The sequence below is a fragment of the Providencia sp. PROV076 genome (assembly GCF_028483405.1).
In the GTDB taxonomy this organism is placed as follows: Bacteria; Pseudomonadota; Gammaproteobacteria; order Enterobacterales; family Enterobacteriaceae; genus Providencia; species Providencia huaxiensis.
This window is the reverse complement of record NZ_JAMPRR010000011.1, coordinates 115,343-230,685: the sequence shown is the minus strand read 5'-3', so window position 1 is coordinate 230,685 and position 115,343 is coordinate 115,343. Positions and strand designations below refer to the sequence as shown.

The following is a 115,343-nucleotide window of genomic DNA, read 5'->3' as shown; positions in this document are numbered from 1 at the left end:
ACTGAATTTATATCATTTTCGTTCGCTTTAGGAAACCCCATTTAACACTATGATTAAATATCAAACAAAAATAGCCCACACAGTTGAATGGGCTATTCGGTCATAAACTTAATCTCAGAATTACTGCAAATAACTTTCCATTGTTTCGAAGAGGCGCAAATCATCACTAAAGCGTACTTCTCGAACATCTTCTAGTTTTTCAACTTGGTTAATCATTTGCGACAAGCGCTCATCTTTTTGTACTAATAGCCATATACGGCTTTCATCTTTATCTTTAATCGGCATACAGAGAATGCCATCAACGTTAAATGCTCTACGGGCAAATAAACCACAAATATGTGACATTACACCTGGGTGGTTACGAACGATTAGCTCTAAAGCAATCGGATGATGTTCAAATACCATAATTACGCTCCAATCATATCAATGTTAGCTGCACCCGGTGGAACCATTGGATATACCTTCTGATTAACATCAATCAAGGCATGGATCAAACATGGACCTTTGGTATTCATTATCGCTTCTAACGCCATTTCAGGGTCTGCTTCATTATTTAAATCGCAAGTTTGCAAACCAAACCCTGCCGCAATTTTGATAAAGTCAGTTTGGTACGGATAAGCTGCAGCAAATATGCGGTTTTCAAAAAATAAATCTTGTTGTTGATGAACCATTCCTAATGCTTGGTTATTCATTAAAATGATTTTGATATTTAACTGATGTTCCGCTGCGGTTGCCAGTTCTTGAATATTCATCATCAAACTGCCATCACCAGAAAAGCACACTATCGTTTTTTCAGGTTTTGCTAACGCCGCGCCTATCGCAGCAGGCAGACCAAACCCCATGGTACCTAACCCTCCTGATGTCAGCCATTGACGTGGACGAGACAGAGGATAAGCTTGAGCTGCCCACATTTGATGCTGACCAACATCCGTTGTCACAATTGCATCTTCACCTGCCGCACGTGCTGTAGACAAAACTAAGCCATAGTGATTCAGCGGGTTATCCGCATCACTGAAATTCAGTGGATATTTCTCTTTTAATTGATTTACTTGCGCCATCCAATCAGCGCGCTCATTACGTTCAACCAAAGGCAATAACAGCTCCAATATTTGCCCCGCATCTGCATGAATAGCGATATCTGGGCGCTTAATTTTGCTGATTTCTGCTTTATCGATATCCACATGGATGATTTTCGCGTTAGGACAAAATTTCTCTGCCTTGCCTATCGCCCTATCATCAAAGCGTGCACCAATAACAATCAATAGATCCGATTCTTCCATTATCATGTTAGTACTTGCCGCAGCGTGCATACCTAACATACCTAAATATAACGGATGCCTCATCGGGATAGTACCAAGTGCCATTAAGGTCATGGTTGTTGGTAATGAGGCTTTTTCCGCAAATGCGATTGCCGTTTCTGTAGAATCGGAGCTAATCACCCCACCACCAAAATACAATACTGGACGTTTCGCGTTATTAATCATTTCAGCCGCTTGCAGAACTTTTTCCATGTCAAAAGCAGGAGCTTTATCTTTCGGTAATACTTCTGGTATTTCAGTTAGTTCAATTGTGGCAGTTTGAACATCTTTTGGAATATCAATCCAAACAGGTCCAGGGCGGCCTGACTCTGCAATACGAAAAGCATCACAAATCACTTGTGGCAATTCATTGATATTACGAACCAAATAATTATGTTTCGTCACTGGAATCGAAATGCCATAGGTATCAACCTCTTGAAAAGCATCTGTGCCAATCATTGACGAAGAAACTTGAGCCGTAATACAAACCAGCGGGATAGAATCCAGTTTTGCATCGGCAATAGCAGTCACTAAGTTTGTTGCCCCAGGCCCACTTGAAGAGATACAAACTGCGGCTTTTCCTGTGGTACGCGCAATTCCCTGAGCAATAAAACCTGCTCCTTGCTCATGGCGAGCCAGTATATGACGGATTTTCTGGCTTTGCCCTAATGCATCATAAAAAGGCAAAGCCGCTCCCCCAGGAATGCCAGAAACGATGGTAATACCGTGTTTTTCCAGTAAATGTACGATTAATTCTGCACCCGTAAAGCGGGTTTTATGTGGTGTTGTGGTGCCCGATTCGCTCATCATAATTATCCTTTGCTAGCCTGCGGACTCGAGCGAGAAGTGAATAAAAAACCCCGCTCGGTTTGCGCCGGCGGGGTTTCTAAATCTACGTTGATTTGTACCCGTTACGGCGCTAAGCCCACGACCACCACCACACGCACGACCACCGCGGCACGTGGCGCGGTTAGTAGTAGGTTGGAATGATGAATAGTCATGTTCACGGGTTCTTCCTGTTTAGTCTGTCTAATTTATTGATTATTATTTTTCAGTTTCTTTTCTTAAGAAAACATAAATTTCGTAGCATGACAATCATTTTTTCTTGTTTTATTCCAAAGGAATGGTAATTGCGACATTCATCACACCCCATTCCAGTAGAGATATTATCTAGAAAAATAAAAAAATATAGAATTAATCACCATTCAAAATCCCAGCAAAAACCTTGACTTAAAGTTAACTTTAAGTTGTATCCTTTACTCCAACTCAAGGGGGTTCGCCCTTGATGGAAACATTAACTAATTGATTTTTAATTAATAAACAGAGGGGTATATGCCAAAATCCGTTTGGTGGTTAACCATCACACTTGCATTATTTATCACAGGAAATGCTATTGTCCTTTCTGTAGCAGTGGTTATTGGCGAAAAACTGGCTATCAACCCAACGTATGCGACAATTCCACTGGTAAGCCAATACGTTGGCTTAATCTTAGCAACTATTCCGATCGCGTTTTTAATGCAAAAGTACTCGAGAAGAGTAGGCTTTATTATTGGTAATATCGGTGGGTTAATCGGCGCAGGCTTTTCTATTCTCGGCGTGATAGAAAGCCATTTAGTTTATTTTTCCATCGGGTTATTTTTCACTGGTATTGCTATTGGTACTGCACAACAATTCCGTTTTGCTGCTATCGAAGAAGCACCAATTTCTTTGCGAGCAAAAGCTATTGGCCTTGTCATGAGTGGAGGTATCGCTGCCGCCTTAATCGGCCCAACATTAGCCATTACTACCCAAAGATTTTTTGCAGAGCACCCGTTTGCAGGGCCATTCATCACGTTAGCCGCCATCTATGTGATCGCATTTATTCTATTATTAGTTGTGCCATTAAAGAAAATAGAGAAAACGCCATCGGATGAAGCGTTAGTCAAACGCAACTACAGTGCATTGTATTCACAACCTATTTTAAAATTAATCGCCATTGTTAGCGCGGTTGGATATGCCATTGTGGTTTTCACCTTTGCCTCAATACCGTTATCCATGAAACAACATGATTTCGCCTTTTCCTCTATTGCGATTGTATTTCAATTCCATGTATTAGGTATGTTTGCACCATCATTTTTCACTGGAACATTAATCCATCATTTAGGGGCAAAACGCATTATTTTCTGCGGTATCATATTGTTAATTTTATCAGCTACTATGAACCTGCTAGGTAACCATTTTTACAATTATTTGTTGGCAGGTATTTTTGTCGGTGTCGCCTGGAATTTAATTTTAATTAGCACCACTAACTTATTACCACATACCTATGAAGCTCATGAACGCGCTAAAGTGCAAGGAATGACCGACTTTCTTATCTATTTCTTCGGAGGAATAGGTAGCTTAGGGGCAGGAGTTCTTTTCTTTATATTCGGTTGGCAGACGATGAATGCCCTATCTGTAGTCATTTCCACCACCATTTTAATTAGTTTTTGGAAGCTCAAAAAATATATCCCCAAACGCCAATGAAAAGTTACATCACTGTACGATGGTTTTATATTCAGAGAGCCTAATAGTTTTATCTATTATTAATCGATATCATGATGAATATATCTCCTTAAGATAAACTCCACTGGCTATAAACTAATTAAAAATCGGTATTTTGTCTATTTTGCCAATTAACAAACTGTATTCAACTTTGTTTACTATTTATTTATTGGCTATTGGCTGAATGAGGGATAAGATTAAAAAGTAACTAATAGGAAGATATTATGTATAAAGAAATCCCTGTTCCCTGCAATGGGAAATACACAGAATTTCAATCTACAGTTGTTAATGAAATATTAGTTTGGATTGAAATGAACTTAACCAGTCGTCTATTACTTGATGATATCGCACTAAAATCAGGATATACAAAATGGCATTTACAAAGAGTATTTAGAAAAGTCGTTGGTATGCCTTTAGGTGAATATATTCGCCGAAGGAGGATCTGTGAAGCCGCTAAAGACCTATGTTCCACCGAACTCCAGGTTATTGATATTGCATTAAAATACCAATTTGACTCCCAGCAATCTTTTGCAAAGCGATTTAGAGCTTATTTAGGTACATCACCGTCAATCTACCGACTGTCCGGTGAAAGTCAAAATGACCCATTACTACTGGAACCTAAAGTAGCTTGATACGCTAATATGAAAATAAAATTTATATTTCCTTTTTTAATAACACTACCAATACAAAGCCCTATGTAAGTTAATTACTGGGGCTTTTTTATTTTCTATTCATTTAAGAAACTTTTAATTTAAAATTAATAAATCCTTAAGGTTTTAGTTTTATATTTAGTTTACCATATTAATAAAAAATAATTTTCTGGATATATGATTTTAATTTTATTATTTATTTTATTTGCATACTCTGATAAGCAAACAAAGTAGAACAGTAATTAACATAAAGCAGAGAAAAAACCGTTTAGTTAAGCCTAATATTATCAACTTTCTGATCCGGTACTCTGGGAGTATTTGTCCCAAGCGTAAAGGTAGAATCTTGACACTTTCATTAACAGCACTTTCTCAACTCAGGCTGCTCCCTCAAAATCAAATAGGTAAGTATTCGAAAGCGGGCTGTTTTTAACAAACATTGAATCATATTCTAGTAAGATCTCAGTGAAAAAATCCATTTTCCACTCTTACCCTCAACTCTATATCAAACCTTAGTATTTTTGCTCAACTAACTGTGGAGCCAAAATCAGGCCACTATACTGCGATGACTTCCTGAACTAGCGTCTATTTATTCATAATCATGAATAAATCCCTCTATTTATTATTCTTAACTTGATAACGTACCGGGCGATTGAGCTTCTTCACCACGCCATCATCAACAGCGCGTTTCAGCCATTCAGTTAACTGAGACTTATGAAGCTGAGTGCTTTCAACTAGCGTATCAAGGGTAACTGGCTTTTCAGCCAATTGTTGAAGCTCGGAGGCAAACAGCTGATAAAAATCGACAGGCCCTGCTGGCGTAGCTTCGCTTTTGGTTGCCTGCTCTGGAATAGTCTCAATATTTGCCTGACTTTTGCTAACGACTATTTCACGCTCTGACTCGATAACGTCTTCTTCAAGCTCAGATTGTGGCTCAGGACTAGACTGAGGCTGAAAAAACAATTCCGACTGAGCAGGCATGGAAAATAAATCGCCTATCTGCCCTTCTACCTGATTCTCACAGCCACCTTCATTACTCATTAAATCGGAAATAGTGAAGGCTTGAGAGTCTGCCTCCAGCCAACGACCACCTTTGGCAACCAAATCGGCATTCGCGGCATCTTTATCAGTCGTTTGTTTAACCCACAGAGGCACCCATGTTTTTTTCAGATTTTCTTCTGCACCGTTTAGTGTACCGCCTTTTTTACCTGAGTGAATCACCAGAGAGCTATCCGCAAGGCAATAGATATATTTATTGCGGGCCATAGCGTTACCTACACTGAATCCTGCCTCAGGGTAGAAAGGCGATACCAACACAGTATGACCATCCATTACCCCTTTTCGCCACTTGCTGCTGGTTGATGCCTTTAGCAGGCTATCGGCCATAATGCCGATCACCACTCCACCTTGTTTGATGGCACCCTGCATTACCGTTTCGTCGACCCCCCGTGCACCGCCAGAAACAATGGCAATACCCTCTACTGCGGCTTTCGCTCCTATCTGTTCGGTAAAGGCCAGATCAGGCTCACTGGCATTTCGCGAGCCAATAACCGCCAAGCCACCTGCATTTAACAAGGATTTATTACCGCAGCCAAATAACACCGGCGGACAATCGGTTTTCAACCGTTGCTTTAGGCGTTTTGGATATTCTGGATCTGAGCGGGTTACAACCCAGAGACCAGCCCGTTGCCATTTTTCCATAGCCAGTGCAAGGCTATGGCCACGACTCAACAATTCAATGATTCTCTCCATGCTGATACGCGCATCGTACCAACCATGCAGCAATGCTTTCGGGTCAGTCATCAACAAGTCGGCGGGAGTGGTGGACTTTTCTTTTAGCCATAAGGCAAAGCGTCCCCACTCCGTATTAGTCAGCGGCTTGGCAGCTTCGCTACTAGTTTTCGAAAAATAACTGGTCAGCAGCAAGGTCGCTTGCGCCGTAGGTGACAATAGAGTGGATTCAATCATGAGTCTTTCACCGAAGATGAAGCTAGTGCCACAGGATAAACTACTCCGCTGCCTGCTTGCTGTAAGAGTGCTGCAATGACCGTCAGCGTCCAGCCGGAGTCTACTATGTCATCAACTAACAAAACTGGCTGTTCCCTATAAAGCTGAGTTACAGCAAACGCGCCATCTAGATTGCGACATTGATGGAAACGATTCTGCTGGCCTTTTTGCGGCTGGTTGTCTTTGACTTTGCTAACTGCATCCACAAATGGTAGACCTAATCGTTCAGCCAGACGACGTGCAAAATCCGGAACCAGTTCAGGATGATTACGCGACGGCACGCAGCACACCCACTGTGGCGCAGGATTAAGCGGCCAACGTTGGTGAACCATTTCCGCCATGGCTTCAACCAACTCATCGCTGAAACGCCCGGCATACTTGTTGTCAGCAACCGTACTACCCCAGCCAGCATCCCCCCAGCGGGATAAAACACGGCCTTCTTGTGCGCGAAGTTGCTGGGGTAGATTACCATGAAAATCGTAATCCAGAAAGGAATTGGCCGCCACTTGTGCTTTAGGGGTAATCACCATTTCCGCGTGCTTAAGGAAGGTACCTGCACGATGCACCAAAGCAGGATCAATCGGAGTATTGATGACGGCCTGCCCTAGGCAAGATGAACATTTATTGCAAGGCGTAGGATCGAGATCATCCAGCGCCCGGCGCAGAAAAGTCATTTTGCAGCCAGTATCATTCAAATATGCCTGAACCTCTTGCCATTCGTTCTCCCGCTGCCCGGTTAAGTGAGCAATTCGGGCATGATCCATTTGGTAACGAACCGGTGTTCTAACCCAACGACTTCCGTCTTTAATGACAGGTGCAGGGTTTTCCACGCTCAGCAGCTTTAATACTTTTTCAATCTGGCCATGCCGAAGGTTGGTTTGCTCCTCAATGCTACGGATCGACACACCATCGTTCTGCTCTAGAACTGACAAGATCTCATTAACATGCTCCTCTGAAGGAAAAGCCGAGTCGCGGAAAAATTCATGAATATCCTGATCTTCAACACCCGACATCAACATCCCTACAGCATAAGTAATACCACGACCGGCGCGCCCTACCTGCTGATAATAGGCAACGATAGAGCCCGGCGCTTGATAGTGAATAACAAAACTTAAATCCGGTTTGTCGTAGCCCATCCCCAAGGCTGTGGTAGCTACTAATACCTTTAACTGGTTATTGAGCAGCAGTTCCTCCAGATACTGTCGATATAAGTTGCTATTTTCAAAACCATCTGCTTTAACGCTGCCGTGATAAGCTCTGGCGTCTATGCCATTATCACTTAACCATTCAGCTACCTGTTCGGCATCCCGTACTGTTAAGGTGTAAACGATACCTGTGTTCGGTAATGTAGGTATCACCTGCGCCAACCAAGCCAATCGAGAAGCCTGGTCGGGCAATATCATAGTCTGCAATGCAAGGCTTTCTCGGATCAACTGGCCTCGATGGATTTGAATAGTTCCAAGCTGAGTTTGAATATCCTCAACTACACGGTTATTAGCTGTTGCTGTAGTCCCCAGTACCGGCGTATTGGCAGGCAACTGGCGAAGAATATTCACTATTCGACGGTAATCGGGGCGAAAGTCATGACCCCAGTCCGAAATACAATGCGCTTCATCAATCACCATCAGAGCGATACGATCGGCAATGGGTTGTAACACGGTTTGGATAAAGTTGTCGTTGGCCAAGCGCTCAGGGGAAATCAACAAACAATCGATTTGATTATTCAGAACCCGCTGGGTCACCGCCTGCCAATCGTTTTGATTGCTTGAGTTCATGGTCTCGGCGACAATACCCAAACGCTGCGCCGATTCGATCTGGTTACGCATCAAAGCTAACAAAGGCGAAACGATAATAGTCGGTCCCATCCCCCGATCTCGGAATATTTTGGTGCTAATAAAATAAACCGAACTTTTACCCCAACCGGTGCGCTGCACCACTAACAGCTTTTGACGATGATTCACCAATGCATCAATAGCTTCCCATTGGCCATCGCGGAATTCGGCGGCAGGATTAGCTAAGGCAGCTTTTAGTAATTGTTGGGCTTGGGCTCGATTCATGATCACTCCTTGATTTACATGGTTAGCTCGTTACTCATAAGTTTGAGCCGTAGCTAGTCGTGGGCTTTAGGGCATCAGCAGATTTTCACAGTCGTTTTTCAATTACTTCGATGTTTTCCAGTTATGCCGTCGGGCCAAATTTCTAGTTATCGTCTGAACTACTGCTTGCTGATTTAATGACTTCACTCACTCTTGCTCGGTTGTGCTGGGCGGCGATATATTGCTCCAGCTCGCTTTGTTTAAATCGCCAGGAGTTACCAACTTTAAAGCCTGGTAGTTCACCACTTGCAGCCAAACGGTATATAGTCCGTTCATTCACCTTGAGGTAATCGGCCACGTCTTTGATAGTCAATATGGAGTTACTCATGACGAGATTCTTCACCAATGTCGAAAAAGTACCAAAATGTCAATATATAGGATCTGGAAGGGAGATCAAGTAAGAAAAACTTTCAGTCTTATTGATCACCAAACATTCTTTGGTAGTCTGCCTTATAATAGTTGACAGGTATGTTTTTGACCAATCCATTGATTATGTGATGGACGTTGTGACTGGTAAAATCCACTTTGATACTACTGGAAACATATTCGGACTATTAAAACCAGAAATGTACCATGGACATAATTTTCAAAATACCGATGAACTAACTGAAAAAATTGACGAATATATAGAGTATTACAATACCAAATGGGCCAACTCCAAACTAAAAAGCCTGACTCCGGTTGAATATCGAAATCAGGCCTTACAAGCCGCTTAGCTAAAAATGTCCAACTTTATGGGCACTTCACAATTAAAGGACTTTAATTTTCATTTATTAAAAATAACTCCAAGATAAATCCTAGAACGGAATATCGTCATCGAAGTCCATTGGTGGTTCATTGGTTTGTGGAGCAGGCGCTGATGAGCGTGCTGCAGGGGCTCCGCCGCCACTAAATTGCTGTGCTGCTTGTGGCTGCTGAGGTTGGCCCCAACCGCCTTGGCCGCCTTGACCTTGTGATGGTGCATCACCGCCACGGCCGCCTAACATTTGCATTGATCCACCGATATTCACAACAACTTCTGTCGAATAACGGTCTTGACCACTTTGGTCTTGCCATTTACGTGTTTGCAGAGAACCTTCGATATAGACTTGTGAACCTTTTTTCAGGTATTCACCTGCTACCTCAGCAAGTTTGCCGAAGATAACCACGCGGTGCCATTCGGTTTTTTCACGCATCTCACCGGTTTGCTTGTCACGCCAACTTTCAGAAGTTGCCAGAGTCAGGTTTGCCACAGCTCCGCCGTTAGGCATATAACGGATTTCTGGATCTTGTCCTAGGTTACCGATAAGAATTACTTTATTTACGCCTCTGCTGGCCATTTATTACTCCTGATGCATTGAATTTTAATCTCTGGATTAGCCGTGAAGTTTACCACGACCTCGCTTTTTTGCACCACGAAATTGAAACTACTGAGCGTTATTGCGAAACGCTTTCCAACTTTTGGTGAAATTCTACCGTGCCAATTTTCAGTATAGACATAAAATAATTCGCACAGCATCTATCTTTTCGATAAATTCAGATCGCTGTTTTTCTGTTTTTCTGTTTCACCATTAAAACCTTACTCTAAATAGTTCAAACAGTGGCTAGGCGGCAAGCGAAGATATCGCAGAGAGCAGCCAACACCGCCACGGTTTGAAATATGACGAGTAAAAATAAAGCGAAGGTATCGCGGGGAGCATACAAAAATATGTGACCTGCGTAGCTGAGAGCAGCTAACACCGCCACGGTTTGAAATATGACGAATAGGAAATACTGTATATCCATTCAGCCATAAATATGTGATAATAGTCTCTTGCGATTGTTCAATATCAAATCATCCGGGAAGTGGTAAATGGATAATATCGAAGTCCGCGGCGCACGCACGCATAATCTGAAAAACATCAATCTCATCATCCCTCGCGACAAACTCATTGTTATTACTGGGTTATCTGGTTCAGGGAAATCATCTTTAGCTTTTGATACCCTGTATGCAGAGGGTCAGCGCCGTTATGTTGAATCTTTATCTGCTTATGCTCGCCAGTTTCTTTCTTTAATGGAAAAACCGGATGTCGATCATATTGAAGGGTTATCCCCTGCGATTTCGATTGAACAAAAATCCACTTCACATAACCCACGTTCGACGGTCGGAACCATCACAGAAATTCATGACTATCTGCGGTTATTATTTGCACGTGTTGGTGAACCTCGCTGCCCTGATCACGACATACCACTTGCTGCTCAAACTGTTAGCCAGATGGTCGATAATGTTCTGGCTCAGCCCACCGATCGCCGAATGATGCTACTTGCGCCTGTCGTTAAAGAACGTAAAGGGGAGCACGTTAAGTTACTCGATAACTTAGCCAGTCAAGGTTATATCCGCGCCCGAATTGATGGAGAAGTTTGCGATCTATCCGACCCGCCAAAGCTCGAATTACAGAAAAAACATACGATTGAAGTGATTGTCGATCGTTTTAAAATTCGTGATGACATTGCTCAGCGTTTAGCTGAATCCTTTGAAACTGCATTAGATCTGTCTGGCGGTACCGCAATTGTTGCAGATATGGATGACGCCAATGCAGAAGAACTGGTTTTTTCTGCCAATTTTGCCTGTTCCGTTTGCGGCTACAGCATGGTGGAACTTGAACCTCGCCTATTTTCTTTTAACAACCCTGCAGGTGCCTGTCCGAGCTGTGATGGCTTAGGTGTTCAGCAGTTTTTTGACCCCGAAAGAGTCATTCAAAATACTGAAATCTCACTCGCGGGTGGTGCAATTCGGGGTTGGGATCGCCGTAATTTTTACTATTTCCAAATGCTGATGTCATTAGCTGAGCATTATAAATTTGATGTGGAAGCCCCTTATGACACTCTGAGCCCTGCCATTCAAAAAATTATTTTATACGGCTCAGGCAAAGAAACGATTGAGTTTAAATACCGTAATGATCGTGGTGACATCACCGTGCGCCGACACCCTTTTGAAGGCGTGCTCAATAATATGGAGCGTCGTTATAAAGAAACAGAATCAACGGCTGTCCGTGAAGAATTAGCGAAATATATCAGTAACCGTCCATGTGTTTCTTGCCATGGGACTCGCTTACGTAAAGAAGCACGCTTTGTATTTGTTGAAAATACGACATTGCCTGAAATCGCAGATTACAGCATTGGCCACGCAATGGAATTTTTCCAGAACCTAAAACTCACAGGTCAGCGCGCTCAAATCGCAGAAAAAGTTTTAAAAGAAATTGGCGATCGCCTGAAATTTCTCGTCAATGTTGGGCTTAATTATCTGACACTTTCACGTTCTGCTGACACCTTGTCTGGTGGTGAAGCACAACGCATTCGTTTAGCAAGCCAAATTGGTGCTGGTTTAGTGGGAGTGATGTATGTTCTTGATGAACCTTCAATTGGCTTACACCAACGGGATAATGATCGCTTACTTGAAACATTGATCCATCTTCGTGATCTAGGAAATACCGTGATCGTCGTTGAACATGACGAAGACGCGATCCGCGCTGCAGACCATGTGATTGATATCGGACCCGGTGCTGGGGTGCATGGTGGGCAAATTGTTGCCCAAGGAACACTGGAAGATATTGTCGCAAACCCAGATTCACTCACTGGTAAATTTTTAAGCGGTGAGCGCAGAATTGACATTCCACAAAAACGCGTTCCAATTAATAAAGATAAAATGCTGACGGTGTTTGGGGCAAAGGGCAATAACCTGAAGAATGTGACATTAAAAGTCCCTGTCGGGTTATTTACCTGCATCACTGGTGTGTCTGGCTCAGGTAAATCAACACTAATAAACGATACGCTATTCCCTATTGCTCAACGCCAATTAAATGGGGCAACCACCATCACCCCTGCCCCTTATTTGGATGTAGAAGGCTTAGAGCACTTTGACAAAGTCATTGATATTGACCAGAGCCCAATAGGCCGTACACCACGTTCCAACCCTGCTACCTATACCGGTGTTTTTACACCTGTTCGTGAATTATTTGCCGGTGTGCCTGAGTCTCGAACTCGTGGTTATAACCCAGGGCGCTTTAGCTTTAACGTTAAAGGCGGCCGATGCGAAGCTTGCCAAGGTGATGGCGTCATTAAGGTTGAAATGCACTTCTTACCTGATGTGTATGTCCCTTGTGACCAATGTAAAGGCAAACGCTATAACCGCGAAACACTAGAAATTAAATATAAAGGTAAAAATATCCATGAAGTGCTGGATATGACCATCGAAGAGTCTCGTGAATTCTTTGATGCCGTACCTGCCCTTGCTCGCAAGCTACAAACCCTGATGGACGTTGGTTTATCCTATATCCGTCTCGGCCAATCAGCAACGACGCTATCCGGTGGTGAAGCACAACGTGTGAAATTAGCCAAAGAGCTATCCAAACGCGGAACAGGGCAAACTATCTATATATTGGATGAACCGACAACAGGCCTGCACTTTGCTGATATCCAGCAACTTTTGGTCGTTTTACATCAACTTCGTGACCAAGGAAACACCATTGTAGTGATTGAGCACAACCTTGATGTGATTAAAACGGCAGACTGGATTGTTGATTTAGGCCCTGAAGGAGGGAGCGGTGGCGGTGAAATTTTAATTGCCGGCACACCAGAAGAAGTGGCTGAGTGCAAAAAATCTCACACTGCAAGGTTCTTAAAAACGATTTTAGAACGCGGCTACTAAGTAAAAAGGCCATTAAAAAATAAGTAAGAAGATTATCAGGGAGTATTTTGCTCCCTGATAATTATTACGATAGCTAAGAGTTATTAGCTAACCGCAGCAAATGCTTCCACAATACGTTTAACATTATGGCGATTGACGCCTGCCATACAAACACGGCCAGTTCCAACCAAGTAAACCGCAAATTCGTCTTTCAGGCGAGCCACTTGCTCTTTAGAAAAACCAGTGTAACTGAACATACCGCGTTGCTTTAACAAGTGGTCGAAATTGTGGTTTGGTAATGCTTTTTTCAGCTCATCAACCAGTACCGTACGCATGTCTAAAATACGCAAACGCATCTCTTCCACTTCTGCTAACCATTTGGCTTTTTCTGCGCTATTGGTTAATACCGCTGCAACAATTTTTGCGCCATTCGATGGCGGGCTTGAGTATAAGCGACGAACGCCCGCTTTTAACTGACCTAATACACGGTCGCGCTCATCTGGGTTTTCGCAAATAACGGATAGCCCTCCGGCACGTTCACCGTAAATACCAAAGATTTTAGAGAATGAATTGCTAACGAACACAGGCAAGCCAGCTTTAACCATCGTTCGGATAGCGTAAGCATCTTCATTAATGCCTTCTGCAAAACCTTGATAAGCAATATCTAAAAATGGGATCAGTTTACGCTCTAATGCCACCTTTGTGACTTCATCCCATTGTGCAGGAGTCAGGTCGGAGCCTGTTGGGTTATGGCAGCACGGGTGCATTAGGATGATGCTATTAGCAGGTAATTTTTTGAATGTTGCTAACATTTCATCAAATTTAACGCCTTTAGTTTTTTCATCAAAGTATGGGTAATAATGCACTTTTGTACCCGCACCTGAAAAAATAGAAGCATGGTTTTCCCAAGTTGGGTCACTGCACCACACTTCGGAATCTGGATAATATTGATGTAAAAAATCTGCACCAATTTTCAATGCACCAGAACCACCAATGGTTTGCACAGTAGCAATACGCTCTTGTGCAATTAATGGGCAATCCTCACCAAATACTAATTTTTGCAATTCAGTACGGTAATCTTTCAAACCTTCCATAGGCAAATACAGTGATGCGCTTGCTGGCAGTTTATTTAACGCTGCTTTTGCCGTACCGACTGTCGCCAGTTCAGGGGTTTTCCCTTCACCATCATAGTAAAGACCGATACTCAAATTAATTTTATTTTCACGAGTGTCTTTATTAAATTCATCCATTAACGACAGAATTGGGTCGCCCGGATAAGCATCAACATGTTCGAACACAGGACATCTCCTAATCATTATTTTACGCTAAATAAACCAAGCGATGATTTGCCCTATTTAGCGCCATTTTTACGTTGTTATCTGAAAATAACCCTTTGCTGGCTATTCGTCTACATATTCCATTGCAACTCTAGAGGTTAACTTTGTCAGCAACTCATAGTTGATAATACCCGTTTGTGTGGCAATTTCTTCAACCGGTAGTTGATTTCCCCACAAAATAACGTCATCACCCACTTTATCATTGGCATTTAACCCTAAATCCACCACGGTCATATCCATGGAAATTCGCCCAACAATAGGCACTTTTCGTCCATTAATTAACACGGGTGTACCTGAAGGTACGTTACGTGGATAACCATCACCATAGCCGATTGCAACAACACCAAGCAGAGTCTCTTTATCACTGCACCATGTTTCACCGTAACCTACACATTGCCCTGCCGCATGTTTCCTAACCGCAATTAATGTTGATTTTAGTGTCATCGCGGGAAGTAAACCGAAGTCTTGTGCACTTTTCCCCTCTTGTGGCGAAGCGCCATACATCATGATCCCTGGACGTACCCAGTCATAATGAGCTTCTGGCCAAAGTAAAATCCCCGCGGAGGCCGCAATGGATTTTTCCCCCTCTTTATCAGCAATAAACTGTTTAAAGCAGGCAATTTGTTTTTCAGTTGTCGGTAAATGGGGGGCATCCGCTTGGCAAAAATGACTAACAATGTTGATAGGAAGCTGAACTTGTTGGCAGCGTTGTAAACGTTGATAAAAGCCTTCAGCATCTTTAGGGAGGACACCTAGGCGGTGCATGCCTGTATCTAATTTCATCCAAACTTTAAGAGGATAAGGCAATTTGGTGGCCTCTAGCATTTCAAGTTGTTCAATACAGTGGATCACGGTATCAATCTGGTTTTCTGCCATCAACAACAAGTCAGACTGCTCAAAAAAACCTTCCAGTAACACAATCGGTTTTACCACACCATGTTGCCGCAGCAATAGCGCCTCGTTGAGCCTTGCCACCCCAAAGCCATCCACCAGCTCTTCTACTGCCTGACCAACCCCTACTAACCCATGACCATAAGCGTTTGCTTTGACAACTGCAATCATTTGGCTATTTGGTGCAATTTCTTTCACCCGTTGCAAGTTGTGTCGCAGAGCGCGGCGGTTTATCAATGCGGTTGCCGCTTTCATTGTTTCCTCGTTCTTTTTCTCTAAACCCGCTAAAAATTAAGCTGCCCTTTGGCAGCCCAATATGTTCTCTATTTGTTATACGCTAAAAAATATCAATTTCCATTCGATATTATTTTTATGGATCATTTAATTTTAATACGCTAGTTCCAATACTCTAAATAGTTTGCGTTGTCGCTAGGCGGCGATTGAGCTAAGCCTAGGAGCATACACAAGTATGTGACTAGGATTAGGGAATGAAGCCAACACCGCGACAGCGCGAAATATGACGAGTATTTATGAGGAGTATTTAGTCCTCGTCGTTATAAGCCGGCCCCGCATAATTATCGAAGCGCGACCACTGCCCATTAAACGTCAACCGCACTGTACCAATTGGCCCGTTACGCTGTTTACCTAATATAATCTCAGCAACGCCTTTGAGCTCACTATTATCGTGATAAACTTCATCGCGGTAGATAAACATAATCAAGTCCGCATCTTGCTCGATAGACCCTGATTCACGTAAATCCGAGTTAACTGGGCGTTTATCAGCACGTTGCTCAAGGCTTCGGTTCAACTGAGACAGTGCCACCACCGGTACATTTAATTCTTTCGCTAACGCCTTAAGTGAACGTGAAATTTCGGCAATTTCTAACGTACGGTTGTCAGAAAGCGCAGGAACTCGCATCAATTGTAGGTAGTCAATCATGATCAAACTTAAACCACCATGTTCACGGTAAATACGCCTCGCACGTGAACGAACCTCTGTGGGAGTCAGGCCCGAAGAGTCATCGATGTACATATTGCGCTTTTCCATCAAAATACCCATCGTGCTTGAAATTCGCGCCCAATCCTCATCATCAAGTTGCCCAGTACGAATACGGGTTTGGTCAACACGGGATAATGATGCCAACATACGCATCATGATTTGGTTACCTGGCATCTCTAAACTGAAGATTAAAACCGGTTTTTCTTCCGTCATCGCCGCGTTTTCGCACAAGTTCATTGCAAAAGTGGTTTTCCCCATCGATGGACGAGCGGCCACAATAATTAAATCAGAACCTTGTAAACCTGCAGTTTTTTTATCGAGGTCTTGGTAACCTGTTGAAACCCCAGTAACACCGTCGTGAGGCTGCTGGTAAAGTTGCTCAATTTTTTCAACAGTTTCCGACAAAATGGCTTCAATGCCTTTCGGCCCTTCATCTTTATTCGCTCTTGATTCGGCAATTTGGAAAACTTTAGTTTCGGCTAAATCGAGGAGGTCTTCACTGCTTCGCCCTTGTGGGTCATAACCTGCATCCGCAATTTCATTAGCAACAGAAATCATATCGCGAACTATCGCACGTTCGCGGACGATGTCTGCATAAGCATTAATATTCGCCGCACTTGGCGTATTTTTAGATAGCTCAGCCAAATAAGCAAAACCACCGACGCTATCTAATTCACCCTGTTGTTCTAGTGATTCCGATAGAGTAATAAGGTCAATAGGTTTGCCTTGCTCAAGCAAAAATTGCATTTGCGAGAAAATAGTGCGGTGGGGTCGGCTAAAGAAATCAGCATGAGTCACACGTTCAGAAACGGTATCCCAACGCTCGTTATCTAACATTAACCCCCCTAAAACAGACTGCTCCGCTTCGAGAGAATGAGGAGGAAGTTTTAACCCTTCCATTTGGTGGTCTCGTGGGGCATCCGTTTTGAAATTTGATGAGGGTTTTTTAGCCATACATTAATATCCAAGTCTATAATTAACGATCTGCGCTTAGTATACGCCAATCTTATTTTTTTGTGGTTTTCTTTGCATCTTTACGCAAAGTCATCACAAGATAAAATACCTCACTGAAAGCACAAACCTATAATTCTTCTGATTGAAACATGGCGTTATGATAAAACGATTGTTATTGTAATTAAAATGAATGGTTCTTATTGGAGATTGTCATGGCAAAACGTATTGAGTTCGCGCAACATGGCGGCGCTGACGTCCTTAACTTGGTAGATTACTCCCCAGCAAATCCAGCAGATAACGAAATTCAAATTGAAAACCGTGCTATCGGGATTAACTTTATTGACACCTATGTCCGCAGTGGTTTATACCCTGTCGCTAATCTGCCTTGTGGTCTTGGTACAGAAGCAGCGGGTGTTGTTGTAAAAACCGGTGCTCATGTCACAGGTTTCAAGCCCGGTGACCGTGTCGTTTATGCGCAAGGCCCACTAGGTGCTTATAGCGAAGTCCACAATGTTCCTGAAAATGCGGTCGCTCACCTCCCAGATGGTATTACGTTTGAACAAGCCGCAGCCAGCTCATTAAAAGGTATGACGGTTTATTATTTATTCCATCAGACATATCAACTGAAACGTGACGAAATCTTTCTGTTCCATGCCGCTGCAGGCGGTGTTGGGCTGATAGCTTGCCAGTGGGCAAATGCACTAGGCGCTAAGATGATAGGCACAGTGGGTTCTGCAGATAAAGCGTTAAGAGCCAAAGATGCCGGAGCATGGGAAGTCATCAATTACCAAACAGAAGACATTGCAGCTCGCGTGAAAGAAATCACGAATGGCGAAAAAGTGAATGTAGCGTATGACTCTGTTGGTCAATCCACATGGCTTGCCTCATTAGACTCACTCAAACGCCGTGGCTTGATGGTTAGCTTTGGTAACGCCTCAGGCCCTGTCACTGGCGTGAATTTGGGGATCTTAAACCAAAAAGGCGGGTTATACGTTACTCGCCCATCGTTAGGCGTTTATGTGACTAACCGTGCTGAGCTAGACCAAGCTAGTAATGCCTTATTTGATATGATTTTAAGCGGTAAAGTGAATGTGGATGTACCGCAATCACAAATTTTTGCTTTAAAAGATGCACAAAAAGCGCATGTCACTATCGAATCGAGAAAAACCCAAGGTTCGAGTTTGTTAATTCCATAATCAGCCATATGACAGCCAAAAAGCGCCAATTGGCGCTTTTTTTCCCATATGTAGCTATTCACCGCGAGTGACAAACTCCAGAGCTTGCTCAACAACGGCTAGATCCGCCCCTTTTTTATGCGCATTTTCACTTAAATGCCGACGCCATTGGCGCGCACCAGGAATACCTTGGAAAATCCCTAACATATGCCGCGTCATATGACCTAAATAGGCGCCCTTTGTTAATTCATTTTCTATATAAGGGTACATCGCCCTAACTGCATCAACACCATTGGTGATAGGAAAGTGCTCACCAAACAATTGGTTATCAACTGCTGTTAAAATAGACGGGTTTTGATAAGCTTCACGCCCCACCATCACACCATCTAAATGTTGAAGATGCTGTTTGGCTTCTTCTAACGTTTTAATACCGCCATTAATGGCCATCGTCAGATGTGGGAAATCACGTTTTAATTGATAAACTCGCGGATAATCTAATGGTGGGATTTCGCGATTTTCTTTTGGGCTAAGGCCGGATAGCCATGCTTTACGCGCATGGATAATAAACATCTCACAACCGCCTTTATCAGAAACGATTTCAATAAAATCACATAAAAACGCGTAGCTGTCTTGCTCATCAATACCAATACGGGTTTTTACGGTCACCGGGATAGAAACCACGTCTTGCATGGCTTTCACGCAATCAGCAACCAATTGGGCATCACCCATTAAACAGGCACCAAAACGCCCATTTTGTACGCGATCTGATGGGCATCCGACATTTAAATTAATTTCATCATAACCACGTTCTTGCGCCAGCTTGGCACATTGTGCCAATGCGGCTGGGTCGCTACCACCGAGCTGTAGTGCTACCGGATGTTCTTCCTCACTAAAGGCAAGATAGTCCCCTTTTCCGAAAATAATCGCCCCTGTTGTGACCATTTCAGTATACAGCAAGGTGTTTTTGCTTAATAAACGATGAAAATAACGGCAATGGCGATCTGTCCAATCGAGCATAGGCGCAACGGAAAATCTATTAATGTTCTTATAGCCTATCACACCTTGAAAGCCCTTGTTTTTACTGTTTTTTATATTTGTCGTGTTTCCGTGCATTTTGACCTATTTTAGTGTATTTTTGCTTTATCAGGACACCAGTGAGGACACCTTGAATTTGGTGTCCTCAGTGTCTAAATCTGTCATGGAAAATATTAAGATGGCTTATTATAGCATAGACAAAAGAATGAGAGCAGATGGTACTGTGCGATATCGCTGCTCGGTTAGTATCAAAAAAGACGGCAAAAGAATTTATAACGAAAGCAAGACATTCACAAAGCAAGCCCATGCTAAAACATGGGGCTCAAAACGTGTTATTGAATTGGAACAGTCAGGGATCCCCAACCCTAACGATGTTAATAAAATAACTGTTGGTGAACTAATTTATAAATACATCAATGATCCTAATCTAGGCGGTAAAGCAGGCCGCACAAAAACCTATGTTTTAAATATGCTGCTTGATTCAGACATATCAAAACTACTTCTAAACGAATTATCTATTAATCATATTATCGAACATTGCCGCTATAGAAATGCTGCTGGCGCTAGCCCATCCACTGTAAATCATGATGTCAGTTATTTGGGGTCAGTACTGCAATCAGCGAAACCTGTGTATGGAATTGAGTATACTAAAAATCTAACTCTTGAAGCTAGGCCACTACTTAATCAAATGGGGTTAATTGGTAAATCCAATAGAAGAAGTCGCAGACCTGTTAATGACGAACTAAAAAGGCTGGAAGAGGCATTAAAAAAACGAAGTGAACATAGAGGCGCTCATATCCCATATATAGACATTCTAGAGTTCTCTATTCTTTCATGCATGCGTATTGGTGAAGTCTGTAAAATAAGATGGGAAGATGTTGACTACAATACGCGCTCCGTTATTGTTAGAGATAGAAAGGATCCCCGTAAAAAAGCTGGAAACCATATGTTTGTTCCATTACTTGGTAATGCATGGGAAATTTTACTTCGACAAGAAAAGAAAGATGATCGAATTTTTCCATATAACTCAAGATCTGTTTCGGCAGGCTTTCAGCGTGTTAGAAATAAATTAGGAATTGAGGATCTAAGATATCACGACTTAAGGCGAGAGGGGGCTAGTAGGTTGTTTGAGGCTGGTTTCAATATTGCTGAGGTTGCTCAAGTGACAGGGCATAGATCTTTAAACGTACTATGGCAAGTTTATACTGAACTTTTCCCTAATACGTTGCATGGAAAGTATGAAGAACTTATCAAAAAATAATTTTTATCCCCATAAATATTGCAACTCTCTTCATTACTGTATATAAATACTGTATAAAAATACAGTAAAAAGGAGTTGCAATTATGCCTCGTATTGAGATTCTCTTTGATAAAGAAGTTAGCAATAAACCTTCCGAAAAAGTACGCAATGCCCTACGTGAGCAGGTAATACAAAAGGTGGGTAATAAATACGGCCCTCTAAATGTCAGAGTAGCGTTAAGCTCGTCAACATCATTAGTGGTCACAGGCGCTAAAAACGAAGACGCAGCAAAAGAAATTAATCAAATTATCGAAGACATTTGGCTTGATGACTCATGGGTGCCAGCATGAAAAAAATATAAATTTTTTATTCTGAGCTAATAAAGAGATATTAAATATAATGAGAAGTCATCTATAAAGAGGTGACTTTATCTATTTTTTTTTAAATTTATTTTTGGTATCATGTAGTTATGTCTATATTAACTATTAAAAAACCATCAGTAAAATGAAAACAAAAGAATTTAGAAAGGATATCAATGGATTGAGAGCAATCGCAGTACTTGCTGTAATTATCTTTCATTACAATAATAACTGGTTAACAGGTGGTTTTTCAGGCGTTGATGTATTTTTTGTCATATCGGGTTTTTTAATGACAAAAATAATTTATTCAAAGCTAGATAAAAATAATTTTTCACTGCTTACTTTTATAAAACATAGATTTGCTAGAATAGTTCCTGCTCTGACGGCTGTAGTTTTTGTTTTTTTATTACTTGGATATGTGTTTTTTGAGCCGTTATCCTACCAACTAATGGGTAAGCATGCGTTAAGCTCCTTGTTATTTTATTCTAACTTAGCTTATCAAAATGAAGCCGGTTATTTCGACATTGAATCAATCAACAAAATATTTTTACACTCTTGGAGCTTATCTATTGAGTGGCAATTTTATATGCTATACCCTCTAATGTTGATAGTTTTATTTAAACTAACTAAAAAAGAAAATATAAGAAGAATAATTTTATTTTTTTCAATAATATTATTTATTGTTAATATAATAAATTCTATTTACATCAGCGATAAGACTTACTTTATGTTATCTTCTAGAGCTTGGGAGATGCTCGTAGGAGGTATCGCATATCTATATCCAATGAGATTTAACTCTAAGTGCAAATATATAGAGCTACTAGGGGTCTTACTTATTATTCTTGGGTATTTATTTTTATCGCCTACCCTTTTATGGCCTTCATTTTATGCCTTAATTCCTGTTATTGGGGCATTTTTAGTTATATCTCAGCCTAAAGAAAAATCCATCTTAAGTAATTTTTCATTTCAATGGATAGGTGTTTTATCGTATTCGCTATATTTAGTGCATTGGCCTATCCTTGTTTTTTTAAATCAATCAAATATAAAGATAAACTTCATTTTTTATTTATTAATAGTTTTATTTTCTTCGCTACTACTGCATTTCAGTGTGGAAAGAAAACGAATTTCATCCTTAAAAATGCTAATTGTGTTTTTTATCGTGGTCGGGTTGTCATTTTATGTAAGCAAAGATGGAATAAGTAAAAGGCTAAGCAATAAAGAATTCGGATTATCTTTACCTAATTTTAGAGGGAAATATGAAGGTCATATAGGTATTGGTGATAAAGAAGAACCATATTATTTTAATTCAAATGAAAATAATTTTGATTACATATTGATTGGGGATAGTCATGCCAAACATCTATATTACTATATACAAAATTCTGACAAGAAAGTTGTGTCATTCGCACTAGATGGCTGCAAAAGTACAAAAGATTTTTATTCAAATTACAACAAAAAAATTTGTGAACCTAGATATAGTAAAATAATAGAATTTATAAATAAACATCCTAATAAAAAGATACTATGGTCCACTGCATGGATTGATCGTGGTAATGGATTGAAGCAGCGAGGAACCTTAAGTACATTTGATCTAAAAGAGCAAATTGTATCATTCATAAGTGATGTCAAAGGATCTGAACTATTTATAATAGGTAGCACTCCTAACACTGGCTATATAACGTATCAATGTTTAGCTAAAAAAGAATTACCTATCAATAAGATAATTCATAGTATATCTTGCCCCACTACAGTTAAAAATACTATCTCTGATATCGATAGGGATATCATAAAGTTACCTCAAATGTATGATAATGTTCATTACATTAATGCAGCCATGAGTATTTGTAATTCCACAGACTGCACCATTATTGATGGTAACACGCCTTTATTTACAGATACTAATCACTTAACGAAGCATGGCTCATCAATCGTTGGAAAATATATTTTTGATGAAATCGCCAAATTTAATTAATGTTAATGAAGGTGGCTTTTGCCACCTTTCTTTTAATGCATCCAATTTATGGTTTTTGTGGCCATTCGATATTTGGTACTGTTGATGTATCAACGCGATTGAGTAGAACACGGTATTTTTTCCACTCTTGCAGTGCGTCAGCTTCCGCTTCTGTAGCTAAGTCAACGTCAACCGCTTCCTGCAAATATGTGATCGTACTATTCGCTTCATTCAATCGCTGGGATTTTTCGTTGTCAGCTTCGGCAACTAAGGCGGCTTTTTGGGCTTCGGTATCTGTTATCCATTTTTTACCGTTCCACATATCGAACTCAGTTTTTGGCTCTAAAAGAGTCAGTGTATCGGGCAAATCTCCAATGAAATCTATCTCAATAGGCTGGCGTGTTTCTGTACTATATGCTGTTTTGCCACGATGGTCTGTAACATGTAACCATGATAGCTCATCTGCGCTTCGAACTATGGCAATGTCGTCTTTTTCGGGTAATTGTGGCACATCTAAATAAGCGCCAGCCGGTAAACCTCCACCGATGGTAATATGCTCCATTGTCGCGCCGATGTACTCGCGTGTTGCCTCATTGATGCAATAGGTTTTTACCCATCCCGTTTTTGATACAAAACCATCCTGGCCGATTTCACCTTGTGTAATTTCTAAATTATATTTGTTCATTATGCTGCTCTCACGATATATAAAAATGCAATATTGCGCGGACGGTTTTCATTTGCTGTAGGCGTCACGCCTGATGAATCAAAACCTAATATTCTACTTGTATGGTTTCCTGTTCCATGTCCAGAGTTTATATTTTCAAATGCACCTGCGTTTTTAAACACTCCTGTTTCTTGTGATATAGATTCGGTTCCTTGAAGTCTTACCGAGCCTGACAACGAGCGCATTGCATCCCCCTGACTGGATAAAACAGCGCGACCACTATCAACATTTCTGCCAGCATCAAGCCCGCGAATAAACTCTCCCCGCAAATCTGGTAATACACCAGATGGGTAGGCCATTGCTAAAAGAGGGTAGGTTATTTTATTGAATGTTTGGCCGTTACAGATTAAATAACCTGTCGGTGCAGTAGTTTGAGGCCATGGCAATGGAACACCGACTCTACAATCGCTAAGATGATCAGCCGCCCCTGAAACTTTCACGTTACCGTTTCGGTCTGTTGTTGTGTTTTTATCATGATAAAAACGCGCCCAGTCACTCTCTTTTCCAGCAGAAAATAAACGAAGAAAAAGTGTTCCTGATGAGCTGCCACGGTCTGAAAAACCCAATTGGCAACGATATGTTGGATAAGAAGACGGGGCTTGTATAAATGACCAATTACCGCCAATGTTTTGAGGAGAACCACCAAGATGTTCATGAACATAGTAAAACCCAACAGGTGTTGAGTAATTATTGACTAACCCTTCACCTGAAACACCGTTGTTGCCAAGCCCGTAATCCCCAATTAGCATTGCCGTTCCTGATTTCTTGGGAATTTCAGTAACAGCAATATTTTTACCGTCTTTATCACGATAAATAATGTTCAATGATCCTTTGTTAGCGTCAGGCATTGTTTCAATATCAACACATTCACCAGCACTGCCGGCTTTTTTTCGTAGCGATAAATTCGCATAATCACTAACGCTTTTTATTATTAATGATTCAGATGCTTCAGGTCTTGTTATCGGCAACCTATCGTTAAGTCCCGTGGTTAATTCATTTTTTGTTGAATACTTATCGTCAGATTCAATTTTTGAATAGCTGTAACCAGTCGGAAGATATCCCGCACCAGCAACTATTTTTGTTATTGCTTCAGCAAGCTGATCTTCTTTCGTTGCAGACTGAGGTACACCCGCTTTGGCTAGAACATTTAAAATTTCGCGCTGAACTGAGTTAAACCATGCCCCCATTAATTGAGTGGGTGGTGTTCCTGCTGCGACGTTACCATCAGTAAATTCACCGTTTTTATCGGCAGTGTTGGTGATATCACCAATTTTTTTCATGACTAATCCTCACTCAGTGAAGGTGATAAAAATAAATAGAAAGAAGTTATTGGAGGTAGCTAACTTGAAGAATCGTGTGTGGTGGAGATAACTTATTAAACATACACTCTAAATATCGATTGCCCCACGAACGTAATGGATCACCGCAATAGCTCACTCCCGATAATGCATAGCTGATTACTGTATCCCCTGCATTCACGCGCCAAACAAAAGGCCAATCCTCGCCATTGAGTGGGTCACCACAGGCTGATATGCCACATCGTGCGGGTCTAAATTCAGTAATGGTAATGGTGTAACCGAGCTCAGCGGCATAGTTGATAAAATAGGCTTTTGATTGTCCACCTGAACTCACTAATTTAGAAACTACAGCACCTTGTCGTTTAGGTAAGCTATCCATTTCTCCGATAGCACAATCATCAGGTAAACCTAATGTTTTTTCCCACTCTGGCAACATCACTGTCGCTGTTTTCGGAAATGCACCACTGAGAAGTTGAATCGCATCGAGATCAGAACTTTGATAATTACGTGCAAGGCCTCTAAGCACAGCATGCATCACTGAATTAGGCTTCCAATTCCACGCTAATCCCTGCGGAGCAAGGCTAATTAACGCTTTGGTGTAGTCTTCAACCGTATAAGGGGTCATTGATAAGCAACCTCCCCACGAACGGGTATTTCACCAATACCTAATTCAATTTCTGTGCTGGGTGAAACGAGTCGATATCCCACAAGCCCTAACACAGCAAAAATTGCACGATCAATATCAGAAGGGTTAATGATATTCACATCTGCAGGGTTGCTATTTTCATAAAAAAAACCATCAATCGCCCCTTCAAGTTTTCGTTTAGTTTCTTGGTCAATATGAGAAAGACCACTGAAAACAAAATCAATTTTCTTTGCTATGGGCGAACAGACCCACACGAGTGCTGTGACTGATTGCAGATCATAAAGATAGTCAGCAACGCGAAGTTGGTCACCAGTTGCGTGAACTTGATAAGCTTCTTTTGTTGCGGGTCCATCTGTGCCGATGGGAAAGCCATCGTTAGTATTTGCATCACACATAATATAGATGCCTACCGAACCCGCACCGAGCAATCTACGTCGAACCCACGCGCGCGTAATACCCGGCACTTCTTTAGCCCAAACAACATAATCGGAGGCATTACCACCTTGAGAAGGATTTTGATAGGCTTCTAAAATACGGCTACGAAAGGCTTCTTCTGGCTCAATATTTGTTCCTCCAACAATTGGGTCAATAGCTACAAATTCAGAAGCAACACCAACAATACTGATATCTAAAGTGAGTTGGGTTCCAGATGGGCTGTTACCTAATGAACCTCCACCTTCTGGGTTTTTATTGATATCGGGTAAAATGGCAATAATCGAAACTAACACCTCACCCTGAATATTGATTGTTACTTCACGTGTTGTTTGATATTGATAACCATCACCACGATTAAGTTTGCAACCTTTCGGGATCACTGAGCCTGATAACCCCGTCGCTTTAACCGATTGACTCTGTGCTCGCTGAGGTGCTTTACGGAAAACACGTTTTAATGCTCCCCAACCCGCTAGCCACTCTCCAGTTGCAGTAAAAGGAGTTGTTTGTTTCGCGATATAATCCAAGTACCCATAATGCATATGAGCCATACCCGCATCCATATCTGCCAGTATTCGCATATTCGAAAATCGCAGTAATGCACCAGGCTCTTTTAATTCAGATCGTAAAAATTGCTCATTTTGCTCTCGTAATTCTGAGAGTGTTTTTCGTTTAAAGGGCATTGCTACGCCTCCCAGACCCAGAAGAACCGTAAATCTCGCTCATCACCGGGGCGGTGATAACGAATAATCATGTTTAATCTATTGGGGTAAATAATCTGAGTACCCACTTCGATATAAGACACAACCCCATCATCAGTTAACCACTTTAGTGCTTCACGCGCATAATCTTCAGCTTGTTTCGCAATACTCACCGTTAACTTTTGCCTATTTAACAACCATAATCGTGAACCAATGTTATAGTCAGAGCCGAGATCTGCCCACCAGCCACGGCGGTAACTCTCATCAATATTGTCATCCGAACGAGCTAACCCATCGGTAAATAAGCTGATAATAATGGCTGATTGTAAATCATCCCCTGATAACACATCACCAGAGCCTTTTAGCCAATCCGCGTGATTTTCATCAACTTGCCACCACGTTGAAATATCTGACATTAGACTTTCTCCTTGATAGCTTCGCTGGTGATATTGCTACCACCCGATTGGACATTTTTGACATCATGATTATGTCTGTTATAGCTGTCTCGCAACGCTTTTAACGTCGATTTATTACCTTCATAATTATCAATAATATCGCCCGTCACTTTTAGTATTGGTGTATTTAACAATACTTCAGTTGACGCATTCACCGTGACTTTATTAGCATTGTTTACCGTCACCTCTTTATCTTTTGCCTCAATCACAATGCCTTCTTCGGTCATTAGAATATGCAGCCCCCATTGGTTATAAAGTACACTCTCGCCTGATTTCAGGTTTTGATGCCTTGATGAAGGATGGTTACTAGCAAAAATGATTGCATTTGAGCGATTACCATTAAGGTAAGCAATTAAAACATCAGACCCTGCAGGAAGAGAGGAAGAAAAACCAAAATCGGTGTAACGAATTGTGCCATCTCTCACTTCCATATTATTGTGGTATTGGACTTTTTGAGTATTACCACTATCTTCTGTCAATGTGATTTTGCCGAAGCCAATCATCATTGCGATACGCGTTTTGATGTCTCTTAAAATCTGGCTCATCATCACATCCTAATTGTTTGATAGAATTCGTATGGCTCAACAATAAAGGCTTCTGGGGGCATTAACGTTAAGATCGCCTTGGTTCCATCACTGCCCCGAATAAAAACAACTTCAGACAACAACCATTGTTTATCTTCAAGGCCAAATATCGGGATATTGATAGGAATTAACGTATTGGGTCGCCATAATTGATCATCAACATCGCGCCAACTATCAATCACAACCCGTAACTCTTTTGAGCGCCCATAGCGACGGTTCATTTCCCAGTTAATCGCTTCCTGCTCTCGCCTTGCCGTAATAAGGTTACTTTCAACAATCGTGATGTAATTGCGGTACCGCATTTTATCAGCTTCAGGATCTTGTGCTCTCGCATTCTCAACGGAAGAATAGTCACCATTCATTGGGGATATTGATAAAGAAACACCAATGTATTCCGAGTATCGATTACTCATTGAATCTGAATAATTGGCCTCTTCAATATTTAAACCTTGAGAAATACCACTTGCTGCAACCTCGGTTCCAGCTCGAGATAAAAATAAACTCCCATCAGGGAGTTCATAATAAAGTAATGCAGACCAACGGCATGTTCGCTCAATGACTTGTTGTGAGGATTCCCCCCAATTAAGCGTGAATTGAGGGATGTTCTGAAATTGGCCCTCTGGAATATCGCTAATGACGTCTATGTCATACCAGCTGGCCAGTTTCTTCGCTATCTGTAACGCATTGGATTGACTAATAACATTATTTTCCCAATTAGCGCTGCAATCGACTAAATCTTGGCATTTTCCACGCCCTGAAACGCGGATCTGATGCTGCGTTTTATTAATGGCTGGATTCCAACTATCGATATAGCCCGTAACGACTTTATCCTCACCAATCAATACCTCACAAGCATCACCCGCTTTAACTAATTGCTTTTCATCCGTTGCTGGATAGAAGTCCATCAATGACAATTCGAAGTCGCTAGGGAATCGTTCAATACCACGTGTAATTCGTATACTATCCCATCCCATAATACGCTTCCCATTGATCAGCAAAGAAACTTCATTCACATTTTTTTCACTCATTTTTTCAATGCCTTAAATTGGTTTGGCATGAAAGCAGGGTGCCTTGGTTCAACCTCCATCACCAACTCATCACTGCGGCTAGCATCTTGATAAAGTCGATTAGCAATATGTAAGGCACTCAGCGTTGATGGTAGCGAATATAGAGCAAGTCGCCCTCTTTCTGCGCCTTTATAAATATACTGAGTCACAACCGATCTACGCATCTCATTAACTAATTGATAAACATCATCCATAGCAAGATCGCCCACTTGTGTGAGTGCATTATCAATCACGGCACACACCTCACGTTGTTGGTTCGCTGCTTCATTACTACTACTAGGTAATGTTTGTGTCGAGAGGGTTGCTACCGCAGCAGCCGTGACAACGGATAAATAAGTCACTGTTAATTGAGTAACTCGGATGCTTTGACTATCTTCTTGATGATTTGGGTACTCAAATTGGGATAGCTGAGAGAGCAACAACATGCGTCGCTCAATGCTGCTGGCCATTTCCATGATTTGCAAAATGACATCTTGAATACTTTGGCAAAATTGCTCAGGATCTTTTGCTATTAATACCGAATTTAATTGCAACTCGATTTTTTCACGGTCAATGGTTACAGCGGTTAACTGTTTTTCAATCAATGCATTATCGTCAGAAGATAAATCCGTCATGACTTTCTTTCCCGTCGCACCGGATACCGAACCACCTAGAGTCCCTGTTTGATAGCGACCATATTGATCAGAACCGAATATGCTCCCTAAAGAGTCGCTAAGGTTGGTTGCCTCATTAACGGTTTTAGTGGCCATCATCACCCAAAAATCAGCTGTATTTTTGATGGTTTCGATGGTTTGGGTAATAGTTCGCATTTCGCCTTTAACTAATGAGATGTATTTTGCTGCTGTAGTGGTTGCTGTTTTTAACCAATTTTTAGACGTCAGTAATCCTGTGCTTTCAGCTTCAGTGATCGCAAAAACCTTTAAACCCGATTCAATAACCACCAGATCAAATTCAAATACTCGCCCATTGTCAGCATTTTCATTAATTCTGAGACCACTTTCAGTGATATTAACTGTCAATTCACCAAGCGTGGGATGAATTAATGTGCCGGTATTTCCTTCCTCACAAGCCGCAATCAAATTATCACGCTGAGTAAAGACATCGGGCGCATCATAAACAAGGCTATCTTGAATTAAGAAACCTTTTATTGTAATTCGTCGAGTGCTACGACCTAAATCTTCAACCCATGCTTGATCTCGGTAAGGGTATTCATGTACCGCAACACGACGACCAAATACGCCCTCGCCCGACATGACACCAAACGGAATTCCTCTAAATGAAGCTTGGCGTAAATGTTCAGACCATGACCAAGAGATATCCTCTCCCAATAAAGAAGATAATTCGTTTTTAATTAATGCCATGGGAACTCCAGAAATAAAAAAAACCGTAAACAAGGCTTACAATAATTTATCTACTGCATATCCATAGGGACAGTGATTTTACCGTTTGATTTAGGTGTCAAATACTGCGTTGTTTTTTTATCGCCACTCACAACAGTAATTTCCAACTTAGTATTTTGCTGTAGCGCCTCAGATAAGGCATTAGTGATCATATCAACGGCTTGAGTTGCTTGATTATCCGTATTTATTGATGGCACAACTTGTGAGCGTTGCTCAGATTTCTTTTGCTCTTCACGCAATGCAATCATGTCGCGCTGTTCCATAACCTTAGTTGGATTTCTAAGCCCTTTCCATCTATCATCAGTTATCGAATCCATAATACCTTCTCTTATTTGCTCGTAGCTATAAGGTTGCTCAATGTTTTCTACTTTAATCATATGAGGGATGATTTTGGCTAACACATCAGGATCATGCATATTGAGCTGCTCATAAGGACCAAACCCTGTTCCTGTTGAAACTCTATCAATGTAACCCTGAGTATTATTACCTGATTTTGATGGGGCATATTTTTGCATATAACCATCAATCGTGTTCAAGCCTCGCTCTGCATCCAACATTAATTGTCGTGACATAGCCGCAATACCATCGCGAGGGGTAGCAAACTGCGCATAATAATGATTGTTACCATAATCTCGCCCTGTTGCATTTGGGGCTGCAATTAAGTTACCAGGATTATTATTTCTCAATCCGCGACGATTAGGGTTATATTTTTCATCTTGAACAAAACTATCAGGTACTTCTCCATAATCAGGTACGGGCTCTACTATTTTTGGAGGTGTATGCAATTTTTGCCATTTATCGTATTCTTTCTGAACATTATCGGTCATAAATCCAAGACTAACCGCAGCCTGATCCCCCCAATCTAACTTGTCATAAAATTCAGGGGTTTCGTATGCCCAACGTAATATTTTAGATTCGTCACCATTAATAAAACCCAGTGTTCTATTGATTGCTGCACTATCAGGCCCATAAGTCATCAGTTCTTGTATACCACCAAGCCCTTCAACAACGGAATCATCAGAAAATACATTATTGACCTTATCCTTACCTCTTGTTTTTAATCCATCCCATGCAGCACCCAACTCATTCAGTGTTGTATCTAACTTGCTCAGTTTTTCAACCACTTCAGTATGACGAGTTAAACCGAGCTGATCCGACTTTTCTAGCCGTTCATCAAATTTGCCTTCTCTCATTAGCCCCAACATATTGTTATCAAGACCAACTTTACTCTGTAACTCCCAGTTACGGCTTTCAGGCATTTTCGATATTGCTTTTTCAAGGCTCTGCAATGTCTTAGTAACATCAACCTTACCATCTTGTTTCTGATAGATATTCGCACCAATTTGGCGAATTGAAGCAAGAAGCTCATTATTCTGGCCTTTAACTGCTTTATCCAGTTCGACATAATATCCCGACATAGACTGACGGGCTTCTGGTTCATCAACCCCGCGTTGCTGAAGAGTACCCGTTAACCGAGTTTCTTCTTCTACCGTCATCCCCATACTTTTCGCACTGGTTGAAACTTCTGTCGCTTTTCGCCCCTCATCGCGGATCTGAGCAGCCATCTGATAGCCCGCATAGCCAACTGCACCAATCCCCCCAATCTTCTTAGCAAGTCCGAGGTACTTACTTGATAATTCGCCAAAATTTTTTAACGGGGGGATCATATCACCAATGTTTTGTACGCCATTCTTGGCGACATCGGAAATATCCCGTAATTTATCCCCTACAGCACCCATGCTAGATACTGTGTCGTTACCCCCTAAACTCAAATTTTCTTTAGCATCGCGAACACTTGGACGTAAACGGCTGAGCTCCGTTTCTATCTGACGGATAACGCCACTCGCTTTATCATCTGCAACTAATTCAAAATCAAATGTGTTACCCGCCATTTTTACCTCTATTGATTATTCGATTTGCATTATCTACCCACCACAGCAACCGACTTTTAGTGAGTGACCACGCTTCGTGTGGCCCCCATTTATAAAAATACGTTGCTTCAGCTGCTAGCTGTTGCCACTCGCTGAGGGATTGAATGCCAAAAAACTTTGTAAATAATCCCGACAAACCGCAAAGTCTGTAATAGACATTTTTTTAATGATTGGATCAGGAATACCGCTAACAAGTACAATAAGTAATCGCATCGCAGGTAATGAACTCGGTGACTTGGCCTGCTCTGCGTAGAATTGCTCGACCTGAAAGAGTACAGGCTCTTTCAAATCAATGGTTTCATGCCGAACGGTACCGTCATTAGATTCAATCGGGGTACTCAACGTAAATGTTTTTTTCTTTTCAATTTCCACTGTTAATTCTCCGTTACTGAACGCCCTTCCCAGCGCACTTCAAATTCAGCATCTTCACTTTTGACTTCCTGCGTGTTAACCGTCCACAGCCCTTCCCCAATGATAGTTTTTCCATTGGCTAATTCCGCAACAATATTCACGTCGGTTTGATTGTTAAAATCAGCAACGGTGGTACCACCAGAATCACGCACACGCATCGAGATAAAACCCGGTGTTGGCTTCTCTTTGTAGCCATGAACAAAGTCCATACCTGATAACGTTTCACGCTTAACCTTTGATGGGCTATAGGTAAAATCTCCCACAACCATAATTGAAATCCCGTTGACGGTAACGTATGCCGTCCCCGCCAAACGGTTAGTTGTATTTGACATAGTCTCCCCTTAAATTGAGGGTTGTAAACGGAATTGGTTCAGTAACGCAAACACACGAAGCTGATTAATAAGCGTACCTGTCCAAAGCACATCAAGGCGATTTGGATTCTGGCTATTGCGCTCTACAAGTAGCCCTTTGATAAAGACATCCGAGTCTTGAACATAACCATTGAATTCCAAAGATTTGTATTGAGCGATTAATTCAGCACGTACAATATTGGGGGTAACAATCGCAGCACCAGTAGCAAATCGAGTGCCATCGTTAGCCAGTTTCATCCGACCAAATTTACTTGTAATTTGAGTTCGCATGAAACGAGAAACAAACATCAACAAAAACAAGGTTTCGATCTGAAGGTAACTATCATCATTATCGCCATAAGCATTTTTCTGGTACGTGGTAATGATATTTTCGACACGTACAGTGCCATCATCATCAACAGTAAATGTAGAAATTCCACTATGTAGCAGATTATTACGCTCTATCAGACGAAGTTGTGATGCTGAATCAGGTGCAAGCACACCATTGATAGGCAGAGTTTGCAAAGGGCGACCAGGATCATTACGCAGGCTTTGTGCGATAGCACCAACATAAGCAGCGACCCACAAATACAGGGGTGAAGGTGATTTAGGGACACCTAACAGTGAACCATGTTGATCATTACGTTTTTCGCCAAAATCGGCTAATTGACCATACGTTCCTGTTATTGCACTAAAGCTATGACCATATAACTGCTGATCCCAAGACCAACGTCCACCATTATCAGAAAGAAAATCTTTAATCGCATCGAGAGAAGCGGTGTCACTGTATGGGTTCGCAATAAAATCAAAACTACGATCATTAAGATTCGCTAAGCCATCTAATAAATCAGGTGCGCCACTGCCCCCTTTCATATCAGTAATAACAAGCTCTAAGCCAGATGGTGTCGCTTCCCCCCCCATTAACCCTCGGTAGTTAAGTTGAATATCAATACCGTTGCCTAATGACCCCTTATTTTTTGCAGTTAATGTCAAAGTATCCGCTTCCGCTTTTGCGGTAACAGGTAACTCAGAATTGCGGTTAATCACATTAAGTAGCGCCGTTGCAACCATTTGAGGAGTATCTGTGGCAACAACTGTGATTTGTACACGAATACCCGCAATATAAAGAGAAATAACACCCGTTGCATTCGCTGGACTATTCACTTTTATGGTGCCCGTTGCGGCAGTCATCGATGCCGTATCAGTATGAGGCAATATCCAAACTTCGCCCGCAATGTCATTACTAAAATAAGCCTTTGCCATGCCATGCAAAATTGAACCGCTACCAAAACGCTCGGCGGCTTGCGGTGCTGAGGAAATTCGCTCAGGGATAGCATTTTGTGCTGCAGCCCCTGTTAACATCTGCCCAATAAGTAATGAGCGCTGTGTCGCTGAAGCACTGTTTGCCATTGAGTTATCAAACTCAACATAAAAAAGTGGTGCACGAAGATTATTAGGAATACGTGAAAATGGCACTGTCATGCTTTTTTCTCCTTGGATTGTTGTATAACAAGCTCAACATCACCATCGTTAAGCCGCGCACGCCAATAAACATTATTGGGTACTTCTTGCCCTGTTTCAGGCAAAGGAGAACCCTTGACCGGGCAGCGTACGCTGCGGCCATTAATCGGTTTTACAAACATAAAGACTCCTGATTAGGTCAGGTCAATATTAATGTGATGCTGAGGTGTGCCATCCGGTTGTTGAACATTGATATCAATACCCGTTAACGGATCCGCCTCAATAGGATAAAACTCTTCGGGGCCTTGATAATATTCGATATCTAAATCCATCAATAACTGTGCAAGATGGCCTTCACCACCTGCACTGATATCGATTTGAGAACGAATTTCAATAAACTGCTGAATTTGGCGCGTCAATTCATAACTATTAATGACAGCGCGCTCAATTTCTTCCCGTAACGCTTCCAATGCGAGTTCGGCTTTCATGGCTCCATCGAGGTCATCACCATCAAACTCTTCTAGTCGTCCCGTCACACGCACTGTCGTGATGGTATTGAATTGAGGTACGTTACGGCCCAGTGATTTTTTGTGATCAAACGGTGTTTGAACAATAATACAAGGATAATCCGCATGCACTGTTGACCAATCCATCGGTGAATAAACACGGTTTTCTGCGGCTGTTTTCCCTTTTAAAGAGTTAACAACTAACTCGCGGATCTGTGCTGCATTCATGATGATGCCACCTTATTTAAGATGAGATGTGTTCCACCATGACTATCAGGCTGAACATCCCCAACCACGAATAACGTACTCACGCTATAAATAAATACCCTATCGCCTTTTGCAGGCTGGGTTTTGAAAATAGCATCTCGCACACCTAAAATAGGTCGAGTGGTGTTAATGCCACTCTCCCCATCGAGGGACTCATAGTTTTGGGCATAGGCTCTATCAAATATTCCCTCAATATCATAATGTTCCCCTTCTTTAGGTCGCCAGTTCGCCCTTTCAGCAAAAACATTATGAAGTGGATTTAATAGATGCTTATCCCAATCAACCCCCACTGATGGTTACCGTGCCAGCTGGGTTGGCTTGAACCAACTTTTCACGCACTCTAGCCAATGACATAACAACACCGAGAGTAACAAGCCGATTGGCATCAATCTCATCCAATTCAATTTGTTGGCTTTCAGTATAGAGAATACCGTTGTGCTGGACTGAGCGACCTTTTACAACGACATAAATATCATCAGTTTCATCATCGTTATCTGGTTTTGGCTCAGGGTCTGGTTTTGGATCTGATTCAACAGGCGGTTTATCATTTAATTCATCTGTTGGAACAACATCTTGTTGAGTATTAGCATCAACCTGTAACTCAGGGGGTAATCCCCCCAAGTCATCAGTTTTATCCTGCTGCTCTTGGGGTTTCTTCGCCATAATGCCTCCGTTAGACTACCGTTGCACACAATGCCGCATTCACACGGCTAGGAATAACCAGCGGTGAAGATTGCATCATTAAGAAACGCTGCGCTGGGTCATGCTCTAGCCATGATTTTGGTGCAAATGCCAGCGGACCATAATTGAATGCAGGGTCAATAATTGCCCCAAATGCACGTGTTCCCATTAAGTCAGCCCCAGACATAATTACAGAGCCATCTGGGATCATCGGTTTTTCAACGTTATCAATCGGGTCAATGAACCAGTCGTTATATAACCACAAGTCATAATTACCCCAATGGCCTTTATACACAGCACCTTTTTGAACTTGTGTACCGGCATTAATTTGATTACCAAATGGACTTAACGTAGGGAAAGTGATCGCAGTGTCTTTAATTGTGGTATCTAAACGGAATGCTTTCCATGATTTAGTTGTGAACACGATATCTGTGGCAACCGCACCTGAGTTTTTCAGAATACGCTGCGCCCAATCTTCAATATCATCACTTGGTTTAGTGTTGGTTTTTCCTGCATCAATCTGAGTTGGCCATTTATCACTGCCACTTAATGTGACTGTCAATTCAGCGGCACGACCAAAATTAACAACTTTCGTGTCGTAACCCTCACCCGCCACTGTGACCGTACCTGAAACCAATGCGCTAGATGCCATCCACTCTAAGCGACGGTTGATCATATCGATTTGGTCGGCCATTTCGAACTGGAGGTTTAGCATTTCTCGCTCTGCTGCAGACAACTGTCCACCAATGCGTTCGCCGATTTGACGACGGATAGGCTTACGTAAATCAGGTGCACGTTTGTCTTTGATGTACGCAGGTTTAAAGCTGTTGGTTTGGAACTTACGAGCCTCGACCAGTTTACCTTCCACTAATGGCGAAACAAATGGAGCCATACGACGTAAGCCCACATCTACATCGATAGAAACTTCTTCAGTATCAGACTCAACCACGTTTGGAAAGAATTTATCTAATAACCAGTTTTGGCTAGTCATTAGGTTTGGCACGACTTGAACTAAAACATTCGTATCGAAAATATTCATACTTTTTCTCATTTAAAAGACGTCAAAAGCCCTACTATTGCTAGCATTCAACGTCTAAGTGAATTAATGGGGGATTAAGCTTGTACGCTATCGCGAAGGAAAATAGAGAATTGACGCAACTCGTCAGTCAGTTCAGGGATAGTCCAAGTCGCATCATACGTTGTTTTATGATGATTAAACTCGCCCATGAGATATACACCACCTAAAACGCTATCTTCCGTTGTGTTGACATCATCAACTAAAATAGCACAGGGTTTTTCACTACCGTCTGCCGCATCTTTTTTACATAAAACGTATTCACGAGAAGCGGTAACTTTACCAAGGATGGTACCACGTTTTAAAACACCCGCTTTCGCAATAGTTACCGTATCAGTCACAACTTGAAGCGGCCCTGAGATTAACTGGTCAGGATTAAAAACCGCTTGGCGCACACCCGGCTGAAATGGGTTTTGTGAAATCTGATCCATTATTTGCCCCCTTTATTACTGTTGTACAGGCTTGTCATTTTGTTAACAATAGATGCTGCAGAACCTGTTGGCGCCACTTCCGCATCTTGACCTAAACGCACTTGCTCTTCTTCACGCATACGAGCATCAAGAGAACGACGATTGCTTTGCGGCGCTGAAACCCCGCCCATGGCTTTCAGAGTGCTAATTGCTTCACTCGATGACAAATTAGTATTAAATGCCAAATGAGCAGCCATATCAGGACGCGCAGCAGCAGCTTTACTGCCAAAAATACGAGCACAACGCTTACGTTCGGCACGACGACCTTTTTTCACGTCCTTGTTGTCTTCATCATCTTCGGCATCTTCGTCGTCACCTTCTGCATTTTCATCATCTTCTGCATCAGGGTCTTCGTCATCATCTTCGGCTTTTTTACTTTTCGCCTTCTTCGCTTTACGACCTTCTTTTTCGTCGTCTTGATCTTTCGATTCAGGATCATCATTTTCAGCATTTTCTTCTTCATCGTCATCTTCTACGCGACGACCTTTCGCTTTGCGTGTTTTTTCATCATCTTCTTCCGTAGCTTTAGCCTTGCGACCAATAAGATGAGCAAAGGTAAATTTAGACATATTATTTAACTCCAGAAACTTTCATCAGTTCGTGAAATGCGACATCAGGGCTGGCAACAACATCAGCAAGCCCAATTTGTACGCCCTCATCAGCCAAAAAACAGGCTGCTTGTGTATTGCGGATTATCTTTTCAGATAGCCCACGGTTACGGGAAACAGTGCTCACAAACAGACGCCCCATTTCATCAACATCGTGCTGGATAGCCGCTTTCGCTTCATCACTAAGCGCTATATACGGGTTACTCTCCGCTTTACGATCGCCATAGGTAATAATGGAAACCTTTAACCCGTCCTCTTTTATGCGCTGTGACCAATCACAATGAATAACAATCACCCCAACTGAGCCGACGCCACCTGTACGCGGCACATAAATTTTGTCGGCTGCACTGGCAATGGCATAAGCCGCTGAATACGCATTTTCAGAGAGAATGGCATAAATCGGTTTTTTACCTCGTAATTCATAAATCAAATCAACAAGATCAAAGCATCCAGCCACCTCTCCACCAGGAGAGTCAATATCGAGACAAATACCTTTGACTTCTGGGTCGTGAATGGCTGATAAAAATACTTGTCGTATTCCGTCATAGCCAGTCATACCGCTGTAAGGTCGCAATGTTCCAAGCTTTTGTACTAGCGTTCCCTGTATTGATATCAGCGCGATCCCTTCTAAAATGTCATACCCTGCATCGGCCTTTTTCTTGCGCGAAAAGCGATCATCATCGTAATAATCATCTTCCATCATCGTGCTACGAATTTGCGTAATACCAAATCGTTCCATGACGGCACTTATCACGACCTCTGCTTTTTGTGGATGAATGGCCAGAGGGGTATTAAATAGCTTTTGCGCTAAGTGGGGTAAATTCACTTGGCCTCCGGTTGTTCTATTTTATCCGGTGAGAATTGTTCAGCTTGTGCCCATTTAGGCGGCTCCAATCCTCGTTCTTTGAACGTTTGTAATTCATAGGCACGCTGGTCCACGAGCTCTTCCCAATCTTCACCAACGTTTTCAGCGGCTTCCATTTCAAGGGTAGATAAACCCGCTTCCATACCTAAGATGGCGCCTTTTTTCTCTGCAACAGGATCAACCCAACCACGCCCTGGTCCCATCCACCATGCTCGGCAATAAGCTGTTTTAGCCTCTAAAAAATCTGGAGCATTATTAGGCATGGGAAGGTTTTCAATATCGTGAATTTCCTCAATAAAAGCACTTGCAATTGGATCGGCAAAACCTGCTGCAAAATCATCGCGACGACGAGTTAGCGTTTTCCATGCTTCCAACATTGCTGCACGTGCCGAAGAGTAGTTAACTTTTGACCAATCCTGAGTTAATTGCTGTGCCGAAAGACCCGTTGCAGCGGCAATATTACGGAGTGCTGCACTTTCGAACCCTTCAAAATTACTATTTGGGCGTGTCGCATTCACAGTATCAATACTTTCACCGGGGTAAAGGGTTGGAATTCTCGCGCCATTATTTAAGCTAATACGACGGTCGTTGTGAAACTCCATTCTACCTTCCTGATAAGCACCTACCTCAGTATCATCAAAAGTTTCTCCCATAGCAGACTCAACCATTTTAGGATCATAAGGTGAGGTGATATATGCGCTGAATATGGCATTTAAAATCGCCGCTTCTAACTCTGACTGATCATACTTAATCAGCATTTTTAGTCGCTGAACTACAGGTGTTAAAATCCCTATGCCCCTGTGTTGTGAACCTCGCTCCATATCAAAGTCATGAACAACAATAGGCCGACCCCATGAAGTTTCACGGGCTATCCGCCTCCATGTCATGGTTTTTTGCGCAGCCCACCAATCCCCCATGTGAGCTTCTCTAATATGATAAGCAATAGGAGCACCATCATCGTCAATTTCAACACCACCGCGAATATTGGCCATATCAAAATTTTGTTGAGGGTTGCTTAATCTATCTGGATCTACTATCTGAATTGTTGTTGCATAATTAGCTTTACCGGCTCCCAACCTATCGGGTCGATACTGTAAAATTGCCAGAGCATCACCATCGAGTAATTTATGCCGGAAACCAAGGCGTAACATTTGTGATACCGTTTGCTTACGCTCAACATCACAATATCGTCCTTTATCATTAGCCCAAGAACGCCAGTGTGCAGTTAAGACACGGCTATACTCAGCAGCCCAAACAGCATCAAACGCTTTATTTCCTGAGATGAAATGCAACAAACGATAATCGGGCTTAAACACAGGCCGATAACTCGCACCCACTGCGTTATCAAGTACTCGAGTAATAGTCCCTGATGCCCATCCATCATTACGCGCTAAATCTCGGACACGGGATACAATCTTGTCACGGTAAATATTGATTTCATTATCAGGTGACCACAGTGCCGGTTGCCAATTTGCTAGTTGGTCACTGTAGGAATTACCAGCATCATAAGGAACACGGCTACCACCTACCAGAGCATGAGGTTTAGACCTTTGAACTGATTGATATGGCTTGCCGTACCTATCAAGTATTTGAACTGTCATCAGAATTTAAACCTTACAGGTCGCCTAGCGCGAGGAATTAAACCAAGCTCCGCTTGTAACATCTGTATTAATGCTAACAAGTGTGAGAGTTCTGTTTTTTGGTAACTCACAGATCGAGTTCCATCACCCTGAGAATAAGAAAAAGAAACCCCTTTCGTGCCCGAAGCTAAATCTAAATAAGCTTGTTGGGCTGTATTTAGAGCAGCCTTTAGCTGGTCTCGACTCATTCCCATGAGTAAACCTGTTTTGTGATACATAGGGATCCCTTATGCTAATTTGCTGGAAATACGTTTACGCTTAGGCTGTTCCTGTTCTTCAGGAAGAATTGCTCCCGGTAAGCGCAGGTCTAGTTTTTCTTCTGGCTCAGAAGATGGGGGTAATAAACGGTCAGGGTTATTATCAATAGCAATTGCTAAAGCATTAAGCTTCAATCCTAAATGAAATAATCCCGCTAATGCTGCATAAGCATAAACACGACAATCTAATGCTTCATTTGCCTTGCCATGAGGAAGCTCCCAAACACTATAACGTTGCCCAGCAGCCTCTTTCATTATTAATCTTTCTGATGTTAATTGGCTGAAATACCCCATATCCCTATCGACAGGGAAATGCATATATCCTGGTCCTCTTTCTTCAATATGTAGGCGAGATCTAATGGAGTCTTTTGCTGAGTTAACACCGATGATAATGGGTTTAAATTGAGATCTATTCTTGGGTGTTGGTCGCTTATTAGGCCAAATGGGGGAACGCTTACCATTAGTCGCTGACTCACCTTTGATAGCCCAAATACGTCTACCTAAGCGTTCTTTAGCAAATTCATAAACTTTTTGGGTATGATTACCACCAGAGTCATGACAAGCCGCCATAATAGTAAATCCACGACCATCAGCTCGGCGCCATATTTGTTTAAGATAAGCGTCTAATCTAGTCCATGGTTCAGCTGTTTCTAAATCACCCTCAATAACATCAAATGAGATAGACCAACTTTCCTCATCTTTCCCCCAACCAACAACTTCAATTTCAAGCCTATCATTTTGGGTATCGATTCCTGCTGTTAATACCACTACCCCCATTGGTATTTCTGCATCATAAACTTCTCTTCGGGCCAATAGAGCATCAATGGGCAGTTTCTTACCATAATTGGGGCGATGAGGTAATCCCATTTGGGTATTCCACCATGCCAGTTCTCTATCTGGATCTCCCTTTGCCTTTAAATATTTCTGTGCAATATCAGAAGGTTTATCTTTTTGCCATGGGCTAAACAATTTAGATGCTTGATAACCTGCATGAATATTACTAACCCCAAGCCCTCCGCAGTCTGGGCAAATAGCTCTATAAACAGCGTGTCGTTTAGACTCTGACCATTCCCACACTTTATCTACTGCGGTTTCGTCATCGTTATGCCATGCTTGATCATAATCATTTAATGGTGAGTGTCTGCTGCCACAACATTCAAAAGGTTTAGTTTGATGCCATCTGATGGTTCGTAAAGCCCTTAGTCTTTCACCCTCAGACCAACCAGCTCCACAACTTTCACAATATATTAAGGCAAGGTGTGGTTGGTGTTTATCACCTTCTTTAGGCCAATGAACATGCTTAAAAAAATCAGGGAATTGACGATGACCGCAGTGAGGACAAGCTAAAGATGCTCTACGCTGATCCGAATCCTCATAACTTGCCGCTATACGGCTTTCATCCTCAACAGTTGGAGAACATGCTCTTACTGATAACCAATTAAGACCAAATGTTGCCGTTCGTTCCTCTGCTAACGTGATAGGGTCACCTTCTCGCGTAATTGGATATTTATCAACTTCATCGGCTAGTAATACACGAATTGGGCGGCGGGCTAAGTTATCAGGGCTACCAGCACCAGCCAAAGCTAAAAATCCCCCGGGAAATGATTTATATAGCAACGTTTCTTTTGATGTTTTTTGTTTATTCGCACCAACAATTTTTCTTAATACAGGGGTAACCCGAATCAATGGCGTAATTCGTTCTTTTGAAAATTGTTCAGCTGCATCCTCTTTTGGTTGCAACAACAACATAGGACATGGATCTAAATGAGCAAAATAGCCAAACACATTTTCAAGTAAAGCTGTTTTCATCAACTGAGTACAGCACATAACAGTAATCGTATGGACACCTGACTCGGTAACGGAAAGCATTGGGCCTCGAGCAATTTCCACCGTATCGGTCTGCCATGATCCTGATGTACTCCCCGCTTCTTTTGCTAACTTTCTATAACGGTCTGCCCAGTCAGGAACACTAATACGAGGTGGTGGCGTCCATCCTTTTTTAACACTAGCTAATAACCTATCACGCTTCGTCTGTGTTGAATTCAGGCTCCCCGAGACCAGTAATATGTTTGTGGACATGTTCGATTAACACCTCAGTCATCCTGTCAGCCGGAACGCCCAAGTCAGCAGCCATAATTGGTGCAACACGAGATGGCCAATTCATCCAAGCATCACGTTGCTCTCTGAATTCAGCAAACAAGATTGATTCTGCAACTGAAAGCTCAATCAGTTGTCCGTCCTCTTTTTCGTATTCCAGCTTAGTAAGTAGCGCAAGGAAGTTTTCTTTTATTCTTCTAGCTTCATCAAAAGACATGTCCGCGCCAATTTCACGAATTAGCCTTTCAGCTGTCTGTGTTGGTGACTCATCCGTTAATTCATTATTGGGCTGTTTTTTTTCTTTTTTAGGTTTAGATTTATTTGCAGATACTGAGGGGGATTTTCGGTATCGTTCTATATTTTCATTTGAGGCATCAACATCAATTTCGTCACCATCCATGACTAGCCATCCACGAGATTTCCACATCGTAATAGTTTTACGACTGACACCATGCAGTTTTGCAAAATCTGACTGATTCATGCTGTTACCCTAAATGTTACCTTGAGTTGTTACCCGCTCTGTTACCTATTAACTAAGGTAACAAGATGGGTAACATAAAAAATGAAACAAAAAATAAATATTTATTTTTAAATTCATAAAGATAAACGTAACCTCAGAAATACCGATGTGTTACCTGTTACCCAAATTTCAAAAATTTTTAGCTGGTGAAACTGCACGGCGCGCAATGCCCGTGAGTTATAAAAGTGCTAGGAAGGACCCAAAAAAATTCTGCTGAGTCAAAGCTGGTTAGGTGGATAATATTCGCTGGCATTTATTTCTGCCAATATTTTTCTAATGTGATTACGTTTGAAACTTTCCAATACATCACTATTTATTAAGTACGATAGGCTTTCTTGGAAATGTATATCCTTTCCATTCTCAATAGTGAAATTCCATCTTATTGCTAGATTATCAATAACCTGTACACTTTGGGTTACAAATAATTTAGCGTCACTTTCGTCACTTAAACTTGAGTGCGCTAATAATTCATCCACATTTGCAAACTTCATAATAACCTCGTAATAAATAGTTCATATCCATGATTCTATCTAATTCTATCTTTACTTACCCAAGTATTATTTTGCAGTTCGTATTGCCTCTGATATTGCCCGGCTTACTTCCTGTGGTAATAAAGCCTGTGCCATTCGTTGTGCCCTATCCTGATATCCAAGTACAGGCTGAACAGGTAACGCATCACCAAACCGAATAAGTAACTTAGGTGCTGGTTGTTTTTGCCTATCCCGACGGGTGCTATTAGGTGAGCGTTTTAATCGTTTTTTACCCTTACGACCTTTCTTAGCTTTTTTACGCTGAAATACGCCATTGACACCATTCAACTCACCAATGAAAGTATTGTCTTTAGCTTTAAGGCTACTTAACTTATTTCTTGGTAAGTTACCGTACTTATTCAACTTAATGTTTTTAGGGTTGAGCAATGCAGAGCCATTCAGCTTATGAATACCTCCCTCTTCAAATGGGGTTAAGTATTCCGCAGCGATATTCATCACAAATACTTTAGCCCGTAGATCACTTTTACGTGCTCCACGGCTTTTAATGCTCTTAGCTGTGAAAGGTGTTGGATTTTCTAAATTACGTTGCAATGCAACTTTTTGTGCATTTTCTATTTTACGTGCAGTGCTAGTCAGTGCTTGCGCTGTCGCAAAAGGGATTTGCTTACGGATAGTTCTTAGTTGATTAGCTAAATCAGTTAAATTAGCCATAATTTATTCCTGAAAATAGCAACCAATTAAAGCTCTATCAACGCCACTCAAAGAATGACGTTTGTAGAGAAAACTAGTTTTTTTATTGCCTATTACTTAATTGGTTTGCCCATCTTTATGGCCCATTCATCATATGGTGTGAATTGGTGAACAAAGTCAGCTAAATCCAATAAACAATCAGGCCACCAATTGCGAACAGCAACACGACACTGACCATGAACATCACCAACATAGATTGGAACAATACCCATGAATAAAGCGTAGTGGTCGTAGTCTTGTTTAATTTGCTCTTTGGTCAGTCGCTTAAAAATAGCCATTATCGTTTACACTCCGCGTAGTAATAATCCCTTAAACCAAGGTATTGTCTTTCGAGTGTTTCAAGCTGTTTAAAGAGATCGAAATAATCTTGTTCAGCGTCTCTCGCCAAGGCGGGGGATCTGCTAACATCCATGCCGGAGGTGGAACCACTTTCGGACTTTGGACATTCGGCTTTGACGTACACGCGCTTAGAGCCATTGCGAACATCATCGCGAAGCTTATCAATTTCAGCTTTTGCATTTGTGAGTTCCGTTGTGTGTTTTGCGTCGAGTTCGTGAATGGAGTTGATGCGCTTTTCGTAATCTGAGTTAATTTCTTTTTGCTCAGATAGCTCATCAGTGAGTCGCTCAACGTTACTATTCGCCTCATTTAATGAGTCTGTTAACTTTTGATTTTTACTAATTTCCCAATTAAGCAGACCACCAAGAGCAATAACACCGATTAACGCTATAGCAGTCATTTTCCAGTTCACAGCAAGCTCCACGCTTTTTCGAACACAGCTTCACTATAGGGTTGATAACCTAATTCGACACTGACAATTGCCGTTGCTAATGCAATCCCCACTGTTTTATTGCTGGTATCGATACGATCATTAATACCCACACCAATATCAGCGGCAGCACGATTGATATAACCTGATGTATTATTTTCAATCGGTGGGGCGTACTTATTGATAATTGCTGATACAGAATTTAATCCATATTTACGCTGGTAGGTTTGCAGTAACTTATAAATGGCGCGAATACCATATTCTGCAGATTGAAATCGGCAAAATCGAGATTCTACTATAGGGTCATGAGGCAGTTGCCCCTGCCACTTGTTAGCAGGATTATAGTCAATATTTCCCGGATTATTGTTACGCTCACCACGCGCCATTTTTCGTTGTTGGTCACTCATTTCTTTACCCTAAAAGTAAAAGGTCGCATCATCAGCAACCAGATTGATTTGGTTTTCTCTATTAGCTTACTGATAACAACAATGGACATAATGTTGCCACCTGCAGAGAAAATAACGAGGAAGATAACTCCATCAAAAAGCACATCTGATGGTGCAGAAATACGATCACCAACTAAGGTCTCGTATATTTGATAAACCCAGCAAATAAATAATGCGGTACCAACAATAGAGTCACGATGTTTTGCATACCGACAAAGAAACACCGTTATTGCAGAGGCCAGCAAAAGAAAAATATCGACTGTTTCGAGAGGGTGACTATCCACCCAAAGCGAAATACTACTTAAGTAATTAAGGACGGTATTCATTAACTACCTCCTTTATTTCGCCAATCTTTGATAGCTTGCGTGATACTGCTAAAATTTCTATCTATAGAAGCAAAGATCCGACTAAATAATTTTTTGAGGTTATCTTTATTTGCTGCAAGAACAAGAACTGGAATAAGCAATGCCGAAATAACAATTGCCATTATTTTCGGACTGATATCCCAACTCCATATCTGTGAAATAACATCGGAAGCCTCTTTAGCAATAAGGATTCCAGCACCAAGAGCCAAAATAAAATGAAGTATCTTTCGCCGGTTATTATCTCTGGATGCAATAACTGAGGCTGATGCTCCGATAATAGCTCCCAGCACGACACCATAGTCGGCACCAATAAGGAAACCGCCCATCGCGCCACCGCCAGCAGCACCGAGGGTTATCCCTATTGATGTGCTCATAAATTATTTGTTCTCTTAGGTTAAATAGGTAGCCACCAGCAAATTAATTGCAGTAATTAAACATGTTGATAGTGATTTTCGGTGGCTATATACGAAAAAGGCCACGCAATACGCAGCCTTGAAATCAGTTGTTCGGAATAACCGAATATGTGAATCGAACTATCCGGAAATACCGGATGGTTCAACCTGTAAGGATTACTTACAAGTTAACTTTTATGCTCTGCAGTGGAATGATCACACCGTTTGCATATGCAGCAATGACGATTTTTAAATCGTTCACCATCAAACTTGTCGATCAAGTTATCAATATCGGGTAAAAGCGCCCATGCAATATAAAAGTCATGAGGTGTCATTTCAGTTCCAGCAAAGGGATAAATACCGATATAACAATCATCACCCTCTTTATCTACTTCTATTGTTCCCGTATGCCAACCATCACAGGGGTTAATAACAATAACATCTCGATTATCCATATCTGCTGTTGGTAATTCGCTAGCGGGTCTAAATACTAGATCTGTAGGTATTTGCATGATGGGCCTCAACGAAAAATGAATGCCTGATTTAGCTCAGGCAAGCTGTTGTTCGCCACTACAACTATTGTCGCGGTTTATTCTGCTCTATCTCTAACTTTGTTTGTTCGAAACGTTCAGTTTCCAACTCAACGCCAATAACACGACGATTAAGTTTTAATGCTGCTTTTATTGTGGAGCCAGAGCCCATGAAGAAATCGGCGACAACATCACCCTCTCGGCTACTACTATTGATAATGTGTTCCATCATTACGGATGGCTTTTCACAAGGATGTTTTCCGGGGTAATACTGCACTGGTGGATAAGTCCAAACATCCGTATAAGGAACATCGACGGTCACAGTGAAAGGGCGACGTAATAATTGATATTGCTCAGCTAATTCATGATATTCACGCCTTAATGTTGCTTGCTGCATCAACAGATCAGCGTGTTCACGATCTAACGGGTTATTACTTAATTTTTCCTCAGCAACGCGCTTGAATAAATTTTGAAGCTTCAAATAATCCGTTTCACTCGGTAGCTGCCACTGGCTATAACCAAACCAATGCGAAGCCATTTGCTTACCTGTTGCTTTGTGGATCTCTTTTGCTGTTATCCCTAACGAATCACGGGCTTGCTTGAAATATTCAATTAATGGCTTAAGAATATTTTCTTTAAGTTCACGGCATTGTTGCAGGTATTCACTACTTTTTCCTTTGTAAGGACTTTGGTAATGCCCTGCAAATATGATGCGTTCTGTGCTTGGAAAGAAACTACGTAGGTCAGACTTACACGCTCGGCGCCACGGCCCTGACGGTTTAGCCCAAATGATATGATTTAAAACATCGAACCTTTCGCGAACCAATAATTCTGTATCAGCCGCCAGCTTAGATCCACAAAACATATAAAGACTACCATTTGGCTTCAAAACCCGCCAAAACTCGGCAAGCATTTCATCAAGCCACGATAAATAAGCAGTGACATTTTCCCACTGATTATCCCAACTACAGTTTTTAACTTGGAAATATGGCGGGTCTGTTGCGATTAGGTCAATACAATTGTCCGGAAGTGTCTTTATATAGCTGAGTGAGTCATCATTGACTAAATTTATACTGTTTAAAATTACAGTGTTTTTCATAGATCAGGAGAACCTTTTTTGATAAGCTCACCTAGCTTTACGCGTATAAGCGGTGGGCCTTGGTTTATCCGTGATCGTCGTTACGGGTAAATGGCTGGTGGAGTGCGTCAACACCCACTAGCCGCCCATTTTCACAGTTGAATATTTTGAAATGTATTTTCTTTGATATTTTCTTTGACTAACCCAGCTATTGCTAACTGCGTTAATATCAACTGACAGCGTGGTTGTGTTAGCCCTGTGACTTGTGAAACCTCACCTGCTGTCACCGCCTCAGTATATGGGGTAGCCTCAAAAATAATTCTTGCTTCTTGTGTTATATCACTCTGTTTTAACATGATATTTTAAAACCTTTGGTCAGTTATTATGCATAACTATACATGTAACTCTGACCAGGAATAACAGCAAGTCTTATGTGGATTTCAGGCACAAAAAAACCTCGACTAGCGAGGTTATATACAATTTTGGCAACATACCAAATTAGTGTTAAATATGGCTCATTTTGTTCGGTTTTGCAAGTATTATGATGTTAAATTGCAAGAACGTGATTCATTTCTAATATTAGAAACTGACAATAAAACCTCACGATCTACTCGTTCAACAATAGAAACCAACATAGTCCAATGATCACGATATATTTCTGACCATGTTGACTTGCTGACACCGACTAATTTTGCCAACGCTGTATCTGTATATTTTTCAAATGTTAATATTTCACCAAACCTAGATGCTGTATCTTGTGCAGCCAACCATACCAATTGCATTAATCTCGCCGTTACCTTTTTGGTGATCCGCTTCCCTGATAGCTCCGCTTTAAACTGCTCCCACACATAATTACAGATTTCTATTTGATGGTTGTAATTCAGGTCATATGCATAACAGTACAGCAACCATGATTTATGAGCTTCATCTAGTCTATTAACCGCACGGCGCCACGAACTAAGACAAAATGTTATTTCTTCTATTGGTGGCATCGGTGACTTGCTTATTCGTGTTTCAGTACATTTCACAGGCTCAGACTCACGCATTGCCCCTGTACTGTCACGCATTTTATTTCTTTTGAATCGACTCGTTCTTACTAATGCTGCACCTTGAAACGCATCTAATTGCCCTTTTGTCCCTCCGTGAATATTGGCTAATGCTAGTGTTACATTTGCTCGAAGATACTCTAAATATTGATAATTCATTCTGTTATCTCCCACTACCGCATTAACCAAATACACCTAGAGCCACGGATCGGTCTAGAAATTTAAATAATAAAACTATTTGGCTTCCATGCTCTATTTCCCACCCCTTTTGATCATCATGTAGGTTTCTATGATGAACTCTACACAGTGGAATAGTGAATAAATCATGCGACTTAGTACCAATCCCACCCTGACCATAACCGATAATATGATGAGCATCATCAGCCGTGGCACCACATACACAGCAAGGCTGAGATTTAACCCACTGTAGATATTTATCATTTATCCAGCGCTTAAGTTTTGGCTTTAGCATGAAACTAGCTGGTGGCTCAGGATCTACTGTTAAATTTAATACCTGCTTTATTTCCTCGATACCACTCAACTCGTCGCTGAGGAATGATTGAGGAAGAGATATAGGCCCTATCGGTTTATCACTTAATGATTCCGGTACCGGGATAATCAACATACGACCAGAAAAATTTTGTAACGCCGACACTCCTGGTCTAAATATAACTAAACCTAAGTCTGGTACCGTATTCGCTGTGAGTATTGAAGCTTTATGCATACGCTTTGTGCTCCATCCATTCGCCAGCTATCCAATTGACTCCCTTGGCTGTGAATCGGGCTTGCGAAAATGAGTAAGCTGTTTCTTTTGTTACACCTGTTTTCATTTCAAAGCGCCCAGCATCAATGTGCTGCTGGTATGGAGTTAAAATATTATTCAGTCGATATGCAATTTTGTTATCGAGCAAAAAGCATCTAAAGTCATTTTCTTTTGCTCCCAGCAACTTACATACTTGTCTAAAAGTCATTGACCCTGTTGCTTGAACGTAGCGATCAACAAAATCCACCTTAGGTGCTGCTTCTATCAATTTTGATTCTAACTGCTGATTTTCCTCGGCTAAATCAGCTGCCAGCCTTAATGCTTCTGGCAATGTTTGTGGTAATGCGTTTCGGTTTTCCAACTCTTGCCAGCGATCCACCAGCCTCGCTGTAAATTCAGGCATTAATTGAGCAACAACAATAATGCTATCGCGCTTACCTTTTTCACCTGAAAATAAATAAAATGATACCGGTCTCCCCTCTGTAGGCTTCTCCCCCATTGGGGGTAAAGCTATTACACCGCGCTTTGCAAGGCGTTCTATTGATTGCTTTACTTTGTCATGCCGTGATTCGACTAATTCAGAAATTTCTAAACTCGTCACTGTTAGATCTTTTACTGATAACTTGTTCATATATTTACTCCCACTTATTTACGCAACCGCATTTGCGCTTTCATGTAAGCTGATCGTAATTTCGAACCGACCGCCCTTTACTACCTCGCACCATTCGATTTCTGCACGCTTTACTTGGTCATCATCTTTCCAGACGTTTGCATGTGTCAGAGCATCGAATGGTGCTTTCAAATAGTTGTCGATATCTCTCCTATGGTTTGTGGGTGGGTACATCTTCACAATAACTGATACATCAGCAGTGATTGCAATTGGCCGCTTGCGTAGCTGCTCATACACTGCAGCTATAGCGTTAGCTCTGAACTTGCGACCATTTTCACTAATCAGGGTCTTTTTCCCAACGTGGCGCCAGTATGTGTTTACACTAGGCGGGACCGGCAGAATAAAAGTGATTGGATTAGACATTGGCTACCACCTCGTTCCATATTTTTACGGCTTCTAGCTTGTCATTTATCGCTGGACCGTTGGCGCCACAACCGTGACAATAAACATAAAACCAAGTGCGATACTCAAGCGTTTCGATGTGCAGATCCTCGCTACCACACTTGCACTGGCGAATTTCAGGCATCTCGTCTTTCATGCTCTAACTCCCGCCAGCAAGGCATCAAAGCGTTTTACTAAAGCCAGCAAAAATTCATCATCATTCAATGGGGTGTTTATATCCGTCTTTAGCTGATCCAAGATTTGCTCACTGTTGTCTGATACTCGATACAAATCATTTTCGCATTGATAAATAAGACCGTATTTCAGCAACGATTTAATTCGTGTTGTTGCACCTGAGCGCCCATTCATAGCCATTTCGATAAAGAGATCATCACGATTAAATGCTCTACCTTTAAAAATCGTTATAACTTCTCGATACCGCCTTATTTGTTTAGGTTGCATGTTGCCCCTCGACTCAGTAACCACTTCGCTTGCTCTATGAATGCTTTCCCGCGCTGTTCTAAATCTTCACGATTGATTTAATCAAATGCTTTGCCAGTCCACGTTTTATCGAAAACAACTATTGCCCCAGCGAAGAATGCCCCGGTTGGCTTTTGTTTTTCATCAGCGGGGATAAACCACTTCGGAACGTCAAAACCAATGCGACCACGGATAAAGCAAATGTGATCCGCATTCTCAGGCCACCAAACTTCACTGGTTGCAGCTTTCAGTAAAAAGACATATCTACCACCTAGCTCACGCATCGCTGAAGCGTGAGACATAATGTGACGAACACCTGTAATGGCCTGTTTTTCATGATATGAGGGTCTTGAATACGGAGGGTTACCAAACGCCACGCCGCCGATTTCTTTTAGCTTTTCTGACCAATTCTGAGTTAATGCATTATCTTCCGCAGTGTAGAAATTAGGAGCTTTGCTGTTTTCGCCATCAGTGAATAGATCTAGGGTAAATGGGCCATAAATTGAATTAATGCCGTATACTAGATTTTCGGGAGATTGCCACTGATCTCCAATTTCTTTCAGTTCATGGGCTGGCTTGGCTTTGAGTTCATTAAGCTTTGCAACGTATTCACTCATCAGATAACCCCTCGCTGCTGGTGGTGCTTAGTAAACTCACGGACAAATTCATAACGCTGCTGGACATTGAAACTGTCAGCATGACAATTCAAGTGTTTGAACTTTCTGCACATAACCAAAAAATATCTGTCCGCATTCCAAAAAGAACGTAATTCACGAATAGCCCACCAGCGGCGAAGTTGATGCAACATGGCGACAATGCCAAAAACATTAGTGCCGTAGATTTTTTTAGCTTCACTGCGCATCACGCTGTCACCTCTCTCGCTGCTTGTTCGGTTGCTTGCTTCCAAATACTGATCCACATTTGTCGTCCTTGAAATTCTTTCGCTGTTCTAATTCCGGTCTTACCCGCTAACTCACTCGCAATTTCCTCGATTCGGCTTTGTGGCTTCAAACGGGAACCAATGATGCGAGTGAATGCCTCATCGCGCTGAACTGTGTCGATACTCACAGCCACTTCACCCGGCTTTAACCACTTTCCGTTAGCACATACAGGACGCCCAGCTTCATTCCATTTCTGAGCCTTTTCGAAATACTCCATGCAGTTCTCAGGGCTAAATAATGTTTTTGGACGCAGGTAATCACTCATTTTTGAGTCATTCATCCACTTAGCCGTGATGTAGTCAGTCACAAGGATTAAATCATCTGAGGTGTAATTTTCAGCTAGACGGGCTCTAATATGGCCCATAGTAGTTTTGCCATCGCGATAACTTGAATTAGTGACTTTGTTGAAATGTTCTAAAACAATTTGTGCGTGGTCTGGCTCAGCATGAGCCGGACAAAAAGAGTTACTCTCTGTTGTAATCTCTTGAGTATTCTCTGTAGTACTCTCTGTAAGATCAGGGCAATTTGACCCATTCGATGAGGTCATTTTGGTAGTGTTCGAACGTTTCATTTTGCGCTTATCGATAAGGTCATTTTGACCTGTTCGAGAGGCTTCGGCTGAACTGTTCGATGGGTTCAATTTGACCTCATCGGACAACAACGCATGTTCATAATTTATAGAGTAATAATTAGTGCGGTCATGCGTGCGCTTATTGATTTGTTCAATATTTAATACGCCTAATTTTTTTAAATTGTTAAATGCACGCTTAATTGTGGATTCAGAAAAATACGGGAATTGTTCACGCCATTCTTCAACAGTGTTATATACCCAGCGTCTACCGTCATGATCGACACCTGACGAGGTTTCCGAGAGCCAGTATTGAACTTGCTGAAGCAATAATGCCTCATTCAAGCCCAAGCGTACCGCCAGCTCTGGTATAACGATTTGAGGGCGTGTTTTAAGTAGTAACAGGCTGCTCATTCCATCACCCTTGTGAATTCATCTTTAAATTTGTACAAAGGGGCGAAGCATTCATGTTCATAACCGTCACGCAGGTATATGACCCACTGTTTTTCTCGGTCATAACGTATGACACGAACACGAATACCGCGCTTATCCAGATACAACCGATTAAGATTATTTGGATCTTCATTGGACACTGACCTCACTCCCACAAAGAAAGTAAAAATTAGACCATTGCTCTTCTAGCTTTTTCCGGTCATCTACCAATTGTGGTACCGCTTGGTAGTTGCCCAATTCATCAGCTGACGTTATGATCTCTACATATTGAATTGAGCCACCTTTAGAAGTCAGCAAACACTTAAATTGCTTTCTTGGCTGTAACTGATTTAAACTGTTCATAGCGTTCATTACTCCACACTTTGTTTTGACGCTCGGCGCTCGGGACCGCATATCCTGAGCGCCACCCTCTCTTAGTGAAATCATGGTTTCTCAGCCCTATATACCGTTTTAAACGACTCTAAAAATCCTTTTGAATACGAAAATATTTCACCTAAATCCCTCTCCATTGCCCTTAGCTTTTCATCCGTTGCAAAACCAGCAGCAACACACTTTTGCATCAATGCATAAAGCGAACCGTACTTAGCATCTAAATTCATCCGAATCTCGAATAAATCCACCTTATCTAAAGGTTCTGCCTTGATTTTTTCCGCTTCAATTTGATTACGCTTGCCCTTGAGATATTCAAATAACAATGCTGTTCCTGATAATGTCTCCATTTCCTCTAGTTCTTGAAGTTCAAAGAAGCGACAGCCATTTTTTTCATATAACTTGTTGTTAAATGTGTTTTCTGACATACCTAATGCGCCAGCCATTCCTGCACGTCCGTTCGTATATCCTTTGCACATTCCTTTAACAACTTCTCTAAGTGTTTGATTGCACATATCTACAATTCCTTTTTTTTCTGGTAGTTAAACTTGATAATTAATTTTGATATCTTTCTGGATAGAGGATTTCCATCTCGGAAATTTCTCCATTAAAAAAAACTGATAGCTTCTCTGCCGTTTCAAGTGATGTTTTTTGAAGGCCTCGCTCAATACGACTCAGGCTTGCGGTATCAATACTCACCGCTTTTGCTATCTCTGTTAATGTTATTTTTTGCATTTTCCGCAAGACGCGTAGTTTTGTTTGCATATAACCCCCTTAATTTGCGTAATTTGCATAATATTTCAAATATAGAATTTGCGCAACTTACTTTGCATAATTCGCAAAAAACATTTGTAATTAAGAGATGAACATAGGAAACCGAATTAGAGCCATTAGAATGGCTAAAAAAATCACAATATCAGACTTGGCGGACGCTATTGGCAGTGATCCGGGTAATGTCTCGCGTATTGAAACAGGCAAGCAAAAGTCGTTTACAGAACAATTACTAACGAAAATATCTAGCGCCTTATCAGTTTCTGTTGTTGATTTATTTTCAGATGAGTTAGATTATACTGTATATAAAAACAGTGAATTGGAATCTAACGGTATGCGTGAAAGCACATTTAAAGTTGAGTTGCTTGATGTAAACGCAAGTGCTGGCCCCGGATGTAATGCTATTAGTGAAGTAGTTGATGTAATTCACTCAATCGAATACGAAACAGAACAAGCCAAACTAATGTTTGGTTCCAGAATGGCTTCGACTGTAAAGGTTATCAATGCTAAGGGCGATAGTATGTCAGGGACAATTGAGCCCGGTGACCTTATTTTTGTTGATATATCTATTAATCATATTGATAGTGATGGTATCTACGTATTCTCTTTTGATGGAAATATACACGTTAAACGGTTGCAAGTTGTACCAGATAAAATAATGGTGCTGTCCGATAACCCGAGATATACCAGTTGGGAAATTAATGGCAATAACGAGCATCGATTATGCATTCATGGAAAAGTCCTTATTAGTCAGACTCAAGCTTTTAGACGTCATTCATAGAAACCACACGAGATTTTAAGAAACCCAGATGATTCTGGGTTTTTTTATGCCCACAAAAAATAATTGCAAATAACGCAAATTTTAAGTTGCATATAACGCAAATCAAATATACATTAAATGCAACAACGCAAAGGAGGGTAAACATGCAACTCAATTCAAACGAACCAATTGTTACATTTAGCATGCCAATGTCGCAGGAAGATGCTCAAGAATGGATTCTAAAAAAAGCAGCTGAATTAAAAACACTTGAATTTCTTAAAGATAAACAAACTCAACTTGAACAAGATAAGGCCGAACTGCAGCGCAAGATTGAAAAACTTGATGATGACATCTTCGATCAGCAGGAACGCTGTAAAGTCACCATCAGCGCCTAATTCGTGAGGTATTCAGGATGAAAGTCACTGTAATAGATGAGCAAAATATTGATATTCGCTGGGAGTTCAGGCAAGAACCAAAAAGCGGACGTATGGCAGTTAAATGGCTAAAGGACAGAACGCAGGAACAAATTATTACCGCCCTTCAGCAAGCATTAGAAGAAGCAATTGGTCAACGACTAATGACCGACTCTTTTGCCAGCAATGAATTAATCACTATTGATAAAAAGCTATTTAAAGAGCTTCTTCATCTGGCTTTCAAGGTCCCGAATTTCCTTAGTGAACTTTGTGCTGTCAATATTGATTCGAGTACCACAGGGACAGTTGAAGCTACGATTACTCTTGATCCAAGCGATTTTTTTCTTCGTCTTTCTACCGCAATTAGGACATGCGGGTAATTCTAGTTCGTGATTATCGAATACGGACATGATCTATTCCTTATTGTATGTAGGGGAATGTAAATCATAACTCAAATATTGTTGTAGGGGTACAGCAATACCACAGCAGCCTGATGTGGCTAAATAATCAGGCACTAATTTTAATGTGGAGTATTGAGAGGGAATCATGCTTATTTTAACTCGTCGAGTTGGTGAAACACTCATGGCTGGTGATGAAATTAAATTTACTGTTTTAGGTGTTCGAGGAAATCAAGTCCGGATCGGTGTTGAAGCACCAAAGAATGTGGCTGTGCATCGCGAAGAAATTCATAAACGTATTCAAGCTGAAAAAAACACCAGTGATAGCAAGTAGTTATTAATAGTTTTGGCGGCGTCGTGCCGCCTATTTTTCTAAATATAAACAAGGCCACTGATTTCATGTCAGTCCATACGGGTAAATATGTACTTAATTAATATCAGTGGTCTTATTTATATTGTGGATTTAATGAAAAATTAATGAGGGTTATCTCATGAGCGTTTTTAATGTAAAAAGCTTGGTTATATATCGCCTTACTCGTGATATTGATTTAAGTAATATTGAAGAACAGTTATCACATTTAAAATACGAGCCTTGTGGTTCTCTGGACATGTCGCAATTTGGTTTTATTCCACCACTAGGCATCGGTAAATCGGATTGCTTAACTCATCAAGTTAACAACCAAATGTTAATCTCTCTTTTTAAAGAAGAAAAAATATTACCAACGCCAGTTATTAATGATGCATTAAATAAAAAGGTGAGAAAATTAGAAGCGGATCAAGGTAGGACGCTAAAGAAAACCGAGCGTCAAGCCATTAAAGATGAAGTGATTCACGAGTTACTACCTCGCGCGTTCTCTAAATATGCCCGCTTCGATGTATGGGTGAATATTGCTGATGGTTTTATTGCTGCGCTAGTTTCGTCTCCTCGCCGCGCAGAGGATTGTTTCGCAATGATCCGTAAATCCATTGGCTCTTTGCCCGTTGTTCCATTAACAGTACAAGACCCAATTGAGTTAACACTAACTGAATGGGTTAGAAGTGGGCAATTACCAAAAGGCTTTGTTTTTGGTGAGCAATCAGAAATGAAAGCCATTCTTGAAGAGGGTGGAATTGCTAAATATTCAAAACAAGATTTAGTCTCTGATGAAATTCAGTCAAATATTGAAGCGGGTAAGCTGGTAACTAAATTATCATTGAACTATGAGGACAGAATCACCTTCTGTATTAATGATAGTTTTATTCTTTCCAAAATTAAATTTGATTCTGCATTTTTAGAAACTAATGATGATATTGGAATGGAAGATTACAACCAACGCTTTGACGCTGATTTCTTCTTAATTACTTCAGAGTTAAATATTTTAATAAAAGCATTAATTGATTCACTTGGCAAAGAAGCCAAGCTTTAAATAATTTATCCAACACCTAGAAATTTAATTCTCTTTATTAAGAGACAGACTCTTATTATCTAAATTTTGTGGAGTAATTATGTCTTATATCTCAACTTTTACTGGCAAGCATTTCGACTTCATTAATATCTGTGCGGAAGATATTTCTATCGAAGATATTGCACAAGGCTTATCTAACGAATGTCGCTTTGCTGGTCAAATTGACTCTTTCTATTCTGTGGCTAAACACTCTGTTTATGTTAGCCAGCTTGTACCGCCTGAGTACGCGTTAGAAGCATTATTGCATGATGCCGCTGAGGCTTATTGCCGTGACCTGCCAACGCCATTAAAAGCATTGCTGCCGGAATATAAAGCAATCGAAAAGACTATTCAGTCTATTATTTGCGATAAATGGAACTTGCCAACAGTGATTAGTGATGTTGTTCACTATGCGGACCTGACAATGCTTGCAACAGAACGCCGTGATTTAGATGTGGATGGTGATAACCAATGGCCTATTCTTGAAGGGATCCCATCAAGCGACCTGATCACTGTAAACCCAATGCTGCCAGTCCAAGCAAGGGCTATGTTTATTCATCGCTATAACCAGCTTACGGGGATTACTCCTGAGTATGATGCCGATCTAAAGCTTGAAGAAATCTACGGTTATGGCGCTTATGGGAAAATCTTCAACGATAAGAAAAATCGATTCTACGATGGAGCTTCTATTCAAACATCACGAGTAATCAATATCGATACTTATCTTGCTGATGGATATATCCAGACAGTTAATTCAGTTTACAGAATTGTTGTGTGAGGTTAAATCGTACCGAGTATTTGTGGTTGAACTATTGAATCTGTATGCGGAAGATAGTGGAGATAAATATGAACACAGTGTTTTTACTTATGGCTGAATTTGAAACCTCACAAATACCCCTTTCAGTTGTCGCTGAAAAGTTTCTAAATCTAACGCCATCATATGCAGATAAAAAAGCGGCCCTATGTGAACTACCATTTCCTACTTATCGGAATGAAAAAAGCCAAAAAGCTCCAAGGATGGTTCACGTTGCAGACTTGGCTGAATGGATTGATAATGAGAGGAAAAACTCAAAAAAAGAATTTCTTTCGCTGCAATAAGGTCTTAACCTAGTAAAGGTGTTAGGCTAAAAACACTTTTTTTTCAAAGGATTAATCTATTTAAGTAGAACCTGTTCACATAAAAAGAAAAAAAACTTTACTGTAAATAAAATTCCATGTATCTTAGGAGTCCTATTTAAGCTATTAGATTTTAATTTTTTGGCCTGAATGGAACAATAACTTATGGGAATGAATTAAAAAAAGCAGCCTTTTTTAGGCTGCTTTTTTTATATCCTAATTTAACAAATTATTTTTATTCAGATACTCTTTAACTTGTGCAAAACTAGATGTCTGCTCAAGACATAATTCTTCAAAGTTAAAATAAGATGGAGCATTACTAAACTCCTTCCATAGCTTAATTAGATAGTCTCTGAATATATTTGCTCTTATATATCTATCTTTAATATCTAATGATGAAATGTTAATTGATAATTTTTCTCTAACTTCCGGTAGCAAAATAGGAGTATCAAATACCATAGCATCTAAATATACAAAATTACCAATCCATTTTTTTATATGATAAGCGCCTATTGTTGTAATTCTAAGTTTATCAGGCATATTACCAATTAATGATTTATCTTCATCCTCTTCAAAAGTAACTCTCAATGAAGTTTCTATTAATTTTCTATTGGTAGATTTGCGTAACCCATTGTCAATTTGCTTGGGTGTGAAGCCGCTATTTTGCATTTCACTCACAATTGAATCATATCTACAGAATCCATTATTATCCAAGTGTTCACCTTGACACTCTAAATATGATATTATCAAAGGAATTAGAAAATGCTCTTTTGGATCAGGGGTGCTTAAATCTAAAACATTCATTGAATAAGATGTTTCTTGGCTATAATGAGAGTAGTCACCCAATAAAGCTTGCTTGGTAAATTCATGCAATGGAATAATATACTCTTTCCCTCTTTCTTCTATATCAAGAATTTTTTCGGCATCAATATTAGGTGATCCTATAAATCCAGTCACAAACTCAATTATACGCCTAATATTACCACCGGTTATATTAGATAGAAATTCATTTATATCCCTATTTTTTGATAAAGATCTAATTAGAATGGTAAGAAATATGACTAAACTCTCTGAAGTTATACTCCCTTGTGTTGGTAATAAACTTTCCTCCCCTTTAGCAAGTTTCACAGCATATCTAAGTCTTTTAGATATCATTTCATCTACTCTTGGAGGTGATATAGTGAAAATTTTATGAGGGTATGCATTTAACGCACCAGAATTTTTCGATTTATAAAATGTTTGAGGCCTAACAGATAAAAATACTATAGAGCTCCATTCTTTTGCTAATTCTTGAGATATAATGAAAGCATCTTGTTGAACATCAAAATTTCTCTGATCAGCATTATCAATGCAAATTATTATCTGTTTCCTTTGTTCTCTACTAATAAACTCAGTTGATAGTTTAATGTGCTCGCGTTCATTTGATTGATATTTCTCAAGCAATTCAATTAATTTATCTTGATATTTTTCAGGGTTAGTTTCTTTGTAGTCACCATAAATTCCCGATTCAAATCTCTTTATTTCCTTTTGATAAAGACGCTTTATGAATTTAGCTTCATCTATATCAACACTATAATTTTCATAAAGCTGTTTTTTAATTTCTGACAAGGTTAGTTTTTTAATATCAGTATCTAGAGTTGCTTTTGCACCTAAATCAATATAAACATATATAGAGTTTTTAAACTCTTTATATGCACTATTAAATATTAAATTTTTAATAAAAGATGTTTTTCCTACTCCTACATCTCCAACTAAAACTATTGGACGTCTAGCTACTGCATCAGAAAAAATACTTTCATCTAAATTATTTTTATTTTTTTCATTTACTGGACTAATAAATGGTTGCTCATCAGTTTCAGAAAATATTGAAGCATATCTTGAATTTAATATTTTTTTGCTTAAAAGAGAATATTGGTTCAAAGGACCACTTTCACAGTAACATTGCTTATAAAATGATATCTCTAGGTTAGAATCTTCAGTTGCGTCTAGTAAAAAAAATTCGGATAAACTTCTTAACGTTGACTGAAGCTTACTTGAATATCTAATTTTAGGGTAATCAATAAGTTGTTGGGATAATTTAGAAGGTAATCTAATATCACCAACTGTTAATTGCCTCATTAATTTATTATCGTCAATTCCTTCGATAGATAAACATCCCCAAAACAATGGAAAGTTATCTAAAATATCTTTTAATGAAGTAAAAACTAATGCCTGACCATCAAAAACATTAACTCCGTCAGTTCTACTCGAAATAAATGTAATATATTGATGGCCATTAGTAATTATTGAAATTGGTACACCACGATTGGAGCTATATTTTTGTGCTTGCTCCATGGCAATTTTTATATCTTTGCTTGTTAATAATAATGATGGTATATCAATTGTATTTTTAATACTCCTACCTGGTGGAATTTCAAAGCTAACCCCTTCTCTCTTAGCTTCAACGATTACTTTTCTAGGGTTACCTAATTCAAAATCAGTAAAACCATTACCACTTTCATATTGCTCTACCTGTATGCAACCATTCCAATTTAAGCACTCCTTCAAAATAATATCAATAATATGGAATCTTGTTTGTGCTTCATTACGTTCAATACCTTCGTTACCAACAGTATTAATTAATTCCTGTAATATCTCTTTTGATTGACTTAACGTGTTCATAGCCATCCCATTGTACTATTTGCTGATACATTCATAAATATCATTAATATATCAGCAAATATGGTTTATAACTACCTAAGTTAAATCATTATTTGCACTAAATAATAGCTATTGAAAGCAAAGGGGACACCAATAGCACACCATAAAATTATAACTTACTGATATTTAATTACAGTGCATCCCATCGAGCATCGGCGCAACGGAAAATCGGTTTAGGTTGGTGTAGCCTTGTTTTGAGGTATTTTGATGCATGGTGGTCTTGTGTATTGAAATCAAATGGATAGCCCCAAAAAGTAAGGAGCCAAGCAAAAACAGCAGGCTATTATAGCATAGAGCGAACTAAGTGCGATGATGACGAAAACGAGCGGCTGAACTCAGCTAATTTAACGAAATAACCCCCGATATGAGCAATGTCATATCGAGGATTTCCAAACCAATTATGTCATTTTAATATTCAGTCACACACTATTTTTTCGCAGAAAGCAGTGCATAGCTGGTCATTAAGTTACGATAATCAGGGATATGGTTTGAGAACAACGTACCTAACCCTTCCACATCATTGCGCCAATCACGGTGTAATTCACAAGCGGCACCAAACCAGCTCATCAATTGGGCCCCTGCTTTTGACATTCTATCCCACGCGGCATCACGTGTGATCGGGTTAAATGTACCTGAAGCATCAGTAATAACAAAAACTTCATAGCCTTCTTCTAAGGCTGATAATGCAGGGAATGCCACACACACTTCTGTCACAACACCGGCAATAATCAACTGTTTTTTACCTGTCGCTTTGACAGCTTTGACGAACTCTTCGTTATCCCATGCATTGATTTGGCCTGGGCGGGCAATGAAAGGGGCATCAGGAAAAGTTTCTTTTAACTCAGGTACTAACGGGCCATTAGGACCATCTTCAAAAGATGTCGTCAAAATAGTCGGCAAGTTAAAATACTTGGCAAGATCCGCTAACGCTAACACGCTATTCTTGAATTTATCGGGGTCTTGGTCGCGAACCAGTGATAATAAACCCGTTTGATGGTCAACAAGTAATACAGCGGCATTATCTTTATCTAGGCGGTTATATTTGAAACTCATATCAACGACTCCTCAATAGTTAGAAAAGTACTCTATGTGGGTTCAGATAAAACAAAAGTGGTATTTAGTCTGCTTATTGCACCTAAAAAACCACTTTTCATCAAAAATATTTCAACAAGATGAATTCACACAATTCGTTATTTAGTTTCTGCGCTCATTGTGACAAAATTTCCCATACGAGCACTGGTAATTGTATAGCTATCCGCACCGGCGGCTTTAGCTTTAGCTGCAATTTTTGCTTCTGTTGAAGCCAGCGTATCACCTGTTGCAGTGATTGTTGCTGCTGATGCACCAAATGCGACTAAAGATAATACAGAAGCTGCCATCAAAGTTTTTAACATGTTCATAATCCAATTCCTTCACTTTTTATTCGATGAGACAACCCTTGTTGTCTGCGATGAAGGTATCATATCGACAATGTTATTTAGGTTAAAGCTAATAATATCGCTCAACTCATTCAAATTAACTGAACAATTTGCTTTATCTGAAACTCACCATGGAATAAAACCGAAAGATATAATCAAGCAGCCTTGTGGTATGCTTTCCCAAAGTTGGTTTACTTCTCGCGCAACCTTTAATAGGAACTGTATATGCCACTCAATAACCGAACACTCCCTACATTTAGGTACCACCCGGATCCTATTGAAACTGAAGCTTTTCTGACGGATAAAACAGTAACCTGTGATTGTTGTAAGCAACCTACTGATATTTATTATGAAAGCCCGTTTTATTCTATTGAGGACATTGATGCTTTGTGTCCTTGGTGTATTGCCGATGGTTCTGCCAGTGCAAAATTTGATGGTGAGTTTCAAGACCCTGCCAGTGTTGAAGGTATTGATTGCGAATATGACGAAGACGGCGAGTTTTCACATACCATAACCCCCTATCCTACTGAAATGTTTGATGAACTAATTAAACGAACACCGGGCTATCAAGGGTGGCAACAAGAAATTTGGCTCGCACACTGCCAAGAGCCTTGTGAATTCATAGGCTATGTTTACTGGGATGACATCAAAGATAAACTCGATGAATTTGTTTCCCTTGAAAATGATATCGCTGATTATGGTTTTTCAATTTCAGAGCTCGCGAATATTCTCCATCAAGATAGCGCTGCTCAAGGTTATTTATTTCGTTGTTTACATTGCAAAAAACTACGTTTGCATTTTGATTTTAGCTAATTTATACCAACTAAATCGCGTGAAGAGGCTTATCTTCACGCACTCATCTTCAACTATTCATCAGTTCAATAATTTGCTCAGCTAATTCTGGCGTCGCGGCTGATAGCAAACTCCTCATTGAAAAAACTGAGTATAACGGACAGGTTATAGAATAAAGGCACTAAAATGCCTTATCGACCAGAGATAAAGCACCAATACAACCTAAATTTGTTGGAGAGACACCTCACCAAATGTCATAAATATCAAAGTATGCCCCGCAATCCCACGATATACCCCTTGCTGGCTATTGAGTTCGCAAGCCAATGCCGTTAATTGCCATGCGTCATATTCTTCAATGTGACTAATTCGGGCGGTTAATAATGCGTTGTCTTTCCGCTCGCCATAAGCTTTCACCACAATTGCATCTTGGGTTAAAGCGCTGTCGATAGAACTGTTTGCCCAGCTCCACATCCAACTGCCTTGGCTTTGGTCATAAGTACCAACAATTTGAACTGGCGCTGTTGCCATTATATTGTCAGGCGCATGAAAAATAATGGTTCCTTCGTCTTGGTTCACGGACCAATCGGCTTCATCTAATTTCCATGTATCACAATGAAATTGGTTTTTGGCCTGTAACGCATTCATACTGCGTTCAATTAATGCCTCATAAGGCATCTGTTCTATTTCATTATCCATTTATTACCCAATATTTTTTAATGCATTGATAATCAACTGCCAAAATTTATGATGGTCTAACTTAACCGCGACTTGAGTATGGCAATTTTCAGGCGCTGGATGACGGAAATCAGCCACTGTCATGCCTAGCGTGTGCGTTCCTGTCAGCTCAATATTCACAGGCACTTTTTGCGTAGTCATTACTGTCGGATCAATGACATAGGCAACCGCACAAGGGTCGTGCACTGGCGGAGCATCAAAGCCTTGAGCTTGCTTGTACATTTTCCCAAAGAAATCCAATAATTCGATGACAAATTGCGAACAATCACTGCCAATCGCAGCAATTTCTTTCACAACATCAGGGGTTGCTAGCGCTTGATGGGTAAGATCTAACCCCACCATGGTTAGTGGCCACTTTTCATTGAAAACAATATGAGCCGCTTCTGGGTCAATTTTAATATTAAACTCAGCTACCGCACTCCAATTCCCAACATGGTAGCCCCCGCCCATCAGCACCACCTCTTTAACTCGCTCGACAATGCGCGGTTCAAGACGAGCCGCAAGCGCAATATTGGTTAATGCACCAGTAGGAACTAAAGTCACTGTTTTAGGAGGATGAGACATAATCGTTTCGATAATCAGCGAAACCGCATGCCGTTCATCAAGCGTCAATGTGGGCGTTGGTAATACAGGCCCATCGAGACCTGATTCCCCATGAATATCAGGTGCGACTTCAATTTCCCGAACTAAGGGGCGAACCGAACCCGCGGCAAATGGAACACCGGTGATCTTCGCCATTTCAGCGATAGCCAATGCATTATGAGTGACTTTTTCAAGGGTTTGATTGCCGGCAACGGTTGTTACCGCCAATAATTCAATGTCAGGGTTACCATAGGCCAGTAATAACGCGATAGCATCGTCATGGCCGGGATCACAATCGAGGATTATTTTTTTGCTCATACCTTACCTTCTTAAAGTTGGAGTCAGAAATGGCACTGACCCCAATTTAACGAGCTAGCAAGGCAAAATCTATGCTTAATATCTGAATACTTGGAAATTTATTTCAAAACATGCGCATAGACACGTTTTTTCTCACCTTCATTTTTCGAAATATAAACACCTTGTAGCTCAGGTGCAAAGCCCGGTAATGCATTAATCCCTGTTTCTAGTGCTTTGAAATAGCGCAATACTGGGCCAGACCACACTTCCCCTGGCACCACACACAGCACACCCGGTGGGTACGGTAGCGCACCTTCAACCGCAATACGCCCTTCTAATTCATCTAACGGCAATAATTCACAATTACCACGAATAAATTCTAAGTGTGCTTGCTGAGGCGCCATTTTTACTTCAGGGAAGTGATTTTTACGGAACATCTCTTTTTGCAGCTGTTTAATGTTGTCATTAACGCTGAGCTGATGCATTTCTTGGCACAGGCGACGCAATGTGTAGCCTTGGTAATGTGCTTGATAACGCTGATAAACCGATGGCAAAACCTCTTCCAATAGTGCGTCTTCATCCAGTAACTGTTCGAAACGGACTAAATGAGAGACTAACAGCTCCAGTTTTTCACGGGTTTCTGCGGGAGTTAACAAAAACAAAATTGAATTTAAGTCACACTTTTCAGGGATCACTCCGTGTTCACGTAAAAAATGCGCCAAAATCGTCGCAGGAACGCCAAAAGTTTCATATTCGCCACTTTCGACATCAATACCCGGGGTCGTTAGCATCAATTTGCAGGGGTCAACGAAGTATTGGTCCTGTGCATAGCCATCAAATGCATGCCAACGTTCTTGCGGTATGAAATTAAAGAAGCGCTGCTGCGCAGCGATTTGTTCCGTTGGGTATTCATGCCATGCCTTGCCATCCACCACTTCAGGAACAAAGGGTTTAAAATAACGGCAGTGCTGAAATATCGATTTTCTTACCTCAATCCCCACTTTCACGCAGTCCATCCACATCATTTTACCTGCATCACCTTGGTGAATACGTGCATTCACATCCAAAGAGGCAAACAAGGGATAAAATGGGCTAGTAGAGGCGTGCATCATAAAAGCATTGTTGAGTTTTTTGTGTGATACAAAACGCTCTTGTCCCTTGATATGATTATCTTTTTTATGAATTTGTGACGCTTGAGAAAACCCGGCCAGCTGTTTATGAACTGACTGAGTGACCATAATACCTGGGTCGTTTTCATTTAATTCAAGTAGCAATGGCGAGCACTGACGCATCATTGGAATAAATTGTTCATACCCCACCCACGCAGAATCAAATAAAATGTAGTCACATAAATGACCTATTTTATCAACGACTTGCCTTGCGTTATACACCGTACCGTCATAAGTTCCAAGTTGGATCACGGCTAAGCGAAATGGTCGTTTAGCTTGAGCTTTTTCAGGCATCACTTCTTGAATAAGTTCACGTAGATAACTTTCGACAAAGCAGTGCGCATCAATACCACCAATAAAACCAAAAGGATTACGTGCCGTCTCTAGGTAGACTGGTGTTGCCCCCGCCTGTATTAACGCCCCATGGTGGTTTGATTTATGATTGTTGCGATCGAATAAAACTAAATCGCCCAGTGTTAATAGCGCATTTAGCACCACTTTATTGGATGATGAGGTACCATTTAACACAAAATAAGTTTTGTCCGCATTGAACACTTTCGCGGCGAATTTTTGTGCCTCTTTCGCGGCACCTTCGTGGATCAATAAATCGCCCATTGCCACATCGGCATTGCATAAATCGGTACGAAACAGGTTTTCACCATAAAACTGATAAAATTGTTCCCCTGTAGGGTGGCGACGGAAAAATTGGCCGCCCTGGTGCCCCGGACAGGCGAAAGTCACATTATGGCCCGCAGCATAATCCATCATTCGAGCAAAAAATGGCGGTAATAACTGCTCAAGGTACTGATCCGCAGCATCGAGCAATTGACGGCTATTTTCTTCACGGGCAGCTGGAGCTGGCGGTAATAACGCCGTTAAATAAGGTGGTAAATTTCCATCGGTTGGCAGCTGTTTATCACTGATGATAAACAGCGGAATACTCAGCTGGCTCTCAACGACTCTTTCCCACAGCCCTTGGTTGGCATCTTGTTCAGATAGCACGACAGCGGCAATATTGTTTAACTGTGCATCGCGAATATCTACCCACTGAAATTGATTAGTGAAATAGATTGCGACCCCCTGGCTACATGCCACATTGATTTTGTTCATAGCAGTCTGGCTCTTAGTTAGCTGAGGAAAAGAGGCGGACAATATACTTGATAGATCAGGGAATTGAAATGATTAGCATGGTAAGAAAAGAGGGCAAGATTTGGAAAGTCGAATATATTTTATAAGCCACTGGTTAATAGCATAAAAATTCTATCTCATCACAACCTACTTCCCCACACTTCAGGCCATCATAAAGATAATAAAAAGATAAATTAACCAATTAACCCGGTGATCACCACCAATTAATCGGCCAATTTATCTGTAATGGGACGTTAGTTGTTTTTTTCCACATACAACGTTTGTGATGGGAATGCGAAGTCCGCATCGTGGCGTTTAACTATCTCAATGATCTTCAAATACACCGCTTGCTGCGCGGCTAACCATTCAGCCCAAACTGTTGTTTTGGTAAAGCAATACACCATAATATTTAACGAAGAGTCAGCAAAAGCATCGAAATACACTAATAGAGTTTGGCTGGTATCGATATTGGCATCTTGCTGTAACATCGTACGGATATCGTCGACAATCGCTCCAATTTTATCTGAATCTTCGTAACGTAAACCAATTTCAGTTTTGATGCGTCGGTTAGTCATGCGCCCTGGGTTTTCCACACTAATAGAAGAAAAAACCGAGTTAGGAATGTATAGCGGGCGGTGGTCAAACGTAATAATTTTGGTGATCCGCCAACCAATTTCAACCACCGTGCCTTCGATATTTCTATCCGGTGAACTGACCCAATCGCCAATATTAAAGGGGCGGTCAAAATAGAGCATTATCCCTGAGAAAAAGTTACTTAGGATGTCTTTACCTGCCATACCGATAGCAATACCGCCAATTCCACCAAACGCCATCAAACCAGACAGGCTCATCCCAAAATGCTCACCAAACAGCAGTACCATAATGACAAATATTGCGGTTTTAAATACACGGGCGATAATACGAGCCGAAGTGGGGTCACTGCCTTTTTTAATCTGAGCTTTTTCTAGTCGGTTCGCTAATTGAAACAGTTTTCGCATTAAAATCAATGCAATCAATGTAATAGTGATAAAATTAACTAAAGAGGTTGAAATAAAAGTTAAATCAAAATCAGAGGCAGCCATATCGACATACTGAGCAATAACGATAACTACGCCACACAGCACTAGGGTTTGAACCACATGGATCAAAATACTTTTGCGCTTATGTTTATGCTTACGCCGTTTATGTACAATCTCAAAAACTAAATAGATTGCGAGAAAAGTCGCAATTAAGGTCATGCCAATGGCATATTTCTCAAGTAATGCTTCTATCATTTCTAACCGCCCTAAAATTTACCTGATAGATCTTATTTTTATTTGTTTTACTGTGTATTGTTTTTCGTTACTTTGCCATTAAGATAACAATTATAAAGATAATTTTCCTAATAATTATCAGTTACTTTTTAAAATATCCAATAATGAATAACAACCAGTTTTCCCCAAATGACAAAGAAATAAAAAATGTCCATGCGCTTAGGCCATACCAGCAGTATACCTATTTTGTCGGTAAAATCGCTGATTGGGAGCAGGTATGGGGCCTTGGAGATGGGCAAAATATTGTTACCGCATGGAATGATGAAAAATGTCTTTTTCTACCCCTATGGCCTGCCAAAGCGTATGTTGAGTTGTGTTTAACGGATAAATGGGCAAATTTTACGCCAATGCTATTTACCCTTGAACACCTGATGACAGAAATTTTGCCTGATATGCATGAAGCAAATATTAAGGTTGCTTTGATGATGCAATCTGATGGGAAAAAAACACTGATTTATGATGCTGCGGCGCTTCTTGCTGATTTGGAAGAAGAATGTCAGCAATATAAGTAAAAGGCAGCAACGCTGCCTTTTTGAGATAAAACTACTTTTCAACACCGGTAGTGACAGTAAATTCACGGGTTTGCCCCGCCTCCAACCAAATCAGTGTTTGGCTATTTTTTGCCGCAAGGAAACCTTCTGGACGACACGTTGCGGGGAGAACAAATGCGCCAACTTTTTGGTCACCATTATACAAAATCCAACGGGTCGCATAATTTAGCTCATTAGATTTGAAACGAGTGACAAACGTATCTCCTGTAGACGAAGTCATCCTAAACTCAGGCGTTGCGGTATATTGGCTAAGGTCATCCATAAAAAATACAATTTCAGGGTCACACATTTGTGGCTGATTAAGCTGATTTAATGTGACTTTACCGGATTTCAGCGCTTCATTAAATTCGAGCCATTTTTCAGTTGGCTGAACATGCCCCGGTATTGATTCACGCAATTTAATCGCATTTTCAGGGATATTTTGCGTCAGTGTTGCATTCTCCACGTAAGCATAATTCATATGGCACATATATTGGAGAGGCATAGGAACCGATGCTAAATTAGTGACTGACATATGAATATCAAATAAAGCACTGTCTGAGTTTAATTGCACTGACGGTGTCGCACGATAATGATGACCAAAACCCATCACATACTCATATTCGCCAACAACTCTTAAACTTTCGCCAGTCAGTTCAAGCCAAGCGCTATCCATTGCTGCGCAAGGCATTTCCCCATGTAATGGATGTGAATCTTCTGGTGAAGGGCAACCATTGCTGATTAAACCTGAATGGAATGCAAAGCAACCGTAGGTTTCAACGACCGTTGGAACACGTTTTGGCGCTGAAAACATATTTTCCATTTTCAGATTTTGGCCACAAAATTGTGCATCCCAAATCATTTGTCCTAAAAAAGGTAAAATCGTTAAATACCCTTGCTGATTTTCAATTCGTAGCCCTTCCACGCCAGTTTGGTAACGAAATGCAGTGGCCGTAAACTGGTTATTTTTTAGAATAAGCGTCGGGTTTTCCGTAAATAAGCTTTTGTGAAGAGGTATCAATGTATTCATTTTCATACTCACGGTTTAATGAGATAAATGGAAATGGGTAGCTCACACTACCCAATTTGAGCACTATTTTGCAGCTTGTTTGGCTTTAAAGCGGCGTTCACCAACGAAGTAAAAACCGACATACACGAAGCACAGCATAGAAACGAGGAATGAAAGCTGTAATGAGTGCAGCATATCTGCGACATAGCCTTGAACTGCAGGAACAACCGCAGCACCGACAATCGCCATTACAATGACCGCTCCGGCCATTTCGGTATGCTCATTATCAACAGTATCCAAAGTACCTGCGTAGATTGTTGCCCAGCAAGGTCCAAATAGAATACTCACCATGACCGCTGCATACACTGCAGTGAAACTCGGAATAAATGCAACATAAATCAGGAACAGCGCACCAATCACCGAGTAGATAATTAGGACTTTCTCTGCATTAAAGCGAGTCATTAAAATATTGGCGATAAACTTACCAATAAAGAAACAAGCAAAGCTATACACCATAAAGTTTGAGGCATCACGTTCGTTAATATCCCCCATTTCTAGCGCTAGGCGAATAGTAAATGACCACACTGCCACTTGCATTCCGACATATAAGAACTGGGCAATAATTCCTTTTCTAAAGCGGCTATTTTTCGCTAAATATCTTAAGGTTTCTAATGCAGTAGGACGCTTATGATCTTGCGTTTCTGCCACTTTACATTTAGGAAACTTGGTAATAAGGAATAAAATCATTACCACAACCAATACCATAATCATGTAACGGTAAGGTTCGAGGGTATTCTCCAACATGGCTAACCGGAATTCATGGATTTGTTCCGCATTCATTCCCGCCATTTGGTTTTGTAAACTCTCTCCTTCGGAAAATACCAGATATTTACCCAGTAAGATCCCACCAGCTGCGCCAATTGGGTAGAAAGTTTGGCTAATATTTAAACGCAATGTAGCGTATTGTTTAGGTCCTATCATTGAGCTGTATGTATTCGCTGCGGTTTCAAGGAAGCTTAAACCAATCGCAATGGCGAAAATCGCGGCCAAGAACATGGTGTAAGTCGCCATATGAGACGCAGGGAAGAACATGCTGCAGCCCGCGATGTATAGGATCAGCCCTACCATAATGGCATATTTATAACTGGTTTTTTTGATCACTAACGACGCTGGAATAGCGATTAAGAAATAACCACCATAGAATGCGCTTTGTACTAAAGCAGAGGCGAAGTTACTGAGTTCAAAGACACTTTTAAACTGTGTGATTAAAATATCATTTAATGCTGCTGCGCATCCCCACAATGGGAACAGGCACGATAGTAGGATAAATTGGAATAGAGGTGTCTTACTCAGGTAGCCATCCGGTAACTGAGTGATGTTCTTAATGTTCATAGTAACCCTTATATTTTTATAATTTATACCCGATGAGTGGCTATGTGGCTCTGATGACCACTTAATTATTCAAAGGGTATATAGCTACGTTGGACTATTATTATTTAGCTATTCATTAGCTGTGTTGATTTGTACAAATTCATTAAATTGCTCAACACTTGGATAAGAAGATTGAGTTCCTTTCCCTGTCACACTGAAAGCCGAAAACATCACTGCTTTTTTCAGTGCTTCTTCAATATTCCCCGTATGGACATAGTAATGAGAGAAACAGCCGATAAAGGCATCCCCTGCACCACTGGTGTCAATCGCATTCACTTTAATTGCGGGTATATGTAACTCGCTGTCGCGGGTCATCCATAACGCCCCTTTTTCCCCTAATGTCACGATGACGTTTTTTAACCCTTTATCCAGTAAAGACTGCGCAGCGCGACGAATGTTATCCATCGTGTCGACTGGCATATTGGTTAAAATTTCGAGTTCAGTTTCATTAGGGACAAAGAAATCACATCGGCAGGCAAAATCCAGATCGAGCGTACGTTGTGCAGGCGCTGGGTTAAGCAACACAGGGATCCCATGTTTATTACCGAATGAAATCGCGTGATAAACTGTTTCAAGTTGGACTTCTAATTGCAGAACGATCAATTTACATTTTTTCAGATCTTCCGCTGCGCGATCGATATCTTCTGGGGATAAAAACTTATTCGCCCCTTTGACGATCAAAATACTATTCGATGAATTTTGATTAACAAAAATTGGCGCAACACCACTGGAGGTACAAGGTACTTTTTCCACATAACGGGTGTTAATGCCATAAGACTCTAGATTGCGGATCGTATTATCTGCAAAAATATCATCACCGACTTTGGTTAGCATGATCACTTTTGAATTTAACTTAGCAGCAGCAACCGCTTGGTTCGCACCTTTACCACCGCAACCAATTTTGAAAGCTGGCGCTTCTAACGTTTCGCCTTCTTTTGGCATTTGATCGATGTAAGTGATCAAATCAACCATGTTTGAACCAATAACTGCTATATCCATAATGTCCCTCGTGTTAAATAAATCACATAATGATATGATAGTAACATTATCATGTTGCAAAAATATCATTTGTGATTAGGATCTCGAATAACGAATGATCAAGTGTTATATCTACCACATTTCCTCATTCTTTGTTGTCTATCCCACATTTATATAGGAAAGTTGAAAATGCAAGACTTAGCAAAATATATTGATCACACTTTACTTGCTGCGAATGCGACTGTCAGCGATATTACTAAACTGTGTACAGAAGCTGCAGAGCACCATTTTGCATCTGTCTGTGTGAACACAGGTTATGTTCCTTTAGCCAGCGAACTTTTAAAAAACAGCGACGTTAAGGTTTGCTGTGTGGTAGGCTTTCCACTCGGTGCAGGCTTAACTGAAGCCAAAGCATTTGAAGCCGCAGAAGCTGTGCGCCGTGGTGCTGATGAAGTCGATATGGTTATCAACATTGGCATGCTCAAAAGTGGCGACTTAGACTTTGTTCGTCGTGATATCGAAGCCGTATTTGCCGCCTGCGGTAAAGCAACATTAAAAGTTATTTTAGAAAATTGCCTGTTAACTGATGAAGAAATTACCCAAGTTTGTGAAATTTGCCGCACAATTAAAGTCGGTTTTGTGAAAACTTCAACAGGTTTCAGTACAATGGGTGCAACAGAACACCATGTCGCTCTGATGCGTAAAGTCGTTGGCGATGAAGTCGGTGTCAAAGCCTCCGGAGGTGTGCGTGACCGTGAAACTGCAATTAAAATGATTGAAGCCGGCGCAAACCGTGTAGGTGCAAGTGCGAGTGTTGCAATTGTCACAGGAACGGCAACCAAGCCAAGTGACTACTAAGTGATGGGGCGCGGTTTAACCGCGCCAATTTTGTATATCATAAAAGGATTGTAGGGTGATAGAAACTAAACAAAAAGAACGCCTTCGCCGTTTAAGTGAATGTTTAAAACGCTCAGGGCGCATTCATTTAAAAGAAGCCGCTAGAATACTCGAAGTCTCAGAAATGACTATTCGACGAGACCTCAGCGCTGATACCGAAGGCCCTATCCCTATGTCGCTCCTCGGCGGCTATATTGTTTCTGTTACCCAACCTGCCAATTTAGTGTCAAATGAGCCACAAGCGGATGTTTTTACCCCAGATCAAACTGAAGAATTATATATTCCTAACCTTGCAGCGAGCATGGTGACTGAAGATGACGTGATCTTCTTTGATAATGGCATTGAAATGGCAACCTTAATTTCACTCATCCCCGAAGAGATTAATTTCACTGGTATTTGTTACTCACATAACGTTTTTCTCGCCCTTAGCCAGAAAAAAAATGCCACCGCGCTACTGTGTGGTGGGGAATATCGTCCTAAAAGTGACTCTTTTTACAACCCATCTCTCCCTTCATTACTGGATTCAATCAACCCCAAAAAAGCCTTTATTTCAGCGGCCGGTGTACATGGGAATTTTGGTGTAACTTGCTATAATCTCGATGATTTACCCATGAAGAAAAAAGCTATGGAGAAATCCATCCGTAAGATTTTATTAGCGCCCTATAACCTGTTTGATGAAGTCGCTACCGCCAATATGGGGGAATTATCACAATTTGATGTGATTGTCACAAACCGGCAACTTTCTGATGAATATGAAACATATTGCCGTAATGGCTTTGTGAAAGTGATTTATTAAAACCATCAATAGATTTAGCGGGCAACCTATTGCCCGCCAACATTAGATCTTCACCGTCAAATAATCTTCTGCGATTTCCGTTTGAGGGAATACTGACTGGCACTGTGCCAATAACCTTGGAATATCCTCACTCGTATAGCGGCCACTCAAATGAGTGGCAATAAAACGTTTTACTCCCGCTTCACGTGCTAGCTCCGCCGCTTGTACTGTCGTCGAGTGCCCACGCTCATTGGCTTTTTCGGCGAATTCAGCCTCTAGTGTCGTTTCATGGATCATTACATCGGCATTTTTCGCGAGCGCCAGCGCTTGCTCTGTCGGTTGAGTGTCTCCAAAAATCGCAACGACTTTACCGGGTACGGGCTCACCGAGGTAATCAGCGCCATTAACGACTCGCCCGTCATCAAGAATTATCGTTTCTCCCGCTTTAAGCGCTTGCATCCAAGGGCCTCGAGGAATATTGTCATTGGCTAATTTGACTGCATCTAATGCACCACTCTTCGGGTACTCCTCAATACGATAGCCATAGCACTCAACACGGTGGTCAAGGGCATAAGCCGTCACAATTAACTCCCCATCATCAAATAACTGCCCAGCTTCAATTTCAACGATTTCCAACGGGTATGTCATATAAGACACACTCACCGCTAATACCGTTTCAATATATTGCTTTAACCCTTTTGGACCATAAACCGTCAGCGGGTCTGTCGCTCCCCCCATTGAACGGCTACATAACAAGCCGGGTAGACCAAAAATATGGTCGCCATGTAAATGGGTAATAAATATTTTCTCAATTTTTGGCGTTTTAAATGGGCTATTTAAAATGCGATGCTGTGTCCCTTCTCCACAATCAAATAACCAATAGCTTTTACGAATACCGACCAAATTTAATATCATACTGGTGACATTGCGCTCTTTTGTCGGCACCCCAGCACTGGTTCCTAAAAATGTTAACTCCATAACTTCCTCATCTAATTTGTTGTTTTTATTATGGTAAGATTTTTTCCAATAAAAAATCATTTATTTTAATCTGTATAATATTCTGTATTTTTTGATTATCAACCAAAGCCAGTTATTCCAAATATTTCCAATATACAAATCGTGTTTCCGTATTCATCCAATCAATTCACAAGCACTGAGCACTGTCTAGCCTGAAAATAGCCATGTTAATATTGATATCAGGAATATGCTCGATGAATCCCCCTTCGTCAAAATTGAAACCTAAATTACCGAACTGCTTGCTATTCTCAACGGCAATTTGGTCTACGGCTATTGTGCCAATGGTGCCAAGCTATGCCCAAATCGCCCATTTAGACGATTTACCTACACTCGGTAGTAATGCTATTCAATTTGAAGGACCCCAATCTGAAGCCCAACTTGAAGATAGTACTGAACGTTTTTTAGCGGAATATGGGCAAAATGCCGCAAACTTTGCTTCTGAAGAAAAAAACACCCAAAATCTTGCCGATATGGCACAAGATTACGCTCGCCATAAAGCGGCTAACATCGCTACAGATGAAATAACACATTGGTTATCCAAAGCCGGTAATGCCAGGCTCAATATTAATCTCGATAAAAAATTGTCAATTAAGGCTTCTCAATTAGATTGGCTAGTACCTTGGTATGATCAACACGATTTGTTGTTATTTTCTCAGCACAGTATTCACCGTACTGATGGCCGGTTACAGACCAATAACGGTATTGGCTTACGTCATTTCCAACAAAATAGCATGATGGGGGCAAATGCCTTTTTTGATCATGATTTATCCCATTACCATTCGCGCTTAGGGCTTGGAGTCGAGTATGCTCAAGATTACGTTCGAATGAGTGCGAATAGCTATTTAGGGCTATCGGCTTGGCGTAGTGCGTCCGAATTAGCCTATGATTATAACGCACGACCTGCTAACGGTTGGGATATTCAAGTTGAAGGTTGGCTCCCTACGTATGCCAATTTAGGTGCGAACCTAAAACTAGAACAATATTATGGTGATGACGTGGCTTTATTTGGTAAAGATGAGCGTCAGAAAAACCCAATAGCGGCTACTGTAGGCATCAATTGGTCCCCATTCCCTCTCCTTGCGCTAAATACAGAACATAAAATAGGTAATAGAGGAACAAATGAAACAAGTGCAAAAATTGCCTTCAATTGGTTGTTAGGAAGAAGCTTAGCACAACATCTTGATGCTTCCGCGATAGAAGCTACTCGTCATATTTCCAGTAACCGCTATGATTTTGTTAACCGTAATAACAATATTGTGTTGGAGTACCGAAAGAAAACGTTAATTTCACTCTCATTACCGAAAGTTATTCAGGGTATGACAGGAGAAGAACTCTCTATTATCCGCAATTTAACCACGAAATACCCGCTAGAAAAAATAGTGATAGAAGCCCCTGAATTGATAGCCGCTGGGGGAGAAATTCACCTTAATGGCATAGAAAGCTCAGTAAAACTGCCATCTTATAAAATTGCCAGCAATGCTTTTAAAAACCAACAACTCAACCTTTATCGTTTAACCGTAACGGCTTATGACACCAATGGAAATGTTTCTCCACAAGCAGAAACGTTAATTGAAGTTACCAATACCGGTGCTCTCACCATCACCCATAAAAATACCGTAAAAAGAAATAATGCCGTCGCTAACGGTAAAGACGCAAATACATTCGCCGTAGTAATTAAAGATGCTCTTGGTCACCCAGTCCCCAATGCAAAAGTCAGCTTCACACTGCCTGCAAGCCTTAAATCTATTGATCAAAAAAATATGGGGTATTATTCATTACTTAATCATTTTATGTGGAAAGCCCAAGCGACAAAATCAGTTTCTGAACAACCCTATAGCATCGTTGCCAATAGTAAAGGTGAAGCCTCTATTCAATTCACCTCTTTTATATCAGGAAGTTATGCCATAAAAGCAAATACGGAGCATGGCATAGAAATAAATGAAATGTTTAACTTTAAACCCGATATTAGCCAGTCATTCATTGGTAGCATTGATATCATCCAAGACAATGCAGTCGCTGATGGGATCAGTAAAAACAAAATTAAACTGCATATTGTGAATAATAGCCGACAAAGCATCGCTGGGGCACAGGTTCATTTTGAAGCACCAAATGGCGTTATCTCACCAACTAAATTGACTGATGAATATGGAAATACAGAATTAGAAATCAGCAGTTTAGCCGAAGGCTCCATGGATATCATTGCTACCTTAAATGGCGATAGCCGAACAATACAAGTTAATTTTCTAAGGAATGCATCTGCGATAAATATTCAGCCAAGCACAGGAACTCTTTTCAAATCGCCAGTAAGTGAACAAAACAGCCATCCACGCACACCGTTAGGTTTGCTAAAGCAGCTATTTCAAAAAATGGGATAATGCTGTTCGCTGTAAAATAGACTTAATTTAGTTGTTTTTTCAGTATCAAAATTGCCCCTGATGGGGCTTTTTAAATTCAACTAACCTAGCTAATGACTTTATTGAATCGCGACTAAATTTACTCTCCTTACCAATCCAATATCGCATGTTTTATAAGCTAGTGGCTTGTTTTCATTCAAGTAAGGTTTATTCCCAATCGATAAAAATACTTTAATATAGGCGAAGAGACTATTTTTTAGCATTATTAATAAAAGCTGCCCATTCCGTGTTATTCCACCTTGTAAATTCCGCTTCTGTTTAAGTCAAACTAATTCACAAGCTCTTACCTATATAAGCATTCAACAATAACCCAGTTAATATTGAAACTAGGAATAAATTGAATGAACCCCGCTACGTCAACCACAAAGCCAACCATGAGACATAAAATCTCAAATGGTTTTGTGCTCTTTACTGCAATATGGTCTTCGGCCATCATGCCGGTTATACCAAGCTATGCAAAAATGCTCACACCTGATGACCTACCTACTCTGGGAAGTGACCCCGCTCTAACCGATGATGATAAAACAGAGAAGCTGGTTGCTGAATATAGCCAAAGTGCTGCGCGTTTTATCTCTGGTAAGAAAAAAGCGGCAGATCTTGCTGATATGGCACAAGACTTCGCTCGCAGTAAAGCCACAAATGCGGCAACAGATGAGATAAATCGTTGGTTATCCAAAACCGGTAATGCCAAATTCAGTGTTGACGTAGATAAAAAATTAACCATTAAAAATACCCAATTAGATTGGTTAATTCCTTGGTATGACAGTACAGATTTATTATTGTTTACCCAACATAACATTCACCGTACTGATGGCCGATTACAAACCAATAATGGTATTGGGGTTCGTCGCTTTACCCCAGAGAGTATGATGGGCGTCAATGCCTTTTTTGATCATGACTTATCTCGCTACCACTCTCGCCTAGGTTTCGGGGTAGAGTACGCTCAAGATTTCTTAAAACTGAGTGCCAATACCTATTTACGTACATCAGCATGGCGTAGCGCTCCTGAATTAAAGAATGACTACAATGCCCGCCCGGCTAATGGATGGGATTTACACGCTGAGGGCTGGTTGCCTTCTTACCCAAATATTGGCGGAAGCCTTAAATTTGAGCAGTATTTTGGCGACGATGTCGCCCTATTTGGCAAAGATAAGCGCCAGAAAGACCCTCTTGCCACAACGGTTGGTATAAACTGGACTCCATTCTCACTGGTAACTTTAAGCGCAGAACAAAAAATCAGTGGTGGATTAAGTGAAACTAATGCCAAAGTCCAGTTCACTTGGGCACTGGGTAAGAGCCTCGCAGAACAGCTTGACCCAAGTAAAGTGGGTGATGCTCGTCGTTTAATGGGCAGTCGCTATGATTTTGTGAATCGTAATAACAATATCGTACTAGAATACCAAAAGAACACCCTGATAACCCTATCATTACCCTCAATAATCCAAGGGAAGACAGGGGAATTATTACCTTTAATTAATACCCTCAATACCAAATATCCGTTAGATCAATTAGCCGTACAAGCACCTGAATTTTTAGCCGCTGGGGGCGAAATAATCCTCGACGGAGCGTCTACAAGAGTCAAATTGCCGTCTTATAAAGTGGCAATGACCGAACAAGAAAGGAAGAAAATCAACCTTTACCGATTCACGGTAACAGCCTCTGACAGCAAAGGAAATATTTCACCACAGGCCACAACTTTGGTTGAAGTTACAAACTCCGGCGTATTATCAATTAACCCAAATGAGGTTATCAAGCAAGGAAATGCGGTTGCTAACGGCCAAGATATTAATAAATTAACGATTACGGCCAGAGATAGTTTAAATAATATCGCGCCAGACTCAACAGTGACATTTATTCTCCCTGCAGGACTTAAATTCGTCACACAAAAAGCCACCTCTTCAAGAATGGCGTTTAGCAATTTATTCAAAAAAATGCAGGCGGCAAAATCAACTGATAAACAAAAATATAAAATTGCCACCAATATCAAAGGGGAAGCTTCGATTCAATTCACCACTTTGACTACGGGTGAACACCGAATTCAGGTAGTGCCAAATGGCGGCGTTCCCATTGAAACCACCTTTTTCTTTATTGCCGATACGCATCAAGCGCATATTAAGCATTTTAATATCCTCAATGATAATGCGATAGCCGATGGGACATCCAATAACAAAATTCAATTCCATGTTACTGATGATAATGCACACCCCATTAAAGACGCTGTACTGCAACTTGAGGCAAGAAATGCCACAGCCAAGCAGCTAAGCCCAACCGATGAACAGGGTAACACTGAAGTCGAGGTAAAAAGCCAAGTCGCAGGGCCTGCCAAAATAACGGCAACACTGAATGAACAAAGCGTCACGGTAGAAACCCATTTTGTATTTGGCCAATTAGCCCATGTCACGATTGTCGACCTTGCGCAAGCCGCTGCTGGCACAGACAGCACGATTACCATTTCACTGACTGATACAAACAACAACCCTATTTCTGGCGCTGATGGTTCTGTCATCGTGAACATCGATGGCAAACCAACACCAATTACTATCACGGAAAACCGTCCTGGTAGTGGTATCTACACCGGAAAATTACCGGGACAACATACTGGTACGCCAAGTATCACCGTCACCATTGATGGGCATACCTCCTCTCCAGAAACGTTAATTGTTGAGCAGCCAAAACCAATCTCCCCAAACAACTCAAGCGGCACAGGCCAAAAAGGGGAAAAAGGCGTTATTGAAAATATCGTCGTCACTCCAAACCGAACCCACGGTTTACAATCGGGAGATACTCTTGACGTCACTGTAACCATTACTGATGCATTTAATAATGGACTTACGGGTTTAAACACCAATGACATCGATATTGGTCAACATAAAGGCGATACGCTGATATGGACGGATAATGGCGACGGGTCTTACACCACCACTTTGCCATTAACGGAGATCGGAACCAATGATTTAACCGCTTCTATTAATGGCACCACTAGCTTGAAAACGGATATTCAGGTCGCTAATGCCACTGGGACTATTCATGTTGATAAAGTCAAAATCATTAAAGTAGAAAAACCAGCAGCAGGTGTAGATAGCACTATAACCCTCGAGTTAACCGATAAACATAGCAACCCCGTTGTTGGTGAAACAGAAGTGACTGTCAATATTGATGGCCAAGCACATACTTTGCCAGTGACAGAAACATCTCCAGGTATTTATGACGTCATTATTCAGGGTCAACTCGCAGGCAACCACATTGTTTCTGTTATCGTTAATGGGGAAGGATCACCAAAAGAGCCACTTATTGTTGATAAATCACGGCCTGTTAAACCTAAAGACCCAAGCGGTGCAGGGCAAAAAGGCGAACTAGGTGTTATCGATAATATCGTTATCACGACAGGCGATACTAGCCATCTGCAATCTGGCGATAAACTTGAGGTCGTCGTTTCCATTACTGATGCATTTAACAACGGCTTGTCAGGCTTAGACACCAATAATATCAATGTTGGTAAACACAAAGGCGATACATTGGTATGGGTTGACAACGGTGATGGCTCTTACACCACCACCTTGCCACTAACCGACATCGGCAATAATGACCTTACCGTTTCCATCAATGGTACTAAGAGCCCGCAAAAACAAGTCCAAGTTAGCAATGCCAAAGGAAAAGACAAAGTCAGTAAAGTTGAAATTATTCAAACAGAAAAACCCGCCGCAGGTTCAACCAGCACACTAACCGTTCAATTAACCGATAACAACGGTAACTCAGTAGTCGGTGAAACTGAAATGACCGTGAATATTGATGGTAAACCACATACTCTCCCCGCGAAAGAAGGGAAACCCGGTATCTATGAGGTCACGCTGCCAGCACTGCAAGCAGGTAATCATCAAATTACTGCCGTGATAAATGGCCAAAGCTCCCCTAAAGATACTTTAGAAGTGCAAAAACCGACCCCAATTAGCCCGAATAATTCGAATGGTACAGGCCAACAAGGTGAGAAAGGCGTTATCGACAAAGTCGCAATCACACTTGATCACACTCACCGTTTTGAATCCGGTAATCCTCTTGAAATCACGGTTGCGGTAACTGATGCCTTTGGTAACGGCTTAGCTGGCTTAAATACTGATAACATCGATATCGGTAAACACAAAGGAAATACCTTAAGCTGGGTAGATAATGGTGATGGCTCTTATACCACTACCTTGACCTTAACCGACGTTGGTAGCAATAATTTAACTGCCTCCGTCAATGGTGCCCATAGCCCACATACAGAAGTTCAGGTCAATCATGCCATAGGCGCTTCCCATGTCGATAAGGTAAAAATCACCAAAACAGAAAAACCGGCGGCTGGTACAAATAGTATTGTAACTATCGAGTTAACCGATAAATATGGCAACTCGGTTGTCGGTGAAAAAGAAATTACCATTCATATTGATGGACAAGCCTATAAACGTCCTGCAAAAGAAGGTAAACCCGGGATTTATGAGGTTAGCCTACCCGCACTGCAAGCGGGCAATCACAACATTAGCGCGAGTGTGAATGCCCAACACTCAACTGACACAACCTTAGTGGTCGCAAAACCAACTCCAATTAAACCAAATAGCAATGGTAAACCGGGAGAAAAAGGCGTGGTCAATAGTATTGCTATGACGACAGGCAATACCAGTAACTTACAGTCTGGCGATCAACTTGAAATCACCGTGACCATCACCGACGCTTTTAATAACGGTTTAATTGAGCTAAATACAATTACCCTTGACGGATTTAACGGCAAGCCAGTCTGGACGGATAATGGCGATGGCTCTTATACGGCGACTCTCACACTGACTGAAGTTGGCGATAAAAACTTAATTGCTTCTATCAGCAATCATAAAACCGCTGTAACACCGCTCCAAGTTAGTCACGCGTCGGGTCAAAATAACGTCAGTAAAGTTGAAATCACCAAAATAGAAAAAGCAGATGCAGGTTCAAATGGCACTCTAACTGTTCAATTAACCGATAAAAATGGCAATCCAGTGGTCGGTGAACAGGAAATGGTTATTGAGATTGATGGCACCCCACACACCTTGCCAGCAAAGGAAGGGAAACCGGGCATTTATGAGGTCACGCTACCCACACAGCAAGCAGGTGATCATAACATTATAGCCACGGTAAATGGCCAAAGCTCAGTTAAAGATACTTTAGCGGTGAAAAAACCAACCCCAATTAGCGCGAAAAACTCAAGCGGAACAGGTGCTCATGGTGAACGAGGCGTTATCAATAACCTAACCATGACAACAGGTGATATCTCACGTCTGCAATCAGGTGACAAACTGGATATCACTGTCACCATCTTCGATGCATTTAATAATCCGTTAACGGCTCTCGACACCAGTAATATCATTTTGGATGGATACAAGGCAAGCTCGCTGAAATGGTTAGATAAAGGTAATGGCGCTTACACGACTTCGTTGCTGTTAACACAAACTGGCGCCAATAATATCGCGGCATCTATTAATGGTCATAAATCACAACAATTCCCTATTACAGTGAGTAATACGACGGATATCAATCGAGTTGCTAACGTCGAACTTGAAACAATCATCCCGAGTGATGCAGGTGAAAACCAAATTATCACCGTAAAAGTCACTGATAAATATCAGCACCCCGTCACCATGATTAGCAGTATGATAACGGCAAATATCGACGGCCAGTCAATATCGATTGTTTTAACAGAGTCACTCACTCAAGCAGGTATTTATACAGGAACGTTACCTGTACAAAATACGGGTAAATATACCGTTAAAGTGACGGCGAATAATAAAACTGCATCAAAAATTTGGACAGTTAAAACCCCTGCAACCATAGCCGTGAAAGACAAAAATGGAAGTGGTATAGAAAATCAGCGTGGCGTCATTAAAACCGTTACATTGGCTTCATCAGCGGTTAACGACCTAAAATCAGGGCAGTCATTACAATTAACCGTGACACTTAAAGATGTATTTGGTAACCCCCTTGAAGGGCTCAGTGGCGCGAGTATTCAGTTAAATCATCGACAACCTAGCAATCTCTCTGTGACTTGGATAGACCTCCGCAACGGCGACTACACGGCTCTTTTGCCTCTCACCAAAATTGGCCAAGATACTTTAACCGTGAAAGTGAACAAAATAACCACTTCCCCACTGAATATTAACGTGGGAAGTGCTATTGGAACCTCGCAAATCAAGCAAGTTAAAATCAAAGATATCGCTAAACCCGCTGCAGGTGAAACGAGTTCCATCACACTATCAATCACTGATACCAATGACCAACCCATTACAGGGATAGATAGTAACGCAGTCATCTCTATTGATGGCACTGAAGAATTGTTTAAGATCACGGAAACAACCAATAGCAAAGGAACCTATACTGGCACGCTTTCTGGCCAAAAATCAGGCGTTCATAAAATTATTGCCACTGTTGGTGGTGTTAAATCCACAGAATCAACCTTAACCGTTAGCGCTCCTTCCCCCATTGCTATCAATCATGGTGGTAAACCACATTATCGCGGTGTCGTTAACCGTGCAACACTCGCCATTTCCCCAAATAATAACCTAAAATCTGGCGGTGCGTTAAAGCTAACCGCGATATTAGAAGATGCCTTTGGTAACCCATTAACTGGCGTTGATTTAGCGCAATCACTCACCCATAAACAAGCGGGTAAAGCCACTTGGATAGCACAAAAAGATGGAAGCTATACGGCTAACTTAGTTTTAACGCAATTAGGGCAAGATCACTTATTTATCACCGTAAATAACATACAAAGCCCAACCATTGTTATTGATGCCAAACCACAGTTAGGCAATAACGCGATTCATAAAATCGATATTAATGATATTACCAACGCAGCCGCTGGCGCAGAAAGCACCTTCACGGTGGTACTGGCCGATGCTCAAGGTAACTTAATCGACGGTGTCCAAAGTGTTGAGGTCACCATCGGTAAGCAAAAACCAGAAAGCATTAATGTCACTCAACAAGCAGATGGCCGCTACATAGGGAAATTATCTGGGCAACAAAGTGGCTCTTATGACGTGGTTATTAGCGCCAATCAACAAAATTCGGCTAAAAAAACATTCGCCGTGACAAAACCTGATACAGTCACTGCGACCTCAGATGGAAGTGGCAAAAAAGACCAGCATGGCGTCGTTAGCCATGTTGAACTGAAAAGCGCATCAGTAAGTTCGGTATCTGGCCATCATTTACAGTTAACTGTCGAGCTAAAAGATAGCTTTAATAACCCATTAAAAGGCGTCTCCAGCAACCACATTGCACTAACGCACAAGCAAGCAAGTCATGTGGTTTGGACCGACCATAACAACGGCCAATACACCGCGACCTTGCCATTAAAGGTACTGGGAAGCGATGTATTAACCGCCACCGTTAACGGTATCAATAGTTCGGTAGCAAATATTACCGTGGAAAATACTGCTGATATTAAACAGGTGAGTAAGCTAATCGTCGCGACGATTGCACCATCTGCGGCAGGAACAGAACAGCAAATTACCGTACAAGCCGTTGATGCCAATAACCATGGTGTGACTCAAATTGAGAATAACATCAACGTTACCCTCAATGACAAGCCACTTAACTTAACATTTGTTGAATCGAAAACGGATAAAGGCACTTATATCGCCACTTTACCTGCACAAAAAACAGGAAATTATCTGGTTAAAGTGACCGCCAATAAACAGGAAACGCAACAAACTTGGCAGGTTACTGCCGCCAAAACGATTCAAGCAACAAAAACTGATGGCTCAGGTGTTCAAGGCCAAGCCGGTGTGGTGAATACCGTTGCGCTCGCTGCGACAAACGCACCAAACTTTAAATCCGGTGATACCGTAAAACTCACGCTAACCTTAAAAGATGCGTTTGATAATGCGCTTAGCGACATTGATGTTAAAAACATCACATTAGCACATAACCAAACCGGTAAAGTGACTTGGGTTGATCACCATAATGGCACCTACACCGCTGATTTACCGTTAAAGACACTGGGTAAAGAGCGCTTAGTGGCGATGGTTAACCAGATAAAAAGTACGCCAGTTGACATCAACGTTGAAAATGCAATTGGAAGCAACCGCACCCATCAGGTTGATATTGTTAATATCGCCAGTCCGCAAGCCGGTGCCGAAAGCCACTTTGCAGTATCCTTGACCGATATAAACAGCCTCACAGTCATGGGGATCACTGAGGTCACTGTGAATATTGCGAAACAGCAACCACTAAATATTGCCGTTACTCAACAAACGGATGGCATCTACACAGGGAAATTATCGGGACAACAAAGTGGGGTTTATAGTGTCGTTATCACTGCCAATAATAAACCATCCACGGCAAAAACACTCACAGTGACAGAACCTGATACAGTCGCTGCGACCTCAAATGGAAGTGGCAAGAAAGACCAGCGCGGCGTCGTTAGCCATGTTGAACTGAAAACTGCATCAACAAGTTCGGTATCTGGTGATCATTTACAGCTCACTGTCGAGCTAAAAGATGGCTTTAATAACCCATTAAAAGGCGTCTCCAGCAACCACATTGCGCTGAAGCACAAGCAGGCAGGTCATGTCGTTTGGACTGACCATAACAATGGCCAATACACCGCGACCCTGCCATTAAAGGTATTGGGAAATGATGCATTAGTCGCCACCGTTAACGGCATCGATAGTTCACCAGCAAACATCACCGTGACAAATTCCACCGATATCAAGCAAGTTAATCAACTGGTTATTGCCGCTATCGCCCCATCGGCAACCGGCTCAGAGCAAACCATTAGCGTACAAGCGGTTGATGGCAATCATCATGGTGTGACACTCATTGCGGATGACATTAAAATTACGCTCAATGATAAGCCACTTAACTTAACATTTGTTGAATCGAAAACGGATAAAGGCACTTATATCGCTACTTTACCTGCACAAAAAACAGGAAATTATCTGGTTAAAGTGACGGCCAATAAACAGGAAACTCAACAAACTTGGCAAGTTACTACCGCCAAAACGATTCAAACAACAAAAACCGATGGTTCAGGTGTTCAAGGCCAAGCCGGTGTAGTGAATACCGTTGCGCTCGCTGCGACAAACGCACCAAACTTTAAATCCGGTGATACCGTAAAACTCACACTAACCTTAAAAGATGCGTTTGATAATGCGCTTAGCGGTATTGATGTTAAAAACATCACATTAGCACATAACCAAATCGGTAAAGTGACTTGGGTTGATCACCATAATGGCACCTATACCACTGATTTAACCTTAAAAACACTGGGCAAAGACGCATTACGTTCCACCGTTAATGGAATTAGCAGCCAAGCTGTCGATATTGAAGTAATAAAGAGTGACGAGGTCAATACAGTCAAGAATGTTGATATCTTATCTCTCCCTACGCAAATCGCGGGAATGGACAGCACATTAATTGTTGCACTGACAGATGTAAATAATCACTCCGTCACAGGTATCAAAGAGGTCACAGTTAAAGTCGATAATAAGCATTCATCGACGATCCCTGTAGCGCCACTCAATAATGGTAACTATATTCTCACGCTACCGGCGAAACAAAGCGGCTCCTATGACATTATTGTTACAGCTAATAATATCAATTCAGTTGCTAAAACATTGACGGTGGCGGTTCCAAACACCATCGTTGCCACTAACCATCAAGGAAATGGAATTAAGGGCCAACGCGGGGTTGTTGCTAAAGTGCAATTTAATACCGCACCGTCTGGCACCCAACCAGCCGGTACCTTGCTAGCATTAACTGTAATGTTAGAAGATAGCTTTGGTAATTCTCTGACGGGTGTCAACAGTCTCGCTATCACTCACCAACAATCAGGCTCTGTCATATGGAAAGACAATGCGGATGGTACTTATACCGCTGACTTATTATTAAGCAAGCTAGGCACTGACACCTTAAAAGTCACAGCCAATGGTATAAGCCAATCACAGGTTATTGATGTTGAAGCGCCACTGGGTAAATCTGTCGTAAATCATGTGGCATTAAAGGCGGCCAATCTGACGTTTAAGGTAGGTGACACCGTCGAATTACAACTGACATTGGCTGATAGCCATGGCAATGGTGTTGAAAAGGTACAAACCAACGACATTCAATTAGAGCATAATCATACGCTTGTTCCTAAGTTGACCTGGTTAGAGAAAGGCGCAGGTATTTACACAACGACACTCCCTCTGCATAAACAAGGGAAAAACACCTTTGTAAGCCGAGTTAATCACCAAACCAACGCCCCACTGACGATTGATGTCAGCGCACTAACAGACCCAACACAGGTAAAAACGGTTGAGCTCAAGGCCAATACAAACCAACTGACTGTAGGCAGTAAAACAGAGTTGACACTGATATTAGCAGACCAATGGGATAATGGCGTTGAAGGGATCGCCGCTAAAGATATCACCATAAATGATGCGCATACTAAGAAAGATCTTGCAGGCTTAGTTTGGGTTTCAAAAGGTAACGGGGTCTATACCGCACCCATTACCCTATCAATGGCAGGTATTCATTCACTGAGAGCTAAAGTTAATTTACAACATAGTAAAAATATATTAATTGAAGCGAAGCCTTCCACTGACTCAAACCGAGTTCGCAATATAACGCTATCAGCGACATCAAATATGATCACTGCGGGTGATGAAGTCTCTTTGTCCTTGAAAGTGACTGATATGGATAACAATCCGGTTATTCATATCAACAATAATACAATCACACTGACTGATAACAAGAAGCCAGTTAACGTGATCTGGAATGAAGATAACCATGGATTAGGGATCTACACAACTCGCATCATGCTCAGTGACGTTAAGACGCATACCCTGATGGCTGGTATTGATCAATTTACAGATACAGCAACTATCACGGTCAATTCACCAACAGGTAAAGATGCAGTGAATACCATCGCCATTTCACCAATAGCCAACAGTGATGCAGGACAATCATCACCGATATCTATAGATTTAACTGATGCATATGGCAACCCGGTTAAAAATGTCTCCAGTAGCGATATTACTGTGACCATTAATGGGCAAAAACAAGACATCCTCTTTATGGAAAAAAATGTGTTAAATAAATATATCGCCCAACTTCCCGCCGCTAAAGCTAGCCGCTATAAAATAGCAGTGGAAGTCAACGGCCAGTCAGAAAGTACCGAATGGCTCGTCAATCCGCCGATAGAAATCCCAATCACTTCTTATGATAAAGACCGTTTACGAGGCTCGCTAGAGACTATTTCTATCACCAGTAATACCCCCACTAACAGTGCCAACTCAGGCGATAAAGTGACCTTAACTGTCGGACTAAAAGATAAGTTCGATAACAAACTGACTGGTGCGGCAAACTCATTAAAATTATTAACTAACTTACATTCAGCCTCAACATGGAGAGAACTCCGCGGCGGGCTATATACTCAAGAACTCACCATGAATAAGCTACATAAGCAGTCTATTCAAGTCGTAGTAGATAAACTACTCAGCGATAAGCTTGAGCTAACCGTTGCTCCTGCCAAAGGGGTAAATAAGGTGCATAAAACCACTCTTGAAACCGATGAGGGTACTATTGAGGCAGGTAAAGAAGTGCAATTAACATTAGCCTTAACGGATAGCGTTGATAACGGTGTTATTGATATCGATACAGGGGCTATTCAGCTCACCAATAATGGAAAACTAGCCAACGTTACATGGGCTAATCCACAAGATGGCGTGTATACCACCAAGCAGCAGTTAAGCACTGTTGGTAATTATCAGTTTAAAGCCACCGTAAATAACCGCTCAAGCCGTATCCAAACCGTGGAAGCAACCTATCCAAGTGGAAAAGATGTGGTGAAATCCGCAAAAATGACCACAAACGCAAATACGTTTGATGCAGGTAAAAAGGTTGACTTAACGTTAGAACTAAAAGACCAATATGGCAATTTGGTTACTGGCGTCAATGGCGCTGATATTGTGTTAAAAGACAGCCATACCGCAGAAACTATCGATAGCAGCAATATTGCTTGGAAAATGGAATCGGTGGGCGTGTATAAAGCCACTTTACCATTAACCAAAGTGGGTAAACACACATTAACCGCGACGGTGAATAGTATCTCCAAGTCCACGCCAGCTATCACAGTAACAGCCTTAAAAGGGGCTAGCCATGTTAAAGAAATTAAGCTAACCGCAGATAATGGCTCAATAAATGTCGGTGGCAGCACCACCTTAACCCTGACGTTACTGGATAACTATGGTAATGAAGTGGCAGATATTACATCAACAGCCATTAAGTTAAGAAATACCGATAGCACCATTCCTACTACAGCGAAATGGGTAAAATCAACATCACAGGATGGTGTTTATACCACTTTAGTCACCTTAGATAAACCTAAACGACACATACTATCTGTTGATGTCAATAGCCAGACAAAAAATATCGAAATTGATGTGAAGCTATTAGAAGGTGCCAACAATGTTGCAAACGTTGAGTTAAAGGCGCCAACAACGGCCAAATTAGGTGGCAATGTACCCCTGACGCTGAAACTCAAAGATAAGTTAGGTTATGCTGTTGTGGCTGCTAATTCTTCCGATATCACACTAAAACTTGCAGGCGTATCAATACCGGCAAGCTGGGTTGAAGGTAATGATGGTAACTATACATCAAGTACAGTGCTGACAAAAGCTGGCTTACATGAACTAAAAGTCGAGGTTAATAGACATTCGTCAACGACGCCTATCACCGTTGAACATTCAAGAAATGTTAAAAGTGTTGAAAACATCAGCATACCCCCCTCAATAGCCACAAATAGCTCAGGAAAATATACCACTCAACCAGGGCAACAGTTCGAGTTAATATTCACGTTGACTGACCAATATGATCAGGGCGTCACTGAATTAAAAGAAACAGATATCCGTTTAATAGAGACTCAAACATCAAAGAGTGTACCTATTAAAGCATGGCAAGAAGATCCAATGCAAAAAGGTACATATACTGCAAGCATATCTTTGGAAACAGCGGCACTGCATAGCCTGACAGCAAAAATCAATGGGTTATCAGAGAAAATAGAGGTCACTGTAATTCCATTCAATGGCCCTAATAACGTTGCATCCATTGAATTGCAACTTGATAGACCTAAAATCATTGTTGGTGAGAATGTTAATCTTAAGTTAGTAATCAAGGATAAGTATGGTAACGATGTGGATATTGATGTCAACGAGATCAAATTATCTGATACACATAACCGCCCATTAACCAGCCAAGTCAAATGGGATAGCAAAAAAGGTACTTTCACCCATCAATATACCGGAATACTCAAACTTACAGAAAAGGGAGAATACACAATATTCGCAAGTATTGCTGCAACTAAAAGCAGACCAAAAATCATTTCTGTTGCCCCCATAGAGCCTGTTTTTACCAAAGGGAAAAGTAGCCTCGTAGCTGCCACCTATGAAACAAGTACAGCTAAGATCGAAAACACCAAGATCACGCTAACGCTTAAAAGCAATGATGGCAATATGATGATAGGAAAACAACCAAAATTAACATTCACATCAACAAAAAAACCTGGGCAGTCAGTAAGAGTAATGAGTGAAGAAACACCAGGAATATATGTTACTGAGTACCGTAACACTGGCGATTCAGAAATTGTTAACATCAAATTAGAAAATAGTTCAATTGACTATACTGGTCGTGAGCAGTCTGTTCAAATTGTCAATTACGGCAAAATATCAATCACACGAGAAATGGGTAATCTTAATACTCTTATTGCTCATGAGGGTGAAAACTTACCTTCTACCGGGTTTGTTGGTGTCTCTTTTTATGTTAACCCTTCGGTAGGTAAACCTAATGACTATAACTGGACGGTGGATCAAAATTGGTTATCTGTTAATAGTTCCGGTGAAGTAAGTATGAATAAACAACCGGAGGACAATTCCCAAACAAAAGTAACCATCACAGGAAAAGCTAAAATCAATAATATCAAGAATATGGTCTATACCTTTACTTTAAAATCATGGTATATCGAAAAAGGGCTTGGAACACCACAAGACGCGATAAATAACTGCCAACCCTCCTTTGTCCCCCTTACAAAGGAGAATTTACAATCATTAACAAAAGAATGGGATATGTTTCGCATATACACACGACTCGTGAGACTTAATCAAAATTGGGTCCACGATTCTAAATCTCGCTTTTCAATAGCTATTATAGGCACTGAATCAGTCAACCTAGTAGGTGATCATCAAATTGATCCAACAATACAGGCAGGTATTATCTGTGTTCGACAATATTAATCACCATCTCATTTAAATGAATACCGTTTACCCCATCAGCCCCCTCACGGGGGCTTTTTATTATCAATTCCCTTTACCTACCCTTCACCTCATCCCAATCCAGACCAAATTTGGCGAGATACTTTCGCAACCTGTCTGCATCATTGGGCTGTTTTTTATGTTGCCGCGAAACGGCAAACAGCTCACGCCCCGCCTCTGACAAGGAAGATGAACGGCGGCAAACTTCAAGCACCATTGCCAACTGTGGTTGGTCGAATAAATCAATCTCACCAATTTGCTTGGGTAATGTATTGGTTGATTTTGACTGCCATTGGGCTTGCAAGCGGCTAATTTCCTCTTCGGCCACCGCTTTGGTAATGCGCCCGCGTTCGGCAAAAGTGGCCATCCGGCTGATAGATGCGCCCAGTTCACGGAAATTACCACGCCACAGGGCTTGCGGGGAACAGGCGAACTTCGCATACACCTTGCGAGCTTCACTATCAAAACGGATTTGGCTTTGCTGGTCTTGGCAAAACTTGGTCAATTCATAATCAATATTCGGTTCGATATCTTCACGACGTTCTTTTAACCCCGGTAGCGCAAACGTCCACATATTGATACGGGCAAATAGGTCTTCACGAAATTTGCCCTCCTCAACTTGCTGCGCCAAATTACGGTGAGTCCCCACAATTAATTGAAAATCACTGTGAATTTCTTCATCTGAACCATAAGGGAAAAAGCTTTTCTCTTCGATGGCTTTCAGTAGCATTGCTTGCTCATCAAGGCCTAGCTCCGCAATTTCATCGAGAAATAAAATACCGCCATCGGCTTCTTTTAACAGTCCCTTTCGGGAGTTTAGCGCCCCCGTAAATGCCCCTTTCACATGACCAAACAGCGTCGACATGGCGTTATCACCGCGTAAGGTGGCACAGTTTACTTCCACAAAACGCCCTTTAACTTGGTGGCGGCTTTCACGCAGTTGATAAATTCGCCTAGCTAAGAAAGACTTCCCCGCCCCCGTTGGTCCATTGAGTAAAATCGGGGCTTTAGAACGCAGCGCGACACGTTCGATTTGCTCAATCATGGTATTAAATGCCGCGTTGCGGGTGGCAATACCCGATTTTAAAAACGAAACCTGCTGTTGCTGCTCTGTTTGGAAACGGCTGGTGATATGGGTATAACGGCTTAAATCAAGGTCAATCACGGTATGAATGCCGATAGGGTCTTTTTCTCGCCCTTTTTGGCTCGGTGACGTTTGAATTAATTTGGCAGGTAAATAGTGAGCTTCCGTTAATAAAAACCAACAAATTTGTACCACATGGGTACCCGTCGTGATGTGTACCAGATATTCTTCATTATCAGTATCAAATTGATAATGCGAAGAAAAATCCAGTAATGAGGTATACACCTCTTCGAAATCCCACGGGTCAGCAATATCCACCTCATGCAGCACCACTTCTGTATTGGGAGAGGCTTGTTCAATATCCTCTTTCACCCGGTGTGCCATGCCATAGTCATTCACCTGATGCAGTAATTCAAAACGACCAATATCCAAATCAGGCTGTTGGCAAAGGCCAACCGTTGGCCGCCATTTTGTCCAGCGGTTGGCTTTTTTGCCTCGCCTGTCTAGTACGGTACCCAATACCCCAATAACAACCTTACGTTTTTCACTCATAGTATTTATATAAATTTATAAATTACGATATAAAAAGATAATAAATAGCATAATCCATTTACCACGCCAATGTTACCCACTTTTATCTTAAAATTATTTTTTACTTATATTTCAATTTGATAAAAATATTTATTTCATTTTTTAAAAAGTTGGCATGCTTCTGGCAATACTCTATTCATCCACTGCCGGAAATTGTCTGAACTTCGCGTTCAACCGGTGCAGACATGGTGACTTAGTCACTGCATGGTCTGTATACCGCCGTCGGTAAGATACCTTTTGGTAATAGCAAAGCTATCAGGTTCGACTCCTGAAACTAACATCTCCAAAACGTAAAACAACGAGCTGAAGTTAAGCTTAAAGCCGCTACTCGGGAGCCACGCTGAGTGATGAGCAAAAATTTAGACAGCCAGTTTTGGCGCTCTACTTTTTCCCTCACTACTTCGCTTTTTTCTTCAGTAGCGGATAAATATAAAAAAGGAAAAATAATGAAAAAAATAAATGTAGCTCAAGGACTTATCGCATTAACTGAAAAAAATGGCGATTTTCAGCACCTATTATTAGCTGGTGAGCACAAAGTGAATGATTGGTTTAACAAATTAACAGTCACCATGTATCCATTAAATGACGAACCAATTGAACATAAGCTGGCAGAGCATTTGCGCCAATATCATCAGCAGTGGGTTGTCGACTATTGCATTGATATCAATTTATCCGATGATGAAGTCGCATTTTTATATTTGCATGATCGTTTAATTGAGGTCATTGCGCCACAAACGCGCCGTTTATATTGGAAAATGACCAATACATTACGGGTTGAGAAGCAAAGTATCGCTGACTTTAAAATGTCCAACGAATTAACCGCCGCGTTAGTACACAAGAAAGACATTAAAGGCCGTGAACTGTGCCTGATCACGCAAATTCCCGCAGGGAAACTTGGCTTATTTAAAGTTGATGGTGAGATAAAAAGTTTATTAGAAACTGGAACTTATGGATATTGGAATATCAAGCAAAAACCAGAAATACAGGTCATTGATGTTTGCTCGCAATCTATTGATAAACCAGTCGATTACGTATTAGCGGAACAAATTCGCCAATATCACCCAGATTGGATAGCATCCCACGGGGTCGATATTGATTTATCGGATGATGAAGTTGGCTTTTTATATTCACACCATAATTTGGTTGAAATTTTATCCCCAGCGACTCGACGTTTGTACTGGAAAGTCGGTGATAGCTTGAAGGTTGAGAAACAGAAGATCGGTGAAATCGTGTTATCAGAAACCTTGATACAACGTTTAAGTGGCAAAAAGCGTATTAAAGGTCATGAGCTATGTTTAGTCGCTCAAGTACCTGCATGGCATATGGGCGTGCTGAAAATTGATGGTGAAGTCGAAAACTTGCTTGAACCGGGTACTTATGGCTACTGGCGTATCGAACGCACACCCGAAGTTGAGGTGATTGATACCCGTTTACAGTCATTAGAAGTCAGCGGGCAAGAGATTTTAACCAAAGACAAAGTCACACTGCGGATCAATCTGTGCGCCAACTGGCGTTATCACGATATTTTATTGGCGTTCTCAAAATTGAGTCAGCCAGTAGAGCATTTATACCGTGAATTACAGTTTTCATTAAGGGAAATCGTTGGTACTCGAACCTTAGATGAATTGTTAGAAAACAAGCAGTTAATTGATGAATTGATGCTAACTCAAGTAGTGCAGTGTGTAACTGAGTTTGGCCTAGAAATTGATAGCATCGGTGTAAAAGACATCATTTTACCAGGGGATATGAGAACAATTTTATCCCAAGTGGTAGAAGCCGAAAAATCGGCACAAGCGAACGTGATCCGCCGCCGCGAAGAAACCGCCGCAACGCGCTCACTGTTAAATACTGCAAAAGTGATGGAAAACAACCCCGTTGCACTGCGTTTAAAAGAGCTTGAGACCTTAGAAAGTATCGCACATCGGATCGACCAAATTTCTGTTTACGGCGGTCTAGACCAAGTATTAAACGGATTAGTAAAAATTAAGGAATAAATAATGATAAATAATAAATTCAACGAATTAATTCAAGAAAATGGCGTGCCTGTAAAAATGTGGACCAACGGTGTACCCGTTGACCCTAAAGCGGTAACACAACTACAAAACACCGCAAAAATGCCGTTTATTTTTAAGCACCTAGCCGTAATGCCTGATGTGCATGTAGGGAAAGGTTCAACCATTGGGAGCGTGATCCCAACCAAAGGCGCGATTATCCCTGCGGCAGTGGGGGTGGATATTGGTTGTGGAATGATTGCCGTGCGAACGTCTTTAACGGCATCTGATTTACCAGATAGCTTGCAAAATATCCGTTTTGCTATCGAAGCTGCCGTACCGCACGGTCGAACCACGCATCGACATGGACGTGATAAGGGGGCTTGGCATCGTACACCAGATATTGTTGATAGCCACTGGGCGCACTTGGATGAAGAGTTCAAACGTATCTGTGATAAATACCCAAAACTGCGTCAGACGAACCATTACAACCACTTAGGAACATTGGGAACGGGAAATCACTTTATTGAGCTGTGTTTGGATGAACAAGACCGTGTATGGGTAATGTTACATAGCGGGTCGCGAGGTGTGGGAAACGCGATTGGTAACTTGTTTATCACGTTGGCGCAAAAAGATATGCAACAGCATATCGCTAATTTGCCTGATAGAGACCTTGCTTACTTTGAAGAAGGAAGCGTGCACTTTAATGACTATATGGAAGCGGTCGGATGGGCGCAAGATTTTGCGCGCCATAACCGTGAAGTGATGATGCACCGCGTATTGGAAGCGCTATCGCGTGAAATTCCAAAACCATTTACGACCCAACAAGAGGCCGTAAATTGTCACCATAATTATGTGCAAAAAGAGCAGCACTTTGGTGAAGAAGTACTGGTAACCCGAAAAGGCGCGGTGTCAGCGCGAAAAGGCCAAATGGGGATCATACCAGGATCTATGGGAGCAAAAAGTTTTATCGTGCGCGGTTTAGGTGATGAAGAAAGCTTTTGTTCCTGTAGCCACGGTGCAGGACGCGTAATGAGCCGAACAGAGGCGAAAAAACGTTTCTCAGTCAGCGACCAAAAAATGGCTACCGCCCATGTGGAATGCCGAAAAGACAGTGACGTGATTGACGAAATACCGATGGCGTACAAAGACATCGACGCAGTTATGGCAGCTCAATCATCATTAGTAGAAATTGTTCATACCCTGCGCCAAGTGGTGTGTGTGAAGGGGTAAATATAAAAAGTAACAGGAGAAAGCATGGAAACTGACCATGAAAGTGTATCCGTGCTAATGAGAGAACGGATAGGAAAAACACTCAAAGAAATAGAAGAAACTCATCACGTTAAAATACTGTTTGCGTGTGAATCAGGCAGTCGCGGTTGGGGCTTTGCCTCCCGCGACAGCGACTATGATGTTCGATTTATCTATGTTCACAAACTCGATTGGTACCTAACATTAGATAAAAAACGCGATGTGATAGAAAAGCCAATTGATGATGAGCTGGATGTGTCGGGTTGGGAGCTATCTAAAGCATTGAAATTAATGCGTAACTCTAACCCTGCATTAATCGAGTGGCTACACTCACCGATTGTATATTCTAAAGATGAGGTATTTTTTGCTCAACTGGAGCAACTGGCGGCACAATTTTATTCGCCATTAAAATCACGTTATCACTATTTATCAATAAGTAAGCGCAATTTACATACTGATTTTAAAGGTGAGCGCGTTAAATTAAAAAAATATCTTTATTTATTACGGGCGGTATTAGCTTTACGTTGGATAGAAGCAAGCAAGAGTATGCCACCAATGGCATTTTCTGAATTAGTCGCGGCCACAGTCACGGATACCAAGGTACTCGCAGAGATAGATGAACTACTCGTTATTAAGCACCAAGCGGTTGAAAGCGATTATGGCACGAGGCGAACTGCTATTGATAAGCTCGTTCTGGAAGTTATCGCCAATGCAGAGCGTATGCAATTTCCAGATCCTGCTTGTCGTGACAGCCGATTATTAGATGACTTTTTTCGTAAAACTGCGTTAGAAAATAATTAACTAATATTTTTTCAAAAAAATAGACCATCAGAAAAATTTTGATGGTCTATTTATTTAATAATATTAAATAAATAACAATAAAACTTATTGCCACCCGGCTTTTTATAAATGAGAGTTTGGGTCCTGTGTATGATGCAATACCGCTAGCACTTCAATGCCTTCAAGCGCTTTTCGATAATAAATAATGTGGCTTTCAACAGGGAAGCTAAAAACGCCCAAATATAAATCTTCACTACGATCACGGCCAAGAGATGGCTGGTTCGCGAGTATATCCGTCATTGTCACACGTAATGAATTCGCATAAGCCTCAGCAACATTAGCTCCCCATCTACGCAGAGAATACAGCTGAATTGAGCGGATATGTCCTTTCGCTTTATGAGTAAACTTAACGCTCATCCTTAAGCCTTATTTTCAAGTTCGTCCATAGTTAGCGGAGCAAATACATCATCAATGCTATGAAGTTCACCGCGTTCTGCTTGCGCAATAGATTCAGCCAAAACCGCTTTTAAACTCTGTAATTTTAACTGCATTAGCTGGTCATATTCATCTGGAGAGATAACAACAGCAACGCGCTTCCCATGCTTACTTATTTCAACAGGTGCACGCTGAACTTTCATCAACAAATCACCAAATTGATTTTTAGCGACTTGTGCGGGGATCGTTTCCATACATCACCTACAATATAAAATGGCTTGATTAGCTATTATAGCTAAAATAGCTTAAATAACCAGCAATCCAAAAAAATCACGTGTCTTGAACTTCCCGTAGTTTGGACAAAAAAATAGACCATCAGAAAAATTTTGATGGTCTTTTTTCAAAGGCAATGTCAAACACGAAAGAAAAACTAATTTATCGCCAGTTCGGGTTTTTGATAATGGAATATTTACCCGCACCTAAAAATGCCAACGCAATACCACTCAAGAAGAAATACACAATACTTTCAATCGCCCATGCACCTGTTTTATCGAGCAAGAATGTTTTATCTAGCCCAATCATCAGCCATGCAACCACCATAGTGAAGGCGACTAATAATGCAGATGGCCGAGTTAAAATCCCTAAAATAATGAAAATAGGGGCAACAACTTCACCTAAAATGGTTCCATAAGCGATAAATTCAGGTAACCCATAAGAAGCCAGCAGCGCTTTAATACCACTCGCTCCTGTCATTAATTTGCTCATACCATGAAACAACATGAGCCCACCCACAGCAAGGCGCAATAACAACCTGCCTGCATCTTCATGGGACAACAAACGATTTAATAAATTGACCACTTTATACCCCCTATGGATATCCAAAAACATCATTAAGTAGTATGGCTTAAAAATGTATTATGGCTTAGAAAGCTAAAGTAAGAATCATTTTAATTTGCATTTCTTATAACTAAATCAATTTTCATTTGATTAAATTTTGTTAACTTTTCACCCATTCAAATATTACGTTTAATTAACCATTAAACAGTCAAATATACTGAATAATATTATAAACATGACCTTACAGTAACCAGTGTTAATTCCGTTAATGCGTTATAAAATGGGCTACATGTTGTTCGATTTAATTGCTGGTGAAATTGAGGTAACCAATTAGCCAAATGGTTATTCAACAATTCTTTTAATGCTGTCTCCCTGACCTGTGAAGCCAACACTGCCGCTTGAAATAACATTAAACCAACATGATCCGAAGGCTCTGGATAATGAGTTTGTATTTTCAAGCGTTCGCGTTTTAAAAATTCACTTAATGCCACCGTGGAGGATCCTTGCAATACCCCTTCAGGGTCGAGATATACCGAGCCCCATGGTGGGGCCGGTAATGCTTCGGGACCAATAAATAAATCTGTCCATTGAGTGTGGAGTACCGCAGCTTCGATGTTTAGTGATGCCGAGATACGTTCACTAAGCTGAGCACTGATCTTACAAGGCCATTGAGATGCAAAGTCATTTAACTTGAAAAAGCTTATCGCATAACGGCTTGCATCGTCATTTGGTGAAAATAAATAGCACGTGCCTAAGATATTAAACGCAGCTGCGTAGTGTGAAAAATGGATCATGAAAAAGATAATTTCCTAAGCAATATGCCGTTATTTATCAATGAATAGTGTAAAAACAGTAGCGCAGCATAAATTCAGCAATCATGGCAGCCGCACAACCCACCACTAAATACCCTTTGCTGCTCGAAGACATAACCCCACTCGCAGTCTGTCGCATATGGCGAAATAACCCATACCCCAATACAATCACCGACAATATTCCAACAACCCAGCTTGTAATACGCAGCGACCAAATCCCTTGGTAGGCATGAATAGAGTCGATAGGAAATGTAATAGATTCATTATTATAGCTCGTGCTAACTAAGTAACTTTCATAGGCAGGTTGATAAGCTAAACGGACTAACAAGCTAATGCCAATCACTGCCCACAGTATCCATAACCCGCGAGTTGAAACTTGCGCCGCTGGCGATCCTGCATGAAAATGCAATAACAAATTGATTAATAAATAATACCCAGCAGCTCCCGCAGTTAACATCGTGCCGTAGAACATCAAATAGGTATTATCATTCATCCACGTTAACATTGATGTATAACGATAAATTGAAGCCATGGCATATACATCACACAGCCCAGCGATAATCGCTAAACCAAGTAACAGATACGACAGCTCCTTTTTGAACCAGAGCCATAAAAAGGTCAGCCCAAGAAAAGCAAAATAGGTGGCAGTGAACACCACTTCACGGCTTAACCATGATGAAAAAATATTCAACAAGGAATTAGACGCATTCAAAGGAACCCCTAAGTGGGTAATTGAAGACAACAAACCAATACCCGCGAAGACACAGGCGACAAACACATACCACAACAAAAATTGTGCATTAACTTTACGGCCCAACGCCGCTGATAATTTTTTTGCGAAAAGCGCTAACATCACACTCAACCCAATGGATGTTTGCATCAAAAATGTGAATAACAATAGTGGCCATTCATTCATTTGGCTTCTCCTTGAGAGTTTTGAGTACGGCCAGCCCCTTGGTGCGGGTGGATCACTAAATTCGGATGCGTAATCGATGAGTCCGGTAGCCCACGAACATCCGCAAGCTCGCCATAACGTTGTCTTAATTCATCTATCGGACCAAACTGAATTGCCCCTAATGGACACGTGGCGACACAAACGGGTTGCTCTCCTTTCAATTGTAGGTCGATACAAAAATCACATTTCGACATTTGCTGAGTTTCAGGGTTCATTTGCGGCGCGCCATAGGGGCAAGACCACGCACAGGTTCCACAACCCACACACTTATCTGTGTTGACCATCACGATACCGTCCCCTTCACGTTTGTGCATTGCCGTTGTCGGGCAGTTTTTCACACACATTGGGTCGGCGCAGTGGTTGCATGAAATGGATAACGTATAAGCAAAGACGTTATTCACCAATCCCCCAGAGCCATTTTCAATAAACTCACCGCCAGCGATTTCATATACGCGACGATATTTGCGCCCGACATCAAGGTTATTTTTATCTTTGCACGCGACTTGGCAGGCTTTACAACCTGAGCAGCGTGCAGAGTCGATATAAAAACCAAGCTGTTTGCTGCTTATCGCGGGATAAACGTGAAATTTACTCATGCTTTGCTTACCTCCACCAATAAGGTTTGATGGGCATTTCCATGTGCCATTGCGGTGCTACGGGCTGATGTTAAAACGTTAGCGCAACCACCTTGGTCAACACCATTTTCATCAGGTTGCCACCATGCTCCTGCTTGTAAAGCCACCACTCCGGGCATAATCCGCTGGGTGATTTTGACGGGCACCATAGTGATACCGCGGTCGTTATTCACTTTGACGCGCTCTCCATCCGTAATATTTCGTTTTTTGGCATCAATGGGGTTGATCCACAACTCTTGGCGCTGCACTTCTTGTAGCCACGGGTTCGCAAATTGCGTTGAATTGGCACGATTACGGCCTTTCCAAGTAATTAATTGCAATGGATAACGTGAAATTAGCTCGTCTTCTGGCCCTTCAATGGCAGGTACGTAATGAGATAATGCAGGGATCTCCACATCATGACGTTCATAAAGACGCTGAGAAAAAATTTCAATTTTTCCAGATGGCGTTTCAAACGGGTTATTATCGATATCATTAATATTTTTCTCAAAGGCGACATGGCCAGTATGGGGTTTATGTTTTAAGAGATGGCGACGTTTAATTAGCAACTCATCAAACGTTGGAATGCCGTCTTCTGGGCGCTTCTGATGAGCGTCATTGACTAAATGTTCAATCCACTCTTTTTCTGTGCGCCCTTCACTGAATTTCTCACCAACCCCAAGTTTTTCAGCTACGTCACGTAACCATTCATAGTCACTACGGCGCTCAAATTCAGGCTCAATCACTTTCTCAGACAAAATAATGTAGTTACCCGTTCCCCATGTCCCCCCCACATTCCAACGTTCTAAGAAGCTGGTTTCAGGCAGTAAAACATCGGCATACTTGGCGCTAGGTGTCATGTATAAGTCACTGTAAACAATAAACTCAACTTTACTTTCATCTTCCAGAACGTTAGCCGCATGCAAAATGTCGGGGTTCTGGTTAGTCATATAGTTACCCGCCAACGAAAAAATCATTTTGATTTCCGTATCGAGTTTTTCTGCGTTTTTTAAACCATTATTTGGCGTCACAAGGTCTTTGTTCTCACAAGCTTGTACCCAATTGGTGATATTGATTTTTGCTTTGACTGGGTTTTCAAATAAGCTCGGCCCCGCTAACGTTTTACGTAAGTCAGGGGTGACTGCCATACCATAGCCCGCAGCCCAACCCCCTTTCACGCCTACATTTCCGGTGATGGTGGCTAATAGCGTGGCACCTCTTGCAGAGCGTTCACCACAGATATGGCGCTGGGGGCCCCAACCTTGCATTAAGGCCGCTGGTTTTGTATTGGCATATTCGCGAGCCAGTTGACGAATGGTATCGGCGGGGACTTTCGTGATGGGTTCCGCCCACTCTGGGGTTTTCACCACACCATCTTTTTTTCCCATTAAATAAGCAATTAATGACTCATTTTCAGGGATGCCTTCAGGCATCTGGTGCTCATCAAACCCCAAGGTGTATTTATCAATAAAGGCCTGATCATGAAGACCTTCGCTGATGATCACATACATCATGGCATCCATCATCGCGTTGTCTGTGGTCGGCAAAATGGGGATCCACTGGTCGGCTAATGACGATGCGGTATCCGAATAGCGTGGGTCAACCACAATGAATTTGGTGCCATTTTTTTTCATTTTTTGGAAATAATGATTAGTATGGCCAAAAATGGTTTCGTTCGGGTTATGTCCCCACAAGATCACCAATGGCGTATTTTCTAATGTGTCTAGCGTGCTACCACTGGCTGACGTGCCATAGGTATAAGGCGTAACCGCCATGGTATTGCCATTGCTCACTGAGTGGTAATTTTCTAAAAAACCACCCGTGATATTAAACAACCGACGCAACATATTCGCACCTGAGAAAATCCCCCCAGTCACCCCGGTACTGAGGCTCACAAAGCGTGATGCAGGGCCATATTGGGCATTGATACGCTGCATATTGTCAGCAATCAATGTTGTCGCCTCTTCCCAACTAATGCGCTCAAAGCGCCCTTCGCCACGTTTACCCACGCGCTTCATTGGGTATTTCAGGCGATTTGGGTGATAAACAAATTTTCGATAGCTACGGCCGCGCACGCAAGCACGCATGATTGGCATCTCTTCGTCTAAATCGGCATCTGGACGGGTACTAATTCGTGTCACCACACCTTCTTTAACATGTGCTCGAATATCACACTTGCCACCGCAGTCAAAACTACTGCAGGTCGAGACCACTCGCTCACCGTTATTTTCCAGCGTTGTGGTTGGGATGATATTCGGGTTTTCTGGTGTCGATGCGACTGTGTTTGTGGCAATAAATGGGACAGCCATGAGTGCAGAGCTGCCTTGAATAAACCGACGACGGGTTATGGGGTCAATCAAACTCTTGCTATCCGCCTGATCGTGATAATTTTCCATGATAACTCTACCTCTGGCATACATTAGGTTGCCGCGCTAGAGTAATCATTTCCCTGCCTGCCAACTTTCGAAAAACCGCCAAACACATTGGAATTTCAGCCAACCATGAAAAACATGTGGTTATATCAATAAAAATTGCCTATATTCAGAAAATAGATGATAACTTTTGAATATCAGCCAAGAAAATTACTATGCGAAATATTCCTCTAAAAACGGTCGATGCAACTCCGCGTGATGTTTTAGCTATCGGCACTGATTACCTACCAAACGTGCTGCTTGATTCTCACGTTCACCGCCGCGCCCAGTTTCTATATGGTGCGACAGGCTTGATTGAAGTGAGTACAGCAGATGGCGAATGGGTCATACCACCTGATAGTGGTGTTTGGATCCCCTGTAATACGCCTCATGAAACACGCATGTTAAATGTCAGTACGCGTAGCTTATACATTGAGCCCAAAGCCGCTCCACGTAGGGGAAACAAATGTGAAGTGCTCAGGGTTTCGCCCTTACTTCGTCAGCTATTGCTTGAAGCGGTTGATACCCCAATTGAATATGATTTAAATGGCCGTGATGGTGTGATGTACCAATTGATTTTGCATGAAATTGCGCAGGCAGAGCCCCTGCCTTTCTATGCCCCAATTCCACGGGATGAACATTTAGCCCAGTTGTGCCGGGAATTCCTAAAAGCCCCACAAATCACCTCATTACCACAGGAGTGGGCGGCAAAATTACATAAAAGTGAGCGCTCATTTAGCCGTTTTTTTGGTGCTCAAACAGGGTTATCTTTCTCTGACTGGCGGCAGCAAGCTTGTTTATTAAGTGCGATTACCCACATTTCTGCGGGTAAATCCATTACCGAGGTCGCATTCGATTTAGGCTACAGCAGCGTTGGGTCTTTTTCGACCATGTTTAAAAAATGGTTAGGGCAAAGTCCATCCAGTTTTATTCAGAGAATTAGTGGATAACACCTAACCATTCAAAAATTCAATTTAGTCAAATGTGGCAATTAACCATGCAGACCCTTGATAACTTCCTGCGTCTGCATTATTTCCTTGAATACGACTACGTATATGGATCGTGCGATTTGAATGAATTCCTACACGAATATCTGTCCCCGTCGCCCCTGTTTGTTCATCCACAATATCTAACTTACTGTAAATCGTTTTATTTGAAGCATCTTTCATCGGTAAACGCTTTTGCGGGTCACCATCTGTCACATAGTCTAACCGTAACCTTACCTTCGTTAAGGCCGCAAATTTACACGTGTATCTGATGCTTTCCGTCACCAAACTATCGTAATGAATACTACTTAATTGGCCGTGTCGCAAATTGACTGTGCTAGCCTGCCCAGAGCTCGTTTGCGTGGAGCACATTGCTTTCACATTTAACTGAGAAGCAGCAAGACGCATTGGCACTGTTGATTCAGATAAAGGCCAGCTGTCAAAGGGAGGCGCTGTTTTAGGTTCAGTAAAAGCGCGAACATAGCCCGCTAAATCCATTGCAGGAATAACCAGTTTTCCATCAATAATTTGCTCATTAATAAAAAATGTAATAGTAACCGGAAATTGACTGGTAAACTCTTGAGCTGACCTAACAAGCCCCACATATGCATATGAACACATTCCTGCATCAATATTTATCCAATTCATTATCGGGGTTTCCACCGTCATCACTAAATTGTTATTGATCCGGTAGGCCGTTTTTCCATCAATAGTGACTCCCGCAGAAGCCACATACATAAACAAACGATGAAATGCCTGTGATGAATGAATTCTTGTATTGCTACTTCCCCATCGTCTACCAACACAATCAACCAAGCCAGACACGCTCACTTGAGCACTATTACCGTCAATAACAATAGGGTTTCCTACACGATAATAATTTTTGCCATCAGAGCCAACCCGTGAAACGGGTTCAATAACACTATTACTATCGATCCGAATTGAATAACCTGAATTGGAATTTTGTATTCGAGGTGCATAGTCTGCATGAGCATTTATTCCATACAAACTAAGAATAGCCACCAGAAAATACATTGATAAGCCAGATGGTTGTTTAAAGAATTCTCTCCTCAAAAATAAGGGAAATGGTATTTTTACCATAAAGCAAGAAACCGCCTGAAATAGGATTTGAAAATTAGACATAACCGATATTACCGCCTTAATAGTAAGTGACCGAAATCATGGCAATAGCACTAAATTTTCCAGCACGGAGTTGGCTCGCTGGTAGGGTACTAACGAGATCAGCTTGTAAAATAATTCGCTGCAAAGTGGCATCTATTTGTTCTGGGAATATTTGCTGAATTTGATTAACTTCAAGTGGATGAGCCACACCTCCAGTTATATTATTGATATTAATGCCAAGGCCATCAGTACTGGTGGATAAAATACTTTTTCCTTGATAAACCATAGTGTTACTATTTTTGGGGTTAATCATAATACCGAGTGATTTATTCCAATTACAGCCAGTTAAATACAAAGGAAATGTATGGGATTGGGAAATATCATCAGAATTATGCGGTATATTAATCACCCCAAAATTGATTTTTAACGGGGTACTGTTATCTTCACTACGCAGGTGGCAGGCTGGGTCGACTAGCGTCGCACTCACATCGATTAAGACATCCGACTTAGATATAAATGGGAGAAATAAAAAACACAAAACAAATTTAGATAACCAATTGATTGTATTCATTACTCATACTCCAATGAAAAAGTCGCTGAGCTTGAAAAAAAACCTTTTTTTGCTTCATTCAGCGGATTTTTACGAACAAACACACCAAATTCCAATTGTTGAGTCCCATCCGTAACCGTAACCGGTGTGACCTCAATCGACTTATCCCAAGTAACAAGTACTCTTTGCTTATCAACTACACCGAGCAGTACACCACTATTTCCATCCGTTCCAAGGTAATTATCACCCTCTACAGCGACCTGTTTTGGGCTTTTCCAGGTAATCTTAATCATCTTATTCAGGTCGGCTTGGCTACATTTTTCAATCGTGATAAAAAAGGGGGTGATATCACTAGGAATATTGTCATTAATCGACTTCAAACGTATATTTTCAATTGTTACCCGCTTATTGATAGAATCAGCCGCTAACTGACAGGTTTTATTGACTAAAATGCCACTAAACTCCACATCTAAGCTGTCCATACTCCAAGCGAAAATAGGGAATCCAAGGCTTAAAAGTAAAATAGCCTTACTCATAAACCACCTCCAGCCGTAATAAATTCGATTTGTGCATTGAAACAGGGGGGTAAATGAGATTATTGCCATTTAATAGATTCATTTTCTCTATAGCCGTAACATTCCCATTTTGCACATCATAAAAACGTATTTGTGCGGGCGTTGTTTGCATTTTGTTGGCAGAAAAGGCATCGCCTGCGCCACATTGAGTCAGCATCACCGCTGAGGTTGATATTTTTAAGTGACAAGGTGAATTGAATAATTGAGCGCTGACTTCTAACCATCCACTATTTGAATCTTCATAATGCGATTCATTCACTGCAGTATGATTTAAAAACTCGCTAGCCGAAGCCATCCCGCCTATCACGCCACTGATGACCATACTACTGATGAAAAATAAGCCGATAAGCATATATTTTATCAATGCATTACTCCTTCTATTATTAATGCTAGGCATATTTCCCGACTTAACTAACGTTCATCAACCACAGTGCAAACCTCTTGCTGGCAACGAAAAGCCAAAGTCGGTTTTCCGCCATAGTCGTTGATATAGGTTAAATGTGGCTTTGTCAGCGGCTGGGAAACAAATTCTTGGGTAGATTTCGGTGGTACCATCACCACCTCGAATTGACTTTGTTCAGACTGTTTTTGGTTATTACCCAAGCCAATAACCGTCAAATTAAAAGGTGTTGAATTATTGAGTTGATACCCTTTATTGGTCTTCATTAGTGTGACCTTATGTACCCAGTTTGTTTCTGACTCAGCTAAAATGGACGAGGGCCGATAAAAAAGCTTCACCCGCGATTGCAAAGCAATTTGTAAGGTATTCGTATCATGAGATTTAGGCGGGACTTCTCGTAAATTAAAATAAAATACGGATTCCCTATCTTGCGGTAACTGACTAAATAAAGGCGTCAGACTCAAACGAACTAAGCTTTGGCTATTCGGCTCGACACGCTGTAGAGGAGGCGTGGCTAATAACGCTCCTTTTATTAACTTGTTACCTTGCGGGTCTTCAATCCAACTTTGCGCGAGATACGCCTCTTCTGGGTTATCATTGGCTATCTTGATATTGATCGATTTCGCATCCCCAGGGAAAATGATCCGAGTTCGATCCAAGGTCACTGCTGCATGAGTATTAAATGATAATATTGATATAACAAACAGCACCCTCACAACCCATTGATAACATATATCTAATTTCCACATAATTAGCCTCACAATCATTTACTTGATGATGAATCAACTGAACGGACCGCTTTGACTGAAGAGCATGGCAGCAATAACAAATCAGTAAGCTCATTTAATTTTTCAGGTAGGGATAACTCGCACTGCAGCTGGTTATTCCAATACAACGACAACTTTTCTTGAGGTGATACCCCCACTAGCCACGTCACACCGCCTTCACCCACGAGCCCCAATTCTTGGTTATTTTTATTACGTACACTGGCACCAAAAGGTGGGTGTTTTCCATCTAACAAAGCAAAAACAGCAAATAACTTTTCGCCTTTCATCACCGATAAGCTGCGATAACCGATGGCACCTTTGGTTAACGTAATATCCGTTGAGGGATCGAGGCTTTCTATATCATCGGGTAACTGGCTAGTATTGATTGAAGCGGTAGATTTTCGATAACTATTCACATTGGGAATAACGGCCAATCCAAATGCATTGGTTTTAGTTACACCATTTTCGAGAGGAACACCGCTCACCTCCGGTGTTTCAATCATAAGTCGTGTATCACCGTGCGCTGAGCGGTGCAATGCCGCTCCTTTAGAGGTTAATGTGAGCCCACCATTGATTGACCCACCAATACTGTGGTACTGATCTGGTACATAGCTTGCATTTATAGATGTACTTGCTTGAGAGATATCTCGTGAATAGAAGCCACTCAAACTGACTTGATTATCAATATTTTGCCCATGGTTATAACCAACATTGATATTGAAATTATCCTGCTCTCCATAGCCACTATATCCAACCTGATGATTAAATTGGTTATTTCCCGCTGAGCGTGAGTAGAGCTCAGAGAATGTGACACTATGTCCACGAAATAACGGTACAGTGAGATACAGATTAATGGCATCATCTTCATTACCATTGTCTCGCTCTGTACGGCTCGCTGATAATGATAAATTTGCCGCATTTTGGGACAGAAGAGGGAAATTTAAAGGCGCATTAACGTATAAACCGTATTGTGTTTGTGAGTCATGCTGCCAATAAGTACTATATTGATAATTAAGAGAAATATTAAAATCATCGAAATATTTATTTAAATATAATTGATAATTTTCTTTTGCTGCCTGAGTACCATAACCTATTCTCTCCTCATCCATAAATTGCGTGAGTGTTCGGTATTCTTTGTCAGCAAAACGGTAGCCCGCAAAGGTAATATCTGTACGTAGCTCATCGAAAGATTTTGCGTAATTAACGCGATAAGAGCGTCCTTGGCGTCTTTTATCTGAAAAATCGGCAAAAGATTGTGTGATATCAAAAGAAACCGCACCTATTGAAAAAAGATCTCGCCCTATTCCTAACGCTGCACTTTGGTAATAACCATTAAGCTGAGTGCCTCCATATAAGGACCATGCATTTGAAACACCATATGATAATTCACCACTTACAACAGGCTCCCCTGTCAAATGCCGATTGTCATAACGCGTCTTTCCCATAGCAACCTTATAAATGACGCGCCCGGGACGTGTTAAATAAGGCAACGAGGCCGTACTGATACTAAACTTACTCTCTTCCCCATTTTCTTCGCGGACGGTCACATCTAATACACCACGAATGCCGCTATCAAGTGTTTGAATACGAAATGGGCCGGGAGGAACTGCCGTTTCAGAGATAATGCGTTCTTGGCTGCGAACAATCACAATTGCATTCGTATTTGCAACACCAATAATTTCAGGTGCATACCCCACTAATTTAGGCGGCAGCATGCGGTCATCACTTTCTAAAGAAAAACCGGTATATTGCCAAGATTCAAAAATATCCGAATAGAAATAATTTTCTCCCAACGTAAAGATTGAGGCACTATCTTTCAATGAGGTAAATGCATAAAGACGAGTAAAATCAAAGTTGTGTTTTTCCTGCGGATAATCACCCCGTTGTTTTTGGTAAGATGTACTGTAATCGCCACGTAAGCGCCAAGCCCCCCAATTCACCCCGGTGATCCCATTACTCGATAAATAAACTTGCCGATGATTATCCGTTTCTTTGGTTGCTGAAATATTCGCGTTGTAATCAATAAATACACCACCGATCCCCTCTTCCCATAAATTAGCGGGTACCCAGTAAGGGTCGCGGTATTCCATCCATATTTGTGGAACCGTCATTTTCAACGACAATGTACTGAGCTCGATGGCTGTTTGAACCCCTGCTAACGCAGAAAAGTCGAGACATTTCCCATTATGGGTAAGTGTTACTTTCTCCATCGCCGAACGCTTTAAACCAATTAATTCAAGAACATCTGGAGGAATACAGATGGTTTGTGTGACTTGGGTTGATTCTCCGGCGATTGGCTTATTTTCATAAACGGAGATATCACGGGGTGCCCCTAAGCGTTGTCCATTAACAAAGAGAGTAAAAACATAATTTCCTGGTAGCGTATACCCAGCTACTGAAAACTGGCTCATATCAATATTCTGAATATCATCCGCATCTAAAACATCTGTATTAAATTCAGAGGCAAATACTTTGCATCCCATAAGACCCGATAACAGAAAAGCAATGCGCCAAACCAGCTTCAATTTCGCGTTAATTTTGAACACCATGCTCTATACCATCCTCGCTATACCAGATTAAATGCAATAAGAGTGCATCTTCAAAATGAAGCTCATAGAAACGTATTCTTCGTGCGTGTTATTGGTAATCGATGAAAAAGCGGAGCAGTCCGTAATAACGACCTGCTTGGATCGGTTGTCCGGTTAATTCCAGACGTAAGAAATAACGAAGGAAAAGGCTGTAACCTGATTTATCTTGATACAACACATTGTCAGATAATGAATAATCCTTATTAGGCTGTAATCGTCTTTTTGAATTATCTAATACCGAAATACCCACCCCTTCGGAAGCACCTTGTAGTATAAAAGCATCAATATATTGTGTATTTTGGCCAACAAAGCGTATCTTCCATGTTTTTAGATCAACGGTTGAATAGACACTGCCGCAATCTTGTAACTCGATAATAAAAGGCTGATCATGCATTTCTCTTTGCAAGCTATTTGACAACAAAGCGAGAGCCAAAGAAGAAAAATCAATAGTTTGATAGCGATTTTGCAATGTTATTGAGCACGGTGCATCAATGACGCTACCCCTGAGTAACGTTATTGCACTGACGCTGTGGGGTTTAACGCTTTTGATGTCTGCATATGAATGAATACTAAAAATAAGCATTACCAGCAGCACTGTTATATCCATAGCCCTTTGATAGCTCACCACGACACCTCTTCTACTGGCTCTCATTTAACCACCAGCCAATGCTGGCGGTTAAATAATTTAGTTATTGATAGGTAATACGAAAGTTTGTTACCGCACTGAACCTACCTTCCGATACACTTTTCGTCGTATCAACAGCCTTTTCTAACGCTTTGAAAGACAGCACGTTATCTCCCTTTTTATTGATAATGCGTGAGAACACATCTTTCGCTTTTCCAAATTCAAATCCATCAATACCAATTCCCACATTGTTGGTATTGCCTGCAGAAGTAGAAAGCAAAGTATTTGTTGCATCCGCATAACTTTGACCTGTAAACACTAATTCCATTGATTTAACAGCAATGGGTTTTCCGGCTGCATCAGTATCAAAATCAGCGAAATCGCATCCCGTAAATTCAATATTAAATTTCACTTCAGCTACGCGACCATTTTCCAATGCTCTGCGAGATAACTGTCCAAAATCAATAAGTTGCTTTAGTGATGATTGAGCTATATTACAAGGCGTGCTCACAACGACACCTTCGAAATCAACTGTACCGGTATTGTCTGCCGCAGAATTTGCTGACAAAAAAACCGTCATCAATGCAGTAAAAATAAATAACCGAGATGATTTTGATAATTTGGGGGCAATATTTAATTTGGTTAATCGCATATATTTTTCCTTTCAATTAAAAAATTAAACTACAACAAATACACCATTAAAAATTTAATAGCGTAAGTCTAATTTCCATATTTAATCCAATTAAAGAGGACACAAAAACTAAGAACTACAATATATGTAAATTACTATCTCAATAAAAAATCCATTGAAAATCATCTGGTTTTTAGTTTTCCATAATAGTAGAAAAATGTTCTTTCGATGAGATAAAAAATTTCATCTTGTGTTCTTATATCTGCAATTTCACTTGAATGGTTCACTAATACTTTAAAAAAGAACTCTAACCAATTTTTTTCTAATACGTTCAAAAAAATATTTAACGTTTCAATATTAATACCAGTTTCTCCTCTTTCATAACGAGAAATCTGCTGTTGACTTATTTTTAATATTTTCGCTAATTGGTATCCTGTTAATGATTTATCAATTCTTGCTTGCCTTAAAAATAACCCAACATCTCGACGTAATAATGCATCCGTTTTTATCATATTAATTCCAACAAAAAACACTCCCATATAAAAAATTTAATTAGCCAACCTTACTTAAAAGACAGATTATTTTCATGTAAAAAAGTGGATATATCCAAACACAGATAGAAACAATTAATTTTAAATATAGGTTTATTAATTAAGCCTGTAAATACGTTTGTATCGATCGAACATATATAATTTGATAGTTATTTCCTATTAAATTATATAACACCTATTATATATTTTATAAAACTGCAGAAATAAACAAAAAAATCAACAAATTAAACAACATTGCAGATAAAATAATAGCAAAATAAATAAATTAAATTTAAAATATTAACGTACCGGACAAAATAAAATAAAAAGAATAAAGCAACACTACCAATTAAAACGAATAAACCCACTAGATTTACACAAAAATAGAGTTAAACAATGAAGTCAATGCTAACACTCATAAATAAAATAAAGATAATCATCAATTACTATTTAATTTATTATTGTTATATTGAGTTATATCCTCAAGCGTTAATATAAGCAAAATTAAAAATAGAATATCCACTTACTGCATTATTTATGCATTAATCGCATTTTTTATTTAAACACCTAACACCTTGTTCAAATATCCGTTAAAGTAAAGTTAAAAAGGACTCCAAAATGATAGAAAAATTCTATAGCTACCAACCACTGCGGGGTCACGGGCTCCCCCATGATCCTATCCCATCACTCATTGGCCCTAGGCCTATTGGTTGGATATCAACCTGTGATAGTAAAGGTAGAGCCAATCTAGCTCCTTATAGTTTTTTCAATATTTTCAATTATTCACCACCTATATTGGCCTTTTCGAGTGTTGGTAAAAAAGATTCAGTAACTAATGCCATCGAAACAGGGGAGTTTGTGTATAACCTCGCAACTCTTGCACTTGGCGAAAAGGTAAATATGAGTAGTGCTACATTGGCACATGGTGAAAGCGAATTTGCATTAACGGGGCTATCCACTCTCCCTTCAACATTAGTTTCACCCCCTCGCATCGCTCAAACACCCGTTTCAATGGAATGTGTTGTCACGCAATACCAACAACTGAAACGTGCTGATGGCCAGTTATTGGATACTTGGATGGTGATGGGAGAGGTTGTCATGGTGCATATTGATGAGTCCGCATTGAATGATGGATTATATGACTGTGCTGGCCAGAAGCCACTATTGCGTGCAGGAGGACCCGCCGATTATTATTGGATAGAACAACAGCAAAATTTAAAAATGTATCGCCCTAAATGACTATAAATCTGAGTAATAAGTATCCTCCAGAGGTTTATTACTCAGACCTGTTATTTCTATGGGTAAAATTTGCAGATTAACTGCTCGCTACTTTTTGGATAAGAGAAATGTACCGTAATTAAATCAAACTGCGTTTCAGATGTTTGAAATGGGTTTTCCCCTGCTAAATTCCGCGCTGCAAGTCTTGCTTTACACTCGTCATTACTTACCTGTAATACATGAAATACATAAGGGACATCAGATGCCTGTGCCAATGACGTTAACCATTGCCGCTGCATCGGTGTATTCGCAGGAAAATCCATCACAATATTATTCCCAGCCTGTATCAATTGCTCAATATGGCCTTCTAATACTTGCTTCACTAGGGTACTTTTTTCAACATAGTGAGCCAGTTCAGTGATTTCATTAGGATAAAGGGCGGCAAGCCATTCATCTTCACAGAGCAAAATAGTACGGGGGCGTTAGCCAGTTGTTTTGCTAATGTCGATTTCCCTGAAGCAATTTTGCCACAAAGAAAATGCAAACGAGGCGGTTTTTTTAATGATGGTGAGGCTTCTGTTAAATTCATAAATCGCTCCTTACTGAAGAATTAACCAGATAAGGACAAAAAAACCCGCCTTATCTGGCGGGTTTAGGATGTAGCTTATCCCCACCACTATGTGATGGTAATAATAATGCTTAAGCTAACAGTGCCTTGTAACATATAAATTTCCTAAATAGAATTATTACTAACTTATCAGCAATCTATACAAACCGTCAAACCTACTTGAATGACATTCATAAAAAAATGACCTGAATAAATTCAGGTTATTTTTCTCTAACTAATGTTTACCATTTTTATGGTGATTAAGCGTTTCTTCTTTTAAATCAAGTTCATCACGTAAACGGTGATATACCCTTTCATTGATATTTTTGCTTTTACGCATTTGATATAACGCGTCCCGTTTCGCTTTTAACGCTGATTTGGACATCTCACGTTCCATATCAATCATTTTGTGTAAATCATAGACATCTGATTCAGTTTCATCTGAATTATCGAGTCGTCTACCATAAATTTCTAATAATTGAGCCCCAACCTCAGTACGCATGGCAATTTCATCCATATCATCCGATGGGTG

The 115,343-nt window shown here is 41.1% G+C and carries 114 protein-coding genes and 2 pseudogenes (1 of these 116 cut by a window edge); 26 read left to right on the top strand and 90 right to left on the bottom strand.

The genetic code is table 11. The annotated features are described in order from the left end of the window. Positions 1-120: 120 nt before the first annotated feature. The 3 genes from ilvN to ivbL form a co-directional block, all read right to left on the bottom strand. Positions 121-405 carry an acetolactate synthase small subunit gene (gene ilvN / locus PSF67_RS08720; RefSeq protein ID WP_102139100.1) on the bottom strand — a complete coding sequence of 95 codons (285 nt, stop codon included), beginning with the start codon at positions 403-405 and terminating at the stop codon, positions 121-123. A gap of 2 nt (positions 406-407) precedes the next feature. Further along, positions 408-2,105 (bottom strand): acetolactate synthase large subunit, encoded by a 1,698-nt coding sequence (gene ilvB / locus PSF67_RS08715; RefSeq protein ID WP_102139101.1) that lies wholly within the window; start codon positions 2,103-2,105, stop codon positions 408-410. 104 nt (positions 2,106-2,209) lie between these two features. Continuing rightward, positions 2,210-2,299: an ilvB operon leader peptide IvbL gene (ivbL, locus tag PSF67_RS08710; protein WP_241098802.1), complete on the bottom strand. Its 90-nt coding sequence runs from the start codon at positions 2,297-2,299 to the stop codon at positions 2,210-2,212. A gap of 331 nt (positions 2,300-2,630) precedes the next feature. Between ivbL and PSF67_RS08705 the strand changes: the two genes are divergently transcribed. Then, positions 2,631-3,803 carry an MFS transporter gene (locus tag PSF67_RS08705; RefSeq protein WP_210848957.1) on the top strand — a complete coding sequence of 391 codons (1,173 nt, stop codon included), beginning with the start codon at positions 2,631-2,633 and terminating at the stop codon, positions 3,801-3,803. A 242-nt stretch (positions 3,804-4,045) separates the two neighbouring features. After that, entirely contained in the window at positions 4,046-4,453 is a 408-nt protein-coding gene (locus PSF67_RS08700; RefSeq protein ID WP_102139104.1) for a helix-turn-helix domain-containing protein, read from the top strand. A 630-nt stretch (positions 4,454-5,083) separates the two neighbouring features. Here PSF67_RS08700 and PSF67_RS08695 read toward each other — a convergent pair. From PSF67_RS08695 to PSF67_RS08685, 3 genes are all read right to left on the bottom strand, one after another. Then, a complete protein-coding gene (locus PSF67_RS08695; RefSeq protein ID WP_195698157.1) occupies positions 5,084-6,436 on the bottom strand; it encodes a DNA-processing protein DprA in 1,353 nt (450 codons plus the stop codon). Beyond that, positions 6,433-8,532 (bottom strand): RecQ family ATP-dependent DNA helicase, encoded by a 2,100-nt coding sequence (locus PSF67_RS08690; protein WP_272676780.1) that lies wholly within the window; start codon positions 8,530-8,532, stop codon positions 6,433-6,435. The genes PSF67_RS08695 and PSF67_RS08690 overlap by 4 nt, the downstream gene beginning before the upstream one ends. 142 nt (positions 8,533-8,674) lie before the next feature. Continuing rightward, the gene (locus PSF67_RS08685) at positions 8,675-8,899 is read right to left on the bottom strand and encodes a helix-turn-helix domain-containing protein (RefSeq protein ID WP_272676779.1); all 225 of its coding nucleotides are present in this window, start codon (positions 8,897-8,899) and stop codon (positions 8,675-8,677) included. Between the two features lie 178 nt (positions 8,900-9,077). Between PSF67_RS08685 and PSF67_RS08680 the strand changes: the two genes are divergently transcribed. Continuing rightward, the gene (locus PSF67_RS08680) at positions 9,078-9,287 is read left to right on the top strand and encodes an IS3 family transposase (RefSeq protein ID WP_166267323.1); all 210 of its coding nucleotides are present in this window, start codon (positions 9,078-9,080) and stop codon (positions 9,285-9,287) included. Positions 9,288-9,368: 81 nt separating this feature from the next. Here the strand turns inward: PSF67_RS08680 and PSF67_RS08675 are convergent, their stop codons facing one another. Continuing rightward, positions 9,369-9,890, bottom strand: coding sequence for a single-stranded DNA-binding protein (locus PSF67_RS08675; protein ID WP_102139105.1), 522 nt, complete (start codon positions 9,888-9,890; stop codon positions 9,369-9,371). Between the two features lie 512 nt (positions 9,891-10,402). Here PSF67_RS08675 and uvrA point away from each other — a divergent pair. Next, entirely contained in the window at positions 10,403-13,237 is a 2,835-nt protein-coding gene (gene uvrA, locus PSF67_RS08670) for an excinuclease ABC subunit UvrA (RefSeq protein WP_102139106.1), read from the top strand. An 83-nt stretch (positions 13,238-13,320) separates the two neighbouring features. Here uvrA and PSF67_RS08665 read toward each other — a convergent pair whose 3' ends face one another. From PSF67_RS08665 to dnaB, 3 genes are all read right to left on the bottom strand, one after another. Next, positions 13,321-14,514, bottom strand: a complete 1,194-nt coding sequence (locus PSF67_RS08665; RefSeq protein ID WP_166267309.1) for an amino acid aminotransferase — start codon at positions 14,512-14,514, stop codon at positions 13,321-13,323. Between the two features lie 102 nt (positions 14,515-14,616). Continuing rightward, entirely contained in the window at positions 14,617-15,699 is a 1,083-nt protein-coding gene (alr, locus tag PSF67_RS08660; RefSeq protein ID WP_210848954.1) for an alanine racemase, read from the bottom strand. Between the two features lie 286 nt (positions 15,700-15,985). Next, positions 15,986-17,398 carry a replicative DNA helicase gene (gene dnaB, locus PSF67_RS08655; protein ID WP_004260904.1) on the bottom strand — a complete coding sequence of 471 codons (1,413 nt, stop codon included), beginning with the start codon at positions 17,396-17,398 and terminating at the stop codon, positions 15,986-15,988. 212 nt (positions 17,399-17,610) lie between these two features. Between dnaB and PSF67_RS08650 the strand changes: the two genes are divergently transcribed. Beyond that, on the top strand, positions 17,611-18,594 hold the full coding sequence (locus PSF67_RS08650) for a quinone oxidoreductase (RefSeq protein ID WP_272676778.1): 984 nt from the start codon (positions 17,611-17,613) through the stop codon (positions 18,592-18,594). 54 nt (positions 18,595-18,648) lie between these two features. Here PSF67_RS08650 and dusA read toward each other — a convergent pair whose 3' ends face one another. Next, a complete protein-coding gene (gene dusA, locus PSF67_RS08645) occupies positions 18,649-19,686 on the bottom strand; it encodes a tRNA dihydrouridine(20/20a) synthase DusA (RefSeq protein WP_272676777.1) in 1,038 nt (345 codons plus the stop codon). Between the two features lie 100 nt (positions 19,687-19,786). Here dusA and PSF67_RS08640 point away from each other — a divergent pair, with 100 nt between their 5' ends. The 3 genes from PSF67_RS08640 (at position 19,787) to PSF67_RS08630 (ending at position 23,179) form a co-directional block, all read left to right on the top strand. Next, the gene (locus tag PSF67_RS08640) at positions 19,787-20,869 is read left to right on the top strand and encodes a tyrosine-type recombinase/integrase (RefSeq protein ID WP_166185038.1); all 1,083 of its coding nucleotides are present in this window, start codon (positions 19,787-19,789) and stop codon (positions 20,867-20,869) included. Between the two features lie 83 nt (positions 20,870-20,952). Then, entirely contained in the window at positions 20,953-21,198 is a 246-nt protein-coding gene (locus PSF67_RS08635; RefSeq protein WP_140179000.1) for a DinI-like family protein, read from the top strand. A gap of 154 nt (positions 21,199-21,352) precedes the next feature. After that, positions 21,353-23,179: an acyltransferase family protein gene (locus PSF67_RS08630; protein ID WP_166184955.1), complete on the top strand. Its 1,827-nt coding sequence runs from the start codon at positions 21,353-21,355 to the stop codon at positions 23,177-23,179. Between the two features lie 46 nt (positions 23,180-23,225). Here the strand turns inward: PSF67_RS08630 and PSF67_RS08625 are convergent, their stop codons facing one another. The 48 genes and pseudogenes from PSF67_RS08625 to PSF67_RS08395 form a co-directional block, all read right to left on the bottom strand. Beyond that, complete coding sequence (locus PSF67_RS08625) at positions 23,226-23,843, bottom strand: tail fiber assembly protein (protein ID WP_166184958.1); 618 nt, start codon at positions 23,841-23,843, stop codon at positions 23,226-23,228. Then, the gene (locus PSF67_RS22045; RefSeq protein ID WP_336313784.1) at positions 23,843-24,631 is read right to left on the bottom strand and encodes a phage tail protein; all 789 of its coding nucleotides are present in this window, start codon (positions 24,629-24,631) and stop codon (positions 23,843-23,845) included. The genes PSF67_RS08625 and PSF67_RS22045 overlap by 1 nt, the downstream gene beginning before the upstream one ends. A gap of 398 nt (positions 24,632-25,029) precedes the next feature. Further along, a pseudogene (locus PSF67_RS22040) lies at positions 25,030-25,162 on the bottom strand (phage tail protein); the annotation flags it as partial. 46 nt (positions 25,163-25,208) lie between these two features. Then, a complete protein-coding gene (locus PSF67_RS08615) occupies positions 25,209-25,805 on the bottom strand; it encodes a YmfQ family protein (RefSeq protein WP_272676776.1) in 597 nt (198 codons plus the stop codon). Then, a complete protein-coding gene (locus PSF67_RS08610; RefSeq protein ID WP_140178992.1) occupies positions 25,802-26,941 on the bottom strand; it encodes a baseplate J/gp47 family protein in 1,140 nt (379 codons plus the stop codon). The genes PSF67_RS08615 and PSF67_RS08610 overlap by 4 nt, the downstream gene beginning before the upstream one ends. Before the next feature lie 2 nt (positions 26,942-26,943). After that, complete coding sequence (locus tag PSF67_RS08605; protein ID WP_140178990.1) at positions 26,944-27,375, bottom strand: phage GP46 family protein; 432 nt, start codon at positions 27,373-27,375, stop codon at positions 26,944-26,946. Further along, positions 27,375-27,959, bottom strand: coding sequence for a phage baseplate assembly protein domain-containing protein (locus PSF67_RS08600; RefSeq protein ID WP_166184967.1), 585 nt, complete (start codon positions 27,957-27,959; stop codon positions 27,375-27,377). Before PSF67_RS08600 ends, PSF67_RS08605 begins: the two co-directional genes overlap by 1 nt. 2 nt (positions 27,960-27,961) lie before the next feature. Beyond that, the gene (locus tag PSF67_RS08595; RefSeq protein ID WP_140178986.1) at positions 27,962-29,026 is read right to left on the bottom strand and encodes a phage baseplate assembly protein; all 1,065 of its coding nucleotides are present in this window, start codon (positions 29,024-29,026) and stop codon (positions 27,962-27,964) included. Beyond that, on the bottom strand, positions 29,023-30,426 hold the full coding sequence (locus tag PSF67_RS08590; protein WP_140178984.1) for a DNA circularization protein: 1,404 nt from the start codon (positions 30,424-30,426) through the stop codon (positions 29,023-29,025). Before PSF67_RS08590 ends, PSF67_RS08595 begins: the two co-directional genes overlap by 4 nt. Positions 30,427-30,476: 50 nt before the next feature. Beyond that, complete coding sequence (locus PSF67_RS08585; RefSeq protein WP_140178982.1) at positions 30,477-32,357, bottom strand: phage tail tape measure protein; 1,881 nt, start codon at positions 32,355-32,357, stop codon at positions 30,477-30,479. Positions 32,358-32,471: 114 nt separating this feature from the next. Further along, positions 32,472-32,768: a phage tail assembly protein gene (locus PSF67_RS08580; RefSeq protein ID WP_072065768.1), complete on the bottom strand. Its 297-nt coding sequence runs from the start codon at positions 32,766-32,768 to the stop codon at positions 32,472-32,474. Positions 32,769-32,770: 2 nt separating this feature from the next. Beyond that, on the bottom strand, positions 32,771-33,139 hold the full coding sequence (locus PSF67_RS08575) for a phage tail tube protein (RefSeq protein ID WP_048608668.1): 369 nt from the start codon (positions 33,137-33,139) through the stop codon (positions 32,771-32,773). A gap of 9 nt (positions 33,140-33,148) precedes the next feature. Further along, a complete protein-coding gene (locus tag PSF67_RS08570) occupies positions 33,149-34,639 on the bottom strand; it encodes a phage tail sheath subtilisin-like domain-containing protein (RefSeq protein ID WP_140178980.1) in 1,491 nt (496 codons plus the stop codon). After that, positions 34,636-34,800: a DUF2635 domain-containing protein gene (locus PSF67_RS08565; protein ID WP_048608672.1), complete on the bottom strand. Its 165-nt coding sequence runs from the start codon at positions 34,798-34,800 to the stop codon at positions 34,636-34,638. Before PSF67_RS08565 ends, PSF67_RS08570 begins: the two co-directional genes overlap by 4 nt. Before the next feature lie 12 nt (positions 34,801-34,812). Continuing rightward, the gene (locus PSF67_RS08560; RefSeq protein WP_140178978.1) at positions 34,813-35,352 is read right to left on the bottom strand and encodes an ATP-binding protein; all 540 of its coding nucleotides are present in this window, start codon (positions 35,350-35,352) and stop codon (positions 34,813-34,815) included. Beyond that, positions 35,349-35,681, bottom strand: a complete 333-nt coding sequence (locus PSF67_RS08555) for a head-tail joining protein (protein ID WP_048608675.1) — start codon at positions 35,679-35,681, stop codon at positions 35,349-35,351. Before PSF67_RS08555 ends, PSF67_RS08560 begins: the two co-directional genes overlap by 4 nt. Next, positions 35,671-36,054 carry a hypothetical protein gene (locus tag PSF67_RS08550; protein ID WP_140178976.1) on the bottom strand — a complete coding sequence of 128 codons (384 nt, stop codon included), beginning with the start codon at positions 36,052-36,054 and terminating at the stop codon, positions 35,671-35,673. The genes PSF67_RS08555 and PSF67_RS08550 overlap by 11 nt, the downstream gene beginning before the upstream one ends. 10 nt (positions 36,055-36,064) lie before the next feature. Next, positions 36,065-37,111: a major capsid protein gene (locus PSF67_RS08545; RefSeq protein ID WP_140178974.1), complete on the bottom strand. Its 1,047-nt coding sequence runs from the start codon at positions 37,109-37,111 to the stop codon at positions 36,065-36,067. Between the two features lie 74 nt (positions 37,112-37,185). Next, positions 37,186-37,578, bottom strand: coding sequence for a head decoration protein (locus tag PSF67_RS08540; RefSeq protein ID WP_140178972.1), 393 nt, complete (start codon positions 37,576-37,578; stop codon positions 37,186-37,188). Then, positions 37,578-38,186 carry a hypothetical protein gene (locus PSF67_RS08535; RefSeq protein ID WP_140178970.1) on the bottom strand — a complete coding sequence of 203 codons (609 nt, stop codon included), beginning with the start codon at positions 38,184-38,186 and terminating at the stop codon, positions 37,578-37,580. The genes PSF67_RS08540 and PSF67_RS08535 overlap by 1 nt, the downstream gene beginning before the upstream one ends. A 1-nt stretch (position 38,187) precedes the next feature. Then, the gene (locus PSF67_RS08530) at positions 38,188-39,051 is read right to left on the bottom strand and encodes a S49 family peptidase (RefSeq protein WP_140178968.1); all 864 of its coding nucleotides are present in this window, start codon (positions 39,049-39,051) and stop codon (positions 38,188-38,190) included. Next, the gene (locus PSF67_RS08525; protein ID WP_115166538.1) at positions 39,048-40,691 is read right to left on the bottom strand and encodes a phage portal protein; all 1,644 of its coding nucleotides are present in this window, start codon (positions 40,689-40,691) and stop codon (positions 39,048-39,050) included. The genes PSF67_RS08530 and PSF67_RS08525 overlap by 4 nt, the downstream gene beginning before the upstream one ends. Then, positions 40,691-40,948 (bottom strand): gpW family head-tail joining protein, encoded by a 258-nt coding sequence (gene gpW, locus PSF67_RS08520; RefSeq protein WP_048608684.1) that lies wholly within the window; start codon positions 40,946-40,948, stop codon positions 40,691-40,693. Before gpW ends, PSF67_RS08525 begins: the two co-directional genes overlap by 1 nt. Positions 40,949-40,957: 9 nt before the next feature. After that, positions 40,958-43,066, bottom strand: coding sequence for a phage terminase large subunit family protein (locus tag PSF67_RS08515; RefSeq protein WP_140178966.1), 2,109 nt, complete (start codon positions 43,064-43,066; stop codon positions 40,958-40,960). Beyond that, positions 43,008-43,565 carry a hypothetical protein gene (locus tag PSF67_RS08510; RefSeq protein ID WP_048608689.1) on the bottom strand — a complete coding sequence of 186 codons (558 nt, stop codon included), beginning with the start codon at positions 43,563-43,565 and terminating at the stop codon, positions 43,008-43,010. Before PSF67_RS08510 ends, PSF67_RS08515 begins: the two co-directional genes overlap by 59 nt. Positions 43,566-43,822: 257 nt before the next feature. Then, positions 43,823-44,095 (bottom strand): hypothetical protein, encoded by a 273-nt coding sequence (locus PSF67_RS08505; protein ID WP_265524268.1) that lies wholly within the window; start codon positions 44,093-44,095, stop codon positions 43,823-43,825. Between the two features lie 66 nt (positions 44,096-44,161). Next, positions 44,162-44,806 (bottom strand): hypothetical protein, encoded by a 645-nt coding sequence (locus PSF67_RS08500; RefSeq protein ID WP_272676775.1) that lies wholly within the window; start codon positions 44,804-44,806, stop codon positions 44,162-44,164. A 92-nt stretch (positions 44,807-44,898) separates the two neighbouring features. Next, on the bottom strand, positions 44,899-45,123 hold the full coding sequence (locus PSF67_RS08495) for a hypothetical protein (RefSeq protein WP_272676774.1): 225 nt from the start codon (positions 45,121-45,123) through the stop codon (positions 44,899-44,901). After that, positions 45,123-45,584: a lysis protein gene (locus PSF67_RS08490; protein ID WP_272676773.1), complete on the bottom strand. Its 462-nt coding sequence runs from the start codon at positions 45,582-45,584 to the stop codon at positions 45,123-45,125. The genes PSF67_RS08495 and PSF67_RS08490 overlap by 1 nt, the downstream gene beginning before the upstream one ends. 8 nt (positions 45,585-45,592) lie before the next feature. After that, a complete protein-coding gene (locus PSF67_RS08485; RefSeq protein WP_272676772.1) occupies positions 45,593-46,021 on the bottom strand; it encodes a structural protein in 429 nt (142 codons plus the stop codon). Next, positions 46,018-46,386 (bottom strand): hypothetical protein, encoded by a 369-nt coding sequence (locus PSF67_RS08480; protein WP_272676771.1) that lies wholly within the window; start codon positions 46,384-46,386, stop codon positions 46,018-46,020. The genes PSF67_RS08485 and PSF67_RS08480 overlap by 4 nt, the downstream gene beginning before the upstream one ends. Beyond that, positions 46,386-46,799 (bottom strand): putative holin, encoded by a 414-nt coding sequence (locus PSF67_RS08475; RefSeq protein WP_272676770.1) that lies wholly within the window; start codon positions 46,797-46,799, stop codon positions 46,386-46,388. Before PSF67_RS08475 ends, PSF67_RS08480 begins: the two co-directional genes overlap by 1 nt. A 206-nt stretch (positions 46,800-47,005) precedes the next feature. Continuing rightward, positions 47,006-47,329, bottom strand: coding sequence for a hypothetical protein (locus tag PSF67_RS08470; protein ID WP_272676769.1), 324 nt, complete (start codon positions 47,327-47,329; stop codon positions 47,006-47,008). Positions 47,330-47,393: 64 nt separating this feature from the next. Further along, entirely contained in the window at positions 47,394-48,446 is a 1,053-nt protein-coding gene (locus tag PSF67_RS08465) for a DNA-methyltransferase (RefSeq protein WP_272676768.1), read from the bottom strand. A gap of 131 nt (positions 48,447-48,577) precedes the next feature. After that, positions 48,578-48,781 carry a TrmB family transcriptional regulator gene (locus PSF67_RS08460; RefSeq protein WP_272676767.1) on the bottom strand — a complete coding sequence of 68 codons (204 nt, stop codon included), beginning with the start codon at positions 48,779-48,781 and terminating at the stop codon, positions 48,578-48,580. 183 nt (positions 48,782-48,964) lie between these two features. Continuing rightward, complete coding sequence (locus tag PSF67_RS08455) at positions 48,965-49,630, bottom strand: bacteriophage antitermination protein Q (RefSeq protein WP_272676766.1); 666 nt, start codon at positions 49,628-49,630, stop codon at positions 48,965-48,967. Positions 49,631-49,652: 22 nt separating this feature from the next. Beyond that, a pseudogene (locus tag PSF67_RS08450) lies at positions 49,653-50,003 on the bottom strand (DUF968 domain-containing protein); the annotation flags it as partial. Between the two features lie 184 nt (positions 50,004-50,187). After that, positions 50,188-50,865, bottom strand: a complete 678-nt coding sequence (locus PSF67_RS08445; protein ID WP_272676765.1) for a phage antirepressor KilAC domain-containing protein — start codon at positions 50,863-50,865, stop codon at positions 50,188-50,190. 18 nt (positions 50,866-50,883) lie between these two features. Further along, positions 50,884-51,267, bottom strand: coding sequence for a RusA family crossover junction endodeoxyribonuclease (locus PSF67_RS08440; protein ID WP_272676764.1), 384 nt, complete (start codon positions 51,265-51,267; stop codon positions 50,884-50,886). Next, entirely contained in the window at positions 51,260-51,442 is a 183-nt protein-coding gene (locus PSF67_RS08435; RefSeq protein ID WP_272676763.1) for a hypothetical protein, read from the bottom strand. The genes PSF67_RS08440 and PSF67_RS08435 overlap by 8 nt, the downstream gene beginning before the upstream one ends. Then, a complete protein-coding gene (locus tag PSF67_RS08430) occupies positions 51,439-51,747 on the bottom strand; it encodes a hypothetical protein (RefSeq protein WP_272676762.1) in 309 nt (102 codons plus the stop codon). Before PSF67_RS08430 ends, PSF67_RS08435 begins: the two co-directional genes overlap by 4 nt. Positions 51,748-51,824: 77 nt before the next feature. After that, the gene (locus tag PSF67_RS08425) at positions 51,825-52,382 is read right to left on the bottom strand and encodes a phage N-6-adenine-methyltransferase (protein WP_272676761.1); all 558 of its coding nucleotides are present in this window, start codon (positions 52,380-52,382) and stop codon (positions 51,825-51,827) included. Then, the gene (locus PSF67_RS08420; protein WP_272676794.1) at positions 52,382-52,627 is read right to left on the bottom strand and encodes a hypothetical protein; all 246 of its coding nucleotides are present in this window, start codon (positions 52,625-52,627) and stop codon (positions 52,382-52,384) included. The genes PSF67_RS08425 and PSF67_RS08420 overlap by 1 nt, the downstream gene beginning before the upstream one ends. Then, the gene (locus PSF67_RS08415) at positions 52,627-53,688 is read right to left on the bottom strand and encodes a conserved phage C-terminal domain-containing protein (protein ID WP_272676760.1); all 1,062 of its coding nucleotides are present in this window, start codon (positions 53,686-53,688) and stop codon (positions 52,627-52,629) included. Before PSF67_RS08415 ends, PSF67_RS08420 begins: the two co-directional genes overlap by 1 nt. Continuing rightward, the gene (locus PSF67_RS08410; RefSeq protein ID WP_272676759.1) at positions 53,685-53,867 is read right to left on the bottom strand and encodes a DUF4222 domain-containing protein; all 183 of its coding nucleotides are present in this window, start codon (positions 53,865-53,867) and stop codon (positions 53,685-53,687) included. The genes PSF67_RS08415 and PSF67_RS08410 overlap by 4 nt, the downstream gene beginning before the upstream one ends. Beyond that, positions 53,857-54,069 (bottom strand): hypothetical protein, encoded by a 213-nt coding sequence (locus PSF67_RS08405; protein WP_272676758.1) that lies wholly within the window; start codon positions 54,067-54,069, stop codon positions 53,857-53,859. Before PSF67_RS08405 ends, PSF67_RS08410 begins: the two co-directional genes overlap by 11 nt. A gap of 80 nt (positions 54,070-54,149) precedes the next feature. Then, positions 54,150-54,611, bottom strand: a complete 462-nt coding sequence (locus PSF67_RS08400; RefSeq protein WP_272676757.1) for a YmfL family putative regulatory protein — start codon at positions 54,609-54,611, stop codon at positions 54,150-54,152. A gap of 40 nt (positions 54,612-54,651) precedes the next feature. After that, complete coding sequence (locus PSF67_RS08395; RefSeq protein WP_272676756.1) at positions 54,652-54,861, bottom strand: helix-turn-helix domain-containing protein; 210 nt, start codon at positions 54,859-54,861, stop codon at positions 54,652-54,654. A 97-nt stretch (positions 54,862-54,958) separates the two neighbouring features. Here PSF67_RS08395 and PSF67_RS08390 point away from each other — a divergent pair, with 97 nt between their 5' ends. From PSF67_RS08390 to PSF67_RS08360, 7 genes are all read left to right on the top strand, one after another. Then, positions 54,959-55,648: an XRE family transcriptional regulator gene (locus PSF67_RS08390; RefSeq protein ID WP_272676755.1), complete on the top strand. Its 690-nt coding sequence runs from the start codon at positions 54,959-54,961 to the stop codon at positions 55,646-55,648. 143 nt (positions 55,649-55,791) lie between these two features. After that, positions 55,792-56,022, top strand: coding sequence for a hypothetical protein (locus PSF67_RS08385; RefSeq protein ID WP_272676754.1), 231 nt, complete (start codon positions 55,792-55,794; stop codon positions 56,020-56,022). A gap of 17 nt (positions 56,023-56,039) precedes the next feature. Further along, positions 56,040-56,420 carry a hypothetical protein gene (locus PSF67_RS08380; protein WP_272676753.1) on the top strand — a complete coding sequence of 127 codons (381 nt, stop codon included), beginning with the start codon at positions 56,040-56,042 and terminating at the stop codon, positions 56,418-56,420. Positions 56,421-56,586: 166 nt separating this feature from the next. Then, on the top strand, positions 56,587-56,772 hold the full coding sequence (csrA, locus tag PSF67_RS08375; RefSeq protein ID WP_272676752.1) for a carbon storage regulator CsrA: 186 nt from the start codon (positions 56,587-56,589) through the stop codon (positions 56,770-56,772). A 157-nt stretch (positions 56,773-56,929) separates the two neighbouring features. Beyond that, entirely contained in the window at positions 56,930-57,844 is a 915-nt protein-coding gene (gene rdgC, locus PSF67_RS08370) for a recombination-associated protein RdgC (RefSeq protein WP_272676751.1), read from the top strand. A gap of 79 nt (positions 57,845-57,923) precedes the next feature. After that, the gene (locus PSF67_RS08365) at positions 57,924-58,640 is read left to right on the top strand and encodes a hypothetical protein (protein ID WP_336313783.1); all 717 of its coding nucleotides are present in this window, start codon (positions 57,924-57,926) and stop codon (positions 58,638-58,640) included. A 68-nt stretch (positions 58,641-58,708) separates the two neighbouring features. Beyond that, the gene (locus tag PSF67_RS08360) at positions 58,709-58,960 is read left to right on the top strand and encodes a pyocin activator PrtN family protein (protein ID WP_272676750.1); all 252 of its coding nucleotides are present in this window, start codon (positions 58,709-58,711) and stop codon (positions 58,958-58,960) included. Between the two features lie 234 nt (positions 58,961-59,194). On the opposite strand, the gene PSF67_RS08355 is transcribed toward PSF67_RS08360, so the two are convergent. From PSF67_RS08355 to PSF67_RS08345, 3 genes are all read right to left on the bottom strand, one after another. Further along, on the bottom strand, positions 59,195-61,639 hold the full coding sequence (locus PSF67_RS08355; RefSeq protein ID WP_272676749.1) for a hypothetical protein: 2,445 nt from the start codon (positions 61,637-61,639) through the stop codon (positions 59,195-59,197). A 465-nt stretch (positions 61,640-62,104) separates the two neighbouring features. Then, the gene (gene ycaC, locus PSF67_RS08350) at positions 62,105-62,731 is read right to left on the bottom strand and encodes an isochorismate family cysteine hydrolase YcaC (RefSeq protein WP_004260919.1); all 627 of its coding nucleotides are present in this window, start codon (positions 62,729-62,731) and stop codon (positions 62,105-62,107) included. A 137-nt stretch (positions 62,732-62,868) separates the two neighbouring features. Further along, positions 62,869-63,078 (bottom strand): YdgH/BhsA/McbA-like domain containing protein, encoded by a 210-nt coding sequence (locus tag PSF67_RS08345; RefSeq protein WP_272676748.1) that lies wholly within the window; start codon positions 63,076-63,078, stop codon positions 62,869-62,871. A gap of 243 nt (positions 63,079-63,321) precedes the next feature. Here PSF67_RS08345 and cbrC point away from each other — a divergent pair, with 243 nt between their 5' ends. Further along, on the top strand, positions 63,322-63,909 hold the full coding sequence (gene cbrC / locus PSF67_RS08340) for a PF03691 family colicin E2 tolerance protein CbrC (RefSeq protein ID WP_102139112.1): 588 nt from the start codon (positions 63,322-63,324) through the stop codon (positions 63,907-63,909). Between the two features lie 201 nt (positions 63,910-64,110). Here cbrC and PSF67_RS08335 read toward each other — a convergent pair whose 3' ends face one another. The 4 genes from PSF67_RS08335 to PSF67_RS08320 all read right to left on the bottom strand — a co-directional run bounded on the left by PSF67_RS08335 (position 64,111) and on the right by PSF67_RS08320 (position 69,073). Next, positions 64,111-64,584, bottom strand: coding sequence for a DUF6882 domain-containing protein (locus tag PSF67_RS08335; protein ID WP_206275887.1), 474 nt, complete (start codon positions 64,582-64,584; stop codon positions 64,111-64,113). Between the two features lie 3 nt (positions 64,585-64,587). Continuing rightward, positions 64,588-65,523: a uridine-preferring nucleoside hydrolase UriH gene (gene uriH / locus PSF67_RS08330; protein WP_102139114.1), complete on the bottom strand. Its 936-nt coding sequence runs from the start codon at positions 65,521-65,523 to the stop codon at positions 64,588-64,590. 98 nt (positions 65,524-65,621) lie between these two features. Next, on the bottom strand, positions 65,622-67,781 hold the full coding sequence (locus tag PSF67_RS08325) for an ornithine decarboxylase (protein WP_272676747.1): 2,160 nt from the start codon (positions 67,779-67,781) through the stop codon (positions 65,622-65,624). A gap of 272 nt (positions 67,782-68,053) precedes the next feature. Further along, a complete protein-coding gene (locus PSF67_RS08320; RefSeq protein ID WP_102139116.1) occupies positions 68,054-69,073 on the bottom strand; it encodes a mechanosensitive ion channel family protein in 1,020 nt (339 codons plus the stop codon). 143 nt (positions 69,074-69,216) lie between these two features. On the opposite strand from PSF67_RS08320, the gene PSF67_RS08315 reads away from it, so the two are divergent. Next, entirely contained in the window at positions 69,217-69,624 is a 408-nt protein-coding gene (locus PSF67_RS08315; protein WP_102139117.1) for a DUF2750 domain-containing protein, read from the top strand. A 31-nt stretch (positions 69,625-69,655) separates the two neighbouring features. On the opposite strand, the gene PSF67_RS08310 is transcribed toward PSF67_RS08315, so the two are convergent. The 3 genes from PSF67_RS08310 to rbsK all read right to left on the bottom strand — a co-directional run bounded on the left by PSF67_RS08310 (position 69,656) and on the right by rbsK (position 73,081). Continuing rightward, positions 69,656-70,672 (bottom strand): aldose 1-epimerase family protein, encoded by a 1,017-nt coding sequence (locus PSF67_RS08310; protein WP_166267293.1) that lies wholly within the window; start codon positions 70,670-70,672, stop codon positions 69,656-69,658. A gap of 63 nt (positions 70,673-70,735) precedes the next feature. Beyond that, entirely contained in the window at positions 70,736-72,043 is a 1,308-nt protein-coding gene (gene fucP, locus PSF67_RS08305) for an L-fucose:H+ symporter permease (protein ID WP_102139119.1), read from the bottom strand. A 108-nt stretch (positions 72,044-72,151) separates the two neighbouring features. After that, positions 72,152-73,081: a ribokinase gene (gene rbsK / locus PSF67_RS08300; RefSeq protein WP_102139120.1), complete on the bottom strand. Its 930-nt coding sequence runs from the start codon at positions 73,079-73,081 to the stop codon at positions 72,152-72,154. A gap of 168 nt (positions 73,082-73,249) precedes the next feature. On the opposite strand from rbsK, the gene deoC reads away from it, so the two are divergent. Then, the gene (deoC, locus tag PSF67_RS08295; RefSeq protein WP_166267291.1) at positions 73,250-73,918 is read left to right on the top strand and encodes a deoxyribose-phosphate aldolase; all 669 of its coding nucleotides are present in this window, start codon (positions 73,250-73,252) and stop codon (positions 73,916-73,918) included. A 55-nt stretch (positions 73,919-73,973) separates the two neighbouring features. Further along, the gene (deoR, locus tag PSF67_RS08290) at positions 73,974-74,753 is read left to right on the top strand and encodes a DNA-binding transcriptional repressor DeoR (RefSeq protein ID WP_166267289.1); all 780 of its coding nucleotides are present in this window, start codon (positions 73,974-73,976) and stop codon (positions 74,751-74,753) included. A gap of 42 nt (positions 74,754-74,795) precedes the next feature. On the opposite strand, the gene rnz is transcribed toward deoR, so the two are convergent. Beyond that, complete coding sequence (gene rnz / locus PSF67_RS08285; RefSeq protein WP_210848805.1) at positions 74,796-75,710, bottom strand: ribonuclease Z; 915 nt, start codon at positions 75,708-75,710, stop codon at positions 74,796-74,798. Between the two features lie 233 nt (positions 75,711-75,943). Between rnz and PSF67_RS08280 the strand changes: the two genes are divergently transcribed. Both PSF67_RS08280 and PSF67_RS08275 read left to right on the top strand, forming a co-directional pair. Continuing rightward, positions 75,944-78,124, top strand: a complete 2,181-nt coding sequence (locus PSF67_RS08280) for an inverse autotransporter beta domain-containing protein (protein ID WP_272676746.1) — start codon at positions 75,944-75,946, stop codon at positions 78,122-78,124. A gap of 380 nt (positions 78,125-78,504) precedes the next feature. Beyond that, entirely contained in the window at positions 78,505-92,433 is a 13,929-nt protein-coding gene (locus tag PSF67_RS08275) for an invasin domain 3-containing protein (protein WP_272676745.1), read from the top strand. Between the two features lie 73 nt (positions 92,434-92,506). On the opposite strand, the gene rtcR is transcribed toward PSF67_RS08275, so the two are convergent. Next, on the bottom strand, positions 92,507-94,087 hold the full coding sequence (gene rtcR, locus PSF67_RS08270) for an RNA repair transcriptional activator RtcR (RefSeq protein WP_272676744.1): 1,581 nt from the start codon (positions 94,085-94,087) through the stop codon (positions 92,507-92,509). A gap of 959 nt (positions 94,088-95,046) precedes the next feature. Between rtcR and PSF67_RS08265 the strand changes: the two genes are divergently transcribed. From PSF67_RS08265 to PSF67_RS08255, 3 genes are read left to right on the top strand one after another with little or no spacing between them, the layout of a single operon-like run. Beyond that, a complete protein-coding gene (locus tag PSF67_RS08265; RefSeq protein WP_430442486.1) occupies positions 95,047-96,120 on the top strand; it encodes a slipin family protein in 1,074 nt (357 codons plus the stop codon). Positions 96,121-96,123: 3 nt separating this feature from the next. Then, positions 96,124-97,350, top strand: coding sequence for an RtcB family protein (locus PSF67_RS08260; RefSeq protein ID WP_102139126.1), 1,227 nt, complete (start codon positions 96,124-96,126; stop codon positions 97,348-97,350). A 24-nt stretch (positions 97,351-97,374) separates the two neighbouring features. Beyond that, complete coding sequence (locus tag PSF67_RS08255; protein ID WP_102139127.1) at positions 97,375-98,169, top strand: nucleotidyltransferase domain-containing protein; 795 nt, start codon at positions 97,375-97,377, stop codon at positions 98,167-98,169. Positions 98,170-98,271: 102 nt separating this feature from the next. On the opposite strand, the gene PSF67_RS08250 is transcribed toward PSF67_RS08255, so the two are convergent. The 7 genes from PSF67_RS08250 to PSF67_RS08220 all read right to left on the bottom strand — a co-directional run bounded on the left by PSF67_RS08250 (position 98,272) and on the right by PSF67_RS08220 (position 104,197). Next, entirely contained in the window at positions 98,272-98,565 is a 294-nt protein-coding gene (locus PSF67_RS08250) for a type II toxin-antitoxin system RelE/ParE family toxin (protein ID WP_125892886.1), read from the bottom strand. Positions 98,566-98,567: 2 nt separating this feature from the next. After that, positions 98,568-98,837, bottom strand: coding sequence for a type II toxin-antitoxin system Phd/YefM family antitoxin (locus PSF67_RS08245; protein WP_166267275.1), 270 nt, complete (start codon positions 98,835-98,837; stop codon positions 98,568-98,570). 181 nt (positions 98,838-99,018) lie between these two features. Beyond that, the gene (locus PSF67_RS08240; protein ID WP_244974779.1) at positions 99,019-99,474 is read right to left on the bottom strand and encodes a DoxX family protein; all 456 of its coding nucleotides are present in this window, start codon (positions 99,472-99,474) and stop codon (positions 99,019-99,021) included. A 173-nt stretch (positions 99,475-99,647) separates the two neighbouring features. Further along, positions 99,648-100,214 (bottom strand): molecular chaperone TorD family protein, encoded by a 567-nt coding sequence (locus PSF67_RS08235; RefSeq protein WP_231068830.1) that lies wholly within the window; start codon positions 100,212-100,214, stop codon positions 99,648-99,650. Between the two features lie 37 nt (positions 100,215-100,251). Further along, positions 100,252-101,148: a dimethyl sulfoxide reductase anchor subunit family protein gene (locus PSF67_RS08230; protein ID WP_272676743.1), complete on the bottom strand. Its 897-nt coding sequence runs from the start codon at positions 101,146-101,148 to the stop codon at positions 100,252-100,254. Further along, positions 101,145-101,783 carry a DMSO/selenate family reductase complex B subunit gene (locus PSF67_RS08225; protein WP_195698142.1) on the bottom strand — a complete coding sequence of 213 codons (639 nt, stop codon included), beginning with the start codon at positions 101,781-101,783 and terminating at the stop codon, positions 101,145-101,147. Before PSF67_RS08225 ends, PSF67_RS08230 begins: the two co-directional genes overlap by 4 nt. Continuing rightward, positions 101,780-104,197, bottom strand: coding sequence for a DMSO/selenate family reductase complex A subunit (locus PSF67_RS08220; protein ID WP_272676742.1), 2,418 nt, complete (start codon positions 104,195-104,197; stop codon positions 101,780-101,782). Before PSF67_RS08220 ends, PSF67_RS08225 begins: the two co-directional genes overlap by 4 nt. Positions 104,198-104,388: 191 nt before the next feature. Here PSF67_RS08220 and PSF67_RS08215 point away from each other — a divergent pair, with 191 nt between their 5' ends. Beyond that, a complete protein-coding gene (locus PSF67_RS08215; RefSeq protein ID WP_136134398.1) occupies positions 104,389-105,162 on the top strand; it encodes an AraC family transcriptional regulator in 774 nt (257 codons plus the stop codon). 24 nt (positions 105,163-105,186) lie between these two features. Here the strand turns inward: PSF67_RS08215 and PSF67_RS08210 are convergent, their stop codons facing one another. The 9 genes from PSF67_RS08210 to PSF67_RS08170 form a co-directional block, all read right to left on the bottom strand. Then, a complete protein-coding gene (locus PSF67_RS08210) occupies positions 105,187-106,341 on the bottom strand; it encodes an adhesin (protein WP_272676741.1) in 1,155 nt (384 codons plus the stop codon). A 16-nt stretch (positions 106,342-106,357) separates the two neighbouring features. Further along, positions 106,358-106,891 (bottom strand): fimbrial protein, encoded by a 534-nt coding sequence (locus PSF67_RS08205; RefSeq protein WP_102139135.1) that lies wholly within the window; start codon positions 106,889-106,891, stop codon positions 106,358-106,360. After that, positions 106,891-107,406 carry a fimbrial protein gene (locus PSF67_RS08200; RefSeq protein ID WP_166267265.1) on the bottom strand — a complete coding sequence of 172 codons (516 nt, stop codon included), beginning with the start codon at positions 107,404-107,406 and terminating at the stop codon, positions 106,891-106,893. Before PSF67_RS08200 ends, PSF67_RS08205 begins: the two co-directional genes overlap by 1 nt. Next, a complete protein-coding gene (locus PSF67_RS08195; RefSeq protein WP_148241609.1) occupies positions 107,399-107,809 on the bottom strand; it encodes a hypothetical protein in 411 nt (136 codons plus the stop codon). Before PSF67_RS08195 ends, PSF67_RS08200 begins: the two co-directional genes overlap by 8 nt. Before the next feature lie 47 nt (positions 107,810-107,856). Then, entirely contained in the window at positions 107,857-108,594 is a 738-nt protein-coding gene (locus PSF67_RS08190) for a fimbrial biogenesis chaperone (protein WP_272676740.1), read from the bottom strand. Positions 108,595-108,608: 14 nt separating this feature from the next. Beyond that, positions 108,609-111,161, bottom strand: coding sequence for a fimbria/pilus outer membrane usher protein (locus tag PSF67_RS08185; RefSeq protein ID WP_272676739.1), 2,553 nt, complete (start codon positions 111,159-111,161; stop codon positions 108,609-108,611). A gap of 88 nt (positions 111,162-111,249) precedes the next feature. After that, complete coding sequence (locus PSF67_RS08180) at positions 111,250-111,828, bottom strand: fimbrial protein (protein ID WP_102139191.1); 579 nt, start codon at positions 111,826-111,828, stop codon at positions 111,250-111,252. 61 nt (positions 111,829-111,889) lie between these two features. Further along, positions 111,890-112,405: a fimbrial protein gene (locus PSF67_RS08175; protein ID WP_272676792.1), complete on the bottom strand. Its 516-nt coding sequence runs from the start codon at positions 112,403-112,405 to the stop codon at positions 111,890-111,892. Positions 112,406-112,638: 233 nt separating this feature from the next. Then, positions 112,639-112,968 (bottom strand): helix-turn-helix domain-containing protein, encoded by a 330-nt coding sequence (locus PSF67_RS08170; protein WP_166267257.1) that lies wholly within the window; start codon positions 112,966-112,968, stop codon positions 112,639-112,641. A gap of 636 nt (positions 112,969-113,604) precedes the next feature. Between PSF67_RS08170 and PSF67_RS08165 the strand changes: the two genes are divergently transcribed. Continuing rightward, positions 113,605-114,225 carry a flavin reductase family protein gene (locus tag PSF67_RS08165; protein ID WP_102139141.1) on the top strand — a complete coding sequence of 207 codons (621 nt, stop codon included), beginning with the start codon at positions 113,605-113,607 and terminating at the stop codon, positions 114,223-114,225. Positions 114,226-114,281: 56 nt separating this feature from the next. Here PSF67_RS08165 and PSF67_RS08160 read toward each other — a convergent pair whose 3' ends face one another. The 3 genes from PSF67_RS08160 to PSF67_RS08150 all read right to left on the bottom strand — a co-directional run. Then, positions 114,282-114,671, bottom strand: coding sequence for an AAA family ATPase (locus tag PSF67_RS08160; protein ID WP_272676738.1), 390 nt, complete (start codon positions 114,669-114,671; stop codon positions 114,282-114,284). After that, the gene (locus PSF67_RS08155; RefSeq protein ID WP_272676795.1) at positions 114,587-114,793 is read right to left on the bottom strand and encodes a hypothetical protein; all 207 of its coding nucleotides are present in this window, start codon (positions 114,791-114,793) and stop codon (positions 114,587-114,589) included. Before PSF67_RS08155 ends, PSF67_RS08160 begins: the two co-directional genes overlap by 85 nt. 253 nt (positions 114,794-115,046) lie before the next feature. Then, positions 115,047-115,343, bottom strand: partial view of a Na+/H+ antiporter gene (locus tag PSF67_RS08150; protein WP_272676737.1) — the end only. Its footprint extends 1,350 nt past the window's final position; 297 of the gene's 1,647 nt are visible here — the last part of the coding sequence; its start codon lies off the right edge, out of view; it ends in the stop codon at positions 115,047-115,049.

What these genes read in the sequence shown, in the direction of transcription:
- ilvN (WP_102139100.1), bottom strand. Translation starts at nt 405, where the DNA reads ATGGTATTTGAACATCATCCGATTGCTTTAGAGCTAATCGTTCGTAAC.
- ilvB (WP_102139101.1), bottom strand. Translation starts at nt 2,105, where the DNA reads ATGAGCGAATCGGGCACCACAACACCACATAAAACCCGCTTTACGGGT.
- ivbL (WP_241098802.1), bottom strand. Translation starts at nt 2,299, where the DNA reads ATGACTATTCATCATTCCAACCTACTACTAACCGCGCCACGTGCCGCG.
- PSF67_RS08705 (WP_210848957.1), top strand. Translation starts at nt 2,631, where the DNA reads ATGCCAAAATCCGTTTGGTGGTTAACCATCACACTTGCATTATTTATC.
- PSF67_RS08700 (WP_102139104.1), top strand. Translation starts at nt 4,046, where the DNA reads ATGTATAAAGAAATCCCTGTTCCCTGCAATGGGAAATACACAGAATTT.
- PSF67_RS08695 (WP_195698157.1), bottom strand. Translation starts at nt 6,436, where the DNA reads ATGATTGAATCCACTCTATTGTCACCTACGGCGCAAGCGACCTTGCTG.
- PSF67_RS08690 (WP_272676780.1), bottom strand. Translation starts at nt 8,532, where the DNA reads ATGAATCGAGCCCAAGCCCAACAATTACTAAAAGCTGCCTTAGCTAAT.
- PSF67_RS08685 (WP_272676779.1), bottom strand. Translation starts at nt 8,899, where the DNA reads ATGAGTAACTCCATATTGACTATCAAAGACGTGGCCGATTACCTCAAG.
- PSF67_RS08675 (WP_102139105.1), bottom strand. Translation starts at nt 9,890, where the DNA reads ATGGCCAGCAGAGGCGTAAATAAAGTAATTCTTATCGGTAACCTAGGA.
- uvrA (WP_102139106.1), top strand. Translation starts at nt 10,403, where the DNA reads ATGGATAATATCGAAGTCCGCGGCGCACGCACGCATAATCTGAAAAAC.
- alr (WP_210848954.1), bottom strand. Translation starts at nt 15,699, where the DNA reads ATGAAAGCGGCAACCGCATTGATAAACCGCCGCGCTCTGCGACACAAC.
- dnaB (WP_004260904.1), bottom strand. Translation starts at nt 17,398, where the DNA reads ATGGCTAAAAAACCCTCATCAAATTTCAAAACGGATGCCCCACGAGAC.
- PSF67_RS08650 (WP_272676778.1), top strand. Translation starts at nt 17,611, where the DNA reads ATGGCAAAACGTATTGAGTTCGCGCAACATGGCGGCGCTGACGTCCTT.
- dusA (WP_272676777.1), bottom strand. Translation starts at nt 19,686, where the DNA reads ATGCACGGAAACACGACAAATATAAAAAACAGTAAAAACAAGGGCTTT.
- PSF67_RS08640 (WP_166185038.1), top strand. Translation starts at nt 19,787, where the DNA reads ATGGCTTATTATAGCATAGACAAAAGAATGAGAGCAGATGGTACTGTG.
- PSF67_RS08635 (WP_140179000.1), top strand. Translation starts at nt 20,953, where the DNA reads ATGCCTCGTATTGAGATTCTCTTTGATAAAGAAGTTAGCAATAAACCT.
- PSF67_RS08630 (WP_166184955.1), top strand. Translation starts at nt 21,353, where the DNA reads ATGAAAACAAAAGAATTTAGAAAGGATATCAATGGATTGAGAGCAATC.
- PSF67_RS08625 (WP_166184958.1), bottom strand. Translation starts at nt 23,843, where the DNA reads ATGAACAAATATAATTTAGAAATTACACAAGGTGAAATCGGCCAGGAT.
- PSF67_RS22045 (WP_336313784.1), bottom strand. Translation starts at nt 24,631, where the DNA reads ATGCTAATTGGGGATTACGGGCTTGGCAACAACGGTGTTTCAGGTGAA.
- PSF67_RS08615 (WP_272676776.1), bottom strand. Translation starts at nt 25,805, where the DNA reads ATGACCCCTTATACGGTTGAAGACTACACCAAAGCGTTAATTAGCCTT.
- PSF67_RS08610 (WP_140178992.1), bottom strand. Translation starts at nt 26,941, where the DNA reads ATGCCCTTTAAACGAAAAACACTCTCAGAATTACGAGAGCAAAATGAG.
- PSF67_RS08605 (WP_140178990.1), bottom strand. Translation starts at nt 27,375, where the DNA reads ATGTCAGATATTTCAACGTGGTGGCAAGTTGATGAAAATCACGCGGAT.
- PSF67_RS08600 (WP_166184967.1), bottom strand. Translation starts at nt 27,959, where the DNA reads ATGAGCCAGATTTTAAGAGACATCAAAACGCGTATCGCAATGATGATT.
- PSF67_RS08595 (WP_140178986.1), bottom strand. Translation starts at nt 29,026, where the DNA reads ATGAGTGAAAAAAATGTGAATGAAGTTTCTTTGCTGATCAATGGGAAG.
- PSF67_RS08590 (WP_140178984.1), bottom strand. Translation starts at nt 30,426, where the DNA reads ATGGCATTAATTAAAAACGAATTATCTTCTTTATTGGGAGAGGATATC.
- PSF67_RS08585 (WP_140178982.1), bottom strand. Translation starts at nt 32,357, where the DNA reads ATGGCGGGTAACACATTTGATTTTGAATTAGTTGCAGATGATAAAGCG.
- PSF67_RS08575 (WP_048608668.1), bottom strand. Translation starts at nt 33,139, where the DNA reads ATGTCAAATACAACTAACCGTTTGGCGGGGACGGCATACGTTACCGTC.
- PSF67_RS08570 (WP_140178980.1), bottom strand. Translation starts at nt 34,639, where the DNA reads ATGACAGTGCCATTTTCACGTATTCCTAATAATCTTCGTGCACCACTT.
- PSF67_RS08565 (WP_048608672.1), bottom strand. Translation starts at nt 34,800, where the DNA reads ATGTTTGTAAAACCGATTAATGGCCGCAGCGTACGCTGCCCGGTCAAG.
- PSF67_RS08560 (WP_140178978.1), bottom strand. Translation starts at nt 35,352, where the DNA reads ATGAATGCAGCACAGATCCGCGAGTTAGTTGTTAACTCTTTAAAAGGG.
- PSF67_RS08550 (WP_140178976.1), bottom strand. Translation starts at nt 36,054, where the DNA reads ATGGCGAAGAAACCCCAAGAGCAGCAGGATAAAACTGATGACTTGGGG.
- PSF67_RS08545 (WP_140178974.1), bottom strand. Translation starts at nt 37,111, where the DNA reads ATGAATATTTTCGATACGAATGTTTTAGTTCAAGTCGTGCCAAACCTA.
- PSF67_RS08540 (WP_140178972.1), bottom strand. Translation starts at nt 37,578, where the DNA reads ATGGATCAGATTTCACAAAACCCATTTCAGCCGGGTGTGCGCCAAGCG.
- PSF67_RS08535 (WP_140178970.1), bottom strand. Translation starts at nt 38,186, where the DNA reads ATGTCTAAATTTACCTTTGCTCATCTTATTGGTCGCAAGGCTAAAGCT.
- PSF67_RS08525 (WP_115166538.1), bottom strand. Translation starts at nt 40,691, where the DNA reads ATGACAGTTCAAATACTTGATAGGTACGGCAAGCCATATCAATCAGTT.
- gpW (WP_048608684.1), bottom strand. Translation starts at nt 40,948, where the DNA reads ATGTATCACAAAACAGGTTTACTCATGGGAATGAGTCGAGACCAGCTA.
- PSF67_RS08515 (WP_140178966.1), bottom strand. Translation starts at nt 43,066, where the DNA reads ATGTCCACAAACATATTACTGGTCTCGGGGAGCCTGAATTCAACACAG.
- PSF67_RS08510 (WP_048608689.1), bottom strand. Translation starts at nt 43,565, where the DNA reads ATGAATCAGTCAGATTTTGCAAAACTGCATGGTGTCAGTCGTAAAACT.
- PSF67_RS08505 (WP_265524268.1), bottom strand. Translation starts at nt 44,095, where the DNA reads ATGAAGTTTGCAAATGTGGATGAATTATTAGCGCACTCAAGTTTAAGT.
- PSF67_RS08500 (WP_272676775.1), bottom strand. Translation starts at nt 44,806, where the DNA reads ATGGCTAATTTAACTGATTTAGCTAATCAACTAAGAACTATCCGTAAG.
- PSF67_RS08495 (WP_272676774.1), bottom strand. Translation starts at nt 45,123, where the DNA reads ATGGCTATTTTTAAGCGACTGACCAAAGAGCAAATTAAACAAGACTAC.
- PSF67_RS08490 (WP_272676773.1), bottom strand. Translation starts at nt 45,584, where the DNA reads ATGACTGCTATAGCGTTAATCGGTGTTATTGCTCTTGGTGGTCTGCTT.
- PSF67_RS08485 (WP_272676772.1), bottom strand. Translation starts at nt 46,021, where the DNA reads ATGAGTGACCAACAACGAAAAATGGCGCGTGGTGAGCGTAACAATAAT.
- PSF67_RS08480 (WP_272676771.1), bottom strand. Translation starts at nt 46,386, where the DNA reads ATGAATACCGTCCTTAATTACTTAAGTAGTATTTCGCTTTGGGTGGAT.
- PSF67_RS08475 (WP_272676770.1), bottom strand. Translation starts at nt 46,799, where the DNA reads ATGAGCACATCAATAGGGATAACCCTCGGTGCTGCTGGCGGTGGCGCG.
- PSF67_RS08470 (WP_272676769.1), bottom strand. Translation starts at nt 47,329, where the DNA reads ATGCAAATACCTACAGATCTAGTATTTAGACCCGCTAGCGAATTACCA.
- PSF67_RS08465 (WP_272676768.1), bottom strand. Translation starts at nt 48,446, where the DNA reads ATGAAAAACACTGTAATTTTAAACAGTATAAATTTAGTCAATGATGAC.
- PSF67_RS08460 (WP_272676767.1), bottom strand. Translation starts at nt 48,781, where the DNA reads ATGTTAAAACAGAGTGATATAACACAAGAAGCAAGAATTATTTTTGAG.
- PSF67_RS08455 (WP_272676766.1), bottom strand. Translation starts at nt 49,630, where the DNA reads ATGAATTATCAATATTTAGAGTATCTTCGAGCAAATGTAACACTAGCA.
- PSF67_RS08445 (WP_272676765.1), bottom strand. Translation starts at nt 50,865, where the DNA reads ATGAACAAGTTATCAGTAAAAGATCTAACAGTGACGAGTTTAGAAATT.
- PSF67_RS08440 (WP_272676764.1), bottom strand. Translation starts at nt 51,267, where the DNA reads ATGTCTAATCCAATCACTTTTATTCTGCCGGTCCCGCCTAGTGTAAAC.
- PSF67_RS08435 (WP_272676763.1), bottom strand. Translation starts at nt 51,442, where the DNA reads ATGAAAGACGAGATGCCTGAAATTCGCCAGTGCAAGTGTGGTAGCGAG.
- PSF67_RS08430 (WP_272676762.1), bottom strand. Translation starts at nt 51,747, where the DNA reads ATGCAACCTAAACAAATAAGGCGGTATCGAGAAGTTATAACGATTTTT.
- PSF67_RS08425 (WP_272676761.1), bottom strand. Translation starts at nt 52,382, where the DNA reads ATGAGTGAATACGTTGCAAAGCTTAATGAACTCAAAGCCAAGCCAGCC.
- PSF67_RS08420 (WP_272676794.1), bottom strand. Translation starts at nt 52,627, where the DNA reads ATGCGCAGTGAAGCTAAAAAAATCTACGGCACTAATGTTTTTGGCATT.
- PSF67_RS08415 (WP_272676760.1), bottom strand. Translation starts at nt 53,688, where the DNA reads ATGAGCAGCCTGTTACTACTTAAAACACGCCCTCAAATCGTTATACCA.
- PSF67_RS08405 (WP_272676758.1), bottom strand. Translation starts at nt 54,069, where the DNA reads ATGAACAGTTTAAATCAGTTACAGCCAAGAAAGCAATTTAAGTGTTTG.
- PSF67_RS08400 (WP_272676757.1), bottom strand. Translation starts at nt 54,611, where the DNA reads ATGTGCAATCAAACACTTAGAGAAGTTGTTAAAGGAATGTGCAAAGGA.
- PSF67_RS08395 (WP_272676756.1), bottom strand. Translation starts at nt 54,861, where the DNA reads ATGCAAACAAAACTACGCGTCTTGCGGAAAATGCAAAAAATAACATTA.
- PSF67_RS08390 (WP_272676755.1), top strand. Translation starts at nt 54,959, where the DNA reads ATGAACATAGGAAACCGAATTAGAGCCATTAGAATGGCTAAAAAAATC.
- PSF67_RS08385 (WP_272676754.1), top strand. Translation starts at nt 55,792, where the DNA reads ATGCAACTCAATTCAAACGAACCAATTGTTACATTTAGCATGCCAATG.
- PSF67_RS08380 (WP_272676753.1), top strand. Translation starts at nt 56,040, where the DNA reads ATGAAAGTCACTGTAATAGATGAGCAAAATATTGATATTCGCTGGGAG.
- csrA (WP_272676752.1), top strand. Translation starts at nt 56,587, where the DNA reads ATGCTTATTTTAACTCGTCGAGTTGGTGAAACACTCATGGCTGGTGAT.
- rdgC (WP_272676751.1), top strand. Translation starts at nt 56,930, where the DNA reads ATGAGCGTTTTTAATGTAAAAAGCTTGGTTATATATCGCCTTACTCGT.
- PSF67_RS08365 (WP_336313783.1), top strand. Translation starts at nt 57,924, where the DNA reads ATGTCTTATATCTCAACTTTTACTGGCAAGCATTTCGACTTCATTAAT.
- PSF67_RS08360 (WP_272676750.1), top strand. Translation starts at nt 58,709, where the DNA reads ATGAACACAGTGTTTTTACTTATGGCTGAATTTGAAACCTCACAAATA.
- PSF67_RS08355 (WP_272676749.1), bottom strand. Translation starts at nt 61,639, where the DNA reads ATGAACACGTTAAGTCAATCAAAAGAGATATTACAGGAATTAATTAAT.
- ycaC (WP_004260919.1), bottom strand. Translation starts at nt 62,731, where the DNA reads ATGAGTTTCAAATATAACCGCCTAGATAAAGATAATGCCGCTGTATTA.
- PSF67_RS08345 (WP_272676748.1), bottom strand. Translation starts at nt 63,078, where the DNA reads ATGAACATGTTAAAAACTTTGATGGCAGCTTCTGTATTATCTTTAGTC.
- cbrC (WP_102139112.1), top strand. Translation starts at nt 63,322, where the DNA reads ATGCCACTCAATAACCGAACACTCCCTACATTTAGGTACCACCCGGAT.
- PSF67_RS08335 (WP_206275887.1), bottom strand. Translation starts at nt 64,584, where the DNA reads ATGGATAATGAAATAGAACAGATGCCTTATGAGGCATTAATTGAACGC.
- uriH (WP_102139114.1), bottom strand. Translation starts at nt 65,523, where the DNA reads ATGAGCAAAAAAATAATCCTCGATTGTGATCCCGGCCATGACGATGCT.
- PSF67_RS08325 (WP_272676747.1), bottom strand. Translation starts at nt 67,781, where the DNA reads ATGAACAAAATCAATGTGGCATGTAGCCAGGGGGTCGCAATCTATTTC.
- PSF67_RS08320 (WP_102139116.1), bottom strand. Translation starts at nt 69,073, where the DNA reads ATGATAGAAGCATTACTTGAGAAATATGCCATTGGCATGACCTTAATT.
- PSF67_RS08315 (WP_102139117.1), top strand. Translation starts at nt 69,217, where the DNA reads ATGAATAACAACCAGTTTTCCCCAAATGACAAAGAAATAAAAAATGTC.
- PSF67_RS08310 (WP_166267293.1), bottom strand. Translation starts at nt 70,672, where the DNA reads ATGAATACATTGATACCTCTTCACAAAAGCTTATTTACGGAAAACCCG.
- fucP (WP_102139119.1), bottom strand. Translation starts at nt 72,043, where the DNA reads ATGAACATTAAGAACATCACTCAGTTACCGGATGGCTACCTGAGTAAG.
- rbsK (WP_102139120.1), bottom strand. Translation starts at nt 73,081, where the DNA reads ATGGATATAGCAGTTATTGGTTCAAACATGGTTGATTTGATCACTTAC.
- deoC (WP_166267291.1), top strand. Translation starts at nt 73,250, where the DNA reads ATGCAAGACTTAGCAAAATATATTGATCACACTTTACTTGCTGCGAAT.
- rnz (WP_210848805.1), bottom strand. Translation starts at nt 75,710, where the DNA reads ATGGAGTTAACATTTTTAGGAACCAGTGCTGGGGTGCCGACAAAAGAG.
- PSF67_RS08280 (WP_272676746.1), top strand. Translation starts at nt 75,944, where the DNA reads ATGAATCCCCCTTCGTCAAAATTGAAACCTAAATTACCGAACTGCTTG.
- PSF67_RS08275 (WP_272676745.1), top strand. Translation starts at nt 78,505, where the DNA reads ATGAACCCCGCTACGTCAACCACAAAGCCAACCATGAGACATAAAATC.
- rtcR (WP_272676744.1), bottom strand. Translation starts at nt 94,087, where the DNA reads ATGAGTGAAAAACGTAAGGTTGTTATTGGGGTATTGGGTACCGTACTA.
- PSF67_RS08260 (WP_102139126.1), top strand. Translation starts at nt 96,124, where the DNA reads ATGATAAATAATAAATTCAACGAATTAATTCAAGAAAATGGCGTGCCT.
- PSF67_RS08255 (WP_102139127.1), top strand. Translation starts at nt 97,375, where the DNA reads ATGGAAACTGACCATGAAAGTGTATCCGTGCTAATGAGAGAACGGATA.
- PSF67_RS08250 (WP_125892886.1), bottom strand. Translation starts at nt 98,565, where the DNA reads ATGAGCGTTAAGTTTACTCATAAAGCGAAAGGACATATCCGCTCAATT.
- PSF67_RS08245 (WP_166267275.1), bottom strand. Translation starts at nt 98,837, where the DNA reads ATGGAAACGATCCCCGCACAAGTCGCTAAAAATCAATTTGGTGATTTG.
- PSF67_RS08240 (WP_244974779.1), bottom strand. Translation starts at nt 99,474, where the DNA reads ATGATGTTTTTGGATATCCATAGGGGGTATAAAGTGGTCAATTTATTA.
- PSF67_RS08235 (WP_231068830.1), bottom strand. Translation starts at nt 100,214, where the DNA reads ATGATCCATTTTTCACACTACGCAGCTGCGTTTAATATCTTAGGCACG.
- PSF67_RS08230 (WP_272676743.1), bottom strand. Translation starts at nt 101,148, where the DNA reads ATGAATGAATGGCCACTATTGTTATTCACATTTTTGATGCAAACATCC.
- PSF67_RS08225 (WP_195698142.1), bottom strand. Translation starts at nt 101,783, where the DNA reads ATGAGTAAATTTCACGTTTATCCCGCGATAAGCAGCAAACAGCTTGGT.
- PSF67_RS08220 (WP_272676742.1), bottom strand. Translation starts at nt 104,197, where the DNA reads ATGGAAAATTATCACGATCAGGCGGATAGCAAGAGTTTGATTGACCCC.
- PSF67_RS08215 (WP_136134398.1), top strand. Translation starts at nt 104,389, where the DNA reads ATGCGAAATATTCCTCTAAAAACGGTCGATGCAACTCCGCGTGATGTT.
- PSF67_RS08210 (WP_272676741.1), bottom strand. Translation starts at nt 106,341, where the DNA reads ATGTCTAATTTTCAAATCCTATTTCAGGCGGTTTCTTGCTTTATGGTA.
- PSF67_RS08205 (WP_102139135.1), bottom strand. Translation starts at nt 106,891, where the DNA reads ATGAATACAATCAATTGGTTATCTAAATTTGTTTTGTGTTTTTTATTT.
- PSF67_RS08200 (WP_166267265.1), bottom strand. Translation starts at nt 107,406, where the DNA reads ATGAGTAAGGCTATTTTACTTTTAAGCCTTGGATTCCCTATTTTCGCT.
- PSF67_RS08190 (WP_272676740.1), bottom strand. Translation starts at nt 108,594, where the DNA reads ATGTGGAAATTAGATATATGTTATCAATGGGTTGTGAGGGTGCTGTTT.
- PSF67_RS08185 (WP_272676739.1), bottom strand. Translation starts at nt 111,161, where the DNA reads ATGGTGTTCAAAATTAACGCGAAATTGAAGCTGGTTTGGCGCATTGCT.
- PSF67_RS08175 (WP_272676792.1), bottom strand. Translation starts at nt 112,405, where the DNA reads ATGACGGTTTTTTTGTCAGCAAATTCTGCGGCAGACAATACCGGTACA.
- PSF67_RS08170 (WP_166267257.1), bottom strand. Translation starts at nt 112,968, where the DNA reads ATGATAAAAACGGATGCATTATTACGTCGAGATGTTGGGTTATTTTTA.
- PSF67_RS08165 (WP_102139141.1), top strand. Translation starts at nt 113,605, where the DNA reads ATGATAGAAAAATTCTATAGCTACCAACCACTGCGGGGTCACGGGCTC.
- PSF67_RS08155 (WP_272676795.1), bottom strand. Translation starts at nt 114,793, where the DNA reads ATGAATTTAACAGAAGCCTCACCATCATTAAAAAAACCGCCTCGTTTG.